General features: G+C 71.8%; 111 protein-coding genes and 1 riboswitch (2 of these 112 only partly in view). Of the genes, 72 read left to right on the forward strand and 39 right to left on the reverse strand.

What is annotated here, in order from left to right; genetic code table 11:
- From AB0G10_RS04120 to AB0G10_RS04155, 8 genes are all read left to right on the forward strand, one after another.
- Positions 1-1,143, forward strand: the final stretch of a protein-coding gene (locus AB0G10_RS04120; RefSeq protein WP_360916147.1) for a chemotaxis protein CheA. 1,221 nt of this gene lie to the left of the window's left edge; 1,143 of the gene's 2,364 nt are visible here — the last part of the coding sequence; its start codon lies off the left edge, out of view; its stop codon occupies positions 1,141-1,143.
- Positions 1,124-1,396 carry a hypothetical protein gene (locus tag AB0G10_RS04125; protein ID WP_360916150.1) on the forward strand — a complete coding sequence of 91 codons (273 nt, stop codon included), beginning with the start codon at positions 1,124-1,126 and terminating at the stop codon, positions 1,394-1,396. The genes AB0G10_RS04120 and AB0G10_RS04125 overlap by 20 nt, the downstream gene beginning before the upstream one ends.
- Positions 1,393-1,764, forward strand: a complete 372-nt coding sequence (locus AB0G10_RS04130; protein ID WP_127542938.1) for a response regulator — start codon at positions 1,393-1,395, stop codon at positions 1,762-1,764. Before AB0G10_RS04125 ends, AB0G10_RS04130 begins: the two co-directional genes overlap by 4 nt.
- Before the next feature lie 27 nt (positions 1,765-1,791).
- Positions 1,792-2,838 carry a methyl-accepting chemotaxis protein gene (locus tag AB0G10_RS04135; RefSeq protein WP_360916154.1) on the forward strand — a complete coding sequence of 349 codons (1,047 nt, stop codon included), beginning with the start codon at positions 1,792-1,794 and terminating at the stop codon, positions 2,836-2,838.
- A gap of 30 nt (positions 2,839-2,868) precedes the next feature.
- Positions 2,869-3,141, forward strand: coding sequence for a hypothetical protein (locus AB0G10_RS04140; RefSeq protein ID WP_360916157.1), 273 nt, complete (start codon positions 2,869-2,871; stop codon positions 3,139-3,141).
- The gene (locus tag AB0G10_RS04145) at positions 3,141-3,656 is read left to right on the forward strand and encodes a GAF domain-containing protein (protein WP_360917953.1); all 516 of its coding nucleotides are present in this window, start codon (positions 3,141-3,143) and stop codon (positions 3,654-3,656) included. The genes AB0G10_RS04140 and AB0G10_RS04145 overlap by 1 nt, the downstream gene beginning before the upstream one ends.
- 18 nt (positions 3,657-3,674) lie before the next feature.
- Positions 3,675-4,253: an HhH-GPD-type base excision DNA repair protein gene (locus tag AB0G10_RS04150; RefSeq protein WP_360916160.1), complete on the forward strand. Its 579-nt coding sequence runs from the start codon at positions 3,675-3,677 to the stop codon at positions 4,251-4,253.
- Positions 4,254-4,319: 66 nt separating this feature from the next.
- Positions 4,320-4,718, forward strand: a complete 399-nt coding sequence (locus AB0G10_RS04155; protein ID WP_360916163.1) for a DUF3099 domain-containing protein — start codon at positions 4,320-4,322, stop codon at positions 4,716-4,718.
- Here the strand turns inward: AB0G10_RS04155 and AB0G10_RS04160 are convergent.
- A complete protein-coding gene (locus AB0G10_RS04160) occupies positions 4,693-5,571 on the reverse strand; it encodes a PfkB family carbohydrate kinase (protein ID WP_360916166.1) in 879 nt (292 codons plus the stop codon). The genes AB0G10_RS04155 and AB0G10_RS04160 overlap by 26 nt on opposite strands.
- Positions 5,568-6,515: a pseudouridine-5'-phosphate glycosidase gene (locus tag AB0G10_RS04165; protein WP_360916169.1), complete on the reverse strand. Its 948-nt coding sequence runs from the start codon at positions 6,513-6,515 to the stop codon at positions 5,568-5,570. Before AB0G10_RS04165 ends, AB0G10_RS04160 begins: the two co-directional genes overlap by 4 nt.
- 114 nt (positions 6,516-6,629) lie before the next feature.
- Between AB0G10_RS04165 and AB0G10_RS04170 the strand changes: the two genes are divergently transcribed.
- The 3 genes from AB0G10_RS04170 to AB0G10_RS04180 all read left to right on the forward strand — a co-directional run bounded on the left by AB0G10_RS04170 (position 6,630) and on the right by AB0G10_RS04180 (position 9,329).
- Entirely contained in the window at positions 6,630-6,854 is a 225-nt protein-coding gene (locus AB0G10_RS04170) for a DUF3039 domain-containing protein (RefSeq protein WP_360917954.1), read from the forward strand.
- A gap of 7 nt (positions 6,855-6,861) precedes the next feature.
- Positions 6,862-7,482, forward strand: coding sequence for a TRIC cation channel family protein (locus AB0G10_RS04175; protein WP_360916172.1), 621 nt, complete (start codon positions 6,862-6,864; stop codon positions 7,480-7,482).
- 116 nt (positions 7,483-7,598) lie between these two features.
- Positions 7,599-9,329, forward strand: a complete 1,731-nt coding sequence (locus AB0G10_RS04180; RefSeq protein ID WP_360916176.1) for a DEAD/DEAH box helicase — start codon at positions 7,599-7,601, stop codon at positions 9,327-9,329.
- 117 nt (positions 9,330-9,446) lie between these two features.
- Here the strand turns inward: AB0G10_RS04180 and AB0G10_RS04185 are convergent, their stop codons facing one another.
- Positions 9,447-9,689 carry a hypothetical protein gene (locus tag AB0G10_RS04185; RefSeq protein WP_360917955.1) on the reverse strand — a complete coding sequence of 81 codons (243 nt, stop codon included), beginning with the start codon at positions 9,687-9,689 and terminating at the stop codon, positions 9,447-9,449.
- Between the two features lie 247 nt (positions 9,690-9,936).
- The gene (locus AB0G10_RS04190; RefSeq protein ID WP_360916179.1) at positions 9,937-11,502 is read right to left on the reverse strand and encodes an RNA polymerase sigma factor; all 1,566 of its coding nucleotides are present in this window, start codon (positions 11,500-11,502) and stop codon (positions 9,937-9,939) included.
- A gap of 275 nt (positions 11,503-11,777) precedes the next feature.
- On the opposite strand from AB0G10_RS04190, the gene AB0G10_RS04195 reads away from it, so the two are divergent.
- Positions 11,778-12,599: an inositol monophosphatase family protein gene (locus tag AB0G10_RS04195; RefSeq protein WP_360916182.1), complete on the forward strand. Its 822-nt coding sequence runs from the start codon at positions 11,778-11,780 to the stop codon at positions 12,597-12,599.
- An 11-nt stretch (positions 12,600-12,610) separates the two neighbouring features.
- Here the strand turns inward: AB0G10_RS04195 and AB0G10_RS04200 are convergent, their stop codons facing one another.
- Complete coding sequence (locus AB0G10_RS04200) at positions 12,611-13,162, reverse strand: LytR C-terminal domain-containing protein (protein WP_360916185.1); 552 nt, start codon at positions 13,160-13,162, stop codon at positions 12,611-12,613.
- 335 nt (positions 13,163-13,497) lie between these two features.
- Here AB0G10_RS04200 and AB0G10_RS04205 point away from each other — a divergent pair, with 335 nt between their 5' ends.
- Both AB0G10_RS04205 and AB0G10_RS04210 read left to right on the forward strand, forming a co-directional pair.
- A complete protein-coding gene (locus AB0G10_RS04205) occupies positions 13,498-13,794 on the forward strand; it encodes a DUF4193 domain-containing protein (protein ID WP_111651499.1) in 297 nt (98 codons plus the stop codon).
- Between the two features lie 275 nt (positions 13,795-14,069).
- On the forward strand, positions 14,070-14,786 hold the full coding sequence (locus AB0G10_RS04210) for a hypothetical protein (protein WP_360917956.1): 717 nt from the start codon (positions 14,070-14,072) through the stop codon (positions 14,784-14,786).
- Here the strand turns inward: AB0G10_RS04210 and AB0G10_RS04215 are convergent.
- Complete coding sequence (locus AB0G10_RS04215) at positions 14,758-15,249, reverse strand: DUF3093 domain-containing protein (RefSeq protein WP_360916188.1); 492 nt, start codon at positions 15,247-15,249, stop codon at positions 14,758-14,760. The two genes, AB0G10_RS04210 and AB0G10_RS04215, sit on opposite strands and share 29 nt — an antisense overlap.
- A 99-nt stretch (positions 15,250-15,348) precedes the next feature.
- On the opposite strand from AB0G10_RS04215, the gene dut reads away from it, so the two are divergent.
- The 4 genes from dut to AB0G10_RS04235 are packed head-to-tail and all read left to right on the forward strand — an operon-like array spanning position 15,349 to position 17,714.
- Entirely contained in the window at positions 15,349-15,810 is a 462-nt protein-coding gene (gene dut / locus AB0G10_RS04220) for a dUTP diphosphatase (RefSeq protein WP_360916191.1), read from the forward strand.
- An 18-nt stretch (positions 15,811-15,828) separates the two neighbouring features.
- A complete protein-coding gene (locus tag AB0G10_RS04225; protein WP_360916194.1) occupies positions 15,829-16,479 on the forward strand; it encodes a DUF3710 domain-containing protein in 651 nt (216 codons plus the stop codon).
- Positions 16,480-16,494: 15 nt separating this feature from the next.
- Positions 16,495-16,860, forward strand: a complete 366-nt coding sequence (locus AB0G10_RS04230) for an OB-fold nucleic acid binding domain-containing protein (RefSeq protein ID WP_360916197.1) — start codon at positions 16,495-16,497, stop codon at positions 16,858-16,860.
- Positions 16,857-17,714, forward strand: coding sequence for a DUF3159 domain-containing protein (locus AB0G10_RS04235; protein WP_360916200.1), 858 nt, complete (start codon positions 16,857-16,859; stop codon positions 17,712-17,714). The genes AB0G10_RS04230 and AB0G10_RS04235 overlap by 4 nt, the downstream gene beginning before the upstream one ends.
- On the opposite strand, the gene AB0G10_RS04240 is transcribed toward AB0G10_RS04235, so the two are convergent.
- Complete coding sequence (locus AB0G10_RS04240) at positions 17,703-18,374, reverse strand: TrkA family potassium uptake protein (RefSeq protein WP_360917957.1); 672 nt, start codon at positions 18,372-18,374, stop codon at positions 17,703-17,705. The genes AB0G10_RS04235 and AB0G10_RS04240 overlap by 12 nt on opposite strands.
- The gene (locus AB0G10_RS04245; protein ID WP_360917958.1) at positions 18,371-19,030 is read right to left on the reverse strand and encodes a TrkA family potassium uptake protein; all 660 of its coding nucleotides are present in this window, start codon (positions 19,028-19,030) and stop codon (positions 18,371-18,373) included. Before AB0G10_RS04245 ends, AB0G10_RS04240 begins: the two co-directional genes overlap by 4 nt.
- A 119-nt stretch (positions 19,031-19,149) precedes the next feature.
- Here AB0G10_RS04245 and AB0G10_RS04250 point away from each other — a divergent pair, with 119 nt between their 5' ends.
- Complete coding sequence (locus AB0G10_RS04250; RefSeq protein WP_360916203.1) at positions 19,150-21,168, forward strand: APC family permease; 2,019 nt, start codon at positions 19,150-19,152, stop codon at positions 21,166-21,168.
- Entirely contained in the window at positions 21,165-22,454 is a 1,290-nt protein-coding gene (locus AB0G10_RS04255) for a TRAM domain-containing protein (RefSeq protein WP_360916206.1), read from the forward strand. Before AB0G10_RS04250 ends, AB0G10_RS04255 begins: the two co-directional genes overlap by 4 nt.
- Before the next feature lie 472 nt (positions 22,455-22,926).
- On the opposite strand, the gene AB0G10_RS04260 is transcribed toward AB0G10_RS04255, so the two are convergent.
- Complete coding sequence (locus AB0G10_RS04260; RefSeq protein ID WP_360916209.1) at positions 22,927-23,784, reverse strand: bifunctional 5,10-methylenetetrahydrofolate dehydrogenase/5,10-methenyltetrahydrofolate cyclohydrolase; 858 nt, start codon at positions 23,782-23,784, stop codon at positions 22,927-22,929.
- A gap of 12 nt (positions 23,785-23,796) precedes the next feature.
- Positions 23,797-23,879: riboswitch (ZMP/ZTP riboswitch) on the reverse strand.
- Between the two features lie 134 nt (positions 23,880-24,013).
- On the opposite strand from AB0G10_RS04260, the gene dxs reads away from it, so the two are divergent.
- Genes dxs through AB0G10_RS04290 form a run of 6 tightly spaced genes read left to right on the forward strand, consistent with a single transcriptional unit; the run spans position 24,014 to position 31,915 of the window.
- Entirely contained in the window at positions 24,014-25,933 is a 1,920-nt protein-coding gene (gene dxs / locus AB0G10_RS04265) for a 1-deoxy-D-xylulose-5-phosphate synthase (RefSeq protein ID WP_360916211.1), read from the forward strand.
- A gap of 48 nt (positions 25,934-25,981) precedes the next feature.
- Positions 25,982-27,277, forward strand: a complete 1,296-nt coding sequence (locus AB0G10_RS04270; RefSeq protein ID WP_360916215.1) for a PQQ-binding-like beta-propeller repeat protein — start codon at positions 25,982-25,984, stop codon at positions 27,275-27,277.
- Between the two features lie 58 nt (positions 27,278-27,335).
- Complete coding sequence (locus tag AB0G10_RS04275) at positions 27,336-28,676, forward strand: PQQ-binding-like beta-propeller repeat protein (RefSeq protein WP_360916218.1); 1,341 nt, start codon at positions 27,336-27,338, stop codon at positions 28,674-28,676.
- 50 nt (positions 28,677-28,726) lie between these two features.
- Positions 28,727-30,022, forward strand: coding sequence for a hypothetical protein (locus AB0G10_RS04280; RefSeq protein ID WP_360916221.1), 1,296 nt, complete (start codon positions 28,727-28,729; stop codon positions 30,020-30,022).
- A gap of 10 nt (positions 30,023-30,032) precedes the next feature.
- Complete coding sequence (locus tag AB0G10_RS04285) at positions 30,033-30,707, forward strand: response regulator transcription factor (RefSeq protein WP_360916224.1); 675 nt, start codon at positions 30,033-30,035, stop codon at positions 30,705-30,707.
- Complete coding sequence (locus AB0G10_RS04290) at positions 30,704-31,915, forward strand: HAMP domain-containing sensor histidine kinase (RefSeq protein WP_360916227.1); 1,212 nt, start codon at positions 30,704-30,706, stop codon at positions 31,913-31,915. Before AB0G10_RS04285 ends, AB0G10_RS04290 begins: the two co-directional genes overlap by 4 nt.
- A 1-nt stretch (position 31,916) precedes the next feature.
- Here AB0G10_RS04290 and AB0G10_RS04295 read toward each other — a convergent pair whose 3' ends face one another.
- The 3 genes from AB0G10_RS04295 to AB0G10_RS04305 all read right to left on the reverse strand — a co-directional run bounded on the left by AB0G10_RS04295 (position 31,917) and on the right by AB0G10_RS04305 (position 36,092).
- Positions 31,917-32,723: a hypothetical protein gene (locus AB0G10_RS04295; protein ID WP_360916230.1), complete on the reverse strand. Its 807-nt coding sequence runs from the start codon at positions 32,721-32,723 to the stop codon at positions 31,917-31,919.
- Between the two features lie 115 nt (positions 32,724-32,838).
- On the reverse strand, positions 32,839-34,899 hold the full coding sequence (locus AB0G10_RS04300; protein ID WP_360916232.1) for a 3-hydroxyacyl-CoA dehydrogenase NAD-binding domain-containing protein: 2,061 nt from the start codon (positions 34,897-34,899) through the stop codon (positions 32,839-32,841).
- Positions 34,896-36,092 (reverse strand): thiolase family protein, encoded by a 1,197-nt coding sequence (locus AB0G10_RS04305; protein WP_360916235.1) that lies wholly within the window; start codon positions 36,090-36,092, stop codon positions 34,896-34,898. Before AB0G10_RS04305 ends, AB0G10_RS04300 begins: the two co-directional genes overlap by 4 nt.
- A 306-nt stretch (positions 36,093-36,398) precedes the next feature.
- On the opposite strand from AB0G10_RS04305, the gene AB0G10_RS04310 reads away from it, so the two are divergent.
- On the forward strand, positions 36,399-36,539 hold the full coding sequence (locus AB0G10_RS04310; RefSeq protein ID WP_360916238.1) for a hypothetical protein: 141 nt from the start codon (positions 36,399-36,401) through the stop codon (positions 36,537-36,539).
- Positions 36,540-36,579: 40 nt separating this feature from the next.
- On the opposite strand, the gene AB0G10_RS04315 is transcribed toward AB0G10_RS04310, so the two are convergent.
- Positions 36,580-37,884 (reverse strand): HRDC domain-containing protein, encoded by a 1,305-nt coding sequence (locus AB0G10_RS04315; RefSeq protein WP_360916241.1) that lies wholly within the window; start codon positions 37,882-37,884, stop codon positions 36,580-36,582.
- A gap of 144 nt (positions 37,885-38,028) precedes the next feature.
- Here AB0G10_RS04315 and AB0G10_RS04320 point away from each other — a divergent pair, with 144 nt between their 5' ends.
- Positions 38,029-39,006, forward strand: coding sequence for a trypsin-like peptidase domain-containing protein (locus AB0G10_RS04320; protein ID WP_360916244.1), 978 nt, complete (start codon positions 38,029-38,031; stop codon positions 39,004-39,006).
- 35 nt (positions 39,007-39,041) lie between these two features.
- Here AB0G10_RS04320 and AB0G10_RS04325 read toward each other — a convergent pair whose 3' ends face one another.
- The gene (locus AB0G10_RS04325) at positions 39,042-39,614 is read right to left on the reverse strand and encodes a DUF3000 domain-containing protein (protein ID WP_360916246.1); all 573 of its coding nucleotides are present in this window, start codon (positions 39,612-39,614) and stop codon (positions 39,042-39,044) included.
- 82 nt (positions 39,615-39,696) lie between these two features.
- Between AB0G10_RS04325 and hemE the strand changes: the two genes are divergently transcribed.
- The 3 genes from hemE (at position 39,697) to hemQ (ending at position 42,978) form a co-directional block, all read left to right on the forward strand.
- Complete coding sequence (gene hemE / locus AB0G10_RS04330; protein ID WP_360916249.1) at positions 39,697-40,731, forward strand: uroporphyrinogen decarboxylase; 1,035 nt, start codon at positions 39,697-39,699, stop codon at positions 40,729-40,731.
- A gap of 157 nt (positions 40,732-40,888) precedes the next feature.
- Positions 40,889-42,280, forward strand: a complete 1,392-nt coding sequence (gene hemG / locus AB0G10_RS04335) for a protoporphyrinogen oxidase (RefSeq protein WP_360916252.1) — start codon at positions 40,889-40,891, stop codon at positions 42,278-42,280.
- Positions 42,277-42,978 carry a hydrogen peroxide-dependent heme synthase gene (gene hemQ, locus AB0G10_RS04340; protein ID WP_360916255.1) on the forward strand — a complete coding sequence of 234 codons (702 nt, stop codon included), beginning with the start codon at positions 42,277-42,279 and terminating at the stop codon, positions 42,976-42,978. The genes hemG and hemQ overlap by 4 nt, the downstream gene beginning before the upstream one ends.
- Before the next feature lie 30 nt (positions 42,979-43,008).
- Here hemQ and AB0G10_RS04345 read toward each other — a convergent pair whose 3' ends face one another.
- Entirely contained in the window at positions 43,009-43,464 is a 456-nt protein-coding gene (locus AB0G10_RS04345; protein ID WP_360916257.1) for a GNAT family N-acetyltransferase, read from the reverse strand.
- Between the two features lie 82 nt (positions 43,465-43,546).
- Here AB0G10_RS04345 and AB0G10_RS04350 point away from each other — a divergent pair, with 82 nt between their 5' ends.
- From AB0G10_RS04350 to AB0G10_RS04375, 6 genes are all read left to right on the forward strand, one after another.
- Positions 43,547-43,822: an isoamylase early set domain-containing protein gene (locus tag AB0G10_RS04350; RefSeq protein ID WP_360916260.1), complete on the forward strand. Its 276-nt coding sequence runs from the start codon at positions 43,547-43,549 to the stop codon at positions 43,820-43,822.
- A 64-nt stretch (positions 43,823-43,886) separates the two neighbouring features.
- Entirely contained in the window at positions 43,887-44,492 is a 606-nt protein-coding gene (wrbA, locus tag AB0G10_RS04355) for an NAD(P)H:quinone oxidoreductase (protein WP_360916262.1), read from the forward strand.
- A gap of 22 nt (positions 44,493-44,514) precedes the next feature.
- Positions 44,515-45,312: a thymidylate synthase gene (locus AB0G10_RS04360; protein ID WP_360916265.1), complete on the forward strand. Its 798-nt coding sequence runs from the start codon at positions 44,515-44,517 to the stop codon at positions 45,310-45,312.
- A gap of 55 nt (positions 45,313-45,367) precedes the next feature.
- Positions 45,368-45,868, forward strand: coding sequence for a dihydrofolate reductase (locus AB0G10_RS04365; protein WP_360916268.1), 501 nt, complete (start codon positions 45,368-45,370; stop codon positions 45,866-45,868).
- Between the two features lie 109 nt (positions 45,869-45,977).
- Complete coding sequence (locus AB0G10_RS04370) at positions 45,978-47,006, forward strand: glycosyltransferase family 2 protein (protein WP_360916271.1); 1,029 nt, start codon at positions 45,978-45,980, stop codon at positions 47,004-47,006.
- Position 47,007: 1 nt separating this feature from the next.
- A complete protein-coding gene (locus AB0G10_RS04375; RefSeq protein WP_360916274.1) occupies positions 47,008-49,404 on the forward strand; it encodes a hypothetical protein in 2,397 nt (798 codons plus the stop codon).
- Here AB0G10_RS04375 and msrB read toward each other — a convergent pair.
- Entirely contained in the window at positions 49,379-49,789 is a 411-nt protein-coding gene (gene msrB / locus AB0G10_RS04380) for a peptide-methionine (R)-S-oxide reductase MsrB (protein ID WP_360916277.1), read from the reverse strand. The two genes, AB0G10_RS04375 and msrB, sit on opposite strands and share 26 nt — an antisense overlap.
- A gap of 62 nt (positions 49,790-49,851) precedes the next feature.
- Here msrB and AB0G10_RS04385 point away from each other — a divergent pair, with 62 nt between their 5' ends.
- The 3 genes from AB0G10_RS04385 to ligD all read left to right on the forward strand — a co-directional run bounded on the left by AB0G10_RS04385 (position 49,852) and on the right by ligD (position 52,073).
- Positions 49,852-50,340 (forward strand): hypothetical protein, encoded by a 489-nt coding sequence (locus AB0G10_RS04385; protein WP_360916280.1) that lies wholly within the window; start codon positions 49,852-49,854, stop codon positions 50,338-50,340.
- Between the two features lie 100 nt (positions 50,341-50,440).
- Positions 50,441-50,950 (forward strand): hypothetical protein, encoded by a 510-nt coding sequence (locus tag AB0G10_RS04390; RefSeq protein ID WP_360916282.1) that lies wholly within the window; start codon positions 50,441-50,443, stop codon positions 50,948-50,950.
- Between the two features lie 100 nt (positions 50,951-51,050).
- Complete coding sequence (gene ligD / locus AB0G10_RS04395) at positions 51,051-52,073, forward strand: non-homologous end-joining DNA ligase (RefSeq protein ID WP_360916285.1); 1,023 nt, start codon at positions 51,051-51,053, stop codon at positions 52,071-52,073.
- Here the strand turns inward: ligD and AB0G10_RS04400 are convergent.
- Entirely contained in the window at positions 52,068-52,523 is a 456-nt protein-coding gene (locus tag AB0G10_RS04400) for a GNAT family N-acetyltransferase (protein ID WP_360916288.1), read from the reverse strand. The genes ligD and AB0G10_RS04400 overlap by 6 nt on opposite strands.
- Before the next feature lie 56 nt (positions 52,524-52,579).
- Between AB0G10_RS04400 and AB0G10_RS04405 the strand changes: the two genes are divergently transcribed.
- Positions 52,580-53,038, forward strand: coding sequence for a potassium channel family protein (locus AB0G10_RS04405; RefSeq protein WP_360916291.1), 459 nt, complete (start codon positions 52,580-52,582; stop codon positions 53,036-53,038).
- Here the strand turns inward: AB0G10_RS04405 and AB0G10_RS04410 are convergent.
- Positions 52,989-54,515, reverse strand: a complete 1,527-nt coding sequence (locus AB0G10_RS04410) for an alpha/beta hydrolase (RefSeq protein ID WP_360917959.1) — start codon at positions 54,513-54,515, stop codon at positions 52,989-52,991. The genes AB0G10_RS04405 and AB0G10_RS04410 overlap by 50 nt on opposite strands.
- Positions 54,516-54,583: 68 nt before the next feature.
- On the reverse strand, positions 54,584-55,651 hold the full coding sequence (locus AB0G10_RS04415) for an ATP-dependent DNA ligase (RefSeq protein WP_360916294.1): 1,068 nt from the start codon (positions 55,649-55,651) through the stop codon (positions 54,584-54,586).
- Positions 55,652-55,728: 77 nt separating this feature from the next.
- On the opposite strand from AB0G10_RS04415, the gene AB0G10_RS04420 reads away from it, so the two are divergent.
- Positions 55,729-56,541, forward strand: a complete 813-nt coding sequence (locus AB0G10_RS04420) for a MerR family transcriptional regulator (protein WP_360916297.1) — start codon at positions 55,729-55,731, stop codon at positions 56,539-56,541.
- The gene (locus AB0G10_RS04425; RefSeq protein ID WP_360916300.1) at positions 56,538-57,491 is read left to right on the forward strand and encodes a transglutaminase-like domain-containing protein; all 954 of its coding nucleotides are present in this window, start codon (positions 56,538-56,540) and stop codon (positions 57,489-57,491) included. Before AB0G10_RS04420 ends, AB0G10_RS04425 begins: the two co-directional genes overlap by 4 nt.
- Here the strand turns inward: AB0G10_RS04425 and AB0G10_RS04430 are convergent.
- The 6 genes from AB0G10_RS04430 to AB0G10_RS04455 form a co-directional block, all read right to left on the reverse strand.
- Positions 57,472-57,840, reverse strand: coding sequence for a DUF3037 domain-containing protein (locus AB0G10_RS04430; RefSeq protein WP_360916303.1), 369 nt, complete (start codon positions 57,838-57,840; stop codon positions 57,472-57,474). The genes AB0G10_RS04425 and AB0G10_RS04430 overlap by 20 nt on opposite strands.
- The gene (locus AB0G10_RS04435; protein ID WP_360916306.1) at positions 57,837-58,559 is read right to left on the reverse strand and encodes a HipA family kinase; all 723 of its coding nucleotides are present in this window, start codon (positions 58,557-58,559) and stop codon (positions 57,837-57,839) included. Before AB0G10_RS04435 ends, AB0G10_RS04430 begins: the two co-directional genes overlap by 4 nt.
- A 272-nt stretch (positions 58,560-58,831) precedes the next feature.
- Complete coding sequence (locus AB0G10_RS04440; RefSeq protein WP_360916309.1) at positions 58,832-59,383, reverse strand: hypothetical protein; 552 nt, start codon at positions 59,381-59,383, stop codon at positions 58,832-58,834.
- An 86-nt stretch (positions 59,384-59,469) separates the two neighbouring features.
- Positions 59,470-60,534, reverse strand: coding sequence for an NAD-dependent epimerase/dehydratase family protein (locus AB0G10_RS04445; protein WP_360916312.1), 1,065 nt, complete (start codon positions 60,532-60,534; stop codon positions 59,470-59,472).
- Between the two features lie 116 nt (positions 60,535-60,650).
- On the reverse strand, positions 60,651-60,998 hold the full coding sequence (locus tag AB0G10_RS04450; RefSeq protein WP_360916315.1) for an Lsr2 family protein: 348 nt from the start codon (positions 60,996-60,998) through the stop codon (positions 60,651-60,653).
- Between the two features lie 326 nt (positions 60,999-61,324).
- Positions 61,325-64,351, reverse strand: a complete 3,027-nt coding sequence (locus AB0G10_RS04455; RefSeq protein ID WP_360916318.1) for an EAL domain-containing protein — start codon at positions 64,349-64,351, stop codon at positions 61,325-61,327.
- A gap of 56 nt (positions 64,352-64,407) precedes the next feature.
- On the opposite strand from AB0G10_RS04455, the gene AB0G10_RS04460 reads away from it, so the two are divergent.
- On the forward strand, positions 64,408-65,037 hold the full coding sequence (locus AB0G10_RS04460) for a 50S ribosomal protein L11 methyltransferase (RefSeq protein ID WP_360916321.1): 630 nt from the start codon (positions 64,408-64,410) through the stop codon (positions 65,035-65,037).
- Between the two features lie 144 nt (positions 65,038-65,181).
- Here the strand turns inward: AB0G10_RS04460 and AB0G10_RS04465 are convergent, their stop codons facing one another.
- The 4 genes from AB0G10_RS04465 to AB0G10_RS04480 all read right to left on the reverse strand — a co-directional run bounded on the left by AB0G10_RS04465 (position 65,182) and on the right by AB0G10_RS04480 (position 69,774).
- Positions 65,182-65,901 carry an HAD family hydrolase gene (locus AB0G10_RS04465; RefSeq protein ID WP_360916324.1) on the reverse strand — a complete coding sequence of 240 codons (720 nt, stop codon included), beginning with the start codon at positions 65,899-65,901 and terminating at the stop codon, positions 65,182-65,184.
- A complete protein-coding gene (locus AB0G10_RS04470; RefSeq protein ID WP_360916327.1) occupies positions 65,898-66,650 on the reverse strand; it encodes an ROK family protein in 753 nt (250 codons plus the stop codon). The genes AB0G10_RS04465 and AB0G10_RS04470 overlap by 4 nt, the downstream gene beginning before the upstream one ends.
- A 251-nt stretch (positions 66,651-66,901) precedes the next feature.
- Positions 66,902-67,675, reverse strand: a complete 774-nt coding sequence (bioD, locus tag AB0G10_RS04475) for a dethiobiotin synthase (RefSeq protein WP_360917960.1) — start codon at positions 67,673-67,675, stop codon at positions 66,902-66,904.
- 809 nt (positions 67,676-68,484) lie between these two features.
- Entirely contained in the window at positions 68,485-69,774 is a 1,290-nt protein-coding gene (locus AB0G10_RS04480; RefSeq protein WP_360916330.1) for an 8-amino-7-oxononanoate synthase, read from the reverse strand.
- 85 nt (positions 69,775-69,859) lie between these two features.
- Between AB0G10_RS04480 and bioB the strand changes: the two genes are divergently transcribed.
- Positions 69,860-70,855, forward strand: a complete 996-nt coding sequence (gene bioB, locus AB0G10_RS04485) for a biotin synthase BioB (RefSeq protein WP_360916333.1) — start codon at positions 69,860-69,862, stop codon at positions 70,853-70,855.
- A 272-nt stretch (positions 70,856-71,127) separates the two neighbouring features.
- On the opposite strand, the gene AB0G10_RS04490 is transcribed toward bioB, so the two are convergent.
- Positions 71,128-72,174, reverse strand: coding sequence for a GNAT family N-acetyltransferase (locus AB0G10_RS04490; RefSeq protein WP_360916336.1), 1,047 nt, complete (start codon positions 72,172-72,174; stop codon positions 71,128-71,130).
- A 125-nt stretch (positions 72,175-72,299) separates the two neighbouring features.
- Complete coding sequence (locus tag AB0G10_RS04495; protein ID WP_360916339.1) at positions 72,300-73,004, reverse strand: amino acid-binding protein; 705 nt, start codon at positions 73,002-73,004, stop codon at positions 72,300-72,302.
- Between the two features lie 239 nt (positions 73,005-73,243).
- Between AB0G10_RS04495 and AB0G10_RS04500 the strand changes: the two genes are divergently transcribed.
- A complete protein-coding gene (locus AB0G10_RS04500; protein WP_360916342.1) occupies positions 73,244-73,948 on the forward strand; it encodes a pyrimidine reductase family protein in 705 nt (234 codons plus the stop codon).
- A 163-nt stretch (positions 73,949-74,111) separates the two neighbouring features.
- Here the strand turns inward: AB0G10_RS04500 and AB0G10_RS04505 are convergent, their stop codons facing one another.
- Complete coding sequence (locus AB0G10_RS04505) at positions 74,112-75,122, reverse strand: CU044_5270 family protein (protein WP_360916345.1); 1,011 nt, start codon at positions 75,120-75,122, stop codon at positions 74,112-74,114.
- Positions 75,119-75,727, reverse strand: coding sequence for a sigma-70 family RNA polymerase sigma factor (locus AB0G10_RS04510; protein WP_360916348.1), 609 nt, complete (start codon positions 75,725-75,727; stop codon positions 75,119-75,121). The genes AB0G10_RS04505 and AB0G10_RS04510 overlap by 4 nt, the downstream gene beginning before the upstream one ends.
- 179 nt (positions 75,728-75,906) lie before the next feature.
- Here AB0G10_RS04510 and AB0G10_RS04515 point away from each other — a divergent pair, with 179 nt between their 5' ends.
- The 18 genes from AB0G10_RS04515 to AB0G10_RS04600 all read left to right on the forward strand — a co-directional run bounded on the left by AB0G10_RS04515 (position 75,907) and on the right by AB0G10_RS04600 (position 95,543).
- On the forward strand, positions 75,907-77,652 hold the full coding sequence (locus AB0G10_RS04515) for an ATP-binding protein (RefSeq protein ID WP_360916351.1): 1,746 nt from the start codon (positions 75,907-75,909) through the stop codon (positions 77,650-77,652).
- 15 nt (positions 77,653-77,667) lie between these two features.
- Complete coding sequence (locus tag AB0G10_RS04520) at positions 77,668-78,822, forward strand: exonuclease SbcCD subunit D (protein ID WP_360916354.1); 1,155 nt, start codon at positions 77,668-77,670, stop codon at positions 78,820-78,822.
- Positions 78,819-81,305, forward strand: a complete 2,487-nt coding sequence (locus AB0G10_RS04525; RefSeq protein WP_360916357.1) for an SMC family ATPase — start codon at positions 78,819-78,821, stop codon at positions 81,303-81,305. Before AB0G10_RS04520 ends, AB0G10_RS04525 begins: the two co-directional genes overlap by 4 nt.
- Complete coding sequence (locus AB0G10_RS04530; RefSeq protein WP_360916360.1) at positions 81,302-82,276, forward strand: hypothetical protein; 975 nt, start codon at positions 81,302-81,304, stop codon at positions 82,274-82,276. Before AB0G10_RS04525 ends, AB0G10_RS04530 begins: the two co-directional genes overlap by 4 nt.
- A 544-nt stretch (positions 82,277-82,820) precedes the next feature.
- The gene (locus AB0G10_RS04535) at positions 82,821-83,501 is read left to right on the forward strand and encodes a sigma-70 family RNA polymerase sigma factor (protein ID WP_360916363.1); all 681 of its coding nucleotides are present in this window, start codon (positions 82,821-82,823) and stop codon (positions 83,499-83,501) included.
- Positions 83,498-84,271, forward strand: a complete 774-nt coding sequence (locus tag AB0G10_RS04540) for a zf-HC2 domain-containing protein (RefSeq protein WP_360916366.1) — start codon at positions 83,498-83,500, stop codon at positions 84,269-84,271. The genes AB0G10_RS04535 and AB0G10_RS04540 overlap by 4 nt, the downstream gene beginning before the upstream one ends.
- Before the next feature lie 221 nt (positions 84,272-84,492).
- Complete coding sequence (locus AB0G10_RS04545) at positions 84,493-85,188, forward strand: hypothetical protein (RefSeq protein ID WP_360916369.1); 696 nt, start codon at positions 84,493-84,495, stop codon at positions 85,186-85,188.
- 29 nt (positions 85,189-85,217) lie between these two features.
- Positions 85,218-85,994, forward strand: a complete 777-nt coding sequence (locus tag AB0G10_RS04550) for a DUF4142 domain-containing protein (RefSeq protein WP_360916372.1) — start codon at positions 85,218-85,220, stop codon at positions 85,992-85,994.
- Positions 85,995-86,032: 38 nt separating this feature from the next.
- Positions 86,033-87,316, forward strand: a complete 1,284-nt coding sequence (locus tag AB0G10_RS04555; protein ID WP_360916375.1) for a Pecanex-like protein 1 — start codon at positions 86,033-86,035, stop codon at positions 87,314-87,316.
- 332 nt (positions 87,317-87,648) lie between these two features.
- Entirely contained in the window at positions 87,649-88,533 is an 885-nt protein-coding gene (locus AB0G10_RS04560; RefSeq protein ID WP_360917961.1) for a DNA-3-methyladenine glycosylase 2 family protein, read from the forward strand.
- Between the two features lie 49 nt (positions 88,534-88,582).
- Entirely contained in the window at positions 88,583-89,155 is a 573-nt protein-coding gene (locus AB0G10_RS04565; protein WP_360916378.1) for a GAF domain-containing protein, read from the forward strand.
- A 27-nt stretch (positions 89,156-89,182) separates the two neighbouring features.
- Positions 89,183-89,380, forward strand: a complete 198-nt coding sequence (locus tag AB0G10_RS04570; protein WP_360916381.1) for a hypothetical protein — start codon at positions 89,183-89,185, stop codon at positions 89,378-89,380.
- A 38-nt stretch (positions 89,381-89,418) separates the two neighbouring features.
- Entirely contained in the window at positions 89,419-90,354 is a 936-nt protein-coding gene (locus AB0G10_RS04575) for a YegS/Rv2252/BmrU family lipid kinase (protein ID WP_360916384.1), read from the forward strand.
- A gap of 121 nt (positions 90,355-90,475) precedes the next feature.
- A complete protein-coding gene (locus tag AB0G10_RS04580; RefSeq protein WP_360916387.1) occupies positions 90,476-90,691 on the forward strand; it encodes a hypothetical protein in 216 nt (71 codons plus the stop codon).
- A 68-nt stretch (positions 90,692-90,759) separates the two neighbouring features.
- Entirely contained in the window at positions 90,760-92,352 is a 1,593-nt protein-coding gene (locus tag AB0G10_RS04585; RefSeq protein WP_360916390.1) for a glycosyltransferase family 39 protein, read from the forward strand.
- A 38-nt stretch (positions 92,353-92,390) separates the two neighbouring features.
- Positions 92,391-94,022 carry a GMC family oxidoreductase gene (locus AB0G10_RS04590; protein ID WP_360916393.1) on the forward strand — a complete coding sequence of 544 codons (1,632 nt, stop codon included), beginning with the start codon at positions 92,391-92,393 and terminating at the stop codon, positions 94,020-94,022.
- A complete protein-coding gene (locus AB0G10_RS04595; protein WP_360916396.1) occupies positions 94,019-94,810 on the forward strand; it encodes an AraC family transcriptional regulator in 792 nt (263 codons plus the stop codon). Before AB0G10_RS04590 ends, AB0G10_RS04595 begins: the two co-directional genes overlap by 4 nt.
- Before the next feature lie 10 nt (positions 94,811-94,820).
- Positions 94,821-95,543 carry an SDR family oxidoreductase gene (locus AB0G10_RS04600; protein ID WP_360916399.1) on the forward strand — a complete coding sequence of 241 codons (723 nt, stop codon included), beginning with the start codon at positions 94,821-94,823 and terminating at the stop codon, positions 95,541-95,543.
- 64 nt (positions 95,544-95,607) lie between these two features.
- Here the strand turns inward: AB0G10_RS04600 and AB0G10_RS04605 are convergent, their stop codons facing one another.
- Together AB0G10_RS04605 and AB0G10_RS04610 are read right to left on the reverse strand one after the other, a co-directional pair.
- Positions 95,608-95,982, reverse strand: coding sequence for a PH domain-containing protein (locus AB0G10_RS04605; protein ID WP_360916402.1), 375 nt, complete (start codon positions 95,980-95,982; stop codon positions 95,608-95,610).
- Positions 95,983-96,256: 274 nt separating this feature from the next.
- On the reverse strand, positions 96,257-97,360 hold the full coding sequence (locus tag AB0G10_RS04610; protein WP_360916405.1) for an MBL fold metallo-hydrolase: 1,104 nt from the start codon (positions 97,358-97,360) through the stop codon (positions 96,257-96,259).
- Positions 97,361-97,422: 62 nt separating this feature from the next.
- Between AB0G10_RS04610 and AB0G10_RS04615 the strand changes: the two genes are divergently transcribed.
- Positions 97,423-98,001 carry a hypothetical protein gene (locus tag AB0G10_RS04615; protein ID WP_360916408.1) on the forward strand — a complete coding sequence of 193 codons (579 nt, stop codon included), beginning with the start codon at positions 97,423-97,425 and terminating at the stop codon, positions 97,999-98,001.
- 10 nt (positions 98,002-98,011) lie between these two features.
- Entirely contained in the window at positions 98,012-99,478 is a 1,467-nt protein-coding gene (dgt, locus tag AB0G10_RS04620) for a dGTP triphosphohydrolase (RefSeq protein WP_360916410.1), read from the forward strand.
- A 481-nt stretch (positions 99,479-99,959) separates the two neighbouring features.
- On the opposite strand, the gene AB0G10_RS04625 is transcribed toward dgt, so the two are convergent.
- The gene (locus AB0G10_RS04625) at positions 99,960-100,346 is read right to left on the reverse strand and encodes a hypothetical protein (protein ID WP_360916413.1); all 387 of its coding nucleotides are present in this window, start codon (positions 100,344-100,346) and stop codon (positions 99,960-99,962) included.
- Positions 100,347-100,449: 103 nt separating this feature from the next.
- Complete coding sequence (locus AB0G10_RS04630) at positions 100,450-101,418, reverse strand: CDP-alcohol phosphatidyltransferase family protein (protein ID WP_360916416.1); 969 nt, start codon at positions 101,416-101,418, stop codon at positions 100,450-100,452.
- Positions 101,419-101,830: 412 nt separating this feature from the next.
- Here AB0G10_RS04630 and AB0G10_RS04635 point away from each other — a divergent pair, with 412 nt between their 5' ends.
- The gene (locus AB0G10_RS04635; protein WP_360916419.1) at positions 101,831-103,573 is read left to right on the forward strand and encodes a pyruvate dehydrogenase; all 1,743 of its coding nucleotides are present in this window, start codon (positions 101,831-101,833) and stop codon (positions 103,571-103,573) included.
- Here the strand turns inward: AB0G10_RS04635 and AB0G10_RS04640 are convergent.
- On the reverse strand, positions 103,550-104,554 hold the full coding sequence (locus tag AB0G10_RS04640) for an acyl-CoA desaturase (RefSeq protein ID WP_360916422.1): 1,005 nt from the start codon (positions 104,552-104,554) through the stop codon (positions 103,550-103,552). The genes AB0G10_RS04635 and AB0G10_RS04640 overlap by 24 nt on opposite strands.
- Positions 104,555-104,663: 109 nt before the next feature.
- Between AB0G10_RS04640 and AB0G10_RS04645 the strand changes: the two genes are divergently transcribed.
- The 4 genes from AB0G10_RS04645 to AB0G10_RS04660 all read left to right on the forward strand — a co-directional run bounded on the left by AB0G10_RS04645 (position 104,664) and on the right by AB0G10_RS04660 (position 108,460).
- Positions 104,664-105,944 (forward strand): sensor domain-containing protein, encoded by a 1,281-nt coding sequence (locus AB0G10_RS04645; RefSeq protein WP_360916425.1) that lies wholly within the window; start codon positions 104,664-104,666, stop codon positions 105,942-105,944.
- Positions 105,896-106,534, forward strand: coding sequence for a response regulator transcription factor (locus AB0G10_RS04650; protein ID WP_360916428.1), 639 nt, complete (start codon positions 105,896-105,898; stop codon positions 106,532-106,534). Before AB0G10_RS04645 ends, AB0G10_RS04650 begins: the two co-directional genes overlap by 49 nt.
- A 15-nt stretch (positions 106,535-106,549) precedes the next feature.
- Positions 106,550-107,695 (forward strand): oxidoreductase, encoded by a 1,146-nt coding sequence (locus tag AB0G10_RS04655; RefSeq protein WP_360916431.1) that lies wholly within the window; start codon positions 106,550-106,552, stop codon positions 107,693-107,695.
- A 195-nt stretch (positions 107,696-107,890) separates the two neighbouring features.
- On the forward strand, positions 107,891-108,460 hold the full coding sequence (locus tag AB0G10_RS04660) for an antibiotic biosynthesis monooxygenase (RefSeq protein WP_360916434.1): 570 nt from the start codon (positions 107,891-107,893) through the stop codon (positions 108,458-108,460).
- Here the strand turns inward: AB0G10_RS04660 and AB0G10_RS04665 are convergent.
- Entirely contained in the window at positions 108,457-110,175 is a 1,719-nt protein-coding gene (locus tag AB0G10_RS04665; protein ID WP_360916437.1) for an alpha/beta-hydrolase family protein, read from the reverse strand. The two genes, AB0G10_RS04660 and AB0G10_RS04665, sit on opposite strands and share 4 nt — an antisense overlap.
- Before the next feature lie 163 nt (positions 110,176-110,338).
- On the opposite strand from AB0G10_RS04665, the gene AB0G10_RS04670 reads away from it, so the two are divergent.
- Positions 110,339-111,920 carry the 5' portion of a sensor domain-containing diguanylate cyclase gene (locus AB0G10_RS04670; protein ID WP_360916440.1) on the forward strand. It continues 215 nt past the right edge of the window, so only the first 1,582 of its 1,797 coding nucleotides appear in the window; the start codon lies at positions 110,339-110,341; its stop codon lies beyond the right edge, outside the window.

Here is a 111,920-nt window from a genome sequence, read left to right on the forward strand (position 1 = left end):
GAGCTGGTCGGCGAGCTGAACGTCGCGAAGAACGGGCTCACCTTCCTGGCCGACTCGGCCGAGGAGGAGTTCGGCAGCCGGGTGCTCAGCCGCCGGATCAAGGACCAGTACGCCGGCCTGCACCGGATCGCCGAGGAGCTCCAGTCGGCCGTCATGGACGTCCGGATGCTGCCGCTCTCGGTGGCGTTCGGGCGCTTCCCCCGGCTGGTCCGCGACCTGAGCCGGCGGCTCGAGAAGACCATCGAGCTGGTCACCGAGGGCGAGGACACGATGGCCGACAAGGACGTCATCGAGGCGCTCGGCGACCCGCTCGTGCACCTGGTGCGCAACAGCCTGGACCACGGCATCGAGCCGCCCGGCGAGCGGGTCGCGGCCGGCAAGCCGCCGGCCGCGAAGCTGACCCTCGCGGCGGTGGCCGACGGCGACGCCGTGATCGTCGAGGTCTCCGACGACGGGCGCGGCGTCGACCCGGTGCGGGTCAAGCGCAAGGCGTACGAGAAGGGCCTGATCACCGAGGAGGAGCTGGAGTCGCTGAGCGACACCGAGGCGGTCGACCTGGTCTTCCGCCCCGGATTCTCCACGGCCGACCAGGTTTCGGATCTCTCCGGGCGGGGAGTCGGCATGGACGCGGTACGCGCCAGCGTGGAGAAGCTGGGCGGGTCCGTGACGATGCGCTCCAAGCTCGGGCAGGGCACCGTGACCCGGCTCCGGCTGCCGCTGTCGATGGCCGTCACCCAGGTGATGGTGGTCAGCGTGGCCGGTCAGCGGTTCGGCATCCCGGTCGACCTCGTCGTCGAGACGGTCCGGGTGCCGGCCGCCGAGATGGGCCGCGTCCTGCACCAGGACGTGGTCGTCATGCGCGGCGAGGTGGTCCCGGTGCTGGACCTGGCCCGGGCGCTGGACATGCCGTGGACCGGCGACCCGGCCGAGGACCGCCGGATCCTCGTGGTCAGCGTGAACGGTCAGCGGGTCGGCCTGCTGGTGGAGCAGTTCCACCGGGAGGTCGACGTGATCCTCAAACCGATGGAGGGCCTGCTCGCGTACGCCGACGAGTTCTCCGGCACCGCACTGCTCGGCGACGGCCTGGTGCTGCTGGTGCTCAACATGAAGGAGGTGCTCGGTCTTGCCGCTCGAGTTGCATGACGACAGCGCCACGCTCGTGGGCGTGGTGACGGTCGACGAGGTCGAGCAGCTCGCCGGGTGGCTGCGGGCCGCCAAGAAACCCCGGGTGAGCCTGCGCCGGTGCAACCATCTGCACACCGGCGCGCTCCAAGCCCTGCTGCTTTTCAAACCGAAGATATCTGCGGCACCGACCGACGCCTTCCTGGCGGCGCGGGTGCTACCGCTGCTCAACGGGGGCAGCGGAAACGCCAGCCACAAGGGGAACGATCCATGACCACCGTGATGCTCGTCGACGACTCCGCCACCATGCTCATGAGCCTCAAGTCGATCCTCACCAAGGCCGGGTACACCGTCGAGACCGCCGGCCACGGCAAGGAGGCCCTCGACAAGCTCAGCAAGGGGGTGAAGCCCAACCTGATCATCAGCGACGTCAACATGCCGCAGATGGACGGGATCACCTTCGCTCGCGAGGCCCGCAAGGCGCCCGGCATGCGGTTCACCCCGATCCTCATGCTGACCACCGAGTCGGAGCAGTCGAAGCGGACCGAGGCGAAGAACGCGGGCGCCACCGGCTGGCTGGTCAAGCCGGTCGGGCCGGATCAGCTGCTCGGTGTGATCAAGCAGGTTCTGCCCGGGGCCTGAGCGCCTTTTCGCGACGGAGGTATCCGCATGGCGAGTCTTCTCCGCCGGTTGACGCCGGTCCCGGAGGCGCCCGAGGGCCGGCGTGTGAGCGGGGACGTCGTGGCCGAGGCGGTGACGCCGATCCCCGAGTTCTGCGAGGTGGTCGACGGCCACGTGCGCGACGTCATCGAGCAGACCGGGGAGGCCGCGGAGGCGATCGTCAACCAGCTCATCAAGGTCGACTCCCTCGCGGAGGTGATGGCCGGTGACGTCTCGCAGCTCGCCGGCACCCTGAGCCGGACCGAGAGCGAGCTGAGCCAGGTCAGCGCGTCCAACGACCAGCTGGTCGGGCGCCTGATCGCGTACTTCCTGCACCGGGATCACCAGATCCGCAACCTGGTGGACCAGATGCGTGAGCTGAACAAGCACGTCACGCAGATCGAGGAGGTGAGCCGGGCCACCAACATCCTGGCGCTGAACGCGATGATCGAGGCGGTCCGGGCCGGCGACGCCGGCGAGGGCTTCTCGGTGGTTGCTGACGAGGTGCGCAAGCTGGCGCACCGCTCCTCGGAGGCGGCACACGGCATCGGCAGCAGCATCGCCGACCTCACCGCGAAGCTGGACTCGGTGCTCTCCGACGACAGCCAGTTCGACAGGGGCGGGGAGATCCCGCAGCAGAACGAGGAGACGGCGATGACCCGCCGGCTCGGCGGCATCGCGAACGCCCAGCGGGAGATGTCGGAGATGGTCGGCGGCATCCTGAAGGACACCGTGAACGCGGCACACCAGGTGCAGCGCAGCTCGGACGCGCTGATCTCGGAGACCACCGGAGCGGTCGGGCATGTCCAGTTCCAGGACATCAGCCGTCAGATGTTGGAGCATGTGGCTGAGGCGGTCGGCGACGTCCGCCGGCAGGCGGAGGACGTCGCCGCCTACGTGCGAGGTGATCTCACCGAGGAGGACGTGCGCTCTCGGGTGATCAAGGTGGCGGATCTCCAGGCCAAGCACGTGATGTCGCGCCAGCGGCAGACGCACGCCCAGCAGACGGGCCAGGACGCGCACGCCGCCGCTGAGCCGATCATCGAATTGTTCTGAGGACCACGAGACCGCGAGAGGTGCCCGGCGATGGCTCGCATCGAGAACTACGGCCACGATCAGCCGACCGAGCAGGACGCCGTCCGTGCGCTGGCGGACCTGGTCGGCCCGCAGATGGCCGAGGGACTCTGGGGTCTCGCCGTGCAGGCGCTCGGCATGAGCCGGCCGGTGACCACCCCCGCCGATCTGCGCCGGGTCGCCGAGCACGTCATGGAGGTCGGGGAGCTGAGCCGGGTGGCCGGGCGCTCGCTCAAGGTCCGGATCATCACGTACGAGGCGCTGGCCCGGACGGTCCCCTCGTGATGGTGGCGGACTTCCCGGAGACCCGTGATCGTGCCCGGCTTCGCGAGGTGGCCCGTCTCGGCGTCGACCGGGAGCTCTCCCGGGACTACCTCGCCGAGCTGGTCGAACAGGTCGCGGTCCGGATGGACATGCCGTTCGCCATGGTCACCGGCCTGCTCAGCGACGCCCAGGTCTTCCTGGCCGGCCGCGGACCCGTCCCGGCCTGGGTCGGCGAGGTCGGCGGCACCCCGATGGAGTGGGCCTTCTGCGCCCCGCTGCTGCGCCGGCCCGCCGCGCGGTACGTCAACGACTTCACCACCGACCCGGACTACCAGGACAACCCGCTCGTCACCGTCGAGGGCGTCCGGTCCTACATCGGCGCCCCGGTGATCTCCTCCCGGGGCCACGTCCTCGGCAGCGTCTGCGGCCTGGACGTGCGCCCGCGCGACTTCGACGCCGGCCAGCTGAGGATCGTGCAGGATCTGGCCGACGAGGCAGCCCGCCGCATCGAGGCCGCGGCCCCGGAGGAGAGCTGAACAGGGGAGGATGGGCGCATGTCATTCTCGCTGCCCATCGACCCCGAGGCGAACGCCCTCCTCGACCGTGACCCGCTCGCGGTGCTGATCGGTCTCATCCTCGACCAGCAGATCACCATGGAGAAGGCGTTCACCTCGCCCTGGGTGCTGGCCCAGCGCCTCGGCCACGAGCCCACCGCCACCGAGCTGGCCGAGTTCGACCCCGAGGCCCTGCTGGCGATCTTCAGTGAGCCGCCGGCGCTGCACCGGTTCCCGAAGGCGATGGCCGCCCGGGTCCAGGAGGTCTGCCGGGTCCTGGCCGACCGCTACGACGGCGAGGCGGCAAACCTCTGGGCCGGCGCCGAGACCGGCGCCGAGCTCTACCAGCGGATCTTCGCGCTGCCCGGGTTCGGCAAGCAGAAGGCGCAGATCTTCGTGGCGCTGCTGGGCAAGCAGTGCGGCGTGCGGCCGGCCGGGTGGCGCGAGGCGGCCGGCGCCTACGGCGACGAGGACGCCTTCAAGTCGGTCGCGGACATCGTCGACGAGGAGTCGCTCGGCAAGGTCCGGGTGAACAAGAAGGCGGCCAAGGCCGAGGCGAAAGCGGCGAAGGCCTCCTGATTTCCCGCCGGTTGGCCCCGGAGGCCCGGGCGGTGGGAGGATGGCGGAGTCGATCGGAGTCCTCGCGTGAAAAAGCAACCGGTGTTGATCACCGATGCCGCTCGCAGCCAGGCCGACCAGCTCCGCAGCCGGGAGATCCGTTACGTCACGATGATGACGATCCGGGCTCTCTGCCTGATCCTGGGCGGTGTTCTGATCAGTCTCCGCGTCCCGCTGCTGGGCCTCTGGCTGGTCCTCTGCGCGGCGGGCATGGTCTTCCTGCCCTGGGCCGCCGTGCTGATCGCGAACGACCGCCCACCCAAGACCAAGGCCGAGCGGGCGGCCGACGCGGCGGCGCGGGAAGACGTGCGGCGGGCCCTCATCCAGGCCGCCGCCGAGGAGCAGCAGCCACCGCGGGAGCCGGTCACCATCGACTCCGAGATCGTCGAGGAGAGCGACCTCAGGGACGGGCGCCCAGCACGCTGACCGCGCGGGCGCCGAGCGCGGCTCCGGCGTCGAGCGCGGCCTGCGGCGACGCGCCGGAACACCAGGCCGCGAGCAGACCTGCGGCGAAGGCGTCCCCGGCCCCGGTCGGATCCTTCATGCGTACGGCCGGAGCCCGTCCCTCGACGAGCGACCCGTCCCGCGCGCCCCACACGGCGCCGGCCGCGCCCCGCTTCACCACGGCGTTCGCCACGTGCGCCGTGAGCGCCCGCGCCTGGACGGCAGCCGTGCCTCCTGGAGCCAGGACGTCCGCCTCGTCGGCGTTGCACAGCAGCAGGGCGGTCCCGCGTACCCAATGCAGGAAGGCGGAAGCACCCGCCGAGCGCAACGGGGCCGCGGAGGCCGCGTCGACGCTCACCGGAAGTCCCCGCCGGTCGGCGGCCGCCAGGGCCGCCAGACCGGCCGCGCGCGACCCGGCATGCAGCAGGGGGTAGCCGGACAGGTGCACGTGCGCGCCCTCCGGAGCGTTCTCGATCACCGCGGTGACGTGCCCCGGGTCGAGCAGCAGCGACGCGCCCCGGTCGGTGATCATGGTCCGCTCGCCCGCGCTGGTGAGCACCACGACGCTGCCGGTGGCCGTTCCCGGACAGGTCTGCACGGCGCTGCGGACGCCCGCCCACTCCAGCTCGGCCACCCGGTCCCGGCCCGCGGCATCATCGCCGACCGACGAGACCAGGGTGACCGGATGACCGATATGGGCCAGCCAGGCCGCGGTATTCGCGGCCTGGCCTCCACCACCGACGCGGATCGACGCGCCGGTGTCCGAACCGGTCTCCAGGGGCCCGTCGTGCTCGACCAGGACGTCGGTGACCAGATCCCCGACGACGATGATCACGGCGCGCTGAAGCCGACCGGGCTCGCCGAGGCGCTGTTCGAGGCGACCGCGATCTGCGCGGCGAGCGCCGCGTTGCGCAGGATGATCCGGATGTTGACCTCGAGGCTCTTCCCCTCGGTGCTGGAGTGGAAGTGCGACAGCAGGAACGGGGTGACCGCCTTGCCGGTGACGTTCTGCTCGGTGAGCAGGGCCAGGCCGCTCGCCAGGGTCCGGTCGTGCAGGTCCGGGTCGAGCTGCTCACCGGTCGGCAGCGGGTTCGCCAGCACCAGGGCGCCGGCGCTCACCCCCTGGTCCTCGCGGGCCGCGATGAAGTCCGCGACCTGCTCCGGCGAGTCGAGCTGCCAGTCGATGTCGAAGCCGCCGTCGGTGATGAAGAAGCCCGGGAACCGGCGCGTCCGGTAGCCGGCCACCGACACGCCGAGCGTCTCCAGGCGCTCCAGGGTGGCGCCGACGTCGAGGATCGACTTCACGCCGGCGCAGACCACCACGATCGGCGTGCGGGCCAGCTCGGTGAGGTCGGCCGACTCGTCGAACGTGATGTTCGCCTCGCGGTGCACGCCGCCGAGACCGCCGGTCGCGAAGACCCGGATCCCGGCCGCCTCGGCGATCGCGCTCGTGGCGGCGACCGTGGTGGCGCCGTCGGCACGCCGGGCCGCCGCGATCGGCAGATCCCGGACCGAGAGCTTGGCGACGTCCTTCGCGAGCGCGAGGTGCTCGATCTGCGCGTCGTCGAGCCCGACGACGATCTGCCCGCCGATCATGCCGATGGTGGCCGGCACCGCGCCGTTGTCCCGGACCGTCTGCTCGATCTCCCGGGCCACCCGCAGGTTGTCCGGGTGCGGGAGGCCGTGCGAGATGATCGTGCTCTCCAGCGCCACCACGGGTTTGCCGTCCTGATGGGCGCGGAGCACGTGCTCGCCGAGTTGAATCTCGAAGTCAGTCACATGATCACGGTACGACGCCCGGGCTTCGCCTTGTCGTTGGACCGACCCGCCGCGAGGTGTCAGACTTGCTGGCTAGGTCGTGCGAATTCGTCGCAGCAGAAACCCGAGGGGCAGATAACCGTGAGCACCCAGATCCTGGAGCGTCCGGAGACCAAGGACGCCGACACCGGTCCGGAGATGTTCCACTACGTGCGCAAGGAGAAGATCGCCGAGAGCGCGGTCATGGGCACGCACGTCGTGGCTCTCTGCGGCGAGACCTTCCCGGTGACCAAGTCGCCGAAGCCGGGCTCGCCGGTCTGCCCGCAGTGCAAGGAGATCTACGAATCCATGAAGGTCTGATCGAGGCGTGACGAGCGGATACGGCCTGCTCGTCGCGGACCTGATCGGTGTGGCGGTGTTCGCCGCCTCCGGCGCCTCGGCCGGCGTCGCCAAACGGCTCGACCTGTTCGGGGTCGCGTTCGTCGGCTTCGCTGCCGCGCTGGGTGGCGGCATCCTGCGGGACCTGGCCATCGGAGCCGTCCCGCCGCTGGCGTTCGCCGACTGGCGCTACGCGGTCACCGCGGTGGTGGCCTCGATGCTCGCCTTCTGGCTCCACCCCGCGCTGAATCGGATCCGCCGGACAGTGTTGCTCCTCGACGCCGCCGGTCTGGGCCTCTTCACCGCGACCGGCACTCTCAAGGCGCTCGCCGCCGGCGTCCCGCCGGTCGGCGCCTGCCTGCTCGGCATGCTCACCGCGATCGGCGGCGGCGTGGCCCGTGACCTGCTCACCGGGGAGATCCCGGTGGTGCTCCGGAGCGAGATCTACGCGGTGGTCGCGCTGGGCGGCGCGGTCGTGGTCACGGTCATGCACGGGCTGGGCTTCACCGGCCTGCTCCCGCTGGTCGGCGCGGCCGCCTCGATGACCGGGGTACGCCTCCTCGCGCTCTACCGCAAGTGGTCCGCGCCGGTCGCCGTACCCCGTTTTTGAGCCCTTGGTCGCAGTGTTCCGACACCCGTCGGGCAACCCTCCGCGGCTATGCTGGATGCCGCCTCCGCGCCCACCGACCGCGGAGGTTTTTCCGTGAGCGAAGGGATCGTCGCAGCTTGAGCCCGCCTCTGCCGAACCTGGAGACCTTCCCGCCGCTGCGAGCCTGGCAGCGCAAGGCGATGGTGACGTACCTGCGCCGGCGTTCCGAGGACTTCATGGCCGTGGCGACGCCCGGCGCCGGCAAGACCACGTTCGCGCTGCGGATCGCCGCCGAGATGCTCGCCGACGGCACCTGCGACGCGGTCACCGTGGTCTGCCCGACCGAGCACCTGAAGACCCAGTGGTCGCTCGCGGCGGCCCGGGTCGGCATCCAGCTCGACCCCAAGTTCCGCAACTCGGACATCCACTCGTCCCGCGACTTCCACGGGGCGGTCCTCACCTACGCCCAGGTCGGCATGGCGCCGCAGGTGCACAAGCGGCGCACCCTGACCCGGCGCACCTTCGTGATCCTCGACGAGATCCACCACGCCGGCGACTCGCGCAGCTGGGGCGACGGGGTCAAGGACGCGTTCGAGCCGGCCGTGCGGCGTCTGCTGCTCACCGGTACGCCGTTCCGGTCCGACGAGAACCCGATCCCGTTCGTGACCTACGAGCGGGGCCCGGACGGCATCCAGCGCTCCAAGGCCGACTCGGTCTACGGGTACGGCGACGCGCTGAAGGACCGGGTCGTCCGGCCGGTGCTGTTCATGGCGTACTCCGGCGAGACCCGCTGGCGCACCAACGCCGGCGACGAGCTGGCGGCCCGGCTCGGCGAGCCGATGACGAAGGACCTCATCGCGCAGGCCTGGCGTACCGCCCTGGACCACCGCGGCGACTGGATGCCGCAGGTGCTGCGGGCCGCCGACGCGCGGCTCACCAAGCTGCGCGAGCACGGCATGCCGGACGCCGGTGGCCTGATCATCGCGAGCGACCAGCAGTCCGCCCGGGCGTACGCGAAGCTCATCCACGACCTCACCGGCGAGCCGGCCACCGTGGTCCTCTCCGACGACGAGGGCGCCTCCGGCCGGATCGCCAGTTTCGCCGCCTCCGAGCAGCGCTGGATGGTCGCGGTCCGGATGGTGTCCGAGGGCGTCGACATCCCGCGCCTGGCCGTCGGCGTCTACGCCACCAGCGCCTCCACCCCGCTCTACTTCGCCCAGGCGATCGGCCGGTTCGTGCGTTCGCGGATGGAGGGCGAGACCGCGACGGTCTTCCTGCCCAGCGTGCCGCACCTGCTCGGGCTCGCCAGCGAGATGGAGGAGCAGCGCAACCACGTCCTCGGCGCGCCGAAGGAAAAGGACGGCCTCGACGACGAGCTGATCGAGCGGGCGCAGAAGTCCGAGGACGCCCTCGGCGACCTGGAGAAGCAGTTCGAGGCGCTCTCCGCCACGGCCGAGCTGGACCAGGTGATCTACGACGGCACCTCGTTCGGCACCGGCGCCCGGACCGGCACGGCGGAGGAGCTCGACTACCTCGGCCTGCCCGGCCTGCTCACCCCCGATCAGGTGACGGATCTGCTGAACAAGCGGCAGGCCGAGCAGCTGGCCGCGCAGAAGCGGCAGCAGGCGGCCCAGCCGCAGCCGGCCGTGCCGGAGCCGCGGGAGCCGGTCGCGCCGATGAGCGCGGGGGAGCGGCGCAACAGCCTGCGCCGCCAGCTGAACACGCTGGTGGCGGCGCACCACCACCGGACCAACCTGCCGCACGGCAAGATCCACGCCGAGCTGCGCCGGCTGTGCGGCGGCCCGCCGAGCGCTCAGGCGACCATCGAGCAGCTGGAAGAGCGGATCGCGACCATCCAGACACTCTGAGGCTTCGAGGGGCTCAGCGGGCCTCTCAGGCGCCTTAGAAGGCCGAGCAGACAGAAAGGGCGCCTCCTGGCTGGAGGCGCCCTTCTCGTGGTCTCTTGGGGGGACCGCTGCTTGCTGCTAGTTGGTCGTGTTCGACATCATGCCGGCGCCTCGCCAGGTGAATTCCGGATCGGCCGCGTAGTGCACGGCGATCTTCACCAGGTCTTCGGCGTAACGGTTGGCGTGGTGGCCGCAGAACACAAGATCGCCACCGCCTGCCAGGGTCAAACGGAGCTTCCCGGCTGCATTGCAGCGGTCGCACCGTTCATCGGCTGCTAGACCGGCCAGGCTTCCCGCCGGCGGCGTGAGGGTCGGGGTCATCGCCTTCCTCCTCTGTTCGTCACCGATGAACATGTTCCTCGGCTACTGCTCACTCATCGTGCAACACCCTGCACCGTTGCAGCCTTCCCGATGTGCCCCGGGGGGACCGAGGTCACACCGTCGGTTCTGGCTAGTGTGCCGTGATCCAAGGGTGCCACGTCAACGATCACTTCTGCACAACGGTCTGATCACCACCCGTTGATGTACGGGTGGTGACCATTTGGACACGTAATGTTGACTGATCGACCTAGTCCAGGTAGTCGCGGAGAACCTGCGACCGCGACGGGTGCCGGAGCTTCGACATCGTCTTGGACTCGATCTGGCGGATCCGCTCGCGGGTCACGCCGTAGACCTGGCCGATCTCGTCCAGCGTGCGCGGCTGGCCGTCGGTCAGGCCGAAGCGGAGCCGGACGACGCCCGCCTCGCGCTCGGAGAGCGTCTGCAGCACCTGCTGGAGCTGGTCCTGCAGCAGCGAGAAGGAGACCGCGTCGACCGCGACGACCGCCTCGGAGTCCTCGATGAAGTCACCGAGCTGGCTGTCGCCCTCGTCGCCGATGGTCTGGTCGAGCGAGATCGGCTCACGCGCGTACTGCTGGATCTCCAGCACCTTCTCGGGCGTGATGTCCATCTCCTTCGCCAGCTCCTCCGGGGTGGGCTCGCGGCCCAGGTCCTGGAGCAGCTCGCGCTGGATGCGGCCGAGCTTGTTGATGACCTCCACCATGTGCACCGGGATGCGGATGGTGCGGGCCTGGTCGGCCATGGCGCGGGTGATGGCCTGCCGGATCCACCAGGTGGCGTAGGTGGAGAACTTGTAGCCCTTGGTGTAGTCGAACTTCTCGACCGCGCGGATCAGGCCGAGGTTGCCCTCCTGGATCAGGTCGAGGAAGGCCATGCCGCGGCCGGTGTAGCGCTTGGCCAGCGACACCACGAGCCGGAGGTTCGCCTCGAGCAGGTGGTTCTTCGCCCGCTCGCCGTCCCGGTTGATCCACTTGAGGTCGCGCTCGAAGTTGCGCTCGAGCGACTCCTCGCCCTCGTCGGCGGCGCGCAGCCGCTCGGCGGCGTAGAGGCCGGCCTCGATCCGCTTGGCGAGCTCGACCTCCTGCTCCGCGTTGAGCAGCGGAACCTTGCCGATCTGCTTGAGGTAGGCGCGGACCGAGTCGGCGGAGGCGGTGAGCTCCGCGTCCCGCCGGGCCTGCTTGAGCGCCTCGGACTCCTCGTCGTCCCACTCGAAGTCGCCGTCGGTGGCCGAGCTGGCGGCGTCGGTCGCGGCGGCCGCGACCATGGCGGCCGGCTCCTCGACGACGACGTCCTCGATCTCGGCGGCGAGCTCTTCGGGATCGATCTCTTCGCCGGGGCCCTCGCCGGGCTCGCCGGGCTTGCCCGGGCCGGCCTTGGCGGTGGCGGCCTTCTTCGCGGGAACGGCCTTCGCGGCGGCGGTGGCCTTGCGGACCGGCGCGGCCTTCTTCGCCGGAGCGGCCACGCCGCCCTCGGCGGCCGGGGCGGCCTGCTTCGGCGCGGGCGCCGTCTTCTTGACCGGCGCGGTCTTGGCCGTGGTCGCCTTCGACGCCGGCGTTGCCGAACGGGCCGCGGCGACCTTGCGGCGGGTGCTGGCGGAGCCGTCGACGACGACGGTGATGCCGGCGTCGACGAGGCCGCGCAGGATCTTCTTCGCCTGGGCCGGGTTCACCGCGGCTGACTCGAGGGTATGCGCGACCTGGGCCGAGGTGAGTTGCCCGCCCGCACCCTGAGCATGGGTGATCAGGGCCTCGGTGAGAGAGCGAACGTCGGCACCGTTCTGGTGGGCTTCTGTCACGAATGACCTTCCGGAGGCGATGAGGTTGGGCACGGCCAGGGTCCAGCGCAGCACGCGGGGGCGAGACTTGCTGGGGTCGGTTTGGGAGCCCCCGGGACCCGGACCGTCCCGCAGGCGAGTGTCCGTGAAGCGTGGGCAGGGGTGAATTGTAGCGCCGCCGACCGAGATCCTCCGCCCACAGCACGCCGCCGACGCCCGACGACCTCGTCGAAGACGCCGGTGGAGCCCCCGGAAGAGCGCGGCATGAGAATGCTATCGGCGGAAAGGACCATTACGTGAGTGAGATTTCGACGGGATCGACCCCCGACGAGTTGCTGGCCATCGCGGTTCGCGTGGCGCGGGAGGCGGCCGTGACGGCCCGCCGGATGCGCGCCGAGGCGATCGTCGACGTGCAGACCAAGAGCACCGAGACCGACGTGGTCACGGCGGCCGACAAGGCGGTGGAGCGGCAGGCCGTCGAGGCGCTGCTGAAGGACCGGCCGGGCGACGGCGTGCTGGGCGAGGAGTACGGGGACTCGGTGGCGGTCGCCCCCGGCGCCGTGCGGTGGATCCTCGACCCGATCGACGGCACCGTGAACTACCTCTACGGCCTGCCGCAGTACGCGGTGTCGCTCGCCGCCGAGGTGGACGGCGTCGTGGTCGCCGGCGTGGTGGTGAACGCGGCCACCGGCGACGAGTGGACGGCCACGAAGGGCGGCGGGGCGTGGCGCGACGGGCGGCGGCTCACCGGCTCGGCGCGGACCACCCTGGACCAGTCGCTGATCGCCACCGGATTCGGTTACGACGCCCGGAGAAGGGAACACCAGGGCGCCGTCCTGGCCCGTTTGATCACCCGTGTGCGTGACATTCGGAGGCTGGGAGCGGCCTCGCTCGACCTCTGCCTCACCGCGGAGGGCAGTCTGGACGCCTACTTCGAGAAAGGCTTGAACCTTTGGGACCACGCGGCGGGCGGCCTGATCGCCGAGGAGGCGGGGCTCGTCGTGGGCGGGCTCGCGGGGGAGCCGGCCGGCGGCAGGATGCTCGTGGCGGCGCCGCCGGCGCTCTTCCCCGCGCTGCACGACGCCCTGGTGGAGCTGGACGCCGCGGGCGGGGCCTGACCCCCGGGGGTCTAGTTCTCGTCCTCGGCGGCCTCGGCGGCCGGCTTGAGGCAGGAGCCCGGCGGCAGGGTCGGCTCGCCGATCTCGACGAGCGACTGGTTGACCTCGGTGGTCGTGGCGAGCTGCTGGAACTGGTCCCCGATGACCACGTCGATGACGTCGCCCTTGCGCTTCGCGTCGTAGGTCATCTTGGACTGGGCCAGGAAGTACGCCCGGAGCAGCTGAGCCTTGCCGACGGTGTCGGGGCCGTACTTGATCTCGGCGACCTCCTTGAACTTCGACTTGCTCTTGGCAGGCTCCTCGACCGTGAACCGGCGGTTCTTGAACTCGTTGGTCACGCTCTCGGCCAGGCCGGCCCGGCTGGTGCCGTTGAGCACCTTGAGGGTCACCTGCGCCGGGTCGTCCGGCAGCAGGATGTCGGCCATCGGGGCGCCGGCCGGGCAGTCGCTGCCACTCGCCAGATCACCTTGGGAGTCGCGCACCAGCGCGACGACGACGAAGACCACCGCTGCCACGGCGAGCACGCCGACGAGGACGAGCGCTCGGACGCGGGCAAAGCTCATGGGGTTGGCTCCAGGGTCGGACGACGGGCCCGGGTAAGGTCGCCGGGCCTGTCGAGAGGTTAGCGTCTGTCCGCCAGGCGCGCGGAAACAGGGAAAGCTTCCGGCGCGCCGACAATGATCCAGAGGCCGGTGCCCCTACTTTGATGTCGCCTCAGTCACATCGGGAACAATGTGCCGCCGTAGCGCGTACAAGCCTGCCGCAACAGCGGTAAGGTTCCGCGCTCGCCGGAGCTGTTCGCCGGTGTCAGAAATCGTCCAGCGGAACCGGGAACCGAAAACCTGTCCTCGGCGTTACAGACGCCAAGCGACACATCGATACAGGAGAGTGAAAACCGATGGCCACCGACTACGACGCCCCGCGTCGCGATGAGGTCGACCTCGGCGAGGACAGCCTCGAGGAGCTCAAGGCCCGTCGCGCCGACTCGCAGTCGGGCGCAGTGGACGTCGACGAGGTCGAGGTGGCGGAGAGCTTCGAGCTGCCCGGCGCCGACCTGGCCGACGAGGAGCTCACCGTCAAGGTGCTGCCCATGCAGACCGACGAGTTCCGCTGCTCCCGCTGCTTCCTGGTGCACCACCGCAGCCAGCTGGCTACGGAGCGCAACGGGGAGCTGATCTGCCGCGAGTGCGTCTGAGCGCACTCGCGCAGTGTCCGCCCTAGACCCGATCGCGCCGAGACGCGGTCGGGCCGACAGGCGTTCGCCACGGGGGTTTGAACACGGGGTTTGACCCTGAGGCGCGACCGGGAATCAAGACCGGGAGCGCCCGATGGGGAGGACGAACGATGAACCACGCGGATCGTGCGACCGAGCCTTTCGACGAGGCTGGGTCCGGTGCTGAGCACGATGCTGCCCTGAATCGGGCTGCCCAGAATCGGGCTGGCCAGAAGAAGCCGGGGACCGACGTGGAGATGGGCCGCACCGTGGCGGCCCTGGCCTCGGACGACCTGGAGCCGGCCGGCCGCCGGAAGCTGATGGGCCGCCTCGCGGGCGAGGTGCGCGACCGCGGCGTCGGCCGACTGTTCCGTCCGGGTGCCGCCCTGCGCTGGATGACCGACGCGGTCACCGACGTGGCGCCGCACATCCCGGTGCGCGACCTGGAGACGCTGCGCCGGCACTTCCCCGGCCTGGACGACGACGATCTGGCCGAGCGCCTGATCCGCAACGCTTCCCGGGCCACCGCCGGCGTCGGCGCGGCCGGTGGCGGCGTCGCCTCGATCGAGTGGGTGGCGGCGCCGACCCTGCTCTCCGCCCCGGTGCTGCTCGCCGCGGAGACGGTCGCCGTGGTGGCGATCGAGATCAAGCTCATCGGCGAACTGCACGAGGTCTACCGGCAGCCGATCACCGGCGGGGTGCCCGAGCGGGCCATGAAGCTGGTCGAGTCCTGGTCCGGCCGGCGCGGCGTGAACCCGCTGGTGCCCGGCGTGGGCGTGGCGGCGGTGCTCGGCACGGCGGCCCGCAAGGAGCTGCAGAAGACGCTGCTGAGCCGGTTCGGCCGCAACCTGACCACGATGGGCCCGATGCTCACCGGCGCGGCCGTCGCCAGCTACCTGAACAGGCGGGCCACCCGGGCGGTCGGCGACAAGGTCCGGGACGACCTCAGGAAGAAGCCCGCTCCCGCCGGCTGACCTCGAGCAGCGCGGTGGCGAGCTCGACCGGCCGGCGGGTGCTGACCACCCAGAACGGCGTGGGGTCGGCCGGGTCGTCGAGGATCACCTGCACGGCCGTCGGGATCCACGCGCGCTGCACGACGAACGCGTAGGGGTGGGCGCCGACACCCAGCGCCTCCCGCTTGCCGGCCGCGTCCAGCGGGATCACGTCCGCGATCACCGCGACCGGCAGCCGGGCGTCGTCGACCTGGAACTCGGTCGGGGTGACCGCGATCCGCAGCCCGTTCAGCGGCAGGAGCACGGCGACGCTCAGCGGCAGCACCACCGCGAAGAACGGCCAGGCCGGCGCGTCCGGGAAGCCGAAGACCAGCTCGAGGGCGACGATCAGCCCGGCGAGCAGCGCGGCGGGCCAGGCCCACCACGGGAGGCGGAGCCGTTCCTGATGGGCCGGGAGGGTGCGCGCCGGGGACTCGGGTGTCACCCTCGAAGGGTACGGCGCGCCTCCGATGCCCGGCGCGGCAGGATGGCAAGGTGAGTGCGCCGAAAGATGCGCCCGGAAGACCCGTCAGGAAGGCTCGACGTGACCGACCCCGTCGTCCAGGTCCGCCTGCTCGACCCCGATCTGCCCCTGCCCGCGTACGCGCATCCGGGTGACGCCGGCGCCGACCTCGTCGCCGCCGAGGAGACCGAGATCGCCCCGGGCGGCCGGGCCAAGGTCCGCACCGGCCTGGCGATCGCCCTGCCGGACGGTTTCGTCGGCCTCGTGCACCCGCGGTCCGGTCTGGCGGCTCGCCTCGGGGTGACGGTCCTCAACGCGCCCGGTACGGTCGACGCCGGTTACCGGGGCGAGATTCTGGTGAACCTGATCAACCACGATCGGGAGAACACCGTCAAGATCTCTCGCGGGGACCGGATCGCCCAGCTCGTGATCCAGCGGGTGGAGCGGGCGGTGTTCCACGTGGTGGACACCCTCGACGACACCGTGCGGGGAGCCGGCGGGCACGGTTCGACCGGCGGTCACGCCGGTCTCCAGCAGGACTGAAAACGGAAGGTGGCAGTGATGTTCTCCCGTAAGCGCGATGCCGCGAAGCACGTCCGCGCGGCCGACGCGCCGCCCTCCGCGGCGCTCGCCAACAGCCTGGCTGCGGGCGGGGAGGCGCCGGCGCCCGAGTTCGGCCCGTGGGACGCCAAGCACGCGCCGGCCGGCGTGCAGCGGCTCGACCTGGGCAGCCTGCAGATCCCCGCGATCGAGGGCGTCGAGGTGCGGGTGCAGGCCAACCCCGAGGGCGGGGTCGAGCAGGTCGTGCTGGTCGACGGCGAGAGCGCCCTCCAGCTCGGCGTCTTCGCGGCGCCGAAGACCGAGGGCATCTGGGACGAGGTGCGCGCCGAGATCGTCGAGGCGATGACCTCGGACGGCGTCGCGCCGCAGGAGGTCTCCGGCCGGTACGGCACCGAGCTGCGTGCCCGGGTCAACACCCCGGAGGGCCCGGCCGACGTCCGCTTCGTCGGCGTGGACGGCCCGCGCTGGATGATCCGCGCGCTCTACCAGGGCGCCGCGGCCGCCGACCCGGGCCGCGAGGGCGTGCTCGGCGAGGTGCTCTCCGGCCTCGTCGTGGTCCGTGACAACGAGCCCCGCCCGGTCCGCGAGCCGCTGCCGATGCGGCTGCCCAAGGAGATGGCTCAGCAGGGGCAGGCCGGAAGCCCGGCCTGACGTACCGTGGGAGTCATGACCTCCGGTCTTCGCGGCTTTCTCAGCCGTCTCACCGCCACCGACTCCGAGCTGGACGCCGAGGAGCTGCAGCGGGACAGCGCCAAGTGCGGCGCCGTCCCGGCCGGCCAGTGCCGGCGCGGCCAGATCGTTTCGGTGTCCGGCCGGCTGCGGACGGTGGCGTACACTCCTCGCACCAACCTGCCGACCCTGGAGGCCGACCTCTGGGACGGCAGCGACGTGGTCACACTCGTCTTCCTCGGCCGGCGGTCGATCGCCGGCATCGAGCCGGGCCGGCAGCTCACCGCGCGCGGCCGGGTCGCCATCCGGGACGACCGTAAGGTGATCTACAACCCGTACTACGAGCTGGAGGCGCCCCGGTGAATGGCAGCGAGCCGCGCCACGCCGCGCACGAGTCGGTCGAGGAGCGGATCGCGGAGGAGCTCGTCGAGGAGCTCGATCTCAAGCCGCTCGCTGACGAGATCATCGAGGAGAGCGGGCTGAACCCGAAGCCCGCGCCCGCCGCCGCGGCGCCGGCCGAGAAGAAGGACGACGACGAGGAGCCCCTCCCGTCGATGAGCGAGCAGATCGCCGAGCAGCTCGGCGGCGTCCGCGGGCTCATCGAGTCGAGCCTGCCGGTTCTCGCGTTCGTGATGCTCAACGTCCTGCTCGGCGAGTCGGTGGCCGGCCTGGAGAAGCGTCAGGCACTGCTCTGGGCGATCATCGGCTCGGTCGGCACGGCGGTCGCCATCGGCGGCTTCCGGCTGGCCCGCAAGCAGCCGGTCCGGCACGCCGTGAACGGCCTGTTCGGCATCGCGCTCGGCGCCTGGCTGGCCTGGCGCACCGGCGACGCGAAGAACTTCTACCTGCCGGGCATCCTGCTCACCTTCGGGCAGGCCGCGGTGCTGCTGCTCTCGGTGGTCTTCCGCAAGCCGCTGATCGGCTACGCCTGGGGCATCATGGCGAACAGGGGCCACCAGGACTGGTTCGGCAACGCCCGGCTGTTCCGCACGTTCCAGTGGCTCACCCTGCTCTGGGTGGCCTCGCTCTGCGTGCGCGCCGGCATCCAGTACTACCTCTACGCGATCAACGAGGCGAACGCGCTCGGCATCGTCCGGATCCTGGTGAGCTGGCCGATCTACGCGGGCACCTTCGCCTTCACGGCGTGGGCGATCCACCGGGTGACCAGCGCGCAGAAGCGCGAGGCCCTCGGCGAGACGGCTCCGCTAGGCGGCTGAGCCCAGCACGACGGCGCGGATCTGGTCCTCCACCTCGCTGGTGCAGACGAAGACCAGCTCGTCGCCGGCCTCCAGCGGGTCGTCCGGCGTCGGCACCATGACCCGCTTGCCGCGCACGATCGCGACGAGGGCGGCGTCCCGGGGCATCGGCACGTCCCGGATGGGTTTCCCCTCGTACGGCGCGTCCCGCGGCAGCGTGATCTCCACGAGGTTCGCCTCGCCCTGCCGGAACGTCATGAGCCGGACCAGGTCGCCGACCGTGACCGCCTCCTCGACCAGCGCCGCCATGAGCCGCGGCTTGCTGACCGAGACGTCGACGCCCCACTGCTCGGTGAAGAGCCACTCGTTCTCGGCCCGGTTCACCCGGGCCACCACCCGGCCGACCGCGAACTCGGTCTTGGCGAGCAGCGAGATCACCAGGTTGGCCTTGTCGTCGCCGGTGGCGGCCACCACGACGTCGCAGGAGGCCAGGTCGGCCTCCTCGAGGCTGCTCATCTCGCAGGCGTCGGCGAGCACCCAGCGGGCCTGCGGCACCCGCTCCGGGCAGAGCTGCCGCGGCTGCCGCTCGATCAGCATCACCTCGTGCCCGTTGCCGATCAGCTCCTGGGCGATCGACCGCCCCACGTTGCCGGCCCCGGCGATGGCGATGCGCATGGTCAGAGACCTTCCTTGTCGGCGCCCTGGGCGATGTCCAGCACGGATCCGGCGGTGTCGTCGGTGACCAGCATGAAGACCTGGTCGCCGTCCTGGAGCACGGTGGACGGCTGGGCCAGGGTGCCCATGCCGAAGCGCATCAGGTAGGCCACCCGGGCGCCGGTGCGGTCCTCCAGGGCGCGGACCTGCTTGCCGATCCAGTCCCGGTGCAGCGGCGTCTCCACGATGCTGACCACGCTGGTCGGGTCGCGGAACACCTCGACGCGGTCGTCCGGGGTGAGGAACCGGAACATCCGGTCGGCGGCCCACCGGATCGTCGCGATCGTGGCGATGCCGAGGCGCTCGTAGACCTGCGCCCGCCGGGAGTCGTAGATCCGGGCCACCACCCGGGACACCCCGAACGTCTCGCGGGCCAGCCGAGCCGAGATGATGTTGGAGTTGTCACCGCTGGAGACGGCCGCGAAGGCGTCCGCCCGCTCGATGCCGGCGGCCCGCAGCACGTCCCGGTCGAAGCCGATGCCGTTGACGGTGACGCCGCCGAAGTTGTCGCCGAGCCGCCGGAAGGCGTCGGCGTTCTGGTCGATCACCGCGACCTGGTGACCCTGCGCGTCCAGTTTCTGGGCCAGCGTGGAACCGAGCCGGCCGCATCCCATGATCACCACGTGCACGGTTCGTGCCCTCCCGATTCCTTACCGACCAGTGTGAGCCTGCCATGTGCCTCCCGGCACCGGTGTCCGGGGCGGGGTACGCACATCCCCGTGCGGCCGTACCCTTGGCACTCGTGGCAAGTACCACCTCTCTAGCCAAGCGGCTGCTCCTCGGTCGGCCGTTCCGCTCGGACAAGCTCCAGCACACGCTGTTGCCCAAGCGGATCGCCCTGCCGGTCTTCGCCAGCGACGCGCTCTCCAGCGTGGCGTACGCCCCCGACGAGATCCTCCTGACGCTCTCGATCGCCGGCGCCGCCGCATACCTCTACTCGCCCTGGGTGACGCTCGCGGTCGCGGTCGTGATGGTGACGGTGGTCGCCAGTTACCGGCAGAACGTGCACGCCTACCCGTCCGGCGGCGGCGACTACGAGGTGGCCACGGTCAACCTCGGGCCCAAGGCCGGCCTCGGCGTGGCCAGCGCGCTGCTGGTCGACTACATCCTCACGGTGGCCGTCTCGGTCTCCTCCGGCGTCACGAACCTGGGCTCGGTCGTGCCCTGGGTCGCCGAGCACAAGGTGGGCATCGCGATCGCCGCGGTGCTGCTGCTGAGCGCGCTGAACCTGCGCGGGCTGCGCGAGTCCGGCACCGCGTTCGCCGTGCCGACGTACCTGTTCATCATCGTGATCGTCGGGATGATCCTGACCGGGCTGTTCCGGGTCTACGTGCTCGGCGACGACCTGCGGGCGCCCAGCGCCGACCTGGTGATCGCGGCCGAGGACAGCCATCTCACCAGCTTCGCGTTCGCGTTCCTGCTGTTGCGGACGTTCTCCTCGGGCTGCGCGGCGCTCACCGGCGTCGAGGCGATCTCGAACGGCGTGCCCGCGTTCAAGCAGCCGAAGAGCAAGAACGCGGCGACCACGCTGCTGCTGCTCGGCGGCCTGGCGATCGTGATGCTCTCCGGGATCATCCTGCTGGCTCGGGCCACCCACCTGCAGTACGTCGAGGACCCCGGCCTGCAGATCGTCTCCGGCCCGCCGGACTACGTGCAGAAGACGGTGACCACCCAGATCGCCGAAACGGTCTTCGGCAACGGGTCGATCCTGCTCTACGTGGTCGGCGCGGTCACCGCGCTGATCCTGTTCCTGGCCGCGAACACGGCGTTCAACGGCTTCCCGGTGCTCGGCTCGATCCTGGCCCAGGACCGGTACCTGCCCCGCCAGCTGCACACCCGCGGCGACCGGCTGGCCTTCAGCAACGGCATCGCCTTCCTCGCGGTCGCCGCCATGGTGCTGATCGTGGCGTTCCACGCCGAGGTCACGAAGCTGATCCAGCTCTACATCGTGGGCGTCTTCGTCTCGTTCACGCTGTCCCAGGCCGGCATGATCCGGCACTGGAACCGGCTGCTGCGGACCCAGCGCGATCCGGAGCGCCGCCGCCGGATGCTCCGCTCCCGGGCCATCAACACGTTCGGCATGGTGCTCACCGGCGCCGTGCTGATCGTGGTGCTGATCACCAAGTTCCTGCTCGGGGCGTGGATCGCGATCGCCGCGATGATCGCCATCTACGCCCTCATGGTCGCCATCCACCGGCACTACACGCGGGTCGCCGAGGAGCTCAAGCCGACCGAGGAACGGCCCATCCTGCCGTCCCGCAACCACGCCGTGGTACTGGTCAGCAAGGTGCACCAGCCGACGCTGCGGGCGGTCGCGTACGCGCAGGCGACCCGGCCCGACTCGATCACCGCGGTCACCGTGAACGTCGACGACCAGGACACCCGCACCATCCAGGAGGAGTGGGAGCGGCGTCAGATCCCGGTGCCGCTCACCGTGGTCGACTCCCCGTACCGGGAGATCACCCGCCCGATCATCGACTTCGTGAAGGGTGTGCGCCGGGCCTCGCCCCGCGACGTGGTCACCGTCTTCGTGCCGGAGTACGTGGTCGGCCGCTGGTGGGAGAACCTGCTGCACAACCAGAGCGCCCTGCGGATCAAGGGCCGGCTGCTCTTCGAGCCCGGCGTCATGGTCACCAGCGTGCCCTGGCAGCTGCGGTCCAGCCAGGACCGTGACCTCGATCGCCTCGATCGCGGTCTCACCCGGGCGCCGGCGCGTGGCCCGCGGAACCGCAGCGACGAGGACCCCGGAGACCCATCGTGACTGATTTCGCACCTAATGAAGATCTCGTCGAGGGGGACCGGGTCGAGGTGACCGTCGGCGCTCCGGCCCACGGCGGCCACTGCGTCGCCCGGGTCGGCGGCCCGCACGGCCGGGTCGTCTTCGTCCGGCACGCCCTCCCCGGTGAACGCGTCACCGCCGAGATCACCGAGATCCACCGCGGCTATCTGCGAGCCGACGCCGTGGAGATCCACGAGCCGTCGCCGGACCGGGTCACGCCGCCGTGCCGGTTCGCCCACCCGGGCGGCTGCGGCGGTTGCGATCTCCAGCACGTGTCCGACGATGCCCAGCTCCGGTGGAAGACCGAGGTGGTTCGCGAACAACTCACCCGGCTGGCCGGGATCAACCCCGAAGATCTTTCGGTACGGGTGGAAGCCCTCCCCGCCGCGCCGGACCGCACCGGCAGCCGTCTCCTCGGGTGGCGGAGCCGGGTCCGGTACGCCGTCGACGCCCTGGACCGCCCGGGACTGCTCCAGCACCGGTCACACCAGGTCGTCCCGATCGACCGCTGCGTCATCGCGCATCCCGCCGTACAAAATCTGGATCTTCTCTCTCGAACCTGGCCGGAAGCGGACTCGCTGCAGGCGGTCGCCTCCACCGGAGGGGACGTCGCGGTGCTGGCGCGGAAAGGCGTGGTCGCCGCCGACGACCTCGGCGACGCGGCGGCCGGCGGCGGACTCACCCGGATCGCCGGCCCCGACCAGGTCACCGAAGTGGCCGGCGGACGCGCCTGGTCGATCCCGCCGGAAGGCTTCTGGCAGGTCCACCCGGCGGCCGCGGACACGCTGGTGACAACCGTCCTCAAGATGCTCCAGCCGGCCGCCGGCGAAGTGTCCTGGGACCTGTACGGCGGGGCCGGCCTCTTCGCGGCCGCCCTCGCCGAACGGACCGGCGCCCGCACCACCGTCGTCGAGTCGTCGCCCACCGGCGTCGCCGCGGCCCGGCGCAACCTGGCCGGCCTGCCGCACGCCGAGGTCGTCTCGGCGAAGGTCGACACCGCCCTCTCCCGCCGCCGCGTCACCGGCCCGGTCGATCTGATCGTGCTGGACCCGCCCCGAGCCGGCGCCGGCGCGAAGGTGGTCCGCGCGGTGGCCGCTTCCGGCGCCCGGGCCGTCGCCTACGTCGCCTGCGACCCGGCGGCGCTGGCCCGGGACCTCAAGACCTTCCGGGGCGCGGGCTGGGAGGCCGTGGAGATTCGAGCTTTCGACTGCTTCCCCATGACCCAGCACGTCGAATGCGTGGCCCTGCTCCTCCCGGCCGGCGACTAGCCCTCCGCTGCGCCCGCCCGCGCCGCCCGCGCTGCTGCCGCGCTTTCCGCCGTGCCCGCCCACTTCCTCCGCGATCTTGTTGATTGGGGCGGCCCCGTTCCTGCACGGATCATCAAGATCGCGGGAAGGGGGCCGGCTCACCGTGCCGGCCGCAGCGCGCCGCTCGCGCCCTGCCGCGCCCGCCCACTTCGCCCGCGATCTTGTTGATTGGGGCGGCCCCGTTCCTGCACGGATCAACAAGATCGCGGGAGGGGGCCGGCTCACCGTGCCGGCTGCACCGTGCCGCTCGCGCCCTGCCGCGCCCGCTCACTTCGCCCGCGATCTTGTTGATTGGGGCGGCCCCGTTCCTGCGCAGATCATCAAGATCGCGGGAAGGGGGCGGGCGCGGCAGGGGCGGGCAGGGCAGGGCGCAGGGCCGGCGGCGGGCAGGGCGTGGGGCCGGGGGCCGGGCCGGGTGTGGAGGGCGGAGGGGTTAGGGGTTTGCTCGCTCGGCCGCGGCCACCGCGTTGCGGAAGAGCATGGCCACCGTGGTGGGGCCGACGCCTCCGACTCGGGGGGTGATGGCGCCTGCCACCTCGGCGACCGACTCGTCGACGTCGGGGAGGAGGCGGCGGCCCTCGTAGCGGACTCCGGCGCCCACCACGACGGCGCCCGGCTTCACGTGCTCGGGCTGGATGATGCCGGGTACGCCGACGGCCGCGATCAGGATCTCGGCGCGCCGGGTGTAGCGCGGCCAGTCCTTCACGCCGGTGTGGACGACGGTGACGGCGGCGTTGGCGGTGGGCCGTTTCTGGGCCAGGAGCATGGCGAGGGGGCGGCCGAGAGTCGCGCCGCGGCCCAGGATGACCACCTCGCGGCCGGCCACCTCGACGTCGTGGAAGGCGAGCAGCGCCTCGATGCCGGCCGGGGTGCAGGGCAGGGGGCCGGGCAGGCCGACGGCGAGCCGGCCCATGTTGAGCGGGTGCATCCCGTCGACGTCGGAGTCGGGGTCGAGGGTCTGCAGCGCCGCGTCGTAGTCGAGGTGGGCCGGGATCGGGTATTGGATGAGGACGCCGTGCACGTCCTTGTCGTCGTTGAAGGAGGCGATCACCTTGAGCAGGTCGTCCTGGGTGACGTCGCCGGAGAGGTGCCGGTGGGGTGAGGCGAAGCCGAGCTCGGCGGCCTGCTTCTGCTTGATGCGGATGTACCCGGCGCTGGCGTCGTCGTCGCCGACCAGGATGGTGGCGAGGCTCGGCTGGACGCCGCGGTCCTTGAGGCGGGCGACCCGCTCGCGGACGTCGGCGAGCACGGATTCGGCGACCGGGGCGCCGGGAAGAAGTCGGGCAGACATATGCGTGACCCCCGCGGGAGCCCAGGCGGTCGACTCCGCGCAACGAGCTCCCTGATGGTTGGACCATCCCCGTGCCGCCAGTCGCTGCGTGAACCTCAAGGATGCCCGACGATCCCGCCGTCCGGCCAACCGGGGTGACCGGACGGAGGATGTGGAGGTTGTGTGGAGGATCGGCTCTGGCCGTTCGCGTAAGGTGCGCCGCGGCGGGGCACCGATAGACTGCCTCCTCATGAGCGACTCCCCCTCGACCCCGGCCGGGCTGCTGGCGAGCATCACCTCTCCGGGTGATCTCAAGCGACTGTCCGCGGAGCAGTTGACCCTGCTCGCGGCCGAGATCCGTGACTTCCTCGTCGCCAAGGTGTCGCGGACCGGTGGACACCTCGGTCCGAACCTCGGCGTGGTCGAGATGACCCTCGCGATGCACCGGGTGTTCGACTCCCCACGTGACAAGATCCTCTTCGACACCGGCCACCAGGCGTACGTGCACAAGATCGTCACCGGCCGGCAGGACGGTTTCGACCTGCTCCGCCAGCGCGGTGGCCTGACCGGCTACCCGAGCCGGGCCGAGAGCGAGCACGACCTCATCGAGAACTCGCACGCCTCGACGGCCCTGTCCTACGCGGACGGCCTCGCCAAGGCGTTCACGCTGCGCGGCGAGGACCGGCACGTGGTGGCGGTCGTCGGTGACGGCGCGCTGACCGGCGGCATGTGCTGGGAGGCGCTGAACAACATCGCCGCCACGAAGAACCGGCTCGTCATCGTCGTGAACGACAACGGCCGGTCGTACGCGCCGACCATCGGCGGCCTCGCCGACCACCTCTCCACGCTGCGCCTCAACCCGGGCTACGAGAAGGTCCTCGACCTGGTCAAGGACGCGCTCGGGCAGACCCCGGTGGTGGGCAAGCCGGTCTTCGAGGTGCTGCACGCGGTCAAGAAGGGCATCAAGGACGCGGTCAGCCCGCAGCCGATGTTCGAGGACCTCGGCCTGAAGTACATCGGCCCGGTCGACGGCCACGACCAGCAGGCCATGGAGTCGGCGCTGCGCCGGGCCAAGGGCTTCAACGCGCCGGTCATCGTGCACGCGGTGACCAAGAAGGGCTACGGCTACCTGCCGGCCGAGCAGGACGAGGCGGACTGCCTGCACGGTCCGGGCGCGTTCGACCCGCAGACCGGCGCGCTCACCGCGAAGCCGTCGCTGAAGTGGACGAAGGTCTTCTCCGAGGAGCTCGTGAAGATCGCCGACGAGCGGCCGGACGTGGTGGGCATCACCGCCGCGATGGCCGAGCCGACCGGTATCGCCGCGCTCGCGAAGAAGTACCCGGAGCGGACGTACGACGTGGGCATCGCCGAGCAGCACGCGGCGACGAGCGCGGCCGGCCTGGCGATGGGCGGCCTGCACCCGGTCGTGGCGGTCTACGCGACGTTCCTGAACCGGGCGTTCGACCAGGTGCTGCTCGACGTCGCGATGCACGAGCTGCCGGTCACGTTCGTGCTGGACCGGGCCGGCATCACCGGTCCGGACGGGCCGAGCCACTACGGCATGTGGGACATGAGCGTCTTCGGCGTGGTGCCGGGCCTGCGGATCGCGGCGCCCCGGGACGCCGCGACGCTGCGCGAGGAGCTGCGCGAGGCGATCGCCGTGGACGACGGCCCGACGATCGTGCGCTTCCCGACCGGCTCGGTCGCCCCGGACACCCCGGCGCTGCGCCGGGTCGGTCAGGTCGACATCCTTCGGGAAGACGCGCGCAAGGACATCCTGCTGGTGGCGGTCGGCTCCTTCGCCGGTCTGGGTCTGGACGCCGCCGAGCGGCTCGCCGAGCAGGGGTACGGCGTGACGGTCGCCGACCCCCGCTGGGTCCGTCCCGTGCCGATCGAGCTGACCGGCCTCGCGGCCCAGCACCGGCTCGTGGTGACCCTCGAGGACGGCGTGCGCGCCGGCGGCGTCGGCGACGCGGTGGCGAGCGCCCTGCGCGACGCCGGGGTCTCCGTGCCGCTGCGCGACTTCGGCGTGCCGGTCGGCTTCCACCCGCACGGCAGCCGGGCCGAGATCCTCACCGCGCTCGGCCTCACCGCGCAGGACATCGCCCGGGACGTGACCGAGGCGATCTCCGGGCTCGACGAGTCGCAGCCGGTGGCGGAGGCGATCTGACAGCGCTCCCGGTGGGCGATCTCGTTATAGAACCGTTACCTTAGATGGATGGGTGAACCCGTCGTCATCGATCTGGGGCTGGAGCGGGGAGAACCGGAGACGTACGAGCGACCGGGGCGGCCGACCACGCCGCCCTGGTTCGCCCCGGCGCTCCTGACCGTGCTCGTGCTCCTGCTCGCCGGGGCGTCCGCGCCGCTGCGGCAGCCGGCCGCGCTGACCGCGCTGCTGCGGGTGCCGATCGGGCCGGGCGACCCCTACACGATCACCGAGGCCGGGCGCCTGGTCGTGCAGACCGGCAGCACCCTGAACTCGTACCACCTGCGGAGCGGTGAGCTGCGGTGGAGCGTCGAGCAGCAGATGCAGGTCTCCCGGCTGCGCACGGCGAGCGGCATGCTGCTGCTGCGGCCGTGGGGCCGGTTCGCGGTCGGCACCACGGCGATCTCGCTCGCCACCGGCGGCCGGCAGTGGCGCAATCCGCACAATGTGATGAGCTTCGCGGGCACCTCGCTGCTCTTCGCCGTCGACGACGTCCGGACCAGCTCCGGGCCGGGCCGCCGGGTGGAGAACACCGTCCAGGTCATCGATCCGGAGATCGGGACGGTCCGCTGGGAGGTCCACCTGGAGTCGACGGCGGTCCTGCTCGGGGTGCCCGGCCCGGTCGACGAGCAGCCGCGGGCGCTGCTGCTCGGCGCCGACCGGGTCGCCCACCTGTACGACGTGGAGACCGGCCGGCACCTCGCCGCGCGCACCCTGCCGGCGGCCGACTACGACCCGGACAACCCGGTGGTGGCCGGCGGCGTGCTGATGCTGCGCCACCCCGGCCCGTCCGGGACCGCGGTGTCCGCGTACGACCTGGCCGGCCTGCGTCCGCTCTGGACCCGGCCGGCCCTCGGCACCAAGGCGGTCGTCCCGTGCGGCCTGCTCGCCTGCCTGACCGGGCAGTACGGCGTCCGCGCCGTGGACCCGGCCACCGGCGACCGGCGCTGGCAGCGCGGCGACCTGCGGACCGTCGAGCAGGAGGGCACGGCGCTGGTCGGGTACGCCGGGAGCGACCCGATCCTGACGGCCGACCCGGAGACCGGCGGGACCCTCGTCGAGCTCGCCGGCTGGGAGCTGGTCCCGGGCAGCCCCGGTGACGGCGTGTCACTGGTGACCCGGGACACCTCCGACGGCACGCGTACGATGGTCGCCATCGCGGACCCGGGCACCCGGAAACCGCGTCTGCTGGCGGAACTGCCGGCCGGCACCGGCAGCTGTCAGTCCGCGCCGGAACGACTGGTCTGCCGGTCCACCTCCGGCGAGCTGACCGTGTGGGCATACCGGCCGGTCACGGGAGCGGGCTGACCCGGTGGGGGCGGCCGTCCGCAGTCGGCTCCCCCCGTACCGATGAAGGGTCTGCGGCGTGACAGTGATCGACCTGGACCGCGCCGCGGAGAGTGACCACCCGGCAGGCCGGCGCCCGCCGCCGTGGCGGTACCGGCACGCGGGCCTGCTGATCGCGGCGATCCTGACGATCACTCTGGGTGGCGCCGTGCCGCGCGCGGCCGTGGTCTGGCGCCACCTCGGCGAGCTCGGGCCGGTGGACACCACCGAGGTGCCGGTGCAGCTGACCGGCGACCACCTCTACTCGGTCGCGTCGGGTGGCGTGCGCCGGCAGGTGACCGCCTGGCAGCTCGACCCGCCCCGGCAGCTCTGGACCAGCGAGGTGCCGCTCGGCGCCGGGTACGACGCGACCCGTGGCCTCTTCGGCGCGGTCTCCATCCGGCAGGCGGGCGACGTCGTGCTGGTCTCCGAGGGGGTCACCACGACGGCTTTGGACGCCCGGATCGGCGCGGTCCGCTGGACGGCGCCGGTGACGGTCACGCTGCTCGGCTCCGGGCGGACCGGCGTCGTGGTGGAGCGGGTGTTCCGCGCCGGGACCGAATACGACCAGGCCTCCGGCGATCCGGGGCCGCTCTACTTCTCCTCGACCGGCGTGCCGCACACCGAGGCGCCGATCCGCACCGAGGTCCGCGGCCTCGACCTGACCACCGGGAGGACGGTGTGGACGGCCGCGCCGGGCGGCTCGGTCACCGTGGACCCGGCCCGCGGCGAGCCACCGGCCGTCCTGATCACCGCCTCCGACCGGCTGCTGCGCCTCGACGGCGCCACCGGGCGGACCCTGGCCGCCACCGACCTGCCGAAGCTGAACGGGGAGGGCCCGAGCACCGGATCGGTCGCCGGCGGCCTGGCCCTGGTCGGCTATCAGAACCCGGCCCGGCTGGTCGCCTACGACCAGCGGACCCTGCGCCGGCTCTGGCAGCGGGACCGGCCGGAGGCGCAGGGCGAGGTGGCCGGCTGCCGGAACGTGCTCTGCGACGGGCTGCGGGTCCTCGACCCGGCGACCGGCGCCGAGGCCTGGGCGACCGGCACCGGCACCGATCTCACCGCCCGGGCCGGGACGGTGCTGGAGACCCGGAACGACAGCGGCACACCGGTCCGGCTCGCCGACCCGCTCACCGGCCGCACCCTCGCCGGCCTCGGCGGCTGGGACCAGGCGCTGGACGGCGACCCGGACGGCGCGCTGGTGCTGCGCCGCGACGACGGCGACGACGGGCAGAGCTTCGCCGCCGTGCTGCCCGGGCACCCCGAGCCGCGCCTGCTCGGCACCGCGCCGGCCGGCTCGGGGGAGTGCGCGGCCGACGCGCGCCACCTCGTCTGCCGGGATGGCACGGGACTGGGCGTCTGGGCGTACCGGATCTGACCCTCCACGCGGCACAATGAGGCTGATATCCCCGACTCGGGGAGGCCGGCGTGAGCGATGTCGTGATCGACCTCGGCGAGGTGCGGCCTGGCGAGTCGACCTCCACGGCCGCCCCGGCCGAGCTGGTCGACGACGCGCCGGTGCCGTACCGGCTGCTGCTCCTGATCCTGTCCGCGATTCTGCTGGCGAGCCTCGGCGGCGGCGTCCGCCAGCGTGCGCCGGTGCCGCCCGCCATCGTCCCGGCCGCCCAGGGCGACGTGCTGCGGGTGGTGGGCGACCGGCTCTACGTGATCGGCCGTCAGCTGCCGCCCGGCGTCCGCATCGTCCGGTCCTTCTCGCTGCCGGACGCGAAACCGGTCTCCTGGCACCGGGTCGTGGTCACCGGCGAGATCCTCGACGTCTCGGTGGCCGGCGACGTGCTGATGCTCAGCGTGCAGGACGAGCGGACCACCCGGTTCGGCACGATCGCGCTGCGCACCGGGGTGGCGGCGCCGCTCTGGAAGCGCCCGGTGCTGGTCGAGGCGGTCTCCGAGGCCGACCGGCTGGCCCTGGTGCGCGAGGAGGGCGACGGCGAGACCTGGTGGCGGGGCCTGGACCTGACGACCGGCGCGGTGCGCTGGAGCGTGCGCCGGGCCGGCGACGACGTGGCGGCGCCCTCGGTCCGGGACGGCTATCCGGACTGGCTCTACCTGCTCACCGCCGACCGGCGGCTGGAGGCCTGGGACGCCCGGACCGGCCGGCTCGGCGCCACCCAGCGGATCCCGGACCGCGGGCCGGGCAAGGTGGAGCTGTGGCCGGTCGGCGACCTCGCGATGATCGGCGCCCGCAGCGCCGGCACCGCCGGGTACGACGCCCGCCAGAAGCTCCGGCAGGACTGGTACAGCGGCGTGAACCTGAGCTGGTACCGGAACCCGAGCCCGTGCGGCGACCTGATCTGCACCTATCTGCCGCAGCGCGGGATCATGGTGCTGGACCCGTCCACCGGCTGGGAGCGCTGGTCCTCGGACCGCTGGAACTACGCCGAGCGGATCGGCGACTACCTGGTCACCGGCCTGCCCGGGACGGCGTTCCCGGAGCACTTCGTGCTCGACCCGGCGACCGGCGACGTGCTCGGCGCGGCCGGCCGCTGGCAGAGCGGCGGCCCGGGCCCGGCGCCGGACACCGCCTACGTGCGGCGGGCCACCGACCGGGCCGACCGCATCTGGTACGGCGTGCTCGACATGCGCCGGATGAAGATCCGGGTCTCCGGGGCGGCCGACATGGTCGCCGGCGACTGTCACTTCGCCGCCGGGGCCCTGGTCTGCCGCCGTCTCGACGCCGCGGTCGGCGTTTGGCGGGTTGACTAACCTTCTAGTCATGCGCGTGCTGGTGGTGGAAGACGAGCGGAACCTGGCGGACGCGATCGCCCGCGGGTTGCGCCGCAAGGGGATGGCGGTGGACGTCGCGTACGACGGCCTCCAGGGCCACGAGATGGCCTATGTGACCCGGTACGACGTCGTCGTGCTGGACCGGGACCTGCCCGGCATGCACGGCGACCAGATCTGCGCCGAGCTGGTCGCCTCCGGCACGCTGACCCGGGTGCTCATGCTCACCGCCAGCAGCACGGTCGCCGACCGGGTCGAGGGGCTCGAGCTCGGCGCCGACGACTACCTCGCGAAGCCGTTCGCGTTCGAGGAGCTGGTCGCCCGGGTGCAGGCGCTCGGCCGGCGGGCCACCCCGGCCGCCCCGCCGGTGCTCACCGTCGGCAACCTGGTGCTCGACCAGACCCGCCGGGTGGTGACCCGCGGCGGCGCGCCGGTCGAGCTCACCAACAAGGAGTTCGGCGTCCTCGAGGAGCTGATCAAGGCGCGGGGCGGCGTGGTCTCCACCGAGGAGCTGCTGGAGCGGGTCTGGGACGCCAACACCGACCCGTTCACCACGACGGTCCGGGTGACCATCAACACGCTGCGCAAGAAGATCGGCGACCCGCCGCTGATCGAGACCGTGGTCGGCGCCGGCTACCGCGTCCCGGAACCGGTCGTGGCCTCGTGACGGTCTACCTCGGCACGAAACGCCGGGTGTTCGGCTTCCCGCGGCCCACGCTGCGGCTGCGGCTCACCCTGCTGAACGGGATCCTGCTGGTCGGCGCGGGCGCGGTGCTCGTGCTGCTGGCCTGGCTGCTGGTCAGCGAGTCGCTGCACCCGGTCGACGAGCTGCGGGCCGGCTCGGCCGTGACGCTCGACGACGGCACCACCCGCGAGGCGCTGGCCTGGCAGACCGACATGGTCGAGCAGGCCTCCCGGGAGGTGCTCTTCAAGGGCTTCAGCGCGCTCGTGGCGATCGGCGTGATCGGCATCGCCGGCGCCTACGCGGTGGCCGGCCGGGCGCTGCGCCCGCTGCACAGCGTCACCCACACCGCCCGGCGGCTCGGCGAGGAGACGCTGGACCAGCGGATCAAGTATTCCGGGGCGGACGACGAGGTGGCCGAGCTGGCCCGGACGTTCGACGCCATGCTGGACCGGCTCGCGGCCGCCTTCGACTCGCAGAAGCGGTTCGTCGCGAACGCCTCGCACGAGCTGCGCACCCCGCTGGCCGTGATGCGCACCGAGATCGACGTGACGCTCAGCGACGACGAGGCCGACGTGGCCGAGTACCGCCGGATGGCGAAGGTGGTCCGCAACGCCTCGGAGCGGGCGAACGGCCTGGTCGACGCGCTGCTGGTGCTGGCCCGGTCGGAGGCGCAGTCCGGCCGGCGGCTGGTCCGCAAGGTCCCGGCCGACCTGGCCACCAGCGTCTACAACGCTCTCTCGGCGGTGAAGGCCGAGGCCGAGCGGATGAAGCTGGACGTCACCACCGACCTGGAGCCGGCGCCGGTCGTCGGCGACCCGAGCCTGCTCGACCGGCTGGCCGGCAACCTGATCGAGAACGCGATCCGGTACAACCATCTGCTCGGCCGGCTCTGGCTGCGGACCGAGTCGGCGAACGGCCAGACCCGGCTCGTCGTCGGCAACACCGGGTACGAGGTGGAGCCGGCCGACGTGCCGGGCCTGTTCGAGCCGTTCCAGCGCGGCGGCTGGGAGCGCACCGGCTCCCGCGGCTCCGGGCTCGGGCTCTCGATCGTGCGGGCCGTCTGCGACGCGCACGGCGGCACGGTCTCGGCGGTCGCCCAGGAGGGCGGCGGGCTGGAGGTCACGGTGACCCTGCCCGCCGCCGACACGACGCCCGTGGTGACCGCCAGCGTGTCGGTCCCGCGCCGCTAGATCATTTGCTCTTGGTCTCGATCTCGGCGCGCAGCTTCGGGAACTCGGCCTGCACGTCCGCGGCGGTCTTGAAGAACCACAGGATCATGCCGACGCTGCCCTCGTCGGCCCAGCCGCAGACCGCGATGTCGGTGCCGGACGACGTCGTGGTGGCGCACTCCGCCGAGCCGCCGAGCGCGCCGGTGTCGGCCGGGGCCTTGTCCTTGAGCTGGGAACCCTCGGCGAACGCCTTGAACGACGCGTCCAGCTCCTTGGCCGGGTCGATGAGCGTGGCCTTGGTCGCGATGGCCGCGACGATGTCCTGCTCCTCGGCATTGCCGTAGAAGGCGCCGAACGAGTCGGAGGCGCCCGGGTACTTGGCCAGGCTGCTCTCCATCTCGGTGATCAGGGCGGCGAACTCGCCGTCCTCCAGCTTGGGCCGGCCGCCGAGCGTCGCGGGCTCGGTGATGGTGACCTTCGCGGCGTCGTCGACGGCGTCCTTGCCGATGAAGAAGACGGCCGCGACACCGGCGATGCAGAGCACCACGACGGCGGCCACGGCGATCAGCACGATCTTCAGGACGGTGTTCTTCTTCTTGGGCGGCGGCGCCATCGGGTAGCCGGGCGGCGGGGCCGCCGGGAATCCGGGCGGCGGGGCCGGGTAGCCGGGCTGCTGCGGAGCCTGGTAGCCGGGAGGCGGCGCGTCGTATCCGGGAGGCGGCGGCGCCTGGTAGCCGGGCTGCTGCGGCGGCTGGTATCCGGGCTGCTGGCCGTAGGGCTGACCGTAGGAGGGCTGGCCGGGCTGCGGTTCAAAGGGTGGCTGTGACATCAAAACTCCTGACCAAAGGTTGCAGGAGCTTACCGACTGTATTACCAGCTGCCCATAAGCCAGTTCACAGCGAAAGGCCCCCGCTTGTTCTCAAGCGGGGGCCTCGGGCTCTTCGTCAGCCGCGGACGTTCGCGACGCCGGACGGCAGGAACCGCTTGCCGGTCACCTTCTCCGCGGTGCCGCTGCGGTCCAGGTACGGCGTGATGCCGCCCAGGTGGAACGGGTAGCCGGCGCCGAGGATCATGCACAGGTCGATGTCCTGCGCCTCCGCGACCACGCCCTCGTCGAGCATGATCCGGATCTCCTCGGCCAGGGCGTCGAGCGCCTTCTGGCGTACCTCGTCGGCCGTGAGCGGGCTGTCGCCGAGCTCCAGGGCCTTGACCACCTCGGGGTTGATCTCGTCGTCGACCAGCAGCGGCTGGCCGAGGTCGACGATCTTCTTGAGGTTGACCGAGTCGGCGTACCGGTCCGGGAACGCCGTGTGCAGCGTCTCGCCCACGTGGTAGGCGACGGCCGGCCCGACGAGCTGGAGCAGCGCGACCGGCCGCATCGGCAGGCCCAGCGGGTCGAACGCCTCGTTCACCACGTCGAGCGGGGTGCCGGCGTCGACGGCCTTGAACACCTCGCTGGTGAAGCGGGTGAGGACGCGGTTGACCACGAACGCCGGGGCGTCCTTGACCAGCACCGACGACTTCCGCAGCTGCTTGCCGACCTCGAACGCGGTGGCCAGCGTCGCGTCGTCGGTCTTCTCACCGCGGATGATCTCCAGCAGCGGCAGCACGGCGACCGGGTTGAAGAAGTGGAAGCCGACGACCCGCTTGGGGTGCTCGAGGTCGGCCGCCATCTCGGTGATCGACAGCGAGCTGGTGTTGGTCGCGAGGATCGTCTCCGGCTTGACGATCTTCTCGAACTCGGCCCAGATCTGCTTCTTGAGCTCGAGGTTCTCGAAGACCGCCTCGATCACGAAGTCGGCGTCGGCGAAGACCGACCGGTCGACCGAGCCGCTGATCAGGCCGCGCAGCTTCGCCGCGGTGCCCTCGTCCATCCGGCGCTTGCCGACGAGCTTGTCGATCTGCTCGTTGACGTAGGCCACGCCCTTGTCGACGCGGGCCTGGTCGAGGTCGGTGAGCACGACCGGCACCTGGAGGCGGCGCAGGAAGAGCAGGGCCAGCTGCGAGGCCATCAGGCCGGCGCCGACGATGCCGACCTTGGTGACCTTGCGGGCATTCTCCCGCGAAGGCACCCCGACCGGGCGCTTCGCCCGGCGCTGGACCAGGTCGAACGCGTACAGGCTGGCGCGCGACTCGTCGCCCATGATCAGGTCGGCGAGGGCCTCGGTCTCGGCCGCGGTGCCGTCGGAGAAGGACGACTCCTTGGCCAGGGCCAGCAGCTCCAGGGCCTTGTTGGCGGACGGGACCGCGCCGTGCAGCTTCTCGTCGAGCTGGTTCTTGGCGAACCAGAGCACGCCGTCCCACATCTCCTTGTCGACCTCGGGACGCTCCACCGTGATCTCGCCCTTGACCACGCCGGCGGCCCAGGCGAGCGAGTCCTCGAGGAACTCGGCCGGCTCGAAGAGCGCGTCCGCGACACCCATCTCCTTGGCTTGCTTGGGCCGCAGCGTCTTCTGGGTGAGCGGGTTCGACAGGATGACCTGCGCCGCGCCGGCGATGCCGATCAGGTTCGGCAGCAGCTGGCTGCCGCCCCAGCCGGGGATCAGGCCGATCGCGACCTCGGGCAGGCCGAGCGCCGCCGCGCCGCCGGAGACCGTGCGGTAGTGGCAGTGCAGGGCGACCTCGAGGCCGCCGCCGAGCGCCGCTCCGTTGACGAACGCGAACGTCGGGATCGCGCTGTTCTTGAGCCGCGCGAACACCCGGTGACCGAGTTCGCCCAGCGCGACGGCCTGGTCCCGGGAGCCGATGAGCGGCATGCCGGTGATGTCGGCGCCGACGCAGAAGATGTACGGCTTGCCGGTGATCGCGATGAACGCCGGGTCGGCCGCGGTGGCCGCCGTGATCGCCTCGTCGAGCGACTTCAGGCCGGCCGGACCGAAGCTGTTCGGCTTCTTGTGGTCGAAGCCGTTGTCCAGGGTGATCAGGGCGGCGGGCTTGTCGAGACCGGGGATCCGGACCTCGCGCAGCAGCGCCTTCGTCACTACCTCGTTCGGGTTCTCGATCACTTGTCGAAGCCTTCCCAGTTCGGGTTCTCCCAGATCACGGTGCCGCCCATGCCGATGCCGATGCACATGGCGTTCATGCCGTACCGGACCTCGGGGTGCTCCTCGAAGTGCCGGGCCAGCTGCGTCATCAGACGCACGCCGGAGGAGGCGAGGGGGTGACCGACGGCGATCGCGCCGCCCCACGGGTTGACCCGCGGGTCGTCGTCGGCGATGCCGTAGTGGTCGAGGAGGGCGAGCACCTGCACGGCGAACGCCTCGTTCAGCTCGAACAGGCCGATGTCGTCGATCGTGAGACCGGCCTTCTTCAGCGCCTTCTCGGTCGACGGGATCGGGCCGTAGCCCATGATCTCCGGCTCGACGCCGACGTAGGCGTAGGACACCAGCCGCATGGCGACCGGCAGGCCCAGCTCGCGGGCGGTCGCCTCGTCGGCCAGGAGGGCCGCGGTCGCGCCGTCGTTGAGGCCGGCCGCGTTGCCCGCGGTGATCTTGCCGTGCGGGCGGAACGGGGTCTTCAGCGTGGCGAGCTTCTCCATCGAGGTCTCGCGCGGCGCCTCGTCCACCGTGGCGAGGCCCCAGCCCTGCTCGGCGCTGCGGATCGCCACCGGCACCATGTCGGGCTGCAGCTTGCCGTTGGCGTACGCCTTGGCGGTCTTGATCTGCGAGTTCAGGGCGTACGCGTCGGTACGTTCCTTGGTGATGTGCGGCAGCCGGTCGTGCAGGTTCTCCGCGGTGGCGCCCATCACGAGCGCGGACGGGTCGACCAGCTTCTCGGCCAGGATCCGCGGGTTGGGGTCGGCGCCCTCACCCATCGGGTGCCGGCCCATGTGCTCGACACCGCCGGCGATCGCGATGTCGTAGGCGCCCATCGCGATGCCGCCGGCGACGTTGGTCACCGCGGTCATGGCGCCCGCGCACATGCGGTCGACGGCGTAGCCGGGGACGGTCTTCGGCAGGCCGGACAGCAGCGCGGCCGTGCGGCCGATGGTCAGGCCCTGGTCGCCGGTCTGGGTGGTGGCCGCGACGGCCACCTCGTCCACCCGGTCCGTCGGGAGCTGGGGGTTCCGCCGAATCAGCTCTCGGATGCAGCGGATCACCAGGTCGTCGGCGCGGGTCTCGGCATACATGCCGCCCGCCTTGCCGAACGGGGTGCGGACGCCGTCGACGAAGACGACCTCGCGTACTTCACGGGGCACAGCAAGCCTCCTTGCGGGCGTGAACCCAAATGTGTCGGCAATGCTACTCGCCGGTAACTAGCGGCGGCCAGGGCATCGCTGATTTGTCACAGATTCACAGAAAACCGCAGGTCAAGAGCTTGCTGTCGTAGGTGGGTGGGTGGTGCTGACCGTCGCTCACGCCGAGGGCCGGGCCCGGTGGGCCGGCCGCTGCGCGTCCGGAGCGCCCACCGCACCCGGCGACGTGCGTGAGTGGTCGCGCTTCACCCACGGCACTTACCCGTCCGGAGGAAGCAGGCGATCTCGTATCGCGCCTAGCGTCGGTCCATGAGGAAGCCACTCGCCTGCCGGCTGGGCCGGCACCGCTGGGTGCGCCGGAGCACCCCCGACGGAGGGCGGTACACCCAGTGCTCCCGCTGCGGGAAGGACGACAATCCGCCGCAGGTCACAGCGCCCTTCACTTTCTGATCCGCCGGAGGCTCCGGTCGTCCCGGAGCCTCGTTCCGGCTCAGGCGGTCGCGGCCGGGTCCGGCAGGACGTCCGCGATCTGGTCGGCGATCAGGGCCACCTGCCAGTTGCGGGCGCCGAAGCCGCGCAGCGTGTCGCCGACGGTCTGGCCGGTGACCTCGTCCGGCGGGGACCAGGCCAGCCGCCGGATGAAGTCCGGGCTGATCAGGTTCTCCGGCGGCAGGTTGTGCTGCTCGGCGGTGCCGACCACGACCTGCCGGCAGCGGGCCAGCCGGGCCGCCGCGACCGGGTCGCGCTCGGCCCACCGGTGCGGCGGGGGCGGGCCCTCGACCGGCTGGTTCACCGGCAGGGCGTCGTCCGGCAGGGAGCGGGCCTGGTCCAGGGCGTCCAGCCAGATCCTGGCGAGCCGGCGTACCGACCGGCCGCCGAACCCGGGGATGCCGAGCAGGGTGCGCTCGTCCTTCGGATCGGCCTCGGCCGCCGCCACGATCGCCGAGTCCGGCAGCACCCGGCCGGGCGCCGAGTCGCGGCGGGCCGCCACGCCGTCCCGGGCGTACCAGAGCGCGCGCACCCGGGACTGCGCCCGGGCCCCGCGGACGCGGTGTATCCCGGACGTCCGCCGCCACGGGTCGGGGCGGACCCGGGGCGGGCGGTCGGCCCCGGCCACCAGCGCGGCGAACTCCTCGGCGGCCCACGCCGACTTGCCCTGCCGGTCGAGCTCGGCGGAGAGCAGGTCCCGCAGGTCGGTGAGGAGCTCCACGTCGAGGGCCGCATAGGTGAGCCAGGACTCCGGCAGCGGCCGGGTCGACCAGTCGGCGGCCGAGTGGTGCTTCTCCAGCGAGTACCCGAGCAGCTGCTCGGTGAGCGCGGCCAGGCCGACCCGCTCGAACCCGGCCAGCCGCGCGGCCAGCTCGGTGTCGAAGAGCCGGCGCGGCCGGAAGCCGAGCTCGGCCAGGCACGGCAGGTCCTGGCTGGCCGCGTGCAGGACCCACTCGGCCTCGGCCAGCGCGGTGTCGAGCGTGCGCAGGTCGTCCAGGGGGAGCGGGTCGAGCAGCACGGTGCCCGCGCCGGCCCGGCGGAGTTGCACCAGGTAGGCGCGTTGCGTGTAGCGGTAGCCGGAGGCGCGTTCGGCGTCCACGGCCACCGGCCCGGTTCCGGCCGCCATCCGGGAGACCACATCGGCCAGTTCGGCCGCTGTCTCCACCGGACGCGGGGTTCCGTCGCGGGGCGCGGTGAGCGGTGTTGCTGCGGGACCGCCAGAATTCGGGTCGGGCGGCACGGCGTGCGGTCCGTCCCCTGCTGTGTCCGGCGAGTCCCGACGGCGCAGGGGTGCTTCGTCGGTCACTCCGTAACCGTACGGGGGTGACACCCTTGCCGTGCGCAGCCGGGGTCCGGCGCGTCGATTCCCGATCTGGAGAAATACTCAACCGCTGGGCCGTTTCCTGCGTATCCACTGACGCAGCGCTGAGATTCCAGGAGGCCGCGCCGGATGAGCCCATACGAACCGTTCACCCCCGCCGACGGCTATGACCAGCGCCGGGGGGATTGGGCGGCGCCCGAGCAGCAGCAGTGGTTCCAGGAACAGCAGTGGGCTCAAGAGCGGCAGTGGGAGCAGCAACAGCGGCAACAGCAGCAGCAGTGGTATCCGTCCTACCAGGAGCCGGCCTCGTTCTACGAGCCGGCTCCGGCGCAGGCGGCGGCCGCACCGGCGCCGATCGCGCGCGGCAGCCGCACCCGTCTGGTGATCGTGGGACTGGTCCTGGCGCTGCTGGCCGTCTCGGCGTGGCAGGCGTTCCGGGTCGAGGGCATGATCCGCAGCAGCTCGGAGCTGGCCTCCGCGGTCACCGCCGAGCAGGGCCGCACCGAGGAGCTGGAGAAGCAGCTCGCCACCGTCTTCGACCCGGAGGGGATCTCGGCGGCCGTGCTGCCCAGCGTCTTCCGGGTCCGGGCCGGCGACTTCACCGGCACGGCGTTCGCGGTGAGCGAGACCGACGACGGCCGGACCAACCTCTTCACGAACTACCACGTCGTCGAGGAGACCTTCGAGGGCGGCGACAAGTCGGTGTCGCTGGAGCGCGGCAACACCCGGATCGAGGCGACGATCGTGAAGGTGAGCGCCGGCAAGGACCTGGCGCTGCTGCGGACCTCGCGGGACATCAAGGCGCTCGGCATCGCCACCGGCGACGTGAAGCCGGGTCAGCAGGTGGTGGTCGTCGGCGCCCCGCTCGGCCTGGACGACTCGGTGACCACCGGCGTGATCAGCGCGTACCGCCCGGACGACTCGGACGGCCCGACCATCCAGTTCGACGCCCCGATCAACCCCGGCAACAGCGGCGGCCCGGTGGTCAACACCAGCCGCCAGGTGGTGGGCATCGCCACGGCCAAGGCCCGGGACGCCGAGGGAATCGGCCTGGCGATCCCGATCGCCACGGCGTGCGAGACGCTCGGGGCCTGCGCGAAGGGCTGACCCCCGTACCCATCGAAAGGGTCCCGGGAAGCAGCTCAGCCCGCCGGGGCCCGGTGGCGGTCGCTCAGCGAGGAGACCCCCGGTGGCGGCAGCCCCGCCGTCGAAGCGAGCATGGCGCACCAGCCCCGCAGGTGGGCCGGGAAGTCGTCGGAGGTGGGCGTCCAGGACGCGCGCACCTCCAGGTCGGCGGTGGGCGCCGGACCGGCCAGCTCGCCGAAGCGGGTCGAGGCGGTCTGGGTGACCGTGCCGCCGATCGCCGTGTAGGCCGCCGCGTAGTGGTCCAGCCCGTCGGTGAGCCAGGTCCAGGCCACGGCCGGCAGCAGCGGGTCGGTGGCCAGGTCGGACTCCAGCTCGGCGGTGCAGAGCGTGACCAGCCGCAGGTCGCCGCGCCACGCCTCGTGGCCGGCCGGCTCGTGCAGCAGGATCAGCCGGCCGCTCGCCACCTCGTCACCGCCGCGCAGCACGGTGGCGCTCAGCGCGAACGCGTACGGCGCGAGCCGCTGAGGTGCGGTGATCTCCTCGAGCAGGATCTCCGACCAGGGCGACGCCACGCGCAACCCGGCGACGGCGCGGGTGAACGCCTCGGGGGCAGCGGAGGGGGACGCCATGGAGCAAAGACTAAGCCGATCGCAGGGGCCTCCCTACTCGGCACGCCGCCGGGCGTCTTCACTCACGTGGCACGATGAGCCGGTGACCGTTCTCGAAGATTCCCCCTTTGTCCGGGCGTGTCGTGGCCTCCCCGGCCCGCACACGCCGGTCTGGTTCATGCGGCAGGCCGGGCGTTCGCTGCCCGAGTACCGCAAGATCCGGGAGGGTGTCGGCATGCTCGAGTCGTGCCGCCGGCCCGAGCTGGTCACCGAGATCACACTCCAGCCGGTGCGCCGGCACGGCGTGGACGCCGCGATCCTCTTCAGCGACATCGTGGTGCCGGTCGCCGCGGCCGGCATCGACCTGGACATCGTGGCCGGCACGGGTCCCGTCGTCGCCTCACCGCTGCGCGAGGCCGGCGATCTCGAGCGCCTGCGGCCGATCACCGCGGACGACGTGGACTTCGTGGCCGAGGCGGTGAAGCTGCTCGTGGCCGAGCTCGGCGACACCCCGCTGATCGGGTTCGCGGGCGCGCCGTTCACGCTGGCCAGCTACCTGATCGAGGGTGGTCCGTCGAGGACCTATCTGAAGACCAAGGCCATGATGTACGGGCAACCCGAGCTGTGGCACGCCCTGCTCTCCCGGCTCTCCGCGATCACGCTGACCTTCCTGAAGACCCAGGTCGACGCGGGGGTGAGCGCGGTCCAGCTGTTCGACTCGTGGGCCGGCGCGCTCTCCGAGGCGGACTACCGGCAGTACGTCCTGCCGCACTCGGCGGAGGTCCTCGGCGGCCTGGCCGGCGCGGGCGTGCCGCGGATCCACTTCGGGGTCGGCACCGCGGTGCTGCTCGAGGCGATGGGCGAGGCCGGCGCGGACGTCGTGGGCGTCGACTGGCGTACCCCGCTGGACGCCGCCACGAAGCGGATCGGCCCGGATCGCGCGGTGCAGGGCAACCTCGACCCGGCCATCCTCTTCGCCGGCTGGGAGACCGTGGAGCGGGAGGCCCGCCGGGTGCTGGAGCAGGGCCGGGCCGCGCCCGGCCACGTCTTCAACCTCGGCCACGGCGTCATGCCGGAGACCGACCCGGAGATCCTGACCCGCCTGGTCGCCCTGGTCCACGAGGTCTCGGCGCGCTGAGAGGCGCGCTGAAAGGCGCGCTAGGACCCTGGTCGTAGTCCCCTCGCAAAGATGGGACCTCGGTCCCTGGTCGACCGGGACGCAAGCCTGTCAGGCTCGGATCACAACGAACGACCCCGGCGGGGTGCCTCCGGGCAGACCTGGGAGTGTGAAGAGCGTGCGGAAGCGGATCGCGGTCATCGGTGGCGGCATCGCCGGCCTGGCGGCCGCCGTGCGGCTGCGGGACCGGCTCCCGCAGGGCGCCGACATCGTGGTCTACGAGCAGGGCAACGCCCTCGGCGGCAAGCTGCGGACCGGTGAGCTGGGCGGCCTGCCGGTGGAGCGCGGCGCCGAGTCCTTCCTGAACAGCGGCCCCGACGGCGCCGACTCGGCGGCCGTGGCCCTGGCCCGGCGGCTCGGCCTCGGTGACGCCCTGGTCCACCCGGCGAAGCAGCCGGCGGCCCTCTCCATCGGCGGCCGGCTCACCCCGATCCCGGCCGGGACGCTGGTCGGGGTGCCCGCCGACCCGTCCTCGCTGGACGGGGTGGCCCGGCCCGACGCCGGGTCCGACGCCGACGGGGGCAAGCCGCTGCTGGCGCCGGGCGAGGACGTCGCGGTCGGCGCGCTGGTCCGGTCGCGCTACGGCGCCGAGGTCGTCGACCGGCTCGTCGACCCGATGCTCGGCGGTGTCTACGCGGGCCGTGCCGACCAGCTCTCGCTGCGCGTCACGATGCCGCAGCTGGCCCTCGCGGCCGAGACCGCGCACACGCTGCGCGACGCCGTGCGGTCCGCCCAGGCGGCGTCGCGGCGCACCCCCGGCCGGCCGGTCTTCGCGGCCGTCGACGGCGGGATGGGCCGTCTCGTGGCGGCCGCGGCGGAGGCCAGTGGCGCCCGGATCGGCCTGGGGCTGCCGGTGCACTCGATCTCCCGTACGCCGAGGGGTTGGGACCTGCGGATCGGCCCGGCGCCGTCCCCGCAGAGCGACCACGCGGACGCTCTGATCCTGGCCGTCCCGGCGAAGCCGGCGGCCCGGCTGCTCGGCGGGACGGCTCCCGAGGCGGCCGAGGCGGTCGCGGCGCTGACCTATGCGAGCGTGGCGCTGGTGGGCCTGGCCCTGCCGGCCGGGACCGAGCTGCCCGGCCTGTCCGGCTTCCTGGTGCCGCCGGGCGAGGGCACGCTGGTGAAGGCCGCCACGTTCTTCACGCGCAAGTGGCCCCACCTGGCCCATCCGGACGGCCCGGTGATCGTGCGGGCCTCGCTGGGCCGGGCCGGCGAGGAGGAGCGTCTCCAGTTCGACGACGCGGCGCTGCTCGCGCGGGCCCTGCGGGAGCTCGGCGAGCTGGCCGGCGTGACGCTGCCCGAGCCGTCCGCGTCCTGGATCCAGCGGTGGGGTGGCGCCCTGCCGCAGTACGCCCCCGGTCACGCCGACCGGGTCGCCATGGCCCGCGCCGCCCTGCCGCCGGGCCTGGCGCTCGCCGGCGCGGCCTTCGACGGCGTCGGCATCCCGGTGTGCGTGGCCAGTGGCGAGCGCGCCGCAGACGAAGTAGTCACGTTTTTGGAGGAAGCATGAGCGAGCAGACCAACGCGGCGCGGATCAAGGAGCTGAACGCGACGATCCGCTACACCATGTGGTCGGTGTTCCGGGCCGCGACGCCGCTGCCGGCGCTCCGCGAGGATGTGGCGGGCGAGGTCGACGCGCTCTTCGGGCAGCTGGCCGAGAAGGACGTCACGATCCGCGGCACCTACGACGTCTCCGGTCTGCGCGCCGACGCCGACGTGATGATCTGGTGGCACGCCGCGACGCCGGACGCGCTGCAGGACGCCTACGGGCTGTTCCGCCGGACCGCGTTCGGCCGGCACCTCGAGCCGGTCTGGTCGCAGATGGCGCTGCACCGCCCGGCCGAGTTCAACCGCAGCCACCTGCCGGCGTTCCTGGCCGGCGAGGAGGCCCGCCCCTACATCTGCGTCTACCCGTTCGTCCGCTCCTACGAGTGGTACCTGCTTCCCGACGAGGAGCGCCGCCAGCTGCTCGCCGAGCACGGGAAGATGGCCCGCCCCTACCCGGACGTGCGCGCCAACACGGTCGCCTCGTTCGCGCTCGGCGACTACGAGTGGATGCTCGCCTTCGAGGCCGACGAGATGCACCGCATCGTCGACCTGATGCGCGACCTGCGGGCCTCGGGCGCGCGGCGGCACGTCCGCGAGGAGGTCCCCTTCTACACCGGCCGCCGCCGCTCCATCACCGAACTCGTCAACCAGCTGCCCTGAGCCGGCCGGCTCCGCTTCGCTCCGCGGCGATCACCGGCGGCGATCGCGTGTCATGGGGACGTGCGGGATGCCGTCCTCCAGGAACTCGGGGCCGCTGGTGACGAAGCCGTACCGGGCGTAGTAACCGGCCAGGTGTGCTTGCGCGTGGAGCATGCTCGGCCGGTTCCCGATCACCCGGAGCGCCTCCTCGATCAGCCGGCCGGCCAGGCCGCCGCCGCGGGCGTGCTTCGCCGTGACGACGCGGCCGATCCGCTCGACGCCGCCGGGCTCGGCGAGAACCCGGAGATACGCGCGGATCTCGCCGTCCCGCTCGATCCAGATGTGCCGGGTCCCGGGCTCGGTGTCCCGGCCGTCCGGATCGGGGTAAGCGCATTCCTGCTCGACCACGAAGACATCGGAGCGCAACCGCAGGATCCCGTAGAGAGTTGTGGTGTCGAGGTCGCGGAACGAGGCTACGCGGAGCTCGTCGTGAGGTTCCGGATGCATCGGCACAACATACGCGGCGTGTCCTCACCTTCGGCCCGTTCCTGCCGTTATACGGATGAGGCTCGGCTTTGTGGAGGACGCAATGATCAAGCGCAGCAAACTGTTCGGCAACAAGACACGGGTGACGTTCAGCCTGCCCGCGGACGAGCCGGCCGGCACGGTCAGCGTGGTGGGTGACTTCAACGGCTGGGAGCCGGGCCGGCACGAGCTCCAAGTACGCCGCAACGGCACCCGGACCGTGAGCGTGCCGCTCGACCCGGGCCACTACAAGTTCCGGTACCTGGCGACCGACGGCGTCTGGCTGGACGACGAGCAGGCGGACGCGGTCGGCCCGCACGGCAGTGAAATCCGCCTATAAGCGTTACGTCCGGCCTCCCGGGGGGATCTCCTTCAAGGAAAGCGAATCTCCCCGAGGAGGAACCGTGGCAGACGTCAAACTGGCGATCATCTACTACTCGTCGACCGGGACCATCCACAAGATGGCGGAGCGGCTGCGGGAGGCGGGGGAGAAGGCGGGCGCCGAAGTACGTCTCCGTCAGGTCCCCGAGCTGGCCCCGGAGGAGGCGATCGCCTCGAACGCGGCCTGGAGCCAGCACTTCGACAAGACCAAGAACGAGCCGAAGGCCGCCGCCGACGACGTGGTCTGGGCCGACGCCGTGCTGTTCGGCACGCCGACCCGGTACGGCAACGTGGCGAGCCAGCTCAAGCAGTTCATCGACACCCTCGGCCCGCAGTGGGGGCAGGGTCTGCTGGCGAACAAGGCGTACGCCGGGTTCACCGCCTCGATGACCGAGCACGGCGGTCAGGAGTCGACGCTGCTGGCGCTCTACAACACGATCTACCACTTCGGTGGCGTCGTGGTGGCGCCCGGGTACACCGATCCGCTGAAGTTCGCCGACGGCAACCCGTACGGCGTCTCGCACGTGACCGGTGGCAGCAACGACGCCCCGCTCACCGACGTGCAGCTCGCGGCCCTCGACCACCTCGCCACCCGGATCGTGACGGTGGGCGGGAAGCTGGCCGCCTAGCGATCGGCGCTACCGTTCTCGCATGTTCGTCGACACGCAATATGAAGATCTGCTGCGGCGGGTGCTGAAGACCGGTACGCCGAAGAGCGACCGGACCGGGACCGGCACCCGCAGCCTCTTCGGCGAGCGCCTGCGCTACGACCTGTCCCGCGGCTTCCCGCTGATCACCACGAAGCGGGTGCACTTCAAGTCGCTCGCGGTGGAGCTGCTCTGGTTCCTCCGCGGCGACACCAACGTGAAGTTCCTGCACGACCACGGCGTGACGATCTGGGACGAGTGGGCCGACGAGTCCGGCGAGCTGGGCCCGGTCTACGGCCACCAGTGGCGGTCGTGGCCGACGCCGCGGGGCGAGGTCGACCAGATCTCCGAGATCCTGGAGACGCTCCGGACCAGCCCGGATTCGCGCCGCATGATCGTCTCTGCCTGGAACGTCGGCGACCTGCCGGACATGGCGCTCGCCCCGTGCCACGCGCTGTTCCAGTTCTACGTGGCCGACGGGAAGCTCTCCTGCCAGCTCTACCAGCGCAGCGCCGACCTCTTCCTCGGCGTGCCGTTCAACATCGCGAGCTACGCGCTGCTCACCCGGATGGTCGCCGACCAGGCCGGCCTCGAGCCCGGTGACTTCATCTGGGTGGGCGGCGACTGCCACATCTACGACAACCACGTGGAGCAGGTGACCGAGCAGCTCGGCCGGGAGGCGTACGCATTCCCGCAGTTGGAGATCGCGCCCCGGCCCAGCCTCTTCGCGTACGAGTACGAGGACTTCACCGTGGTGGACTACCGGCATCACCCCGCGATCAAGGCGCCCGTTGCGGTATGAGCGAGCGAAGCGAGTTCTTACCGCGGTTTCTGAACTTCCGCGCCGGAGGCTCAGCATGAGCGTGCACATGATCTGGGCGCAGGCCCGGAACGGGGTGATCGGCGCCGGCGGGGGCATCCCGTGGCGGGTGCCGGGGGAGCAGCGGCTCTTCAAGGAGCGGACCATGGGCTCCACCGTGGTGATGGGGCGGGCCACCTGGGACTCGCTGCCGGAGCGGTTCCGCCCGCTGCCCGGCCGCCGCAACGTGGTGCTGACCCGGTCGCGCGGCTGGTCCGCCGGGGGCGCCGAGGTCGCCCACTCCCCGGACGAGGTCACCGACGACGACTTCTGGGTGATGGGCGGGGGTGAGATCTACGCTGCCTTCCTCCCCCGAGCGGCGCATCTGGTGCGCACGACCATAGACTTCGATGCGGAGGGTGACACCTTCGCCCCGGATATCGGTGCCGGCTGGGTCGTCGCGTCGTCGACCGGCTGGGTCACCGCCGAGACGGGTCACCGTTACCGGATGGACGACCTGGTGCGGCTTGACTCACACGAGGGGGACATCTTCCATTAGCACGTCCTGGGTATCCTTCCCGACCATTGGCCGGCGAAGATCGCTCGCGTTCCGCGGGCGCACGTAGGCCTTCTCGTTGACGAGCCTTTCCACTCTGGGGGACCGGAACATGTCACGTGACTTCGCGCTCGACGCACTGACCCTCTCGGTCGTGACGCCGATGTACAACGAGCGCGAGGCGGTCGACCACTTCGTTGCCCGCCTGCGTCCGGTCCTGGACGGTCTGGGTGTCACGTACGAGGTGGTAGCGGTCGACGACGGCAGCCGGGACGAGACCGTCAAGCGCCTGCTCGAGCTGCGCCGGGACTGGCCGGCCCTGCGCGTCGTCAAGCTGCGCCGCAACGTGGGTCACCAGTCCGCGCTGGCGGCCGGTCTCAAGTCGGCCCGCGGCGAATACGTGGTGAGCATCGACGCCGACCTCCAGGACCCGCCGGAGACGATCGGCGACATGCTGGCGAAGGCCCGCTCGGAGAACCTGGACGTGGTGTACGGCGTGCGCAGCGACCGCAGCACCGACACGTCGTTCAAGCGGAACACCGCGGGCGTCTACTACTGGCTGATGCGCAAGCTGGTCGGCCCGCACCTGAGCGACCAGGCCGGCGACTTCCGGCTGATGAGCCGGGTGGTCGTGGACACCCTGAACGACCTGCAGGAGCAGCAGCCGGTCTACCGCCTGGTCGTGCCGTCGCTCGGCTTCGCCAGCGGCGAGGTGGCCTACGTCCGCGCCGAGCGGGTCGCCGGCGAGACGAAGTACCCGCTCACCAAGATGATCAAGTTGAGCGTGGACAGCGTCACCAGCTTCTCGGCCGCCCCGCTGCGGGTCGCGACCTGGCTCGGCCTGGTCACCTTCATGGTCTGTCTCGGTCTGGTGGTCAGCGGCATCGCGGCCTGGGGCTTCGGTGTTACCGTGCCGGGCTGGACGTCCCTCTACATCGCCGTGCTGCTGCTCGGTGCGGTGCAGCTCATCTGCCTCGGCCTGCTCGGCGAGTACGTGGGACGGATCTATGCCGCGACCCAGAACCGCCCGAAGTTCCTGGTGGACTTCGATACCGATGAGCAGGAGCCGATGAGCACGAAGCCGCAGGACGTCTCGCTGGAGGCGTCGACTGTGCCGACCCAGTTGGCGACCCATCGGTGACATGACCGCCGAAGTCACCGACACCCCCCGAAACCGAACCGAAGAGACCGGGCCGGCCACCGCCGAGGTGGCCGGCCGTCGGCGTTTCCCCTTCGGCAGCCTGCCCAGCCCGGGCTGGCTCGCGCTGATCTTCGCGCTGGCCGTCACCGCCGTGACGATGAGCTACTACGGCGTCGGCGAGCGGGCCCAGCTCGCCTTCGCGGCCTACTCCCTCGGCTGCGTGACCCTGCCCGGCACGCTGATCTGGCGCGCCCTGCAGGGCCGTTCCGGATACCTCCCGCTGGACGCCGCGTTCGGCACGGCCGCCGGTTTTGCGGTGGAGCTGCCGGTCTACATGCTGGCCCGCCAGGCCGACCTGCCGTACGCGGTGCTGACCTGGCCGATCCTCACGGTCGTGGCGTTCGCCGCGGTGCCGCGGCTGCGCCGGTTCTGGCGGGGCAACGGTGAGCGGATGCCGGCCGGCGCCTCCTGGTCGGCCGCGCTGGGCACCTCGTTCATCCTGATCAGCGGCGCGCTGACGGTGTTCCGGTGGAACTCCCTGAAGGCGCCGAACTCCGCGGTCATGCACGTGGACTTCCCGTTCCAGTTCGCGCTGGTCGGCGAGTTCAAGCACGACGTGCCGCTGAACACGCCCTGGGTGGCCGGCGTCGAGCTGGTCTACCACTGGTACGTCTACGCGCACGGCGCCGCGGCGAGCTGGATCAGCGGGGTCGAGCCGCAGGTCCTGATCATGCGATTGCTGCCGGTCCCGATGATCGCCGCGTTCCTGCTGGCCGTGATCGGCCTGGTGCACCGGATCACCGGGCGCTGGTGGCCGGGCAACGTGGCGATCCTCCTGATGATCGCGGCGGCCGTGACCGTGCCGTCCGGCTGGTCGGACAAGCCGATGGACGCGATCGTCTTCATCGACAACCTCTGGGTCAGCCCGACGCAGACGTTCGCGGCGTTCTTCGCCATCGTGGCGATCCACGTGCTCTGCGGGATCTTCCAGGCTCCGGAGGGCGCCGGGCGCCGCCGGCCGGTGCCGTGGATCGTGCTGGCCGTGCTGATCGGCGCGATGGCCGGGGCGAAGGCGACCTTCGTACCCATGCTGATCTGCGGTCTTCTGCTGGCGCTCGCCCTGCGCCTGATCCAGCGCAAGCGCCCCGGCCCGGAGTTGCCGGCGCTGCTGATCTCTCTCGGCTGGCTGGCGTTCGCGCAGCTCATCCTCTACGGCTCGGGCTCGCAGGGCACCGAGGTGAATCCGCTCCAGACGGTCAAGTACTCGGTGCTCGGCCGGGCGGTGATGGGCACCCAGAACGCGCTGAACGACTGGGGCACGCTCGCGGCGCTGACCGGGATCTCGCTCGGCGCCTGCCTGGTCGGCTGGGTCGGCATGGCCGGCCTGCTGCGCCGGGGCCTGCGGACCGACCCGATCGTGCACGTGATGCTCGGGTTCGCGGTGTCCGGTCTCGGTGCGCTCTACATCCTGGCGCACCCGGGCATGAGCCAGACCTACTTCGGCCGGTCGGCGACCCCGTACCTCGGGATCCTGGCCGCCCTCGGCCTCGCCGCGCTGCTGCCGGCGGGCCGGCCGGTCCCGCGCCGGTTCTTCGCGGTGGCGGGTCTCGGCGCGGCGGGCGGCGCCGCCGTCCTGCTGGTCGTCCGGGCCACCGTGGGCGAGCAGGGGCCGGCCGTGCCCCTCGCCGGCTTCACGGTGGAGCAGGCGACCCGGCCCTACCTGGTTCTGCTGGCCGCGATCGCGGGCCTGGCGGCGCTGGTCGCCGTGGCCGCGCGGCTGGCCGCGCTGGGCCGGGCGCAGGTGGTGGCGGCCGCCGCGATCGCGGTGACGGCGGTCGCGGTGACCAGCGGGGTGGTGACCAACCGGGGGATCGGGGAGGCGCTGATCTCCGGGGATCAGCAGCGCGACCTGGTGAACGAGGGCGGCGTCTTCGCGATGCCGCGCGGGGCGATCAAGGCGAGCCGCTGGCTGCGGGCCAACTCGCATCCGCGGGATCGGGTCGCCACGAACAGCCACTGCCGGCAGGGGTTCAGCCCGTGCGACAGCCGGGACTTCTGGCTGGCGGCGTTCTCCGAGCGGCAGGTCGTGCTGGAGGGCTGGAGCTACACCGAGCCCGCCTTCTCCACCGGCGGCCTCTACGACCGGACGCTGTATCGCAGCGTCTTCTGGGACCAGGCCCTGCTGGAGCGCAACGACCAGGTCTTCACCGACCCGACGGCGGAGCGGGTGCGCTCGTTCACGGCCGAGCACGGGGTGCGCTGGCTGGTCGCGGTCGGCACCACGCCGGTGCCCGACCCGGGCCGGAAGGGCGAGGTCTGGGCCAGCCGGGAGCTGGCCCAGTTCGCGACGGAGCGTTACCGCGCCGGTGACGTCACGGTGTACGAGGTTCGAGCCTGATCGACAGGCTGTTCACACAGTGCCGCGTGTTCTTCGGGGTGAAGCCCTCGCCCCGGAACACGTGGCCCAGGTGCGAGTCGCAGTTCGCGCACCTGATCTCGACACGGACCATCCCGTGGCTGCGGTCCTCGATCTCCTTGACCGCGCCCGGGATGGCGTCGTCGAACGAGGGCCAGCCGCAGTGGCTGTCGAACTTGGTGTCGCTCGGGTAGAGCTGGGCGCCGCAGGCACGGCAGTTGTACATGCCCTCGGTCTTGGTGTCGACGTACTCGCCGGTCCACGGCGCCTCGGTGCCCGCCTCGCGCAGCACCCGGAACTCGGCCGGGGACAGGCGGATCCGCCACTCGTCCTCGGTGGTCGGCAGCGTGGTCTCATCGGTTGCCATGTGTCAACCGTACGTCGCACCCGGCGTGCGCCGGAGGTGAGAACGGTCCCGTTGACCTATTCATGGAAGCTGCATCCCCGGCGACGTTCCGGCCGACCTGGCAGCAGGCTCTCGGCCACGGTCTCTACCTCGGCGCGCTCGGCGCTGTGGCGGGTGTCACGACGGGGGTGATAGCGCACCTGGCCTGGTCCGGTGACGGCGGTCCGCCGGGATGGATGTGGGCCGCTCTCCTGCTCGTCCCGCTGCTGCTCGGCGCGGTGCTGGGTGTCGCGGCGGGCCGCCGTACCGGGGTCGAGGTGGGCAACCGGGGCATCCGGACGACGTCCGTCTTCGCCGAGGGCGTCGCCCCCTGGCAGCAGGTCGTGGACCTGCGTGCCGAGCGCCGGGGGAGGCGCACGGTCGTCTCCGTCTACCTGGAGTCCGGGGACAGCGTTCAGCTGCATGCGCCCTACAGCGGGGGCTTCTTCGCCGCCGATCCGCAGTTCGAGCTCAAGCTGTTCACTTTGTCGCATTTGTGGAGAAGTCACCGTTTTGGTGGTCTTCCGAGTTGAAGACCCGCCGAGGGATGTTTCCGGGTAAAACGGGCAATCCCCGCTAAGCTCCCGTGCGACCATGAAACCCACCTTCAGCGACAGAACGGATACTCCTCTCATGAGCTTCTCGCGTCGGCTGACCGCCGGACTTCCCGCGGTCGGCGTCACCGTCCTCGCCGCCCTCGCCCTCAGCGGATCGCCGGCCAGCGCGGCCGAAGGCGTCGCCCAGGCCGCTTACCCGGCCGTCATGACGAGCCCCGACCCCGCGGGCACGCGTGGCACGGGGGACTACGCCGGTCAGGCGGACGAGACCGCCGCCCCGGCCGCGACCGAGACCGACGACACCACCACCGGTGGCACCCGCGGCAAGCCGGGCTACGGCGGCGAGAGCCCCGCGCCCAGCAGCCCGGCCCCGAGCAGCCCGGCCCCGAGCGAGGAGGTTCCCGGTGGTACCGCCGCCGAGACCGTCGAGCCGGTGCCGAGCGCCACGACGGCCGGCGCGGGCGTCAGCGACAGCAGCACCCTCCCGGTCACCGGGGCGCCGCTCACCGGCACCCTGGCCCTCGGCGGCCTGCTGGTCGCGGCCGGCACCACCGCGGTCTGGTACACCCGGCGCCGCCGCGCCTGACCGCTGCTCCTGTTCGCGGAAAGCCGCCCGGGCTCCCAGCCGGGCGGCTTTCGCCTTTCCGGGGCTGATCCGGGCCGCCGTCCGGCATAAGGTCGGTGGCATGCCGAAAGCCGCCGCGGAAGAGCACGAGGTCGCCGGCCGCACCGTGCGCCTCTCCAGCCCCGACAAGGTGATGTTCCCGAGCCGGGGCTTCACGAAGCGCGACGTCTTCGAGTACTACCTGGCCACCGGCGACGGCATCCTGCGCGCGCTGCGCAACCGGCCGACGACCCTCCAGCGCTTCCCGGACGGGCTCGACGGCGAGACGTTCTTCCAGAAGCGGATCCCCACCCGCGGCGTCCCCGACTGGATCGAGACCTCCACGATCAAATTCCCGAGCATGCGTACGGCGGACGAGCTGTGCCCGGCCGACCTCGCTCACGTGGCGTGGGCCGCCCAGATGGGCACCGTGGTCTTCCACCCGTGGCCGGTCCGCGGCGCCGCCCCGGACCACCCGGACGAGCTGCGCATCGACCTCGACCCCCAGCCCGGCCTCGGCTTCGGCGACGTGGTGGCGACCGCCGGGGTGGTCCGCGAGGTCCTCGCCGAGCTCGGCTGGACCGGGTTCCCGAAGACCTCCGGCGGGCGGGGCGTGCACGTCTACGCCCGGATCGCGCCGCGCTGGTCCTTCGTGGAGGTGCGCCGGGCCGCGATCGCGCTGGCCCGCGAGGTGGAGCGGCGCAGCCCGGAGCGGATCACCACGGCCTGGTGGAAGGAGGAGCGCGGCGACCGCGTCTTCATCGACTTCAACCAGATGGCCCGGGACCGGACCATCGCGTGTGCCTACTCGCTGCGCGCCAACGCCCGGGCCACCGTCTCCACGCCGGTCACCTGGGACGAGCTGGCCGAGGTCGAGCCGGACGACTTCGACCTGCGGACCGTGCCGGCCCGGATCGCCGCGATCGGCGACCCGCACGCCGCGATCGACGACGTCGAGCACGACCTCACGCCGCTGCTCGAGTGGTCCGCCCGGGACGAGAAGGACGGCCTCGGCGACATGCCCTATCCGCCGGACCACCCGAAGATGCCGGGCGAGCCGCCGCGCGTGCAACCCAGCAAAATCAACAAGGCGAACTGGTCATAGCGCCATCTTGAAGCCCTCGTGGCTGGCCTCGAAGCCGAGCCGCGCGTAGAAGCGGTGCGCGTCCGTCCGGCGCTTGTCGGTGGTGAGCTGCGCGATCCGGCAGCCGCGCTCGCGGGCGCGCGCGACCGTCCACCGGATCAGCTCGCCGCCGAGGCCCTCGCCGCGCCGGCCGGAGTGGATCCGCACCGCCTCGATGAGCATCCGCTCGCCGCCGCCGCGGCTCAGGCCGGGGATGAACGTGAGCTGGCAGGTGCCGACGACCTCGTCGCCCTCGACCGCCACGATCAGCTCGTTGCGGTCGTCGGCGTCGATCGCCTCGAACGCGGCCCAGACCGCGGCGTCCACCTTCTCCGGAACCGTGCCGTACCCCCGTTCCCGGGTGATGTCGTCATCGGCCAGCAGGTCGAGGACGGCGGGCACGTCGGCGCGGGTGGCGATCCGGAAATCCATGATCCCTACCCTGTCACGGGCTGTCGCGCGCTGTCCGCCTCGGGCACGATGACCTCATGCATGTGCTGCTCACGCTGCCGCGATGGGCTTACCGCGGCGTGGTCTGGCTGGCCAACTCACCGAAGACGCTGCTGATCGCGTACTCGTTGCTGATCATCATCTGCGGCTCGCTCTACAACGTCTTCGAGGCCGACACCACCTTCGGCGACTCGATCTGGTGGGCCGTGGTCACCGCGTCCACCGTCGGATACGGCGACATCTCCCCGGAGAGCTGGCAGGCCCGCGTCATGGCCGGCCTGCTGATCTCGATCATGGTGCTGCTGGTGATCCCGCTGATCACGGCGCACTTCGCCAGCAAGCTGATCGTGGACACCGACGCGTTCCGGCACGAGGAGCAGGAGGAGCTCAAGGCGAACCTGCGGCACGTCCGGAAGCTGCTCGACGAGATGGCCGCCCGTCAGGGGGTCAGCGTGCCGGACAGCGCAGGCCCTCCTGAGGCACCTTCAGGTCGATGAGGTAGCCGTCCACGGCGTCGACGATGCAGTCGGTCGACGGGTAGGCGGTGTGCCCCTCGCCCTCCCAGGTGAGCACGTGGCCGACGCCGAGCATGCCGGCCAGGTCGGCGGTGTTCTCGTACGGCGTGGCCGGGTCGCCGGTCGTGCCGACCACGACGACCGGGGGCGCGCCCTTCGCCGGGCCGGTCGGGTAGGGGTCGCGCTCGCCGGTCCAGTAGGTGCACGGCAGCATGCCGACCGCGAGGGCCGCCCCGAACATCGGGTATTTCTCCCGCCACTCGCCCTGGAGCTTGCGGACCTGGGCCACGGTCGGCGCGCCCTCGGTGTCGGCGCAGTTCACCGCGAGGTTCGCGTCGAACATGTTGGAGTACGTGCCGTCCGGCTTGCGCTCGGTGTACTGATCGGCCAGCTCGAAGATCCCGGTGGCGTCACCGCGCTGGAGCTCCTCGATCGCCTCGGCCAGGCTGGTCCAGCCCGACTCGGTGTAGAGCGACGAGATCACCCCGTAGAAGATCCACCCCGCTGTCGCCTCGCGGCCGTCGTCCCCGCGTACCGGAGAGGTCTTGGCCTTTGCCAGGGCATCGGTGACCGCGCCTCGCGCGTCGGGCGCGATGGGGCACTTGGCCGGCGTCTTCGTGCACCAGGTGGTGAAGTTCGCGAAAGCCCGCTCGAACCCCTTGGCCTGCGCCTCGGACCCCTGCACGTAGCCCTCGGTCGGGTCGACCGCGCCGTCGAGCACCAGCGCGCGGATCCGGTCGGGGAAGAGCTGGGCGTAGGTGGCGCCGAGCAGGGTGCCGTAGGACCAGCCGAGGTAGCTGAGCTTCTCGTCGCCGACCGCCTCGCGCAGCGCGTCCAGGTCGCGGGCGGCCTGCTCGGTGGAGAAGGTCGGCAGCTGGTCACCGTACTTCTGGGCGCAGCCGTCGGCCATCCGCTTGTTGACCGCGGCGAACTCGTCGAACGCGGCCTGGCTCACCGGGTCCTGGTCGGCGCCGAAGACGGCGTCCTGGTCGGCGTCGGCGAGGCACTTCACCGGATCGGACCGGCCGACGCCGCGCGGGTCGAAGCCGATCACGTCGAACCGGTCGGTGATCTCGGTGGGCAGGCCGCCGAGCGCCTGGCCGAAGGAGTAGTAGACGGCGATGTCGATGCCCGAGCCGCCTGGGCCGCCGGGGTTCAGCAGCAGTGATCCGATCCGGTCACGCTGGCGGTCGGAGCGGATGCGGATGAGCGCCACGTCGTAGGTGTCGCCGGTGCTCGGGGCACTCCAGTCGCGGGGCACCTGGACCGAGCCGCAGTCGTAGGACATGCCGCTCGCCGCCCGGCCGACCAGCTCGCGCGGGATCTCCGGGCAGGGCTTCCACGCGATCGTGCCGCTGGGCGCGGCGCTGCCGGTCGCCGCGCCGCCGGGCCGGGCCGGCTCGTCGGCGCCGTTGGGCGCGAAGGACGGCAGGGTGCACCCGGACAACGACATGACCATGACGGCGAGGAGTGCGACGAGGCGGCGATCCACACGAAGACACTATCCGGTCGTCCCGGCGCCGGCTTTCAGCGTCCGTTCAGCACCTCTGCCAGATCGAAGCGAATCGGGCGTTCCAGCTGCTCGTACGTGCAGGTCGCGGGCTCCCGGTCGGGCCGCCACCGCTCGAACTGGGCGGTGTGCCGGAAGCGGACGCCCTCCATGTAGTCGTAGCGGACCTCGACGACGCGCTCCGGGCGCAGCGGAACGAAGGAGAGGTCCTTGCCGTTGTTCCACCGGCTGTACTCGTTCTTCCGCGGGGTGCGCTCGCCCTCCTCCTGCCGCGCCCAGTCCCACGGGTGGCCGTCGAACGTGGTGACCAGCGGCTGGAGCTCGGTGAACAGCTCCTCCCGGACCTTCATCGGGAACGAGCCGATCACGCCGACCGAGGCGAGCACGCCCCGGTCGTCGTAGAGGCCGAGCAGCAGTGATCCGATCCGGTCGGGGCCGGACTTGTGCACCCGGTATCCGGCGACCACGCAGTCGGCCGTCCTCTTGTGCTTCACCTTGAACATGACCCGCTTGTCCGGCTGGTAGACGAGGTCGCGGGGCTTGGCGATGAGGCCGTCCAGCCCGGCGCCCTCGAACTCCTCGAACCACCGGCGCGCCTCGTCGGTGTCGTCGGTGGCCGGCGTGACGTACACGGGGGGCTTCGCATCCTTGAGCGCCTGCAGCAACCTCTCCCTCCGCTGCCCGAAGGGCAGCTCGGTGAGGTCCTCGTCGCCGAGCGCCAGCAGGTCGAACGCCACGAAGCTCGCCGGGGTCTGCTCGGACAGCAGCTTGACCCGGCTCGCGGCGGGGTGGATGCGCTGCTGGAGGGCCTCGAAGTCGAGGGTGTTCCGCTCGGTGTCGGCGACGATCACCTCGCCGTCGATCACCGCTCGCTCCGGGAAGTTCGCCAGGACGGCTTCGACCACCTCGGGAAAATACCGCGTCATCGGCTTCTCGTTGCGGCTGCCGATCTCCACCTCGTCGCCGTCCCGGAAGACGATCGACCGGAAGCCGTCCCATTTGGGCTCGTAGATCTGATCCGGCGGGATCTCGGCGACGGGCTTGGCGAGCATCGGCTTGACCGGTGGGGTGAGCGGCAGCTGCATCCGCTCAGTGTGCCCGCAAAATCCGTTCCCGGAAGTCCCTTTACTCGACCCTTGGGGCAGGGTTCACCATCGATCGCATGATGAACATCGGGGAGTTCAGCAAGCGGGCGGGCCTTTCCATCAAGGCGCTGCGGCTCTACGAGTCGTCCGGTCTGCTGCCGCCGGCCACCGTCGACGTCGTCAGCAACTATCGCCACTACGCGTCGGCCCAGCTGGAGCGGGCCGCGCGGATCAGCCTGCTGCGCCGGCTCGGCATGCCGCTCGCCGTGATCGCCGAGGTCCTCGACCAGCCCGACGCCGAGGCCGGCCGCCGGCTCGACCGCTGGTGGGCGGGGGAGGAGGCGGCGTTCGCGGCCCGCCGGGAGAGCTACACCTGGCTGCGTACCCGGCTCGTGCACGGCGACGAGCCCGAGCGGGCCTACCCGGTCCGGGTCGCCCTCGCGCCGGCCCGCAAGGTCGCCACCATGACCTTCGAGGTCGACCAGGACAACCTCGTCCCGGCCATGAGCGCGGCCGAGTGGGAGATCCGGCGATATCTCGAGGAGCAGCGAGCCGGCTGCACCGGCGAGCACTGGGTGATCTACCACCGCGCCGTCACCCCGGAGAGCGAGGCGCCGATCGAGGTCTGCGTCCCCTTCACCGGCCCGGTCGAGCCGGCCGGGCAGATGGCCATCCGGATGGAGCCCGAGCGGCTCGTCGCGTTCGCCGAGGTGATTCGCGACGACTGCTTCTATCCGCGCATCACCCGGGCCTACGAAGCGGTGCATCAACACGTCGTCGACGCCGGCCTGATCCTCACGGCGCCACCCCGCGAGATCTATCTGGACAGCTGGGACCGGCTCGCCGGGACCGATCCGTTCGTGCACGTCGCCCAGCCTTTCGAGGGATGAGAATGGACTACACGCTGCAGACCCGCTTCTCCGACCCGGGCCGTCACCGCGCGCGGCTCGACGCCCTCCCCGCCTCCGTGGCCGAGATCTGTGCGGTGGTCCGCAACCTGGTGGTGCACTACCGCGCCTCCGGCATCGACTTCCCGCCCGCCCGGCTCGCCGAGATCGACAACCGCTGGGTCTCGCGCATCCTCGACGCCCTCCCGTTCGACGGCCCGCTCGACACCCCCTGCCCGCCGGAGCAGCGGGTCGTCGGCTGTTGCCGCGACTTCACGCTGGTCACGGTCGCGGCGCTGCGGGCCCGGGGGATCCCGGCGCGCAGCCGGGTCGGGTTCGCCGACTACTTCGAGCCCGGTTTCCACGTCGACCACGTCGTGGTGGAGTGGCACGACGGCACCCGCTGGATCGCCACCGACGCGCAGCTCGACCCGGCCGGCGGCCATCCCGTCGACGTGGCCGACGTGCCGCTCGGCCCGGGCGGCCTGCGCACGGCGGCGCAGGCGTGGCGCGCCTTCCGGCGCGGGGATGACGACCCCTATTCGTACGGCGTTGGCCGCGATGTGCCGATCCGCGGCCCCCTGATGATCCGCAAATACGTCCTGAACGAGCTGGCCCACCGCCTCGGCGACGAGTTGCTGCTGTGGGACTTCTGGTCGTCCGACGCGGCCCGCATCGACGAGGTGCTGGGCGACGGGCGCCTCGACGAGGTCTGGCCGGAGCTGGAGTCACGGCTGGCGCAGTCACCCCCGGACGCGGCCTTGATCGACGAGGTGGCCGACCTGCTCCTCGCCGCCGACACCGGTGACGCGGCGGCCGAGCGGAGGCTGACCGAGCTCTACCGCTCCGACCCGCGCCTCCACCCCGGCGACGTGATCAGCTGCTTCTCGCCGCGCGGGGTGCGCTACGAGGTCGACCTCATGCCGGACCGGGTCAATGAACCAGCAGGGTGACGAGTCGTTCCAGTTCGGCGGCGGGGTCGGCGGCCAGGCCCATGTGGACCGGGCCGGCCCGCAGGATCGTGCTGCGGGGGGCGACCAGCCAGCGGAATCGTTCGCCCAGCCGCATGTCGGCGGACGGGCCGCCGCCGGCGCAGGTCCGCCCCCACGCCGCCAGGGCGGTGCGGATCGCCGGCACGTCGGCGGCCGGGTCGAGCGCCCGCAGCCGGTCCTCGTCCAGGTGGGTGGCGGCGTCGAGGAAGTCCTTGCGCTGGCAATAGAGCACGACGCCCACGTTGATCAGCTCGCCGCGTTCGATGCGGGGGACGGCCTGGATGACGGCGTACTCGTAGGGGATCGTCACGGCAGCCACGCCTCCGGCCGCGCCGCGCGCTGCGAGAGGTGGTCGAAATACGCCTGCCGGTCACCGTCGTCGAGCCATTCGCCCGGCACCAGCTCGATCACTTCGGTCAGCAGCTCCGGCGTGATCCGCTCGGCGAGCCGCGGGCCCTCGGTCGCCAGCTCCGTGGCGAACTGCTTGAGCACGTGGTCGTCCCAGCGATACGGCCGGTGCACCACGGCCTCGGCGCGCGCCCAGTTGTGGTGGAAATACAGGGTGGCGCCGTGATCGATCAGCCAGAGGTCGCCGTGCCACATCAGCAGGTTCGGGTTGCGCCAGCTCCGGTCGACGTTCTCCACGAAGGCGTCGAAGGCCAGCACCCGGCTGGCCAGGCCGGCCTCGACGGGGTGCGCGTTCGGGTCGTACCCGAGAGCACCCGGCAGGAAGTCCATCCCGAGGTTGCCGCCGGCACTGGCCTTGATCAGCTCCTGCACCTCTTCGTCCGGCTCGGCCCGCGCCACCACCGGATCCAGCTCCACCCGGGCCAGGTCCGGCACCGGCAGCCCCAGCCGCCGAGCCAGCTCCCCGGCGATCACCTCGGCGACGAGCGCTTTGGGCCCCTGCCCCGCCCCGCGAAACTTCACCACATAGGTCCCGAGGTCATCAGCCTCAACGACGCCGGGAAGGGAGCCGCCCTCCCGTAACGGGGTCACATACCGGATAGCGGTCACCTGACGAAGCACGTGGCCAACCCTACGGCCGCCCCCAACCCATTTTCGCGCAGCCCACCGCCCCACCCACCCGACCCGCGCCGCCCGAGCCGTGCCACCCGACCCGCCCGACCCGCGCCACCTGGCCGCGCCGCCCGAGCCGTGCCACCTGGCCGCGCCGCCCGAGCCGCGCCGCCCGAGCCGCGCCGCCTGGCCGCGCCGCGCCATCCGGCCGCGCTGGCCGGGGCTCCCCGAGCCATCCACTGGCGGCCACCCACCCGGCGGCCATCGCACTCGCGGCGTGGTCAGGCGTCGGGGCCCTGGCGGCGCAATTCGTCGACCCTCGTCATCGCTTCTCTCAGCTCGCCCAGCCAGTCCTCCGTGTGGCGGCCCACCAGCTTGACGCACCAGGCCAGGGCGTCGGAGCGGGAACGGGCCACGCCGGCGTCCACCAGGGTGTCCAGGACCTGGCGTTCGGGTTGGCGCAGGCGGGTCATGACCGGGGCGGACAGGTGGGTGAACAGGTCGGACGTGTCGCCGCAGCGGGCGCCCCAGGCGACCTTGCGCTGGTAGCGGTGTTCGACCTGCCGGGCGACCCGGATGCGGGCGTCGCGGGTGTCTTCGCGGAACTGGGCTATCCGGCCCGCCTGCCCGGCCGCCCGGTCGGCGTCGGTGGCGTCGGCGGTCAGCTCGGGCTTCGGCAGGCGGCCCCAGATGATGATCTCGTCGCGGTCCACGACGACCTCGGGCGGCTCGATGAACCACCCGTCCGGGACGGCGCCGGTCACCCAGGCGGCGGCGTCGTCGGCGGCGGGTGGCTCGGTACGCCCACTCGGAGGACTCATTCGGATGCGCATGTCAACCTCCCCAAAACTCAGGTGATTACATGCTTACACCGTTGCAAGCCCGAGCGACTCCATCGGTGCACGGAGAGCGAAAATGCTCAATAAGGGTTGGGCGTCCCCGGGAGCCGGCCGCGCAGCAATCCACCCAGCCGGCCCGGCAGTTCGGGGTCGCTCCGCAGCGGCGGGAACGACGAGCCGGCCCGGTCGGCCATGCCGCCGACCAGTTCGCGCAGGGCGTCCAGGGCCGTGACGCGCGGTCGCCAGCCCAGCTCCGAGGCGGCGCGGTCGCAGCTCATCAGCGGCGACTTGAAGGCGAGGCGCACCCAGCCGCGGTCGACGGGTTGCAGGCGCAGCCACCAGCTGGCCGCGGCGGCGCCCTCCAGCGCGACACCCGGGACCGGCACCGGCAGGCCGTGGAAGACCGGAGCCACCGATTCGCCGGAGAGGACCGGGCCGGCGGCCAGGTTGAAGGCGCCGCTCACGTCGGCCTGCAGGATCGACAGGTACGCCTCGGCGACGTCGTCGGCGTGCACGGCCTGCATGCGGAGACGCGGGTGGGAGGGCAGCACCGGGATCCAGCCGAACTTCAGCAGGCGGGCGGGGAGGAGCGGGCCGGCGAAGTAGCGGCCGATCTCGGTGCCGGCGTCCCGCTGAAAGATCAGGCCGGGGCGGACGCGGACCACCCGGAGCGTCGGATGGTCGGACTCGATCTCGTCGAGCATGCGCTCCACGAGTGCCTTGTGCCGGCTGTACGAGGATTCGAGCACCCCGGCCCGCCGCCAGTCCTCGGTCACGAAGGCGTGCTTCGGCCCGGGGGAGTAGACGCCGACCGAGGAGGCCTGGACGAGGGTCGGCACGCCCGCCCGCAGCACCGCCCGGAAGATCGCCCGGCTGCCGAGCACGTTGGTCCGGTAGATGCGCCGCTGGTCGTGGCTGGGCTGGATCTGCCAGGCCAGGTTCACGACCGCGTCGGCGCCGTCGAATATCGGCGCGAGCCGTTCGGTGGCGTCGTCCTCGCCGACATCGGCGGAATGCCATTCGATGGGCGGGTCCGGCGGAACGCGCCGGGAGACGCCGACCGCCTCGATGCCGGGTTCTGAAGAAAGGCGGCGCAGCAGGGCGGTTCCGGCGTTGCCGCTGGCGCCGACGATCACTACACGCATGTGTTTCGCGTACCCCGGCAGCGCCGGTTGAACCACGTTTCCGAGTAATCGGCCGACGTCAAAGCGTCACGATCGGTGGCGCCGCGCCGGGGCGGGCGCCACCTTTCGAAAAGGTGTCAGCGCTTGTTGTGGTACGCCTCGACGATGTGGCTGGGGATGCGCCCGCGCTCCGAGACGGGGTGGCCGTTGGCGTTCGCCCACTCGCGAATGGCCTGGTTCTGGTCGCGGCTGGAACGGCTCGAGCTGGCCGGGGCGGCGCGGCGAGCGGTGGGCTGCACGGCGCCGGAACGGCCGAGGCGGGTGGCGGCGGAGAGGTACGGCTCGAGCGCTTTCCGCAGCTTGCCGGCGTTCTTCTCGGACAGGTCGATGGTGTAGTTGACGCCGTCCAGCCCGAATTCGACGGTACGGTCGGCCTCACCGCCGTCGAGGTCGTCGGTGAGAAGAGTAATTATCTGCTTGGCCATGTGGTCGTCGCTCCTGTAGCGAAGTCAGCGAAGTCATTCAGGGTGGAACAGCGCATTCATTCTGTCGCCCATGCGGTATCCAGTGCAAATTGCCCGTTCTGGCATGTCGCAATAAGCCGCCGCGCGGAGGCTCTTTTCAGGACTGTGAATGTGCGGTAACGTCCGTGGTGGGAGCGCTCCCAGCGCCTTCTTCGCCGCTGGGATCCTCCCCGCCGTCTCGAGCCGCCTCGTCGCCGATCCTCCGGTGCCGGGGCGGCTCGCCCCAAGCCTCACCGGGGCCGAAGAGCGAAGCCGAGCTCCGAAGAACGACGTGGGAAAAAGATAGATCAAACGGCGACGGACTGCCCGCTCCGCATCCACGCGAGCACCTCGGTCGGCCCCAGCGGACTGCTGAACAGGAATCCCTGCCCGAGCGGGCACCCCATCCGCACCAGCAGATCCCGATGCGCCGGGCTCTCGATCCCCTCGGCCACGACGACCAGCCCCTGCGACTGCGCGAGGCTGACGATCCCGCTGACCAGCGCGAGCGGCTGCTGACTCGACAGCATGTCGTCGATGAACATCTTGTCGATCTTCACGACGTCGATGGGGCGCTGGCGCAGATAGCCGAGCGACGAATACCCGGTGCCGAAGTCGTCGATGGCGATCCGGATGCCCATGTCGCGCAGCGTCCCGAGGTCGGTCCAGATCTGCTCGTCGTCCTTCACCAGCAGGGTCTCGGTGATCTCCAGCATCAGGCTGCTCGCCGGGACGCCGGTGTGCTGCAGGGCGTTGCGTACCTGATCGACGAAGCCGGACTCCCGGAACTGCCGCACCGACACGTTCACGCTCATGTACGGGGCCTGCCCCGGCGCCAGGATCCGCCGCCACTCGGCGACCGTCCGCAGCGCCTCCTCGAGCACCCACCGGCCCATCGGCACGATCAGGCCGCTCTCCTCGGCCACCTCGATGAACTGGTCCGGCGTGACGACGCCCTTCCGCGGGTGATGCCAGCGGACCAGCGCCTCGAACCCGACCGCGGCGCCCGTCGGCAGGTCCACGATCGGCTGGTAGTGCAGCAGGAAGTGGCCCTCGTTGACGGCGTGGTCGAGCGCCGAGCGCAGTTCCAGCCGCTCGACCATCTCGGCGTGCAGGTGCGCCTGGTAGCGGCGCCACTGGTTCTTGCCGGCCCCCTTCGCCACGTAGAGCGCGAGGTCGGCCTGGCGGAGCAGCTCGTCGGCGGTGTCCGCCTCGGGTGTCGTGGTGATGCCGATGCTGGCGGCCGGGTACAGCGGCTTCGCGTCGGTCTCGACCGGCGCCGCGAACGCCTGGAAGATCCGGTTGGCGGTCTCCTCGACGGCGCCCGGGTCGTTCACGTTCTCCACCAGCGCCGCGAACTCGTCGCCTCCGAGCCGGGCCGCCGTGTCGTCCTTGCGCAGCGCGCCGGCGATCCGGTGGGCCACCTCGATCAGCAGCTGGTCGCCGACCGCGTGACCGAGCGTGTCGTTGACGATCTTGAAGTCGTCCAGGTCGATGAAGAGGACGCCGACGACCGAGCCGTCCCGGCGGCCCCGGTCCAGCGCGTGCTTGAGCCGGTCGTTGAAGAGGACCCGGTTCGCGAGGCCGGTCATCGCGTCGTGGAACGCCTGGTGGGTGAGCTCGCGCTCGAGCTGGCGCTGCTCGGTGACGTCGCGCATCGTGACGACCAGCCCGGCCACTGTCGGCTCGGCCCGCAGGTCACGGCAGTGCAGCTCGAGCAGCACCTCGGTACGCCGGTTGCCCCGTGCCCGGAAGTCGAGCTGCTGCTGGAGGTGCTCCCCGCCGCGGACGGCCGCCAGAACCTCGGTCAGCCGGGCCCGCTCGCCGTGGTGGATCACCTCGGGCAGCAGCGCGCCGGTCGGATCGCCCCCGAAGACGCCGACCGCGGACGGGCTGGCGTACCTGATCCGGTCCTGCTCGTCGACGATCGTGATGACGTCCGCGGTGTTCTGCACGAGGGTGCGGAAGTAGGTCTCGCTGTTGCGCCGCGCCACCTCCTGGCCGAGCGCGATCCGTTCCAGGGCCAGCGCCACCTGCCCGGCCAGCACCTCGACCGACCGCTGGAGCTCCAGCAGCGCCCAGGTCGGCGCGCCGACGTGCAGGACGCCGAGCAGCGGGTCGCCGGACGGGCGGTCCTCGAGCACCATCGGGCAGCGCAGCGTCTTGTTGAACTGGGTGAGCCGCACCGCGACGGCCCAGTCCACGTCCCGGGTGCTGACCAGGCGGGCGGCCGTCCCGGTGGCCCGGTCGACGGCGGCCTGCGCGGCGGCCTCCGGCGACGGCGGCTCGGCCTGCACGATGGTGACGGCCAGGACGACGCCGTGCGGCACGTCGCCGGGGATGAGCTGGGCCACGGCGGTGCGGACGGCGAGCCCGACCGCCTCGGTGTCGGCGGCCGAGACGAGCGCCGCGGACGCCTCCCGCAGGCCGCGCTCGCGCGCCATCACCTGCCGGTGGCTCGTCATGATCCCGGCCATCCGGGCCAGCACGAGCAGCAGCATCAGCATGCTCAGCGCGGCCACCACGGTGACGCCGGCGACCTGGCTGTCCCGGTACATCTTGACCAGCAGCACGGTCGGCGCCACCAGGGCCGCCACGGCGAGCAGCGCGAGCCGCAGCCGGCTCGTCTCGGCGGCCGGCTTCTCGCCGGGCCGGGTCAGCTCCGCCATCGACGGGAGCAGCGCCGCGATCCCGGCCGCCGCGAAGAACGCGACCTGCCCGATCGCCGGGTGCCGGAAGATGTCGGCCACCAGCATCGCGAACACGCCGGCGCCGAGGCAGTGGCCGGGCGCCACGAGCCGGCCCGGCATCGACGCGAGCCGGATCAGCAGGCCGAGGCAGAGCAGGTCGGCCAGGGGCAGCGCGAGGTCGGCCCAGGTGTCCCCGGCCGAGCCGTCGAGCCGCGGCCCGACCACGAACGTCCAGATCAGCAGCGCCACCCCGGCCGTGACGGTGAGCGCGTCGAGCAGGCCGGCCCGGTCCCGCGAGGACTCGGTGCGCCGGTGGACGAAGACCGCCAGCGCGAGGGCGAGCAGCAGGTAGCCGAGGAGCAGCAGGACGGTCCCGGCCGTGGCCAGCCAGGTCACCCGGGTCGCGACGAAGGAGGGCGCCGCCGAGGCCGCGCCACCGGCCGCCGCCAGCCCGATCGCGCCGCACAGCATCCACCACGGGCGCGGGTCGTCGGGCCGGCTGAAGCGCGTGCCCATGACCACGACGCCGACGGCCGAGGCGCCGGCGACGAGACGCAGAGGGCCTTGCAGCCCGGGTTCGAGCACGAGGACCACAGCGAGCACTGTCATCCAGGCGCCGAAGAGCGCTGCGGACCACCTGGTCATGCCGGGCTGTTCGGCCCGATCGCCGCGAGACTGAGCGATAGCGGCACAATCGGGAGGTGCTTTCGGAGTTCGTCCTCGCCCACACCGCGCTGCTGCCGGTGCCCTTCGTCCCGGAGATCAGCCTCTGGCAGGCCGAGGAGCCGATAGCGCTCTGGGAGGCCACCGAGGCCGCCGGCGCCTCCCAGCCGCCGCCGTTCTGGGCCTTCGCGTGGGCCGGCGGTCAGGCGCTGGCCCGGCACATCCTCGACGAGCCCGATCTGGTGTCCGGCCGCAGCGTGCTCGACCTGGCGACCGGGTCGGGCCTGGTGGCGGTGGCCGCGGCCCGGGCCGGGGCCGCGCCGGTGACCGCGAACGACATCGATCCGCTGTCGCTCGCGGCGGCCGAGACGAATGCCCGCGCCAACAATGTCACGATAAATCCGGTCGAAGCAGACCTTCTGGACAGCGACCACAAATACGGCGTGGTGCTGGCCGGCGACGTCTTCTACAGCCGCGAGATGGCCGCCCGGGTCCTGCCCTTCCTCCGCCGGGCCGCCGGCCGCGGCTCGCTCGTGCTGGTCGGCGACCCCGGCCGCGCCTACCTGCCCGAGGGCCTGATCAAACGGGCGGTCTACGACGTGCCGGTCAACGAGGCGCTGGAGAGCGTCGCCATCCGCCGGACCACCGTCTGGCAGGTCACTGCATAAACCATTTTTTGTACGAGTTTCCGCAGAAGCACCCGGACTCGCGGCGGGCATTCCAGGCGCGTGGCGAGGCCGTCCCACGGCGCGGGCTCATGCGCCGCCTGTCATTCTGGTCACTCCGCCGCCGGGTGCTGCCACCCGTACACATCAAAGCAGTTGCAAAAGGCCGAAACCGTCATCGATCTCGTGATCCGGGTCGGGCCAACCGGTCGGATCCTCACCCCTGGTCCGGCCCGAGATCATCAGGATCGCCCGGCCCGCATCGGCGCGGCGGGCACAGAGCACGTCACGCCGCCGGCTGTCGCCGACGAACCAGCAATCGGCGGGCGCCACCCCGAGACTGTCCGTGGCGTTCCAGATCATCTGCGGATTCGGCTTCCGGACACCCGCCTCGTCGCTGTAGATCTGCGCGGCGAAGAGCCGCCCGACGCCCTGCTTGTCGAGGAAGTCGCGGTGGGCGGCGCCGGAGAGCGTGTTGCTGACGACGGCGAGCGCCACGCCCCGGCCGGCGAGGAGGGCGAGAGCCTCCGCGATGCCCGGCCGCAGCCGCCAGCCGTCCCGCCAGGCCCAGTCGTAGCTCAGGCGCGGAATCGCGGTGCGTACCCTTGCCTGGGCTTCCGCGGGCCAACCGGCGATCACGAACCGCTCCCAGACCTCGGCCTGCGGCAGCTCGTCGGGCCAGTCCTCGTCACGCCAGGCGGCATATCCGGCGGCGCCCGCGGTGAGCGACCGCTGGATCTCCCCGGGCGTGAGACCGCCCTTGATCAGGTTGTAGATCCGCAGCACCAGCTCGGGTGGCGCGGCCCGCTGCGGCGGCGCGTCGGCCAGCACGCCACCGAAGTCGAGGAGGACGGCCGCAGGCGTCATCGCTGTCCCAGGGTCCAGGCGCGCACGCCACCGACGATCCCGGCCGTGTTCGGCACCACCACGACATCGTCGCCCATCCGGGCCAGCTGCGCCGGTGTGATCAGCCGGCTGTTGCCACCACCGAGGTACACGCGGTCCCACAGGAAGACCGGCCGCAGGCCCTCGATCACGTTGCGGACCCGGCGCGACCAGAGGGCGTCACCGAGGCGGCGGCGCTCGTGCTCGCCGATGTACGTGTCGTAGGACATCCCCCACCGCACCGGCGCCTGCGACATCTCCAGGTGAGGAGCGAGCTCGCCGCCGTCGAAGAGCGCGCAGCCGAGCCCCGTCCCGAGGGTCAGCACCAGCTCGCAGCCGGTGCCCGCCACCACCCCGGCGCCGTGCACCTCGGCGTCGTTGAGCACCAGCGTCGGCAGCCCGAACGCGTCGGCGAGCGCGGTCCGCGCGTCGAACCCGCGCCACGCCTCGAACAACTCCGGATCGACCTTCGTCCGCGGGCCGCTGCGGGTCACGTAGTGCGGGGTCGCCACCACGACACCGTGCCGGATCATGCCGGGCATGCCGACGGTCACCCGATCGGCGCTCGGCAGCTGCTCGCCGAGACCCACCAGGGTCTTGACGAACAGCTCGGGCGGCAGCGGATAGGGGGTCGGCACCCGGATCGGGTGTGCCCGCATCGTGCCGGCCTCGTCGAGGACCGAGCCCTTGATGCCGCCGCCGCCACAGTCGATCGTCAGGGTGAAAGCCACGCGGCCAGTGTGCATGTCCACCACCTCCCGGACACAGCAATTGTGACCGGCGTGCCCTCAGCCCGCTTCCTCCCCAGGTCGCCGAAATCGCGGCCGGCGTGCTTTCGCCCGGCCTCTTCCGCATCGTGGCCGGCGCGCTCTCGGGCGGCTTTCTTCGCATCGTGGCCGGCGCGCTCTCGGGCGGCTTGCTCCGCATCGTGGCCGGCGCGCCCTCTCGGCCGGGTTCCTCCGCGTCGGTGGCCGGGCATGGCCTAGCCGGCTTCCTCCGCCCACACCCGCCAGTTGTCGAGGACGCCGTGCAGCGCGGGCGTGAGCCACCCCGGCGCCGAACGCCGGAACACGCCGGGATCCATCGACCCCGCACCCGACGGCAGCGCGCCCACCAGATGGGGCACCAGCTCACCGAGGTTGGCCCAGTGCACCAGCTCGGGCTCGGCCGGCCAGGCGCCGAGGATCACCCGGGCGTACACCCCTCGCCGGTGCAACGCCTCCAGCGTCAGCGCCGTGTGGTTGAGCGTCCCCAGCCCGGCCCGGGCCACCACGATCACGTTGGCGCCGAGGGTGGTCGCCAGATCGGCGAACGTCCACGGCTCCCCGCCCGGCCGCAGCCCCATCGGCACGAGCAGCCCGCCCGCGCCCTCGACCAGCACGAGGTCGTGCTTGTCGGCCTCCGCCCGGATCGCGTCCACCACGTCGAACAGGTCGAGCGCCGGCATCCCGGCCACCTTCGCGGCGGCGAGCGGCGCGAGCGGCTCCGGATATTCGGCGAGCGTCCGCACGGTCTCCGGCCCGGCCAGCCTGTTGATCACGTCGGCATCGGTGGGCGCACTCGTGGCGATCCCCGTCTGACCGGGTTTGATCACAGCGACCCGCAGCCCGGCGGCCTGGGCCGCGGCGGCCATCGCCGCGGTGGCGACGGTCTTGCCCACCTCGGTGTCGGTACCGGTCACCAACACGATCCCGTGCCACTCAGGAGAGTCGACGCGCGCCCGTGCAGGCTCGGTCTCACCGGCCTGGGCAGCCAGTTCGTCGTCGATCTCAGCGACCAGAGCCTCACCGTCGACATCGGTCTCGGCGATCGGCTCGGCAGTGACCGTTTCCGGCCCGTCCCCGGCGCCGGGGCTCGGATCCACCTTGGGAACGTCCGGACTCACCTCGGGAACGTCCGGACCCACCTCGGGAACGTCCGGACCCACCTCAGGGACGTCCGGACTCACCTCGGGGACGTCCGGACTCACCTCAGGGACGTCCGGATCCGCCGCAGGAGCCGTCCCCGGCCGGGATTCCGGGCTCGGCATCGTCTCCGGATCGACGGCGGGGCTGCTCGCCGTGCTCATCTCCAGGCCCGAGGGCGCGGCCTGCCCTCCGCCGTGCGCGTGCAGAGGATCGTCCCCGCGGCCCAGCCCGGCACGCTCCCGCGCCGGCGCCGCATCCGGAAGGCCGTGCCCGCCGCGCTGCTCACGCCGCTGGGGTATGACCGGCATCCGGTGCCCGCCCCGCTCCTCGCGCCGCGCGGGAGCGACCGGCAGGCCGCGTCCGCCGCCGAAGTCACGCCGCTGGGGAGCCGACGAGAGATCGTGCCTCGGCCGGTCCGGCTCGCGCAGCAAGGGCAGGCCCCGGCCGTCCCGAGGGCGGGCCGGCACGGTCGGCAGGCTGTGCGCGTCCCGCTCGCGCAGGGGCGGCACGGCCCGGCCGTCCGAGTCGCGGGCGGGCAGCAGAACCAGGGCATCGCGGTCGGAGGGTGGTGGCACCGGGAGGGGGTGGCCGTCCCGCCCGGACGGCGGGGGAACCAGGGAGAGCCTGGAATAGGGGGTACCGGCAGGGGGATCGGCAGTCATGGCGCGCACTCCACGATCACGTTCAGGGCGTGGGCGAAATCCGCCTCGTCGACGCCCGCGTTCAAGGTCAGCCGGAGGCGGGAGCTCCCGTCCGGTGTCGAGGGCGGCCGGAAGCAGCCCACCGCTACTCCTCGGTCGCGGCAGTCGGCGGCCCAGGTGACCGCCGCTTCCGGGCCGGGCGCCCGCACCGAGAGGACGCCGGCGGCCGGGTCGCGGACGTCGAAGCCGGCCTCGCGCAGCCTCCCGGCGAGCGCGGCGCCGCGCCGGGCCAGGATCGCGCGGCGGTCGTCGGCGGCGGACGCCACCCGCAGGGCGGCCAGCACCCCGGCCGCCACGGAGGGCGGCGGCGCGGTGTCGTAGATGAACGTGCGCCCGGTGTCGACCAGGTGTGCGATGAACGCGGCCGGCCCGGCGATCACCCCGCCGGCGCCGCCCAGCGACTTGGAGAGGGTGGCCGTCACCAGCACGTCGGGCGCCCCGGCGAGCCCGGCCGCGGCCACGCCCCCGGCGCCGGACGGCCCGAGCAGGCCGAGACCGTGCGCATCGTCGACGATCAGCAACGCACCCCGCGCCGACGTCACGGCGTGCAGCTCGGCCAGCGGTGCCAGATCCCCGTCGACCGAGAACACCGACTCGGTCACGACGACGGCCCGGCCACGCTTCAACGAGCCCTCGCCGGCCCCGGACGCGGCCGAGGGCACGGCGGAGGACGAGTTCGCGGCGGAGGACGAGGTCGCGGAGGACGAGCTCGCGGCGGAGGACGAGCTCGCGGCCGAGGACGACGTCAAGGCGGAGGACGAGGTCGCGGCGGCCCGGTGGGCGTCGAGGATGGCGGCGACGGCCTGCGGATCGTTGTGCGGCGCCACCTTCACCGGGATGCCGGAGATCTTGCAGCCGTCGATGAGCGAGGCGTGGTTGTAGGCATCGGAGACGACCAGGTCGGCCACCGCGCCGGCGGCCCGGACGACCGCGAGGTTCGCGAGGTAGCCCGAGGAGAAGACCAGCGCGCTCTCGGCGCCGAGCCAGCGCGCCAGCGCGGACTCCAGCTCGGCGTGGACGCCCGTGGTGCCGCGGACCAGCCGGGAACCGGTGGCGCCGAGCCCGTAGGCGGTCAGCGCCGAAGCGGCGGCGGCCACCACGCCGGGGTGGGCCGAGAGGCCGAGATAGTCGTTGCCGGCGAGGTCGACGACGGGGTCGCCGGCCTCCCGGGGGCGCAACTGACGGGTGAGCCCCGCCTTGGCCCGCTCGCGGGCCAGGCGATCGATCGCCTCCAACCAGCCGGCCAAGACACCCCCAGAGATCACGAGAACCGGAAACTACCACCCACCACCGACAGTCCTGTCCGGGCCGGGAACTCTGTAGGGTACGGGCATGCCAGACATCCTCGACCGGGCCCGGACCCGGGTTCTCGACGAAGGCGCCGGCCTCAGCGAATCGGAGATCCTCGAGGTCCTCCGTCTGCCCGACGAGGACATTCCGGCGTTGTTGCAGCTGGCACACGACGTACGCATGAAATGGTGTGGTCCCGAGGTCGAGGTGGAGGGCATCGTCTCGCTGAAGACGGGTGGATGCCCCGAGGACTGTCACTTCTGCTCGCAGTCGGGACTCTTCGCGTCCCCCGTCCGTGCGGTGTGGCTGGACATTCCCTCTCTCGTGGAGGCGGCGAAGCAGACCGCGGCGACCGGCGCGACGGAGTTCTGCATCGTGGCCGCCGTCCGTGGCCCGGACAAGCGGCTCATGGAGCAGATGCGGGCCGGCGTCAAGGCGATCAAGGAAGCGGTCGACATCCAGGTCGCGGCGAGCCTCGGCATGCTCACCCAGGAGCAGGTCGACGAGCTGGTCGAGATGGGCGTGCACCGCTACAACCACAACCTCGAGACGTGCGAGTCCTACTTCCCGAACGTGGTCACCACGCACTCGTGGGAGGAGCGCTGGAGCACGCTGAAGATGGTGCGCGACTCCGGCATGGAGGTCTGCTGCGGCGGCATCCTGGGACTCGGCGAGACGGTCGAGCAGCGCGCCGAGTTCGCGGCCCAGCTGGCCGAGCTCGACCCGCACGAGGTCCCGCTCAACTTCCTGAACCCGCGGCCCGGCACGCCTCTGGGTGACCGGCCTGTGGTGGAGGGCAAGGATGCCTTGCGCGCCATCGCCGCCTTCCGGCTGGCGATGCCGAAAACCATTCTTCGGTACGCCGGGGGCCGCGAGATCACGCTGGGTGACCTGGGAACGCGGGAAGGCCTCCTGGGTGGGATCAACGCCGTGATCGTCGGCAACTACCTGACGACGCTGGGCCGCCCGGCCACGGCCGACCTGGAGCTGCTGCAGGACCTGAAGATGCCGGTCAAGTCGTTGTCGGCGACGTTCTGATGTTCTGCGACCGGTGTGGGTTCCCGGCCGCGGAAGGGGATCACACGGCCTGCGCGGCGGCGCGGGAGCTGGAGCCGCCACGGTTCTGCCCGCACTGCCGCCGCCGGATGAAGGTGCAGGTCGTCCCCACCGGCTGGACGGCGACCTGCGTCGAGCACGGCGCGCGCCGGGGCTGAGGCCGGGCTCAGCCACGACTCCTGTCAGGTTCGGCGCGAAGCGACGAACCCTTGGGTGGCGGGCTCTGAACCAGAGCCCGCCACCCCTCTCACCCGCTACCCGGAGGTCGCAGGAGTCTCGTCGCCGACCGGCCGTCCGGCCGCCGGCACGGTGACGCTGACCAGCGCGCCGTCCCGCTCGATCGACCCGGCGCCGAGCCGGCGCAGGGTGCGCAGCATCGCCACGTTGCCGGCGCCGGTATGCGCCACCACGGCCGCGAAGCCGGAGCGCTCGGCGTGCGAGTGGAGCCGACGCAGCAGGGCGGTGCCGAGGCCGCGCCGCTGCCAGTCGTCCTCGACGAGCAGGGCGACCTCGGCGAGATCGCCCTCGGTGATCAGGTTCGCCATCGCGACCACGGCGCCGGCCGGGGTGGTGGCGAGCAGCGTGACGCCGCCGGCCGGTTCGAGCAGCCGGCCGAGGCGGCCGTCGCCGGGAACCGAGCCGCCCAGGTAGCGGTGCCGCAGCGTCGTCGCCGAGCAGTTCTCGTGCAGCTCGCGGACCGCCGGGAGGTCGTCCTTGGTGGCCGGGCGGAGCACCAGTTCGGCGCCGTCGGCCAGCAGCAGGGTGACGTGTTCCCGCTGCTGCCGGACCACCGCACCGGCGATCTCGACCAGGGCCTGCGCCCGGGCGTACTCGGCCGGGGTGAAGGCGGGCAGGGCGCGCAGCACCTCGTAGGAGCCGCCGGCCGGGTCGGCCAGCGTCATCCGTCCACCGTGGAAGCCGGCCGGCTCGGTGACCGTGCCGGGGCGCCACCGCACCTCGGTCGCGTCGAGCAGCGCCACCAGCGTCTCGCCGAGCGTGTCCGGCTCGTGCACGAGGCGGCCGGCCAGCGCCAGCGCCCGGGTCGGCTGGTCGGCCAGCCCCTGCGCCTCGGCCCGGGTCACGAACGCGTCCCGGCCGCGGCCCTTGAGCACGGCGGCCATGATCCCGGCCTCGCCGAGGGTGTCGGGCGCGTCCACGAGGAAGTCGTCGACCGCGCCCTCCTCGGTGGTGTGCACCTGGACCGCGAGGATGTTGACCGACCGCAGCGCGAGGCTCGCGGTCAGCACGGAAAGGTAGCCGGGACGGTCGTCGACCGTGGCCCTGATCCGCCACAACGCCATGCGGGGCACTCCTTTCGGCGTATCGGTCACTCGTGCTCCGCCATCAAGGGTGCCCCGGCGTTGTTACCCGGATATTGCTTTACCTGCTATTTCCGCGTTAGAACGATCACACGACGTCACGATGGTCACACCGCGTGGTCGGCGACCGGAGCTTCCAGCCGGTCGCCGAGGATCACGGCGGCGGCCCGGACCAGCTGCGCGATCCGGTCCACCTCGGTGATGTGGAAGGCGGCGGCCGGCAGGTCGTCCTCGTCGGTGCGGGCCACGACCAGCACGAGCCCGCCCCGGCCGAACGGGGCCACGGCGTACCGCGCTCCACCCGGCTCGGCGAACGGGCGCGCCCGCAGCGGGGTGACCTCGGGAAGGTGCAGCGGGGAGGGCGCCCTCCAGCTCGCGTAGACCACCCGCGGCTCGCTCGCGACGCCGCCGGAGCCGCTGCGCGACGCCCAGTCGGGGGAGACCACCGCGGCGGCGGCCCAGTCCGCGGCGAGCAGGCCGGGGACCGCGTCGACCAGGGTGGCGAGCCCGTCGGCCGGGTTGGCGGCGACCTGGGCGAGGAGTTCGGCGTCGTGGCCGCCGTGCACGGGGGCTCCGATGGCCTTCCACACCCCGTCGACCTGCACTCCGGGTATGGCGGCGAGACCGGCGAGGAGGCGGTCGACCCGGGACGCGCCCGGCCAGACGACGGTGAAGTCGTCGACGGCCCGGCCGCCGAGCCGCTCCAGCACCACGACCTGGACGATGTCGGCGCCGGCCACCCCGAGGGTGCGCGCGACCTGTCCGAGGGCACCGGGACGGTCCGGCAGGGTGACTCGTACCCGCAGCAACATGAAACTCCTCCCGTCGCGAACGGCCGGTGACGCCGTCCTGGGAACAGCGTGCCTACCGGGCGTTTCGGACCGATTGCGCAGCCGTGTCCCGTCCGTCAAGATGCAGGGTTTATCGTCGGACGCATGATTTGCCAGGCGTGCCGGGATCGGCGGCACGACGACTGCAGGGGCGGATCCTGGTGCGACTGCCAGCACCGTGAGATCGAGCCGACGCCGCCGGTGACCGGACCACCCGGCCCGTGACCGCGTCGCACACCTGGCCGGCGTCGCTCCTCGAGCTCTATCCCCGCAACCCGGCGCCCACCCTGCGGGTCAACTTCATCGCCAGCGCGGACGGCGCGGTCACTGTCGACGGCCTCTCGGCCGGCCTCCAGGGCCCGGGCGACAAGGAGATCTTCGACTCGCTGCGCACGGTCTGCGACGCCCTGATCGTGGCGGCCGGCACGGTGCGCGCGGAGAACTACGACGCGCTGCGGCTCACCCCGGAGGCGCGGGAGTGGCGGCTCGCCGCGGGCCTGCCCGAGTTCCCGCTCATGGTGATCGTCTCCGGAAGCCTCGACCTGGACCCGCAGCAGCTGATCTTCTCGGACGCCCCACGCCGCCCGATCCTGCTGACCCACCGCGCCGCTCCCCGATCGCCGATCCGGGACGTGGCCGAGGTGATCGAGGCCGGTGACCGGGAGGTCGACCTGGCAGCCGGACTGCGGGCATTGCACGACCGAGGCGCGACCCAGCTGCTCTGCGAGGGCGGCCCCGGCCTGCTGGGCGCTCTGATAGCCGCCGACCTGGTCGACGAGCTCTGCCTCACCGTCGCTCCGCTGCTGGTCGGAGGTGGCGCCGGCCGGATCGCCCACGGCCCGGACGGCCCGGCGCGCCGGATGGGATTGAGCCATGTGCTGACGCGCGAGGACATGCTCTTCCTGAGGTACGCCCGGCGCGGCTAGACGTACTCCGGGTGGCAGCCCCAACGCGACACACGACGCGAGACCGGCGGCACGTGTGGACTTGAGGTTCGCTGCGCGCCCGAAGTCGACACGCGGCTGGGGATTCGGCTGTGCGTGTGGAGTGGGGGTCCGGTTCGCGCCGGAAGTCCACACGCACGGTGGGTCAGGGGAGTTGGCCGGGCTTGTCGACGACGGCTACCCGGAGCTGGGCCGTGTATCCAGCGACCGTTCCGGCCGGTTCGCCAAGGCCTGTCGTGCGCACCGCTACGAGACGTTCGCCCAGGTATTCGTAGGTTTCCGGGTCGAATACCAACTCCTTGCGGAAGCCGTCGTCGGCGCGGGCCACGGCGATGCCGGTACGCCCGGCGAGTTCCACCCGGGCCGGCAGGACGGTGACGCCCGGGATGGTGGCAGCCGCCTCGAAGAGAGCGCCGAGCGACGCCGGCGGCACGTAGGACTCGCGGAGCTGATCGGCGATGTTCTCGAACGCGCCGTAGTCGGGGGTCTGACCGCCGCGGTCCAGGTTGTAGATGTAGGCGCGCATCGCGGTCGCCTCGGTGGGCAGATCGGTGCGGTAGACCGAGGCCGTGCCGCAGTCCTCCCTCGGGAGGTCGCCGCAGGCCGGGATCGGCGAGTCGGCGAGCTCCGGCAGCGGGTTCTCGCCCTTCGGGTCGACGGGCACCTGACGCAACAGGCCGTCGTGCTCGCCGTCGACGGACTGCCAGATCCGCCGGGTCATCGGAACCGGTACCCGATAGGTCTCGGTGCCGTCCATCTCGGTGGTGCCGCCGCCCCACGCCGCGATCGACTCGGTGAAGACGAACTGGTCGGGGCGCGCGCTCAGTACCGGCGCCCGGCGGGCCTCGGCCGCTGCGAGCAGCAGCACGTCGGAGGCGGTCGGGTGGTCTCCGGTCGCCGCGGAGCCCGCGGCGGACGGCCCGGCGATCGGTCCGTACGTCGGTGCGGACGACTGGTTCACCAGGACCACAGCGGTCAGCGCGGCGGCGAGCACGCCCACCGGCGCGAGCCGCCAGGTCCATCGGATGGCGGGCCGGCTGGTCGCGGCGGTTCCGGCCGCCTCGGCCATCACCCGGGCGCGTGCTCGGTCCCGGCCCGGGGCGGACATCGGTGTGACGTCGTCGCGGAAGCGGGCCATCAGGTCGAGGTCGTTCACTCGTCGGCTCCGTTCGTCAGGTCCAGGTCGAGTTCGGGGAAGTCGCGGAGGGCGCGGCGGATCCGCTGCCGGGCGCTGTGCAGCCGGGAGCGGACCGTGCCGATCGGGATGTTCAGGGCCTGGGCCACTTCGGGGTAGCTGAGCTGGGCCTGGCTGACCAGGGTCAGCACCTCCCGCTCGCGGACCGGGAGCCGGGCCAGCACGGCGGCCAGGGAGCGGACGTGCGCGGCCGCGGTGACCCGGGCGGCCACCCGGTCGGCGGGGCCGTCCGCCGCCGGGTCGAGGCCGGTGCGGGCGAGGGCGCGGTACTGGCGTACCTCGTCACGCTGCCGGCCGCGGATGAGGTTGGCGGCGATCCCGTAGAGCCAGGGGCGGGCGTCCGGCCTGCTCAGGTCGTACCGTTGCCGGGAGCGGAAGGCGACCAGGAAGGTCTCCGCCGTCAGGTCCTCGGCGAGGGCCCGGCCGACCCGGCGCGCCAGATATCCGTGGATGGCGTCGGCGTGCCGATCGAAGATCGCGCCGAACACCTCCGGCTCGGCGGCCGAGCGTCTGATCACGTCGTCGTCGCCGGCCTGCGGCGGGGCGGATGGGAGGGATTGCGGCATCAGCGCCTCTGCGGTGTCGGATGGACTCGTCGATACCCATTGACCGATCCGGGGCGATCGGTTCGGTTCAGGGCGCGCCTCCGTCAATTGATCAAGATCTTGTGCGTAACTCGTTCGATGGACACAAGAAGTTGTGGACGACACATCCAGGGAGCGTTTTGTCGTACACCTGAGGCACCATGATCCCCGTGTCTGACGAAACTTCCCCCGTCGGCCGGGTTCTCGGTACCGCTGATGCCACCCCGCTGCAGTTCTGGACGGCCGTGGCCCCCGGCAGCTACCTGCAACTCGACGACGTCGTGGTGACCCAGCGCGACCTGCCGGACCGCGAGCCGGTGACGATCGCGGGCGTGGTGACCCAGGTCCGCGCGCGGCACGAGGGCGCCCAGTTCGACTCGGACGTCTTCGCCATCGCCGACGGCACGCTGCCGGCCATGGTCCAGGAGGCCGCCGAGATCACCACGACCCGGGTGGATCCCGAGCTCTACGTCCCGCCCGCGCCCGGCGCGATCGTGCACCGGGCGTCCGGCGAGGCGCGGGACGCGGCGCTGCACTTCGACCGGATGGAGCGGCGGGTGCCGATGGGCACCGGCCGGGACGGGGTTCCGGTCTTCCTGAACGCGGACTTCCTGGACGGCACCCGCGGCGCCCACGTGTCGATCTCCGGCATCTCCGGCGTGGCCACCAAGACCAGTTTCGCCACGTTCCTGCTCTACTCGGTGTTCCGGTCCGGCGCGCTGGGCGCGGACGGCGCCAACGCCCGCGCGTTGATCTTCAACGTCAAGGGCGAGGACCTGCTCTTCCTCGACCATCCGAACACGAAGCTCGATGAGAAGACCACCGCCGCGTACGCCGACCTGGGCCTGGCGGCGGCCCCATTCCCCGACGTGCGCGTCTACGCCCCACCCCGTGCCGGCGACTCCTCCGGCGCTCCGGACGTGAGCAGCCGGCTCACCGGGGTCGACGCGTTCTACTGGACGCTCGCCGAGTTCTGCGACCAGAAACTCCTGCCCTACGTCTTCGCCGACGCCGACGACGAGCGCCAGCAATACACCATGGTGGTGCACTCGGTGACCGCCCATCTGAACCGGCACGCGGTCCCGGCCGAGGGCGGCATCAGCATCGACGGCCGGCGGATCAGCTCCTACCAGGATCTGGTCGACCACATCGTCGAGCAGCTCACCGACGAGGACACCCGGTCCACCTGGGCCGGCAGCGCGATCAACACGGGGACGGTGAACGCGTTCGCCCGCCGGCTGATCGGCAGCAAGCGCGACCTGTCCCGGCTGATCCGCGGCGACCTCGCGTCCCGCCGCCCGCACCAGATCAAGACCGCGGCGAGCGCCCAGGTCACCGTCGTCGACCTGCACAACCTGCCCGACCGCGCCCAGCGGTTCGTGGTCGGCGTGACGCTGAAGACCGAGTTCGAGGAGAAGGAGAAGTCCGGCACCGGCCGGCCGCTGCTCTTCGTGGTCCTCGACGAGCTCAACAAATACGCCCCTCGCGAGGGCACCTCCCCGATCAAGGAGGTGCTGCTCGACATCGCCGAGCGCGGTCGGTCGCTCGGTGTGATCCTGATCGGCGCGCAGCAGACCGCGAGCGAGGTGGAGCGCCGGATCGTGACGAACTCGGCGATCCGGGTGGTGGGCCGGCTCGACCCGGCCGAGGCGTCCCGCCCGGAATACGGGTTCCTGCCGCCGGCCATGCGTCAGCGGGCGCTGCTGGCCCGGCCCGGCACCATGTTCGTGAACCAGCCGGACATCCCGGTCCCGCTCTGCGTCGAGTTCCCGTTCCCGGCCTGGGCCACCCGCAAGTCGGAGTCCGGGCCGCCGCCCGCCGAGACGCTCCGCTCGATCGTCCAGGGCGCCGACCCGTTCGCCGTCGTGGGCAGCGGCGGCGGCTCCGACGACGAGATCCCGTTCTAGGTCTAAGGTTTCGCGATGCGCATCCTGCACACCTCCGACTGGCACGTCGGCAAGGTCCTGAAGGGCCGCAACCGGCAAGAGGAGCACATCCGGGTCCTCGCCCAGGTGGTCGAGATCGCCCAGGCCGAGCGCCCCGACCTGGTGATCGTCGCCGGTGACCTCTACGACACCGCGGCGCCGACGGCCGACGCGACCCGGCTCGTCACCCGGGCGCTCTCGGCGTTGCGCAAGACCGGCGCGCGGGTCGTGGCGATCGGCGGCAACCACGACAACGGCGCGGCCCTCGACGCGCTGCGCCCGTGGGCCGACGCCGCCGGCATCGAGCTGCGCGGGTCGTACCCGAAGGAGGGTCTCAAAGATCTTCTGATCGAGGGGACGACCGCGAGCGGTGAGCGGTGGCGGCTCGTGGCGATGCCGTTCCTGTCGCAGCGCTATGCCATCCGCGCCGCCGAGATGTACGACCTCTCCGCCGCCGAGGCGAACCAGACCTACGCCGACCTGGTCGCCCGGCTGATCGCGAAGCTGAGCGAGCCGTTCGCCGAGCCGGGCGTGGTCAACCTGCTGACCGCGCACCTCACCATCGTCGGCGCGAGCACCGGCGGCGGCGAGCGCGAGGCGCACACCATCATGGGCTACGCCGTGCCCGCCACGGTCTTCCCGCCGAACGCGCACTACGTCGCCCTCGGCCACCTGCACCGCACCCAGCAGATCATCTCGCCGTGCCCGACGCGCTACAGCGGCAGCCCGCTCGCCGTCGACTTCGGCGAGGAGGAGAACGTCTGCTCGGTCGCGATCGTCGACGTCTCCGCCGACCAGGCCGCCCGGGTCCGCGACGTGCCGGTGACCTCGGCGCTCACCCTGCGGACCGTCCGCGGCACGCTCGAGCAGCTGAAGACGGTGAACCTTCCGGACGCCTGGCTGCGTGTCCTGGTCCGGGAGGCGCCCCGCCCGGGCCTCCGCGAGGACGTGCAGGAGCTCCTGCCGAACGCGCTGGAGGTGCGCATCGACCCGGACATGCTGCCCGACACGTCGAAGAAGCGGTCGGCGGAGCGGGCCGGCCGTTCCCCGCGCGAGCTCTTCGGCGACTACCTGGACAGTCGCGGGAACGCCGAGGAGGGCGTCCGCGAGCTCTTCGACGAGCTGTACGACGAGGTGAGCAGCAACCAATGAGGCCACTGAGGCTCGACATGGCCGGCTTCACGGTGTTCCGTGACCCGACCACCGTGGACTTCACCGACGCCGACTACTTCGCCCTGGTCGGCCCGACCGGCTCGGGCAAGTCGACGGTGCTCGACGCGATCTGCTTCGCCCTCTACGGGACCGTGCCGCGGTGGGGCGGCGCCAGGGGGATCGCCAACGCGCTCGCCCCCTCGGCGGCCGAGGCCCGGGTGCGGCTCTGCTTCGAGTCGGCCGGGGACCGCTACGTCGCCACTCGCGTGGTGCGCCGCGACGGCCGGGGCAACGTGAAGACGGCCGGCGCCGGCCTCCAGCTGATGCCGCCCGGGTTCGACGTGACCAAGCTCGACACCGGCATGGACCTGGAGGACCTCGGCGAGGCACTGGCCGGCACCCCGGCCGAGATGGACGGCGCCGTGCTGGACGCGGTCGGCCTGCCCTACGAGCAGTTCACCAGCTGCGTGGTGCTGCCGCAGGGGCAGTTCGCCGACTTCCTGCACGCGAAGCCGGCCACCCGCCAGCAGATCCTGGTCAACCTGCTCGGCCTGCACGTCTACGAGAAGGTGCAGGTGAGCGCATCCGAGCGGGGCAAGGCCGCGGAGGCCAAGCTCACCGTGGTGGAGCAGCAGCTCGGCGCGCTGACCGACGCGACACCCGAGGCGGTGGAGGAGGCGGCGGCCCGGCTGGAACGGATGCGGGAGCTGACCCGCGCCGTGGAGGGCGCCGTCCCGGGGCTCCGCGCCGCCCGCGAGGCCGAGAAGACCGCCGTGGCGGCCCGCGACACGATCGACGGGGAGTTGCAGGCACTGAGCTCCGTCCGTACGCCGCGGAACCTGGACGAAGCGACCGGCGCGACCACCGCGGCCCGCGCCGCCGCGGAGCAGGCGGCGAAGGAGGTGCACGCCGCCGAGGAGGCCGAGGAGAAGATCCGCGGTGAGCTGGCGGCCGCCGGCGACGCCGGGACGCTGCGGCTCATGCTCGACCGGCACACCGAGCTCCAGCGCCTGGTCGAGCAGGAGGACTGGTTCGCCGGCAAGGTGTCGGTCGCCGAGGTGGAATACCGCGACGCGCTCGCCGCCGCCGAGCTGGCCCAGGCCGAGAACACCGGCGCCCAGCAGCTGCTGGAGCAGGCCCGGCAGGACTACCGCGACGCGCAGCAGCGCGACCGGGCCGCCGCGCTGCGCGGTCACCTGGTGGCCGGCCACGAGTGCCCGGTCTGCGAGCAGACCGTCACGGTCGTCCCCGAGGTGCCGCAGGAGTCCGCGGTCCGGCTCGCCGAGGCGGCCGGCAACGCGGCGAAGGCGGCGGCCGAGTCGGCGGCGGCCCGCTGGCGGGAGCGCGACGCCGTGGCCCGCAACCTGGAGAGCGACCTCGAGCGCAAGCGCGGCCAGTACGAACATCACCGGTCCCGGCTCGCCGAGGTGCGCGCCGCGGTCGCCGACCTGCCCGACGTGGACGCGGTCCGGGCCCGGCTGGCCGAGCTCGGCGTGCTCACAGGCCGGCTCGAGGACGCCGCCACGGCCGTCCGGGCGGCCCGCGAGGCGCACCGGAAGGCGCAGGCCGAGGTCCGTGCCGCCGAGGAGCAGCAGCGGACGGCGTGGCGCTCGTTCGACGCGGTCCGCGACGGCCTGGCCCGGTTCGTGCCGCCGCCGGCCGACCGGGACGACCTGGCCGGCGCGTGGCAGGCCCTGGTCGGCTGGGCGCGCGGCGAGCACGAGGCCCGGCTCACCGCCCGGGCCGAGGCGGACGCCGCGGTCGACGCGGCGCACACCGCGACGGTCCGCGCGCACGGCCGGATCGTCGCGTTCTTCACCGAGGCCGACCTCACCGTCTCCTCCGGCGACGAGGCCGGGCTGATCCGGGCCGCCGCCGTCGCGGTGGAGCGGGCCGAGGCGGCCTGGCAGCGGCTCGACGAGCGGCGCCGGCAGGCGGACGAGGCGGCCGGCCAGCGCAACGCCCTCCAGCAGCAGAGCCGGGTCGCGAAGTCGCTCGCCGGCCACCTGCGGGCCAACAACTTCGAGCGCTGGCTGCTCGAGGAGGCGCTGGACCTGCTGGTCGACGGCGCCTCCGGGATCCTGCGCGAGCTCACCAACGGCCAGTACGAGCTGATCCACGACAAGGGCGAGTTCTTCGTCGTGGACCACCACGACGCCGGGCTCAAGCGCGGGGTGCGCACGCTCTCCGGCGGCGAGACGTTCCAGGCCTCGCTGGCGCTGGCGCTGGCGCTCTCCGAACAGCTGGCCGGGATGAGCACGACCGCGGCGAGCCTCGAGTCGATCGTGCTGGACGAGGGCTTCGGCACCCTGGACGCGGCCACCCTCGACGTGGTCGCCGCGACGCTGGAGAACCTGGCGGCCCGGGGCGACCGGATGGTCGGGCTGGTCACCCACGTGCAGGCGCTCGCCGAGCGGGTGCCGGTCCGGTTCGAGGTGCACAAGGACGCGCGGACCGCGCACGTCGAGAGGTCGGGTCTATGACCGGGATTTACGTGGACGCGTGGGATCCCTCCTACGGCCCGTCGTTCGAGGGCGGGGATGAGGGCCCTTCGTCGTCGAGCGCTCAGCAGGTCGACGTCGAGGTGGAGGTGCCGGCCGCCGAGTGGGCGCCGATCGACGTGTCGGCCACGGTCCGGGCGCCCGACGTGGTGTTCCTGGTCGACGGGGTGCGCCGCAACGACGCGCAGCTCTGGACCGCGGAGGATGACGGCACCTCCTATGCCGGCCTGGCGGCTTCCTACGCCGCCGGGGTGGTCCGCTGTGACCTCGGGCGTGGGCTGGCCGAGTTGGCGGCCGCAAGGGTCGCACGAGGGCTGTTCACGGCCAGCCCGTCGATGGAGGAGATCAACGCCGGCTCGGTGCGCTACGAGGTGCACCGGGTCAGCGGCACCGGGGAGGCGAGCAAGCTGCCGGCCGCCGTGCAGCCGCCGCTGACCGCCCTGGAGATCGAGATCTCGGCGGCGGCCCGGGACGGCGGCTCGGACGGGGCCGATCTGCTGATCGTGGACGGTCCGCTGCGGAACCGGCGTCAGCTGCCCCGCACGATCGGGTACGTGAAGACCCAGCAGAAGCAATATCTGCCGGCCGCCCAGCAGGCGGTCGTACCCCGGCTGCGGCCCGGTCAGCGGACGCCGGTCTTCCAGATTCTGTCGGTGTTCGGCGGCTGGACGTGGTACCTGCGCCTGCCCGGCTCGTCCGGCGCGCCGTGGTCCGGTGTGGTGCGGGTGGAGTGCTCGCCGGAGCTGAGCCCGGACCAGGCGATCGAGCTGGCCGACCTGTCCGGGGCGACGCTGCCGAGGCTCGCGTCGTCGGCGTACAAGGATCCGAGGGCGCCGCAGAACCTCGTGCCGATCGCCGGGCTGGAGCGGCGGCTGCGCGGGATGCTCGGCGACGCCCGGGTGCTGCACCGGGCGCTGGCGCGGGAGACCGCCCGGACCCGTCTCACTTCTTGATCACAGGTCCCGGTTGGTGGGACCGGTGTGTGCTCGTGAACAGCGACGTTTCCAGAACACGCGAAGTTGACCACGAGTTCGCGTCCGGCGCATGATCGGCTAACCGGCGCGAAAGCGGCCTAGCAGCACCATCGGGAAATGGGAGCGCTCCCGACGGTCGACCCCGGAAAAGGTATGAGTGGCATTTCGGGGTCACCCGAACGGTTCTCGGACGGTGCCTTTGACCACTTGTTACGCAATCTCGTCGACGCTACGAAATCGTAGGTTCACGCTGCGAGATCACGCTCTCCCGCGTACGGGAGAATTATTCTCAGAGGCATGTCTACGGTCCGATGTCACTGAGTATCATTCCGCCTTACCTGGTGTCCGAATCGGCGTGGATCAATACGGAGGGTGATCCCCGAGACGGTGCGCCGTACGTCCACGATCGCAGCGGAGGACCGTTGAGACCGAGTGTCCCGGAAAATCTTGTGCCGGCATTGATCCCGGCAGCCCTTCCCGGCCGTATCTCAGGCGACGGGGAAAGGTCCGGGCGGAGGTATCGATGCATGCGGTGGCCGAGGATCGGCTCGCGCCGGAGAGGGTGCGTGTGATGGCACGGCAACACTCCGGTGGTAGGTGGCAGGCTCTCGACGGTGGCAACTCGCGCGACGAGGGCACGGTGATCCCGCGGCAGGCGCCGCGGCACGAGGCCGCTCCGAGCAGCAGTCCGAGCCACGAGGACACGCTGGTCAAGCTGCTCTACGAAGAGCACGCGGGACCGCTGCTGATGTTCGTGCTGCGGCTGACCGGCGGTGACCGGCAGCGCGCCGAGGACATCGTGCAGGAGACCCTGCTGCGGGCCTGGCGCAACGCGCACCGGCTCGGCGCGCAGGGCCAGCAGTCGCTGCGGCCGTGGCTCGTCACGGTCGCCCGCCGCATCGCCATCGACGAACACCGCAGCGCCAACGCGCGCCCCGCCGAGACGTACGATCGGGAGCTGGAGAGCTTCCCGACGACGTCCGACGAGACCGACAAGGTCCTGCAGTCGATGACGGTGTCGGACGCGCTCCGACAGCTGAGCCACTCGCACCGGGAGATCCTGATCGAGACGTACTTCCGTGGCCGTACCGTCCCCGAGGCGGCGGAGGCGTTGAACCTCCCGCTCGGGACGGCCAAGTCGCGGGTCTACTACGCTCTCCGGGCGCTGCGCACGGCTCTGCAGCAACGGGGGGTGACGGAATGACCCAGGAACAGCACTACGACGTCGCGTCGTACGCCCTCGGCGTGCTCGACGACCACGACGCCGCGCGGTTCGAGGACCACCTCATCGAGTGCCCGCAGTGCGCGTACGAGCTGGAGTCGTTCGTCCAGGTCGCCGACGTTCTCTCGGGTGTCGACGCGGAGGCGCTGATCGCCGCCGAGCAGTCCGAGCGCGACGGTCAGCTGCTCGGCAGCATGCTCGGCGAGGTGCGTGCCGAGCGCCGCCGGGCGAACAGCCGCCGGCTCTACTCGCTCGCGGCCGCCGTCGTGATCTTCGCGATGCTCTCGATCGGCGCGCTCTTCGCGGGCGGCGCCTGGCTCGGCGACGACGCGAAGGCGCCGGAGACCGGGGCGCAGAGCTCCAGCAGCCAGCTCGACCCGCTGCCGAACTCGGACGGCGTCGGCCTCGGCGGCACCGAGCTGCCCGGCGAGCCGTTCAGCGGCACCGACGCGCGCACCGGCGTGGCGATGGCGGTCGGCCTCGAGTCCAAGGACTGGGGCACCCAGGTCTCGTTCGCGGTCTCCAACATCACCGGACCGAAGAAGTGCGGCCTCTACGCGGTCCGCACCGACGGCACCGCCGAGCTGCTCGCCAGCTGGGACATCGGCGACAAGGGCTGGGGGACCGCGGCGAACCCGTCACCGCTGCTGCTCCAGGCCGTGACCGGCACCACCCGTGAGGACATCGCCCACCTCCAGGTGCAGGAGATCACCGAGAACGGCCCGGGGGAGACCCTCGTTCGCGTTCCGTAACCGTCTGATCGCGTTATGGCCCGGTCGCATCGGCGACCGGGCCTTTTCGTATCCGTGGTCAGAACCATACGTATGTCGCGCCCGGATGGTTCAACGGAAAATTCTCCAATTTGATCGACCCGAATGTTCAACCGTCTCCGCGCGCCCTCCGTACTACTGCCCGGAAATGGCAGAGCCATTAATCAGCTGGAGGGCCAGTGGTACCGGAGAAGCGGAAGTTGATGGTTGTCGGTGCAGCGCTCGCGGCGGTGGTCGTACTGCCCGGCTGTGCCCCGGCCGGATATCAGCAGCCCGCCGCCGACTACGGCAACGCGGCTGAACCGGCGTCGAACGAGGTCGCCGCGTCCCCGGGCGCGACCGCCGAGGCCGACCCGGAGTCGACCGCGGAGGCGGACCCCGAGTCCACCGCCGAGGCCGCTCCCGGCGACGAGGCGAACACCCCGGAGATCAGCGAGGAGCTGACCACGACGCAGCTCACCGCCACCAAGGTCGCCAAGATGGGCGAGACGGTCCAGGACCAGGACGGCTTCGTCCTCTACCGCTTCGACAAGGACGGCGACGACCCGTCCAAGTCGAACTGCGACGGCGACTGCGCCGAGATCTGGCCGGCGGCCCTCACGAACGACGGTGAGCCCTCACTGGACGGCGTCGACCAGAAGCTCGTCGGCACGGTCACCCGCGCGGACGGCACCAAGCAGCTGACCCTCAAGGGCTGGCCGCTCTACCGCTACATCGGCGACAAGAAGCCGGGCCAGTGGAAGGGCCAGAACGTCAGCGGCACCTGGTTCGTGATCACCCCCGAAGGCACCAAGAACCTCACCTGCCTCCCGAAGATCTCGAAGCCGGTCGCACCGCCCGCCAACGACGACGCGGGCGCCGAGGAGTCCGAGGACTCCGGCAGCGACTACAGCTACTGATCGCTTCTGACCGAGGTTTGGAGTCGTTGATGAAGACCCGTCGCGTCCCCCGATGGCTTGTCGGCACCCTGGCACTGGCACTGGCGTTCATGGTGACGCCGGCCGGGGTGGCCCACGCCGAGGACGAGGTCCCCATCCCCCCGAACACCGGGCTCACCGACAACGGCGCCGGCGTGGTCAGCGCCGCCGACCGGGACTTCGTCATCAAGGTCCGGCTCGCCGGGCTCTGGGAGATCCCGGCCGGCAACATGGCCCAGGAGAAGTCCGAGAACGAGACGGTCGTGAAGGTCGGCAAGTCGATCGCCGAGCAGCACGTGGCGCTCGACAACCTGGACCGCGCGGTCGCCAAGAAGCTCGGCATCAGCCTGCCGAACAAGCCGAACGGCGACCAGCAGGCCTGGCTGAACGAGATGCGGACGGCCCCCACGCCGGCCCAGTTCGACCAGATCTTCATCGACCGCCTCCGGTCGGCGCACGGCAAGATCTTCCCGGCCATCGCGACGATCCGGGCCACCACGCGCAACGACTCGGTCCGCAAGCTGGCCCAGCAGACGAACCAGTTCGTCATGACGCACATGACCCTGCTGGAGAGCAGCGGCATCGTCGACTACGCGGCACTGCCCACCGCGCCGGCGCCGGCCGCGGCCGCCGGTCAAGGACCCGTTCCGGTCGACAACCAGATGCTGGTCGCGGCCACCGAGGGCGGGAGCATTCCCGGCCTCAGCAACACCGTCATCCTGCTCGTCCTCGCTGCCGCACTGGTTGTCGGGGTCATCACGACCATGCGCATCTTCCGGGCGCGCTAGGTCAAACTCGCCCACGGCGACCAAGAAAGGTGTCACCCATGCGAAGGTCCAAGTACCGGCGCGCCAGTTCCCCGACGTGGTTCAGCGGTCGGCGCCGCATCATCGCCGTCGCGGCCACGCTGGTCGCGTTCGGCGGCATCGTGACCGTCACCCAGGTCTCGAACGCCAGCACCGACCGCACCACCAAGCGGGCCCTGGCCGCCTGTGACGACCTGGCCGCCCCGAACTCGGTCGATCTCTCCACGGAGACCCGGCAGGGTACCTACACCACCAACAACGGCCGGGTCACCCAGCACGCCGACGACGGCGCCGGCGACGTGGCCACCGCCGCCCAGGTGCGGGCCCGGTGCCGCCAGTGGGTGATGAACAACGTCGCCAACGAGGAGGGCGCCGCCGAGGCGACCACCCAGGCCCGCCGCCGCGGCAACGGCGGCGGCAACAACGGTGGCAACAACAACGGTGGCGGCGGCAACAACAACGGCGGGAACAACGGCGGCGCGCAGAGCCCCGCCCCGTCCGAGGAAGCCAGCCAGCCGGCCGAGGGCGAGGAGACCCAGCCGCCCGCCGAGGGCGAGGAGTCGCAGCCGCCCGCCGACGGCGAGGGTGAGGGCAACCAGCCGCCCGCCGACGGTGAGGGCGAGGGTAACCAGCCGCCCGCCGACGGCGAGGGCGAGGGCAACCAGCCGCCCGCCGAGGAGCAGCCCCCGGCCGAGGAGCAGCCCCCGGCCGAGGAGCAGCCGCCGGCCGAGAACCCGACGACCCCGCCGCCCGGCGCCGGTCTCGGCATCCTGACCAACAGCTGCGACACCAGCAACCTGGAGGCGCACGACGGCTTCCAGCGCGGTGACCGCTGCGTCTCCACCGAGTTCGGTGAGGTCGGCTCGGCCGCCAACAACCCGACGCTGCTGATCACCCGGGCGCCCCGCCAGGTCAACGTGAACACCCCGTTCACCCTCTCGGTCAGCACCCGGAACCTGATCCGCGACCGCTTCCTCGCGGCCGGCCAGGGCGGGTACTACGTGGAGAGCTCGGTCCTGCAGAACGGCCTGGTCCGCGGTCACTTCCACACCGCGTGCCGGATCCTGCAGAGCCAGAACCAGGCGCCCGCGCCCGAGCCGGTCCCGGCGTTCTTCGTGGCGACCGAGGACAGCCAGGGCGGCGCTCAGCCGGACACCGTGAACATCCAGGTGCCGGGCCTGCCCGAGGCGGGCACGTTCCAGTGCTCCTCGTGGGCCGGTGACGGTTCGCACCGCACGCCGATGATGGAGCGCGCCAACCAGACGCCCGCCTTCGACTCGGTGCGGATCCGGGTGCGCGGCTGACCCCTCATCGAGCCTCTTTCATCGAGCTGAACCACCGACGCGGAGTACCCCGTCACACGGCATCGCCGGACCGGACGTGAGTCCGGGACCCCCCTTCGGCGCGGCCGGCCGTCCTCTCCCCTGCCGGACGGATACGTGACGGGCCTCCCGGCCACCACCGGGAGGAACTCCGCACCGGGTGGCCGGACCTTTCTCGGGTGTCCGGTTCACCGCCCGATGGCCCTGACCCCGGAGCAAGGTCAGGGCCATCGGCCTGCCCTTTCGCAGAAGAACAGGCCTGCCTTCTTGCAGAAGAACAGTGGCATAGTTGCCCGGTGACCGTGACCCGCCGGATGACGCCTCCCGAGCGTTATCACTTCGGCGCCTCGGTGCGGCCCCTGCTCGTGCCGAAACACGATCCGTGCGGCGTCCTCGGGGACTCCGAGATCTGGCTCTCCGCCCGTACCCCGGACGGGCCGGCGGCATTGCACCTGGCCCGCACCGCCGGGGAATTGGTGGCGACCGGTCACGGCCCGGGCGGCGCCTGGATGGCCGACCGGGCCGACGCCATCGCCGGGCTGCGGGACGACCTCACCGGATTCCCCGAGCTCGCGGCGCGGAACCCGCTCGTCGCGCGGCTCGCCAGGACCTTCGCCGGGGTGCGCCTGCCGTCCACCGGGCTGGTCTTCCCGCGCCTGCTGCGGGCGATCCTGGAGCAGAAGGTCACCGGCAAGGAGGCGCACCGGTCGTACCGGGCGATCTGCCGGCACTTCGGGGAGCCGGCGCCCGGCCCGGCCGGTCTCGTGCTCCCGCCCGACCCGGCCGCGATCGCGGCGACGCCCTACTGGGCCTTCCACCCGTTCGGCGTGGAACAGCGCCGCACCCAGGCCCTGCTGCGCGCCGCGGTGGTGGCCGAGCGGCTGGAGCGATGCGCCGACGCGGCCGAGGCGACGGCCCGGATGACCGCGCTGCCCGGCATCGGCCCGTGGACCGCCGCCGAGGTGGTGCGTCATGCGTACGGCGATCCGGACGCGGTGAGCGTCGGCGACTTCCACATCCCGAACACGGTGGCATGGGCGCTCGCCGGCGAGACCCGGGGCACCGACGAGAGGATGCTGGAGCTGCTGGAGCCGTTCCGCGGGCACCGGGGGAGGGTCTGCGACCTGTTCGCCCTCGGCGGGATCGGCGCCCCGAAGTTCGGCCCGCGGATGCCGATCCGGTCGTTCGCCCGGTTCTGACTGACCCGGTGTGCGACGTTCCTGTGAGATAGGACATAGGCTGGCGTCCATGACAGCGTCGTCTCACGCCTACGAATACTTGGACAACGTCGGCCCCCGCGACAGCGAGGAGGCCCGGCTCGCGGCCGTGCGCCGCTACCGCATGGTCGATCAGCCGGTCGAGGACGCGTACGACCGGATCGCCTTCGTGGCCGGTGCGATCTTCGAGACGCCGATCGCGACGGTCTCCCTGGTCGAGCAGGACCGGGTCTGGCTGGCGGCCTGCCAGGGCCTGCCCGGCGTCCGCGAGGTCGGCAAGGAGCCGGGGCTGTGCGCCTCGGTGATCGCCCAGGACGACGTCTACGTGATCAACAACGCGGCGGTCGACGCCCGGACGCTCGACCACCCGCTGGTCCGGGGCGAGCTGGGTCTCCGCTTCTACGCGGCCGCGCCGATCCGCACCCACGACGGCTACCGCCTCGGCACCGTCAACGTGATCGACAGCCGTCCCCGGGAGGCCGGCCCGCGCCAGCTCAAAGCCCTCGAGCACCTCGCCTCGATCGTCGCCGACGAGCTCGAGCTGCGGCTCATGGTGATCCGGAGCAAGGTGGCCGAGCAGCGCATGCGCGACACGGTGAGTTGATCGTGCTTTCTGGGTATGCAGAACGGCATGATCTGGAATTTGGCCCGCAAAATGGTTCTGACCGCCGTCCTCGTCCCGCTCGGCGCGGCCGGCGCCCGTAAGCTGAGCGCCTCCCTGGAGCGGCGGCACGGTGCCACGCGCACCACCCGGCTGCTGCGCCAGGGCGCCGACACGATGCAGAGCATGTTCGGCCGCAAGAAGCGGAGCCGCTTCGGATTCCGCTGACTGTTTGGTCGGTCCGCTTTTTTGGGTACGGCGGCGGCATGCGTACCCCCCGCACGATCGCCGTCGTTGCCCACCAGCGGAAGAACCTCGGTGGCGGACTCGACGAACTGCGCCGGCGCATCACCGGCCAGGGTGTCGAGAAGCTGCTCTGGTTCGAGGTCCCGAAGAGCCGCAAGGCGCCCAAGCAGGTCCGTAAGGCCGTCAAGGCCGGCGTCGACCTGCTGATCGTCTGGGGCGGCGACGGGATGGTCCAGCGTTCCCTCGACGTGCTCGCCTCCACCGAGGGCGGCAGCAAGGTCCCGGTCGCGATCATGCCGGCCGGCACGGGGAACCTCTTCGCCACCAACCTGGGGATCCCCGAGGATCTCGAGAAGGCGGTGGACATCGCCTTCCACGGCGACCGCCGCCGCTTCGACCTCGGGCTCCTGGAGGGCGAGCACTTCGCCGTGATGGCCGGTATCGGCTTCGACGGCGCCATGATCAAGGACGCCGACGGCGCGCTCAAGGACCGGCTCGGCAAGCTGTCCTACGTCTGGACCGGCATCCGCCACGTGAACGGCGACGCGCCCCGGGCGAAGATCAAGGTGGACGGTGTGGACTGGTTCGACGACGAGGCCAGCTGTGTGCTGATCGGGAACGTCGGGACGATCACCGGCGGGATCCAGGCCTTCGACGACGCCGTTCCGGACGACGGGTGGCTCGACGTCGGGGTGGCCACGGCGCAGGGCGCGCTGCAGTGGGCGCGGGCGCTGGGCACCATGGCGGTCGGCCGCTCGGACAGTTCACCCTTCGTCCGGATGACCCGGGCACGCCGGGTGGACGTGAAGCTGGAGTCGAAGCTCGAGTACGAGCTCGACGGCGGGGCGCGGGCGAAGACCCGGAAGTTCACGGCGTCGGTCGTTCCGGGCGCCGTGAAGGTCTGTGTGCCCGCTTCGTCCTCTCTGGAAAATTCGGACGATTCGACTGACCGATAGGCGACAGAAGGTTCGTGCCGCGGCGTGGGGTTCCGGTCCGTATATGTCGTGACATCCCCTGGAATATTGGGGTTGGCGGAGCCCAGACTGGCTGTTCACAACGAGCATCCAGGAGGTTCCCATGCGGTATCTGAGCGTCGCACTCACCGCCGGCGGTCTGCTGGCGATCGCCTACCGGCTGGGCCGGTGCCAGGCGGCGTGGCACGAGGTGGCGGCGGCGAAGCAGGGCCTGCGCGCCAACCGCCGGGTGGCGTGGCTGCACACCGTCCGATTAGCGGTGGCGACGGCCGTCGTGCTTCTGGGGCTGCTGGCGGCGGGCTTCCACCTGGCCCGCTGACCAGCACCCCTCCGGCACCGGCGGCGCGCATCAACGAGATCGCGCGACCGGCGGGCTAGATTTGCCCGATGCCGCGACGCCGCCTGTTCTACCTGCTCGCCGTCGTCGCGCTTCTCGGGCAGATGGCGTTCGCGATGGTCACCACGGCGGTGAGCCAGTCGCCGACCATCGACGAGCCGGTCTACGTCGGCGCCGCCGAGGTGTACCGGCAGCAGCACAGCCTGCGCTACAACCCGGAGCACCCGCCGCTCGGCAAGCTGGCCATCGCGGCCGGCCTGGCGTTCGGCGGCGCCACGCTGGATCCGGCGTTCGAGGGGAACCAGACGCGGCTCGGGCGGCACCTGCTCTACGAGAGCGGCAACAACCCCTTCCGGCTGATGCTGCTGGCCCGGCTGCCGATCATCCTGCTCACGCTCGCCTTCGGACTGGTGGTGCTGGCGTTCGCCCGCGACCTGGCCGGGCCGGCCGGCGGGCTGATCGCGCTGGCCCTGTACGCGTTCTCCCCCGACGTGATCGCGCACGGTTCGCTCGCCACCCTGGACGTGCCGGCCGCCGGGCTGCTCCTGATCGCCTTCTGGACGGCGTGGCGGGCCCGGGAACGGCCGAAGCTGTATCTGCCCCTCGCCGGGGTGGCACTGGGGGCCGCCCTCGCCACCCGGATGAGCGTGCTTCCCGCCGTGCCCATCCTGATCTTGATCGTGGCTCTTTCGATGTGGAAGGCGCAAGCCTCGCGCCCGCGGTTGCGCACCAGGATGCTGCTCGTCGCGGGCGCGGCCGTCGGGGTGGGGATCATCGCGATCGCCGTCGTCTGGCTGTCCTATCTGGCCGTCGACCCCCGGCTGCGCTGGACCACCCCGCCGGATCTGCCGCACCCGGGCGGGCTCAAGGGGCTCGCCGTGGATCTCATGCCGTTCCCGCAGGCCTACCGCGACGGCATGCTGGTGCAGTTCGGGTTCGAGGACAAGCTCTACAACGGCTTCCTGCTGGGCGAGTCCTACCGGGGTTCGCCGTGGTACTACATGCCGGTCGCCCTGCTGATCAAGACGCCGGTCGGGATGATGCTGCTCTGGGCGGCCGGTGCGGTCACCCTGCTGGTGCTGCCGCGGCTGCGGGCCGCCGCGCTCTACCTGCTGCCGGTCTCGGCCGTGCTGATGCTGGTGACGATGACCGGGGCGCGCAACTTCGGCACCCGCTACGTGATCTTCATGCCGCTCTTCCTGGCGGTGGCGGCCGGGACGGTGGCGCTGTGGCGGTGGCGGTGGGCCCGGATCGGCACGGCCGCCCTGGTCGCGACGGTGGCAGCGGGATCCGTCATGACGTTTCCGACCTATCTGCCCTACTCGAACATCGTATTCGGCGGCACGGCGAACACCCATGAGAACCTTCATGACGCGAACGTCGACTGGGGACAGGATCTGCCCCGGCTGAGCGCCTACCTGGACGGCCGGGAGGCCTGGCTCGTCTACAAGGGCGCCGGGGTGCCGTCCTACTACGGGATCAGGTCGCGCAACCCCTTCGACGTGCCGGAGGATCAGGTACGAGGCCTGCTCGTCGTCTCCGACTCCCGCGTCGCCCTCGCCACCGGCCGGCTGAAACGCCTCATCGAGTCGAGCACCCCGGTCGCCGAGGTGGGTCATTCGATGACCGTCTATCAGCGATAGGTCTTCCGGTTACTCGCCGGTAATGCTTAGGTGATGCGATGACGCATTACGACATCGTCGTCGTGGGCAGTGGATTCGGCGGCAGCGTCAGCGCCCTGCGCCTGGCGGAGAAGGGTTACCGGGTCGGCGTCCTCGAGGCCGGCCGCCGCTTCACCCCCGACACCCTGCCCACCACGTCCTGGGACCTGCGCAACTTCCTCTGGGCCCCGCGCCTCGGGATGCGCGGCATGCAGCGGATCACGCTGCTCAAGGACATCATGGTGCTCTCCGCGGCCGGGGTCGGCGGCGGATCGCTGGTCTACGCGAACACCCTCTACCGGCCGCCCGCGCCGTTCTTCGCCGACCCGCGCTGGTCCGGGATCACCGACTGGGCCGACGAGCTGGCGCCCTTCTACGACCAGGCGTCCCGGATGCTCGGCGTCACCGAACAGCCCACCATGACGCCGTCCGACGTGGCGATCAAGCAGGTCGCCGACGACATGGGTGTCGGGCACACGTTCCGCCGCACCCCGGTCGGCGTCTATTTCGGCGAGCCCGGGAAGACCGTGCCGGACCCCTACTTCGGCGGCGCCGGACCGGACCGCACCGGCTGCGTCGAATGCGGCAACTGCATGATCGGCTGCCGGGTCGGCGCGAAGAACCGGCTCGACGTCAACTACCTGTACCTGGCCGAGAAGGCCGGGGTGACCGTGCACCCGGACACCGAGGTGACGTCGCTCCGCCCCGGCTGGCGGCTGGAGACGACGAACGGCCCGTTCACCGCCGATCAGGTGATCCTCTCGGCCGGCGCGCTCGGCACCCAGCGGCTGCTGCACGCCATGAAGGACACCGGGGTGCTGCCCCGGCTCTCCGACCGGCTCGGCGAGCTGACCCGGACCAACTCGGAGGCGCTGCTCGGCGCCGCCGTGAAGGACGTGCCCGCGGAGCCGTACAACCGGGGCATCGCGATCACCTCGTCGTTCCACCCGGACGCCGACACCCACATCGAGCCGGTCCGGTACGGCCCCGGCAGCAACGCCATGGGCCTGCTCTCCACGCTGCTCGTCGACGGCGGCGGCCGGGTGCCGCGGCCGCTCAGGTTCCTCTGGCAGGCGATGCGCCACCCGGTCGTGCTGGCGCATTCGCTCTCCGTCCGGCGGTGGAGCGAGCGGACCATCATCGCGCTGGTCATGCAGTCGGTGGACAACTCGCTGACGGTCCGGCGCACCCGGCGCGGCCGGCTCACCACGACACCCGGACACGGCAGCCCCAACCCGACCTGGATCCCGGTGGGGCACGAGGCCGTACGGCGGCTCGCCGACCGGATCGGCGGCTTCCCCGGCGGAACCGTCGGCGACATCTTCGACATCCCGCTCACGGCGCACATCCTCGGCGGGGCGACGATCGGCGCGACGGCGTCGGAGGGGGTCGTCGACGCGTACCACCGGGTCTTCGGCTATCCCGGCCTGCACGTGGTGGACGGCTCCGCCGTACCGGCCAACCTCGGCGTCAACCCGTCCCTGACCATCACGGCCCTCGCCGAACGGGCCATCGCGCTCTGGCCCAACAAGGGCGCCGCCGACGAGCGCCCGCCCCTGGGCGGGGACTACGTCCGCCTCACCCCGATCCCGCCCCGCTCCCCGGCCGTCCCGGCCCACGCACCGGGAGCCCTCCGCCTGCGCCCGGCGTGATCCACTCCCTGCCGCTCGTCCCGGCCGGCCCGCCCTGCGCGTCGGTCACCGGGCGGCCGCACCCGTCGCTGCGCGGGCTGATAGCGGGCTACAGCGGCTTCTTCCGCGACGGGCCGGTCGCGCATCGGGTCCTTCCCCTCAACGCCGCCGTGATCGTCGTCGACATTGCCGGGGCCGGGCGGGTGGTGTCGGGCTGCGCGCCGGCCTTCGGGGTCCTGCGGGAGGTGGTGTGGGGGTACGGCGTCTCCGCCGGGTTGACGCCGGCCGGGGTGTCCGCGCTGCTCGGCCTGCCGATGAGCGCCCTGGCCGGTTCGACGGTCCCGCTGGACGCAGTGCTCGGCGCCGGCGACGAGCTGCTGGCGGCCCGGCTGGCGGCGGCCGGTTCCTGGGCCGGGCGCTTCACCATCCTCGACGAGTGGTTCGGCGCCCGCCTCAGCCCGGACGCCACGGCCGGCACGCTGGTGAACGCCGCCTGGCACGTACTCCAGCGCGGCCACCCGGTCGGGGACGTCGCCGCGGATCTGGGCGTCAGCCGCCGCCGGCTCGAACGGGACTTCCGGCGCGACGTCGGCCTCACCCCCGGCACTGTCGCGCGCACGACCCGGTTCCAGCGCGCCGTGCGGATGCTGGCGGCGGGCGAGGCACCGGCGCGGGTCGCGATCGACGCCGGGTACGCGGACCAGCCCCACCTCTGCCGCGAGATCCGCGCCCGGTCCGGCCTCACCCCGGCCGCGCTGAGGGCCGCCCTGACGCATTCGTTCAAGACGCCGGAGCCGGCCGCCCCCTAGCGTCCGGGGCATGACGAAACCGCTGAACGGCAGGACGGCGCTGGTCACCGGCGGCTCGCGGGGTATCGGGCGGGCCGTGGTCCGGCGCCTGGCCCGGGACGGGGCGCGGGTCGTGTTCACCTATCGCGCGTCCGCCGAGGAGGCCGCCGCCCTGGCGGCCGAGACCGGCGCCGAGGCCGTCCGGTGCGATCAGGCCGATCTGGCCTCGCTGCCGGACATGTTCGCGCCGGTCGCCGGCGGACTGGACATCCTGGTCAACAACGCCGCCGTCAGCGAACCCACGCCGATCGCCGAACTCACGCCCGCCGCCTTCGACCGGGTCATGACGATCAACGCGAAGTTCCCGCTGTTCGCGATCCGGGCCGCGATCCCGCTGCTCCGGTCGCCGGGCCGCATCGTCAACCTCTCGTCGCTCAACACGGTGATCCCGGCGCCGGGTGGGGCGCTCTACGGGGCGAGCAAGGCGGCCCTCGAACAGGTCACCGCGGTGGCCGCCCGGGAGCTGGGCCCGCGGTCCATCACGGTCAACACCGTCTCGCCGGGTGCCACCGACACGGATCTCCTGCGGGCCACGAACTCGCCGGCCGCCCTTTCGCAGACGGCGGCCGCCACGGCCCTGGGCCGGCTCGGCACACCGGACGACGTCGCCGCGGTGGTCGCCTATCTGGTCTCGCCGGACGCCGGCTGGGTGACCGGCCAGAACATCAGGGCGACCGGCGGCCTGCTGATCTAGATTTCGATCGAGGTCGGTGGTGGTAGGCGACCAGTGACCTGGGGCAGGTATCGCCGGCAACCGGTCAGAGGACGTAACCGGCGATCATCTGACCCAACTGGCGGATGTCAGCGTTCGCCTTGAACTCCAGGCGGACCTTGCCGAGGCCGCTGAACCACAGTTCCAGCTCGGTATCCCGGTCGAAGCTGCCTGCCGTCTCGACCGAGAAGGCTTGGATCTTGTTGTACGGCAGCGACGTGTAGTCCACCTTCTTGCCGGTCATGCCCTGTACGTTGACCGCGATCAGACGCTTGTTGGTGAAGACCACGAAGTCACGAGTCGTCCGGAAGGCGACGACCAGCTGTTCACCGGGAATGAGCAGCGGCGCTACCTGCGGATAGATGGTGGCGGGATCGCACGGGTTGAGCTTGAAAACGGATGGGCTGGAGAAGTCGATCACCGACCCACCGTAGTCCAGGTGGTCTGAGGTGTCGGCTCGGCGCGGACCCGGCCGGACGACGCTGGATGCTGAGGCTGATGGCCCATGACCTCATCCTGACAGAACGGCCACCGTCATCCGGATCCGCCGCGGACGGCCACGGGACTGAGAGGAAAGGGGCGCGACCACTCACGCAGGCCGCCCGGCGCGGGAGCGAAGCGACTCCGCGCCGGGCCCTCGGCGTGAGCGACGGCCGGCACCACCCACCCCGCTGCGACAGCCTGATTTTGATCTTTCAGGCGATCTGCTGCCACCAGCCGTCGACGGGCGGCGGGTTGTCGACGTCGACGCGCTCGCCGGGGCGGGGGATGGCGAGGCTGACGTCGCGGGCCTTCGCCTCGCGCCAGGTGCGGTCGGCGGGCTCGGACCAGTCGTGCAGGGCCAGGTTGAAGGTGGCCCAGTGGACCGGGATCATCAGGCCGCCGCGGACGTCGACGTGCATGGCGACGCCGTCCTCGGGGAGCATGTGGATGTCGGGCCAGGCGTCGCCATAGGCGCCGACCTGCACCAGCGTCGCGTCGAAGGGGCCGTGCTCGGCGCCGATCTCGGCGAACCCGGGGAAGTATCCGGTGTCGCCCGAGTAGAAGACCTTGCGGGTCGGGCCGGCGATGACCCAGCTCGACCAGAGCGTCTCGTCCCGGTTGAAGCCGCGGCCGGAGAAGTGCCGGGCCGGCGTCGCCACCAGATCGATGCCGTTGACCTTGGCCTTCTCGTTCCAGTCGAGCTCGATGATGCGGGTCGGCGGGACACCCCAGCGCTCCAGGTGGGCGCCGACGCCGAGCGGCACCAGGAAGGGCGCGGCCTGCAGGTCGACCAGGTTCTGGATGGTCACCATGTCGAGGTGGTCGTAGTGGTCGTGGGAGATCAGCACGGCGTCGAGCGGGGGCAGTTCGCGCAGCGGCAGCGGCGGCTCGTGCAGGCGGCGCGGGCCGGTGAGCCGGGACGGCGAGCAGCGGTCGCTCCAGACCGGGTCGAGCAGGATGCGCCGGCCCTCGATCTCGACGAGCGCCGAGGAGTGGCCGTACCAGGTCACGTGCAGCCCGGACGCGTCCAGGCCCGGCGCCGGCGTGACGACCGGGACCGGCTGGTGCGGGTGGCGGGCCTCGCGGCCGGTCAGGGTGGCGGCGAAGACCTTCGGCATCGACGCGGCGGCGACCATGGTGGCGGGCACGGTGTTGCGGAACTTGCCGTCGGCGAACTGCGGCGACGCCTCGACGCGGGTACGGCGGTCACCGCGGGACCTCCCGCCGATCTGCCGGGGGATGTCGCGGGCGGCCCACACCGCCGCGGCCCCCAGGGCCAGAGCCAACACGGTACGGGTACGCGGTCGCTTCGCCATCCCCACAGTTTGACCGTTGACGGGGGTGCGCGACCACCGGGACCGCGTGAAACACTCGCGTCGTGACGCTCGACACCCTTCAGGCTCAGCAGAGCCTCATCGTCCGGCAACGGATCCGTTTCATGGTCAACCAGTACGAGGTGCACGCCGTCGGCCCCGACGGACGTGAGGCCGGCGTGCTGGCGTTCGCTCAGCAGAAGCGCCTCGCCTTCAAGGAGCAGGTGACCCTCTACACCGACGACACCAAGCAGACGCCGCTGCTCGGCTTCAAGGCGCGGCAGGTGATCGACCTGGGCGCCACCTACGACGTGACGGACGCGCACGGCCAGCCGATCGGGGAGTTCAAGAAGGCCTTCGGCGCCTCCCTGCTGCGCTCCACGTGGGTGCTGCAGCAGCCCGGATACGCCGAGATGGTGGGCCAGGAGCGCAGCCAGCTCGTCGCGATCCTGCGCCGCTTCGTCGACTCGCTGTCCTGGCTGCCCTACCACTTCGACTTCACGATCGGGGACCGCCCGGCGTTCTCGGTGGTGCGCAAGTGGGGCCTGCGGGACAGGTTCGAGGTGACCGTCCACGACCCCTACCTGGACCGCCGGCTGGTCGTGGCGATGGCCGTCGCGTTGGACGCGCTGCAGTCGCGCTAATCTCCCGGGCATGGACGATCCCCGTGCTCAGCGCCTTTTCGGCGACAGTCTCGTCGCCCCGGGCGATCTCGCGTCGAGCCCCTACCGGGTGGACCGCGACCGGATCGTCAGCTCCCCCTTCCTCGCCCGCCTCGCCGGTGTCACCCAGGTGATCAGCCCCGGCGGGGCGGGTCTGCTGGTGCACAACCGGCTCACCCACAGCCTCAAGGTGGCCCAGGTCGGGCGGGCGATCGCGGAGCGGGTTTCTGCTTCCGACCCGGATCTGGTGGACAAATTGGGTGGCTGCGATCCCGATGTCGTGGAAGCCGCCGCTCTGGCTCACGATCTCGGGCACCCGCCTTTCGGCCATCTCGGTGAGCGGGTTCTCGACGGTCTGGCCCGTCATCGTCTCCGGTTGCGGGACGGGTTCGAGGGCAATGCTCAGTCGTACCGCATCGTGACGAGCACCGAGGTACGGGGCCAGGCGACGATCGGGCTGAATCTGACAAATGCCGTTCGTGCGGCAATTCTGAAATATCCGTGGACGCGGCGCGACCACCCCGATCCGCACCCGCGCTTCATGGACCCGGCGCCCCGGGGTGCCGCTGCGGTGCCTGACGATCCCGACGGCGGTTCGCTGAAGTTCGGTGCTTATTCGACGGAAATTTCGGATATGCGCGCTGCACGGGCACCGTTCGCGGGCCGGGTCGCCGACTGGCAGCAGACCGTCGAGGCGTCGGTGATGGACACGGCCGACGACATCGCCTACGCCATCCACGACCTCGAGGACGTGCACCGGGTCGGCGTCCTCCAGCAGGGCGCCGTGGCGGCCGAGCTGATGGCCTGGCAGCGCTGGGGCCACGAGGCCGATCTGAATCGGGCAGGCGGTGCCATCGAGTCCCTCCGCCGCCAGCTGCACCGCAAGGACGGCTGGATCGCCGACGACGACGCGTTCGCCGGCGCCGTCGAGCTGGTCCGCGCCGAACTCGTCGACGGCCTGCTGGCCCGCCCGTTCGACGGCTCCATCGAGGCCGAGGCGCGCGTAGCCGCCTTCTCCGCGAACTGGACCCGCCGCCTCGTCGACTCCATCGAGCTGATCGGCCAGCCCGCGATCCGGAGCGGTCACGTCCAGCTGGCGCGGGCGCAGTGGCACGAGGTGCAGATCCTCAAGTTCGTCCAGAACCGCTTCGTCCTGGAACGCCCCGATCTGGCCCTGCACCAGCGCGGCCAGGCGCGCCTCCTCGCCTCCCTCGTCGAGGCCCTGCTGGCCTGGCTCACCGACCCCGACGAGGAACAGCGCCTCCCGCGCCGGCTGCGCGACCTGGTCGAACTCGCCGAGGCGGAACTCCCGCCGGGCACACCCGAGCGCATCGGCCGGGCACGAGGCCGCGCCGTCATCGACTTCGTGGCGGGCCTGACGGATGGACAGGCCGTCGGGTTGATGGAGGCGCTCTCCGGACGTTCGCGGCAGCTGTGGACGGATGCTTTCGTGCTTTAAAGGGATTTAAGGCATATGTCGTAGCGGGGTGGATGGTGCAGACCGCCGCTCCCGCCGAGGTGCCCGGCCCAGCCTCGCTACGCTCGCCGGTCCGGGCCACGTGCGTGAGTGGTTGCGCCCTCCTCCTGTCAGTCCCCGATCCCGGGGCCGGCCAGAAGCCCTCGCGCAGGTCAGGCCGTCAGCGGCGCCACCCGGCCGCGCCGCCCAGTCGTGCCACCCGCGCCGCCGTGCTGCCCATCCGCGCCGCCCATCCGCGCCGCCCGTGCCGCCCATCCGCGCCGCCCATCCGCGCCGCCCGTGCCGCCCATCCGCGCCGCCCGCGCCGCCCACCCGCGCCGCCCACCCGCACCGTACCGCTCCGCTTACGCGCGATCTTGTTGATGCGCGGCGCACCGTTCCTGTGCAAATCAACAAGATCGCGGGCGGGAGGCAGCGGCGCGCGGAGGGGACGCGCGGTGGGAGGGGAGGGGAGGAGAGGGGTTTAGAGGGTGATGCTTCGGGTGGCTACCAGGCCTCGGTGGGCGTCGCCGGTCACCGAGGGGATCTCCAGCTGCCAGCCGCCGGTGAAGCAGGCGTCGGTGGAGAGCGCCATGGTGTGCCTGTCGTCGCCGGGGAAGGCGAGCTGGGCGGCGTGCACCGGGCCGAGGTCGTCGCGGAACACCTCGAAGTGCACGTGCGGCCAGTGGCCGGCGTACCCGCCCGGGAAGGCGCTCGGGAACGTCACCCATCCGGAGGGGTCGCTGGTCTGCCGGCCCCGGGAGTCGCGGTCGCAGTGCCAGAGGCTCACCTCGTAGCCGGGCACGGGCCGTCCCGAGTTCGCGCTGACGAGTTGCAGCTTCACCGTGAGCGGCACGTTCTCCCTGTTCATGCGCTCCCGATCGGCGGTTCGACGGGAGGGTGGATCACCGGAGGGGTGCAAAACAGGAGCACCCCCGGCGAGGACGCCGGGGGTGCTTTCGTGCGGGAGCCGTTCAGACCGTGGTCGGGATGCCGGAGATCGGGGCGGCGGGTGCCGGGGCGGGCGCCGCCGGAACCTGGCCGGACTGCCAGGCGGCGTACTCGGCCTCGGCCTTCGCCAGCTTCGCCGGGTGCTGCTGGCAGGCCCGGAGCAGCTTCAGGATGAGGAACATCTCGAAGACGAGCAGTCCGGCGCCGGCCAGGATGGTGACCGGGATGACCAGGCCGAGCAGCGGGCCGACGATGAAGACGAACATCTCGTACTCGATGCCGCTGAACAGGTGCGTGCGGATCCGGTTGCGCCGCAGCGTGTCGCCGACCCGGCGCTTGAGCGACGGCCGGGCGGCCGGGGCCGCGGCGGGGGCGGCGCTGACCGGCTCGGCGGTCCCGGCGGCGACCGAGGCAGCCGAGGCAGCCGAGGCAACCGAGGCAACCGAGGCCATTGGGGCTACCGAGGCCGCCGAGGCGATCTCGGGGCGGAGCGCCTCGATCTGCTCGCGCATGACCCGGCGGACCTTCGCCATCTGCTGGCCGTTCAGGTACCGGAAGAGGTCGAGGAAGACCGCGACCGCCATGACCCAGAGGTAGGCGATGTTCTCGGTCTGCAGGTACTGCCCGCCGAAGAGCGTGATGGCGCAGAAGAAGACGCGGACCCGGTCGAGGACGAAGTCGAGCCACTGCCCGAAGATCGTGCCGGTCCCGTTCAGCCGGGCGATCTTGCCGTCCATGCAGTCGACGACGAAGCTCAGGTGGAAGAGCACGGCGCCGGCGATCAGACCCCAGCGCTCACCGGTGGCGAAGCAGACCATCGCGCCCACGCCGATGACGGTCGCGACGAGGGTAAGAACGTTCGGCGTGATCCACCGATAGGGCGCGACCTGACGCACCAGCCGGGACGCCAACGGGTCGACCAGAAGCACGGTCCACCACGCGTCAACCGGCTTGTAGGTCCGCTCCCGGATCTCCTGCAAGGTCACCTTCACGCGCGGCACTCTAGACCTTAATCCTATGCAAACGCCAAATGCCCCGCCGGTTAAACAAGGGCCGTCACCTGCAGTGACGCTGGCTGCGTCGTGCGGTAACCGGTTACCTGCGTCTGCCCCGGCCGGGTCGTCGAATCCGCTCGACCCTACCCGCGAACGGCCTTCACGAAAGAGGGCCGCCCGCGCCCACCCGGCAGCCGGGTGGACCGATGTGCTCCCGGCCCCCCGACCCGGACTCAACGACAATACGCCCACCAGCCCCTCCCGTCTCGCGTTCCCCTCGATCCACGGTGCTTCCGGCGTACCGAAGGGGGAAGCGCGGGCGAAACGCCCAGGGTGAGACGCACGTCCCCGTTCGCGCGCCGCGGCGCGCGGGTAAGCCGGAGCGGTAGCCGACAGGGTGGAGGCAGGGATGTTCGGGACGAAGCAGACGGTCGCCGATCAACTGGTCGAGGTGCTGGTGCAGGCCGGCGTCGAGCGGATCTACGGGATCGTGGGGGACAGCCTCAACTCGCTGAGCGACGCGATCCGGCGCAGCGGGGCGATCGAGTGGGTGCACGTGCACAACGAGGAGGCGGCGGCGTTCGCGGCGTCGGCGGAAGCGCAGCTCACCGGGCGGCTCACGGTCTGCGCGGGCAGCTGCGGGCCGGGCAACACGCACCTCATTCAGGGGATCTTCGACGCGCACCGGTCCGGCGCGCCGGTGCTCGCGATCGCCTCGCAGATCGTCTCCACCGAGATCGGCACCGGCTTCTTCCAGGAGACCGACCCGAAGCAGCTGTTCGGGCAGGCGAGCCACTTCACCGAGCTGCTCTCCTCGGCCGGGCAGATGCCGCGGATGGCCCGGGTCGCGATCCAGGAGGCGATCGGCAAGCGCGGCGCCGCGGTGCTCGTGGTGCCGGGCGACGTGCTCTCGGCGAAGGCCGTGAACGAGACCGGTACGGCCCACCGCCCGGCCGGCCCGGTGATCGGCGCGCCGGACCCGGCCGTGATCGAGGAGCTGGCCGAGCGGATCAACCAGGCCGGCACCGTGACGATCTTCGGCGGGATCGGGTGCGCCGGCGCCCGGGACGAGGTGCTGAAGCTGGCCGACGTGCTCGCCGCCCCGGTCGGGCACAGCCTGCGCGGCAAGGAGTCGCTGCAGTACGACAACCCGTTCGACGTGGGCATGTCCGGGCTGCTCGGCTACGGCGCGTGCTTCCAGGCCAGTCACGAGGCGGACCTCCTGCTGCTGCTCGGGACGGACTTCCCGTACCGGCAGTTCCTGCCCGGCGCGAACACCGTCCAGGTGGACATCGACCCGTCCCGGCTGGGCCGGCGCACCCCGCTCGTGCAGGGCGTCGCCGGTGACGTCGGCGCGACGATCCGGGCGCTGCTGCCGAAGCTGCACCGCAAGAACCGCGACTTCCTGGACCGGATGCTCGGCAAGCATTCCGAGGAGCTCGAGCGGGTGGTCGGCGCGTACACCCACGACGTCGAGCACCTCACCCCGATCCACCCCGAGTACGTCGCCGCGACCCTGGACCGGGAGGCGGCCGCCGACGCGATCTTCACGGCCGACACCGGCATGTGCTGCACCTGGATCGCCCGCTACATCACCCCGAACGGCCGGCGCCGGCTGCTCGGCTCCTGGGTGCACGGCACCATGGCGAACGCGCTGCCGCAGGCGCTCGGCGCGCAGAAGGCCTTCCCCGGGCGGCAGGTCGTCTCGATGTCCGGCGACGGCGGCCTCGCGATGCTCCTCGGCGAGCTGCTCACCGCGAAGCTGCACGACCTGCCGGTCAAGACCGTGGTCTTCAACAACTCCAGCCTCGGCATGGTCCGGCTGGAGATGCTGGTGGCGGGCGCCCCGCCGTTCGGGACCGACCACGAGGCGGTCGACTTCGCCGCCATCGCGCGCGGCGCCGGCATCCTGGGCATCCGGGTCGAGAAACCCGGTGACCTCCGGCAGGCCGTGCGCGAGTTCCTCGGCCACGACGGGCCGGCCGTCCTCGACGTGGTGACCGACCCGAACGCCCTGGAGCTCCCGCCGCACCTCTCCGCGGAGGAGGCGGCCGGGTTCGCGCTGGGCGTCGGCCGGACGGTGCTGGGCGGCGGGGTGGGCCAGATGCTCGACCTGGCCCGGACCAACCTACGGAACATTCCGCGCCCGTAGCGGGGCGCCCACCTCGTGCAGGTGACGCAGCGCCTGGGCGTACGAGTCGGTGAGGCTCGTGATCTCGTACGGGACGCCGATCTCGGCGCAGTAGCGCTGCACCAGAGGCTGGGCCCGGCGCAGGTTCGGGGTCGGCATGGCCGGGAACAGGTGGTGCTCGATCTGGTAGTTCAGGCCGCCGAGCGCCACGTCGACGAACCGGCCACCCCGGACGTTGCGCGAGGTCAGCACCTGCTTGCGGAGGAAGTCCTCGGTGCCGTCGGGGTGCGGCATGCCCTTGTGGTTCGGGGCGAAGGTGAGGCCGAGGTAGAGGCCGAAGAGCGCCTGGTGGACGGCGAAGAAGGCCAGCGCCTGCACGGGGGAGAGGACGAGCAGCAGCGCGGCGACGTACCCGATCAGATGGGCGCCGAGCAGGGCGCCCTCGAGCGCGGGCCGCTTCACCGTGCCGTTCAGCAGGGCCTTGACGCTGTCCTTCTTGAGGGAGAGGCCGAGCAGCGTGAGCAGCGGGAAGAACAGGTACGCCTGATACTTCGCGACGAAGCCGTGCGCGTTCTCCTCGTTCCACACCAGGACGCCGGGGCCGACGTCCGGGTCCAGGTCGTCGTGGTTCGGGTTGGCGTGGTGCTTCGTGTGCTTGTCCATCCAGTACCCGTAGGACATGCCGATCGCCAGGTTGCCGGCGATCAGCCCGGCCCGGGCGCTCGGCTTGTTCGTCCGGAAGACCTGGCGATGGGCGAGATCGTGCGCGACGAGGGCGGTCTGCGCGAACACGACGGCCAGGAAGGCGGCCACCGCGAGGGTCCACCACGACGACCCGATCACGAAGAACGCGGTCCAGCCGGCGATCAGGGCGAGCGCGACACAGGAGAGGCGGAGGGCGTAGTAGGCGGGCCGCCGGCGCAGCAGGCCGGCCGCGTTGATCCGGCGGCTCAGCTCCGCGAAGTCGCTGCCGGTCGCCCGTGATGCGGCTGTCGTAGTCATGTGATCCAGCCTCCGGCGCGTACGCGGAGGAGTCAGGAGTGCCAGCTCCCCGCCGGTGGTAGGGCTGGCACTACCGACAGGGCTGGCGCGTGCGGGCCAGGATGAGGACATGGATTCGCGTGACTGGATCAGAGACGGTGTCAAGGCCGTGGCCGGCGGGGTGCTCAGCGTGGCGCTCGCCATCACGAACATCCCGCTCTTCGTCCTGTTCGTGCTCTCCCTGGTGCTCACCCCGGTGCTCGGCATCGGGCTCGTGCTGCTGCCGCTGGTGACCGCGCTGATCCGGTTCCGGGCCCGGATCGCCCGGCGGCTCTCGGCGACGTTCGGCATGCCGATCGCCCGGCCGTACCGCCCCCGCCCGGCGTCGGCGGGGCTGCTCGGGCGGTACCGGTGGATCATCACCGACCCGGCGACCTGGCGGGACTTCGCCTGGCTGCTCCCGGGCGCGGTGGCCGGCCTGGTGCTCGGCGTGCTGTCGCTGGCGGTCCCGCTCTACGGCATCGAGGGCATCGTCCTGCTGCCGCTCTGGATCTGGCTGGGCACCGGGGAGTACGGCTACGGCGCGATCTGGCCGATCGAGACGGTCGGCGAGGGCTTCCTGTCGCTGCCGCAGGGCACCGTCATCCTCGCGATCGGCCTCGCGATGGCGCCCTACCTGCGCGGCGCCGACGCCTGGTTCACCCGGCTCTTCCTGGCCCCCACCCGCAACGCCGAGCTGCGCCTGCGGGTCAGCCACCTGACCACCACCCGGGCCGAGAACCTCGACTCGCAGGCCGCCGAGCTGCGCCGCATCGAACGCGACCTGCACGACGGCGCGCAGGCCCGGCTCGTCTCGCTCGGCATGACGATCGGGCTGGCCGAGGAACTGGTGGCCAGCGACCCGGCGATGGCCCGCAAGCTGCTCGCCGAGGCGCGGGAGGTCAGCTCGGACGCGCTCACCGAGCTGCGTCACCTCGTGCGCGGCATCCACCCGCCGGTGCTCGCCGAGCGCGGGCTGGAGGGGGCGGTCCGGGCCCTCGCCATGGCCCTGCCGATCCCGACGACGGTCGGCGCGGCCGTTGCCGGCCGGCTCGACACGCCGGTGGAGTCCGCGGCGTACTTCGCGGTCGCCGAGGTCCTCGCCAACGTGACCCGGCACAGCTTCGCGCGCCACTGCGAGGTGCAGCTCCGGCACGACGACGGCATGCTGACCATGCGGATCAGCGACGACGGTCTGGGCGGCGCCGACCCGTCCCGGGGCACCGGGCTGCAGGGCATCGAACGCCGTCTCGCCGCCTTCGATGGCACGATGAGCCTGTCCAGCCCGCCGGGTGGGCCGACCGTCGTGACCATGGAGCTGCCGTGCGCGTTGTCATCGCCGAGGATCTCGCCCTCCTCCGGGACGGTCTGACCCGGCTCCTGGAGGCGTACGACTTCAAGGTGGTGGCGGCGGTCGACAACGGACCGTCGCTGCTGCCGTCCCTGATCGAGAACCGCCCGGACGTCGCCGTGGTGGACGTGCGCCTGCCGCCGACGTTCACCGACGAGGGCCTCCAGGCGGCGATCGCGGCGCGGACCGAGGTGCCCGGGCTGCCGGTGCTGGTGCTGTCCCAGCACGTCGAGCCGCTCTACGCCCGCGAGCTGCTGAGCGACCGCAAGGGCGGCGTCGGCTACCTGCTGAAGGACCGGGTCTCGCACGTGGCCCAGTTCGTCGACGCGGTCCGCCGGGTCGCGGCCGGCGGCACCGCGATGGACCCCGAGGTGGTGTCGCAGCTGCTGGCCCGGCACGAGCCGCCGCTCGCGGCGCTGACCGCCCGGGAACGCGAGGTGCTGTCGCTGATGGCCGAGGGCCGGTCGAACGGGGCCATCGCCGGCAAGCTCTTCATCGGCGAGAAGGCCGTGAGCAAGCACATCAGCAGCATCTTCACGAAGCTGGACCTGCCGCCGTCCGACGACGACCACCGCCGGGTGCTGGCGGTCCTGGCCTATTTGAACGCCTGATCGTAGGTTGCCAGCATGACATTGCAGCGAAAGTTGTCGATCCCAGCTCTGGCTCTCGTCATGATCACCGGCACCGGCTTCACCCCGGGCTCCGGTCCCTCCTGGCAGCTCACCGACACCGGCTCGACGGCCCGGTTCCGCGGTCTCGCCCCGGTCAGCGCCTCCGTGGCGTGGGCCGCCGGCTCGGCCGGGACGATCCTGCGCACCCGGGACGGCGGCGCCTCCTGGTCCTCGGTCGGCCCCCCGGAGGCGGCGGCCCTGCAGTTCCGCGACATCGAGGCGTTCGAAGCGCGCACCGCGGTGGCGCTGACGATCGGCGCCGGCGCCGAGTCCCGGATCTACCGGACCGCGGACGGCGGCCGCTCCTGGACCGAGGCGTTCCGCAACGAGGACCCGGCCGCCTTCTACGACTGCCTCGACTTCTCCGACCGGCGGAACGGCCTGGCCCTCTCCGACCCGGTCGGCGGCCGGTTCCGCATCCTGGCGACCCGGGACGGCGGGCGCAGCTGGCAGGTCCGCTCCGACGCCGGCATGCCCGAGGCGCTGCCGGGCGAGTTCGCCTTCGCGGCGAGCGGCACCTGCCTCGTGACGTCGGGCAGCCGGGCCTGGTTCGCGACCGGCGGCGCCACCACCTCCCGGGTCTTCGCGTCGTCGGACTTCGGCCGCACCTGGTCGGTGAGCGACTCCCCGATCCCGGGCGGGCCGAGCGCCGGCATCTACGGCCTCGCGTTCCGCGAGTCGCCGCGCCACCACGGCGCCGGCCGGGCGGAGGACGCGCGGGCGGCGGCGAGCGGCCGGGTCGAGGGCGCGCGGGCGGTGGGAGGCCGGGCTGTGGAAGGGCTTGCCGTGGGCGGGGATTACGTGACTCCGGCGGCGGCTCCGGACGGGGCGGCGGTGAGCCGGGACGGCGGGCGGCGCTGGACGGTCGCGCGGACGGTTCCGGGGGAGTACCGCTCCGGGGTGGCGTGGACGGGCCGGGGCCGGACCGCGCTGGCCGTGGGCCCGACCGGCAGTGACATCTCCTATGACGGTGGCGTGACCTGGCGGCGCTTCGACACCGGCAGCTTCGACGCGGTCGCCTGCGCCGGGGACGGCTCCTGCTGGGCGTCCGGCGAGGCCGGCCGGATCGCCCGGCTTGCTCGCACCCATCACGGCGACTGAGAGAAGAGGGGCGCAACCACTCACGCAGGCCGCCCGGCGCGGGAGCGCAGCGACTCCGCGCCGGGCCCTCGGCGTGAGCGACGGTCCGTACCCACCACCCCGCTGCGACAAAGGCAGTGGCATTTGAATGTGGGGTGGTGCACTTCCGCGCCCGAAGCCACGTGCGCGAAACACGGGTGTACCAGAATATGGGACATGAACGCTCCGCCGCAGATGGCCGTCACCGTCGCGATCACTCGCCGAGTCGATCCGGAGAAGAGCGCGGAGATGGCGGCCTGGGTGCGGGCCGGCGCTTCGCTCGCGGAGACGTTCCCCGGATTCCTCGGAACCGGATGGGTGCGGCCCGAGGTCGGCTCGTCCGAATGGCACATGTTGTACCGGTTCGCCGATGCCGAGTCGCTGCGGGACTGGGAGGAGTCGGCGCAGCGGCGCTGGTGGCTGTCGTCGGCCGAGGGGTTCGTCGAGCACACCCGGGTGGAGCGGCGGACCGGCATCGAGGGATGGTTCGACCCGCCGCGGGACCAGGAGATCGATCAGCCCGGGCCGCCGCCGGCCGCCGCCCCGCCGCGCTGGAAGCAGGCGGTCACCATCTGGCTCGGATTCTTCCCGGTGAGCCTGCTGTCGGCGGTCCTGCTGACACCGCACATCACCACGCTCAACGTGGTGCTGAAGACCCTGATCAGCACGCTCGTCCTCACCCCGATCATGACCTATCTGGTGCTGCCGCGCGTCACCAAGGCCCTGCAGCCCTGGCTGAAACGCTAGTTCTCCAGGACGGCCCTCAGCCGGATCGTGTCGAGGACGGTCCAGCCCGGCGGTGGCGCGATGGCGGCCCACCCGTCGACCGTCTCCGACTTGTAGACGTGGCCGTGCCCGGTCGGCGCCTTGTTCGCGAAGAGCAGGTCGCAGGAGGTCTGCCAGAACGTGATCCCGGGGTACCAGTGCATGTCGGGGGTGACGTCCGGGCCGCGGGCGCCGGTCAGCCACTTCGGCTTCTTCCAGAACAGGTCCCAGCTCCACCAGACCACCGGGTCGGTCGCGTTCTGCAGATAGACGACCTTGGGCTTCTCCGCGGAGAAGGCGCGCAGACTGGTGGCGTTCTCGGCGAACTCGATCGGCAGCGACGGGTAGACCGGATCCCAGACCGGGCTGCCGGCCTCCCGCGCCCGGGTGAGCTCCCGGTGCAGCGGGTTCGCGAAGGTGGGCCCGAGCAGCAGCACGCCGTCGGCGCCCCCGGCCATCGCCTCGGCCGAGCCGAACGTCTTCTCGATCCCGTAGGTGCCCAGGCTCTCCCCGAAGATCAGCAGCTGGGGCCGGGTCGCCGCCGGCATCGCGGCCCAGCGCTCGCGGACCGCGCCGATCAGGGCCGAGGCGCCGGCCACCACCTCGGAGCGGTCGCCCCAGAACGAGATCCAGCTGGGCAGGTACGAGTACTGCATGGAGACCAGGGCGGAGTCGCCGGCGTACATGTACTCCAGCGACTGGGTGACCCGGTTGTCCACCCAGCCGGTGCCGGTCGGCGTGATGATCGCGATGACGGCGCGGTCGAAGGCGCCGGTGCGGTCCATCTCGCGGACCGCCAGGGCGGCGCGCTCCTCGACGGTGTCGGCCGAGGTGAGGCCGGCGTAGACCCGGATGGGTTCGACGGCGGGCCGGCCCGCGAACGCGGTGAGCTCGGGCAGCGTCGGCGCGCTCGCCACGAACGCGCGGCCCTGCCGGCCCAGCGAGTCCCAGCTCACCAGCGACCGGGATCCGCCGGAGCGCAGCGCCGAGGTGGGCATCACGACGCCGTTGCTGGTGCCGTTGTTGACCACGGCGGCCGAGCGGTCGGCCATCGTGAACAGCTGCGCCATCAGCAGGCCGTCGATCGCGCTGTAGCTGAGCAGGGCGACCACCACGGTTCCGGCGCAGTAGGCCGCGCGGTGCGGGACGACCTGCCGGAAGACCAGGGCGCAGCCGTGCGTGGCGAGTCGCAGGGTGCGCGCGACCAGCAGGATCAGCGCGAAGGTGAGCAGGCCGGCGCCGAGCGTCTTGGCGACGTCGTACTCCTGGGTGGGTGGCATGCCGAGCCGCCCGCGGAGCTCGCGCTGCCACCGGGTGCCGAGCCAGAGGAAGAAGAGGAACAGCAGGGGTACGAGGGCCAGCAGCACCCGCCAGGCGATCCGCACCGTCCGCTCGCTGAACCGGGCGCGGACCCGGACCAGGGCGCCGATCGTGGTGCCCAGCGCGTACCCGGTGGCGGCCGTGATGCCGGCCACCACGCCCTGCAGGAACCAGGCCCGGGGCAGCAGCGACGGCGTGAACGACAGGCAGAAGAAGACGGCCGCGAACGCCGCTCCGGTGATGGTGAGGCCGGTACGGACGATGCGACGTGGGGCGGGCGCCGGTTCCCGGGTCTCCACCGGACGGCGGGGCGCGGGGATCCGGACACGGAACGTCGAGAGCCGGCCGGAGGGCGGCGCGACCACCTGTCTGCGCATGCGGTGCTCCGTTCATCGACGACGCACTGTTGCCCTCTCATCATCGTGGGTCGATGGTGGGAAGCGCCGCCCCCTTTCCCCCGGTTCTCCCCGGACGAAGCCCCTAGGTGGGATTGGTTCAGTAGCTGCTCCGCCTGCCGATGACAACCGGTGAGGAGGACAGATGCGGTTGCGGAACTGGATCGCGGTGGTGGTCAGCGTGTTGCTGCTGGCGGCGGCCGGGGTCATCGGCTTCCTGGTGAACCGTTCGGCGCTGCGCGCGGCCGACACGGTGCACCGCGAGGACAGCAGTACGCTCGGGACGAACAACGGCACCCTCACCGGGCAGCTGCAGGTGAACTCGGCGGCCGAGCTGTCCGAGATCGTCGCCACGCACGCGCTGCACCTGGGCCGGGACAGCGCCGCCGACCGGGCGATCCTCGCGGCCGCGGCGGCGAAGAGCACCACCTTCCAGTACGGCCTGCTCACCACCGACATGAACGGCGACCTGCTGACCGCCAGCCGCAAGTCCGGCCTGCCGTCCGCCGACGACGCCGGCTGGGTGCCGATGGAGGCGCAGCTCGCCGAGGGGCAGGCCGGGTTCTCCAACGTGATGGTCGTGGACGGGGTGGCGCTGGCCGCGGTGGCGGTGCCGATCACTGTCGACGACTCGGTGATCGGCTATCTGATCGGCCTCAACCAGGTCGCCAAGACCTCGCTGCAGACCTACGCCGTGCGACTGTCCTCCAAGACGCACACCACTGTCGTCGCCGACGCGGCCGGTGTGGTCGGCGCGGCGAGCGACCGGGCGCTGATCGGCACACGGGTCGACGCCGCGCTCCGCTCCCACCTGGACATCGAGGGCGTGCAGTTCGTCGAGTACCGGGCCGGCGGCACCGACATGATCGCGGTCGTCTACGGCGGCCTGCCCAGCGGCTGGTCCTACTTCCGGATCCAGACCAAGTCCTCCTTCGACGGCGTCGTGGCCGCCCGCAGCCAGACCCTGAACCTGACCCTGCTCGCCATGCTGCTGATCGGCGTGGCCGGCATCTCGGTGCTCGGCTACCGCACCCAGGTGACCCGGCGCCGGGCCGACGAGCGGTTTCAGGCGCTGTTCCAGCACGCGCCGGACCTGGTCTCGGTGCTGGACGGCCGGGGCCGGATCATCTTCAGCAGCCCGAGCGCGTTCAGCGTGCTCGGCTACAAGACCGGCGCGCTCACCGGGCACAGCGTCTTCGACCTGATCCACCCGGAGGACGAGCCGGAGATGCGGGAGCGGCTCAGCCGGCTGCTCGACGACCCGTCCGGCGTGGTGCGGCTGCGGTGCCGGACCCGCTCGGCGGCCGGCGAGTACCGCTGGTTCGAGTTCACCGCCTCGAACCAGATGCACAACCCGGCGCTGGCCGGCGTCGTGATCAACGCCCGGGACGTGTCCGAGAGCATGGCGTTCCAGGAGCGGCTCAGCCACGAGGCCCAGCACGACCCGCTCACCGGTCTGCCGAACCGGCGCCGGATGCAGGACGCGCTCGGCACCTCGCTGAAGGACGCGCCGGTTGCGGTGCTCTTCGTGGACCTGGACGGGTTCAAGCCGGTCAACGACGCGTACGGGCACGAGGTCGGCGACGAGCTGCTGCGGCAGGTCTCGGACCGGCTCACCGCCTGCGTCCGGGACACCGACGTGCTGTCCCGGGTGGGCGGCGACGAGTTCGTCATCCTGATGCCGGGCGTGCTGTCGGAGAAGGACGCGCACACCATGAGCGGCCGGA

This window comes from Actinoplanes sp. NPDC023714, assembly GCF_040639855.1.
Taxonomy (GTDB): Bacteria; Actinomycetota; Actinomycetes; order Mycobacteriales; family Micromonosporaceae; genus Actinoplanes.

Coding starts and splice junctions, on each gene's coding strand:
- AB0G10_RS04550 (WP_360916372.1), top strand. CDS start 85,218: ATGAAGACCCGTCGCGTCCCCCGATGGCTTGTCGGCACCCTGGCACTG.
- AB0G10_RS04645 (WP_360916425.1), top strand. CDS start 104,664: ATGGATTCGCGTGACTGGATCAGAGACGGTGTCAAGGCCGTGGCCGGC.
- AB0G10_RS04200 (WP_360916185.1), bottom strand. CDS start 13,162: ATGAGCTTTGCCCGCGTCCGAGCGCTCGTCCTCGTCGGCGTGCTCGCC.
- AB0G10_RS04350 (WP_360916260.1), top strand. CDS start 43,547: ATGATCAAGCGCAGCAAACTGTTCGGCAACAAGACACGGGTGACGTTC.
- AB0G10_RS04665 (WP_360916437.1), bottom strand. CDS start 110,175: ATGCGCAGACAGGTGGTCGCGCCGCCCTCCGGCCGGCTCTCGACGTTC.
- AB0G10_RS04140 (WP_360916157.1), top strand. CDS start 2,869: ATGGCTCGCATCGAGAACTACGGCCACGATCAGCCGACCGAGCAGGAC.
- AB0G10_RS04150 (WP_360916160.1), top strand. CDS start 3,675: ATGTCATTCTCGCTGCCCATCGACCCCGAGGCGAACGCCCTCCTCGAC.
- dxs (WP_360916211.1), top strand. CDS start 24,014: ATGAGCGACTCCCCCTCGACCCCGGCCGGGCTGCTGGCGAGCATCACC.
- AB0G10_RS04560 (WP_360917961.1), top strand. CDS start 87,649: ATGACGCCTCCCGAGCGTTATCACTTCGGCGCCTCGGTGCGGCCCCTG.
- AB0G10_RS04135 (WP_360916154.1), top strand. CDS start 1,792: ATGGCGAGTCTTCTCCGCCGGTTGACGCCGGTCCCGGAGGCGCCCGAG.
- AB0G10_RS04320 (WP_360916244.1), top strand. CDS start 38,029: ATGAGCCCATACGAACCGTTCACCCCCGCCGACGGCTATGACCAGCGC.
- AB0G10_RS04295 (WP_360916230.1), bottom strand. CDS start 32,723: ATGTCACAGCCACCCTTTGAACCGCAGCCCGGCCAGCCCTCCTACGGT.
- AB0G10_RS04590 (WP_360916393.1), top strand. CDS start 92,391: ATGACGCATTACGACATCGTCGTCGTGGGCAGTGGATTCGGCGGCAGC.
- AB0G10_RS04640 (WP_360916422.1), bottom strand. CDS start 104,554: ATGACTACGACAGCCGCATCACGGGCGACCGGCAGCGACTTCGCGGAG.
- AB0G10_RS04450 (WP_360916315.1), bottom strand. CDS start 60,998: ATGGCCAAGCAGATAATTACTCTTCTCACCGACGACCTCGACGGCGGT.
- AB0G10_RS04405 (WP_360916291.1), top strand. CDS start 52,580: ATGCATGTGCTGCTCACGCTGCCGCGATGGGCTTACCGCGGCGTGGTC.
- AB0G10_RS04225 (WP_360916194.1), top strand. CDS start 15,829: ATGTTCTCCCGTAAGCGCGATGCCGCGAAGCACGTCCGCGCGGCCGAC.
- AB0G10_RS04230 (WP_360916197.1), top strand. CDS start 16,495: ATGACCTCCGGTCTTCGCGGCTTTCTCAGCCGTCTCACCGCCACCGAC.
- AB0G10_RS04370 (WP_360916271.1), top strand. CDS start 45,978: ATGTCACGTGACTTCGCGCTCGACGCACTGACCCTCTCGGTCGTGACG.
- AB0G10_RS04270 (WP_360916215.1), top strand. CDS start 25,982: ATGGGTGAACCCGTCGTCATCGATCTGGGGCTGGAGCGGGGAGAACCG.
- AB0G10_RS04375 (WP_360916274.1), top strand. CDS start 47,008: ATGACCGCCGAAGTCACCGACACCCCCCGAAACCGAACCGAAGAGACC.
- AB0G10_RS04555 (WP_360916375.1), top strand. CDS start 86,033: ATGCGAAGGTCCAAGTACCGGCGCGCCAGTTCCCCGACGTGGTTCAGC.
- AB0G10_RS04285 (WP_360916224.1), top strand. CDS start 30,033: ATGCGCGTGCTGGTGGTGGAAGACGAGCGGAACCTGGCGGACGCGATC.
- AB0G10_RS04325 (WP_360916246.1), bottom strand. CDS start 39,614: ATGGCGTCCCCCTCCGCTGCCCCCGAGGCGTTCACCCGCGCCGTCGCC.
- AB0G10_RS04565 (WP_360916378.1), top strand. CDS start 88,583: ATGACAGCGTCGTCTCACGCCTACGAATACTTGGACAACGTCGGCCCC.
- AB0G10_RS04535 (WP_360916363.1), top strand. CDS start 82,821: ATGCATGCGGTGGCCGAGGATCGGCTCGCGCCGGAGAGGGTGCGTGTG.
- msrB (WP_360916277.1), bottom strand. CDS start 49,789: ATGGCAACCGATGAGACCACGCTGCCGACCACCGAGGACGAGTGGCGG.
- AB0G10_RS04540 (WP_360916366.1), top strand. CDS start 83,498: ATGACCCAGGAACAGCACTACGACGTCGCGTCGTACGCCCTCGGCGTG.
- AB0G10_RS04185 (WP_360917955.1), bottom strand. CDS start 9,689: ATGACCCCGACCCTCACGCCGCCGGCGGGAAGCCTGGCCGGTCTAGCA.
- AB0G10_RS04610 (WP_360916405.1), bottom strand. CDS start 97,360: ATGGCGAAGCGACCGCGTACCCGTACCGTGTTGGCTCTGGCCCTGGGG.
- AB0G10_RS04600 (WP_360916399.1), top strand. CDS start 94,821: ATGACGAAACCGCTGAACGGCAGGACGGCGCTGGTCACCGGCGGCTCG.
- AB0G10_RS04625 (WP_360916413.1), bottom strand. CDS start 100,346: ATGAACAGGGAGAACGTGCCGCTCACGGTGAAGCTGCAACTCGTCAGC.
- AB0G10_RS04210 (WP_360917956.1), top strand. CDS start 14,070: ATGGGCCGCACCGTGGCGGCCCTGGCCTCGGACGACCTGGAGCCGGCC.
- AB0G10_RS04635 (WP_360916419.1), top strand. CDS start 101,831: ATGTTCGGGACGAAGCAGACGGTCGCCGATCAACTGGTCGAGGTGCTG.
- AB0G10_RS04495 (WP_360916339.1), bottom strand. CDS start 73,004: ATGTTGCTGCGGGTACGAGTCACCCTGCCGGACCGTCCCGGTGCCCTC.
- AB0G10_RS04445 (WP_360916312.1), bottom strand. CDS start 60,534: ATGCGTGTAGTGATCGTCGGCGCCAGCGGCAACGCCGGAACCGCCCTG.
- AB0G10_RS04310 (WP_360916238.1), top strand. CDS start 36,399: ATGAGGAAGCCACTCGCCTGCCGGCTGGGCCGGCACCGCTGGGTGCGC.
- AB0G10_RS04260 (WP_360916209.1), bottom strand. CDS start 23,784: ATGTCTGCCCGACTTCTTCCCGGCGCCCCGGTCGCCGAATCCGTGCTC.
- AB0G10_RS04390 (WP_360916282.1), top strand. CDS start 50,441: ATGAGCTTCTCGCGTCGGCTGACCGCCGGACTTCCCGCGGTCGGCGTC.
- AB0G10_RS04655 (WP_360916431.1), top strand. CDS start 106,550: ATGACATTGCAGCGAAAGTTGTCGATCCCAGCTCTGGCTCTCGTCATG.
- AB0G10_RS04205 (WP_111651499.1), top strand. CDS start 13,498: ATGGCCACCGACTACGACGCCCCGCGTCGCGATGAGGTCGACCTCGGC.
- AB0G10_RS04345 (WP_360916257.1), bottom strand. CDS start 43,464: ATGCATCCGGAACCTCACGACGAGCTCCGCGTAGCCTCGTTCCGCGAC.
- AB0G10_RS04425 (WP_360916300.1), top strand. CDS start 56,538: ATGAGAATGGACTACACGCTGCAGACCCGCTTCTCCGACCCGGGCCGT.
- bioB (WP_360916333.1), top strand. CDS start 69,860: ATGCCAGACATCCTCGACCGGGCCCGGACCCGGGTTCTCGACGAAGGC.
- AB0G10_RS04130 (WP_127542938.1), top strand. CDS start 1,393: ATGACCACCGTGATGCTCGTCGACGACTCCGCCACCATGCTCATGAGC.
- AB0G10_RS04145 (WP_360917953.1), top strand. CDS start 3,141: ATGGTGGCGGACTTCCCGGAGACCCGTGATCGTGCCCGGCTTCGCGAG.
- AB0G10_RS04400 (WP_360916288.1), bottom strand. CDS start 52,523: ATGGATTTCCGGATCGCCACCCGCGCCGACGTGCCCGCCGTCCTCGAC.
- AB0G10_RS04365 (WP_360916268.1), top strand. CDS start 45,368: ATGAGCGTGCACATGATCTGGGCGCAGGCCCGGAACGGGGTGATCGGC.
- AB0G10_RS04510 (WP_360916348.1), bottom strand. CDS start 75,727: ATGCCGCAATCCCTCCCATCCGCCCCGCCGCAGGCCGGCGACGACGAC.
- dgt (WP_360916410.1), top strand. CDS start 98,012: ATGGACGATCCCCGTGCTCAGCGCCTTTTCGGCGACAGTCTCGTCGCC.
- AB0G10_RS04520 (WP_360916354.1), top strand. CDS start 77,668: ATGCGCATCCTGCACACCTCCGACTGGCACGTCGGCAAGGTCCTGAAG.
- AB0G10_RS04385 (WP_360916280.1), top strand. CDS start 49,852: ATGGAAGCTGCATCCCCGGCGACGTTCCGGCCGACCTGGCAGCAGGCT.
- AB0G10_RS04525 (WP_360916357.1), top strand. CDS start 78,819: ATGAGGCCACTGAGGCTCGACATGGCCGGCTTCACGGTGTTCCGTGAC.
- AB0G10_RS04585 (WP_360916390.1), top strand. CDS start 90,760: ATGCCGCGACGCCGCCTGTTCTACCTGCTCGCCGTCGTCGCGCTTCTC.
- AB0G10_RS04570 (WP_360916381.1), top strand. CDS start 89,183: ATGATCTGGAATTTGGCCCGCAAAATGGTTCTGACCGCCGTCCTCGTC.
- hemQ (WP_360916255.1), top strand. CDS start 42,277: ATGAGCGAGCAGACCAACGCGGCGCGGATCAAGGAGCTGAACGCGACG.
- ligD (WP_360916285.1), top strand. CDS start 51,051: ATGCCGAAAGCCGCCGCGGAAGAGCACGAGGTCGCCGGCCGCACCGTG.
- AB0G10_RS04575 (WP_360916384.1), top strand. CDS start 89,419: ATGCGTACCCCCCGCACGATCGCCGTCGTTGCCCACCAGCGGAAGAAC.
- AB0G10_RS04465 (WP_360916324.1), bottom strand. CDS start 65,901: ATGACGCCTGCGGCCGTCCTCCTCGACTTCGGTGGCGTGCTGGCCGAC.
- AB0G10_RS04360 (WP_360916265.1), top strand. CDS start 44,515: ATGTTCGTCGACACGCAATATGAAGATCTGCTGCGGCGGGTGCTGAAG.
- AB0G10_RS04410 (WP_360917959.1), bottom strand. CDS start 54,515: ATGGTCATGTCGTTGTCCGGGTGCACCCTGCCGTCCTTCGCGCCCAAC.
- AB0G10_RS04660 (WP_360916434.1), top strand. CDS start 107,891: ATGAACGCTCCGCCGCAGATGGCCGTCACCGTCGCGATCACTCGCCGA.
- AB0G10_RS04440 (WP_360916309.1), bottom strand. CDS start 59,383: ATGCGCATCCGAATGAGTCCTCCGAGTGGGCGTACCGAGCCACCCGCC.
- AB0G10_RS04530 (WP_360916360.1), top strand. CDS start 81,302: ATGACCGGGATTTACGTGGACGCGTGGGATCCCTCCTACGGCCCGTCG.
- AB0G10_RS04515 (WP_360916351.1), top strand. CDS start 75,907: ATGATCCCCGTGTCTGACGAAACTTCCCCCGTCGGCCGGGTTCTCGGT.
- AB0G10_RS04415 (WP_360916294.1), bottom strand. CDS start 55,651: ATGCAGCTGCCGCTCACCCCACCGGTCAAGCCGATGCTCGCCAAGCCC.
- AB0G10_RS04580 (WP_360916387.1), top strand. CDS start 90,476: ATGCGGTATCTGAGCGTCGCACTCACCGCCGGCGGTCTGCTGGCGATC.
- AB0G10_RS04490 (WP_360916336.1), bottom strand. CDS start 72,174: ATGGCGTTGTGGCGGATCAGGGCCACGGTCGACGACCGTCCCGGCTAC.
- AB0G10_RS04420 (WP_360916297.1), top strand. CDS start 55,729: ATGATGAACATCGGGGAGTTCAGCAAGCGGGCGGGCCTTTCCATCAAG.
- AB0G10_RS04545 (WP_360916369.1), top strand. CDS start 84,493: ATGGTTGTCGGTGCAGCGCTCGCGGCGGTGGTCGTACTGCCCGGCTGT.
- AB0G10_RS04455 (WP_360916318.1), bottom strand. CDS start 64,351: ATGACCAGGTGGTCCGCAGCGCTCTTCGGCGCCTGGATGACAGTGCTC.